At 42.9% G+C, this 115343-nt stretch carries 108 protein-coding genes and 2 pseudogenes (2 of these 110 running past the window's edge); 96 read left to right on the top strand and 14 right to left on the bottom strand.

Annotated features, from left to right (window positions below; translation table 11 throughout):
• Both VIG27_RS07430 and VIG27_RS07435 read right to left on the bottom strand, forming a co-directional pair.
• On the bottom strand, nucleotides 1–1458 hold the 5' portion of the coding sequence (locus VIG27_RS07430; protein WP_394526746.1) for an AraC family transcriptional regulator. 159 nt of this gene lie to the left of the window's left edge; only the first 1458 of its 1617 coding nucleotides appear in the window; the start codon lies at nucleotides 1456–1458; its stop codon lies off the left edge, out of view.
• 3 nt (nucleotides 1459–1461) lie between these two features.
• Nucleotides 1462–3297, bottom strand: a complete 1836-nt coding sequence (locus VIG27_RS07435; RefSeq protein ID WP_394526749.1) for a sensor histidine kinase — start codon at nucleotides 3295–3297, stop codon at nucleotides 1462–1464.
• A 373-nt stretch (nucleotides 3298–3670) separates the two neighbouring features.
• On the opposite strand from VIG27_RS07435, the gene VIG27_RS07440 reads away from it, so the two are divergent.
• From VIG27_RS07440 to rlmD, 15 genes are all read left to right on the top strand, one after another.
• Nucleotides 3671–5020 carry an ABC transporter substrate-binding protein gene (locus VIG27_RS07440; RefSeq protein ID WP_394526752.1) on the top strand — a complete coding sequence of 450 codons (1350 nt, stop codon included), beginning with the start codon at nucleotides 3671–3673 and terminating at the stop codon, nucleotides 5018–5020.
• A 109-nt stretch (nucleotides 5021–5129) separates the two neighbouring features.
• Nucleotides 5130–6197, top strand: a complete 1068-nt coding sequence (locus tag VIG27_RS07445) for a carbohydrate ABC transporter permease (protein ID WP_394526755.1) — start codon at nucleotides 5130–5132, stop codon at nucleotides 6195–6197.
• A 17-nt stretch (nucleotides 6198–6214) separates the two neighbouring features.
• Nucleotides 6215–7051, top strand: a complete 837-nt coding sequence (locus VIG27_RS07450) for a carbohydrate ABC transporter permease (protein ID WP_394526758.1) — start codon at nucleotides 6215–6217, stop codon at nucleotides 7049–7051.
• Between the two features lie 4 nt (nucleotides 7052–7055).
• Nucleotides 7056–8885: a glycoside hydrolase family 2 protein gene (locus VIG27_RS07455; RefSeq protein WP_394526761.1), complete on the top strand. Its 1830-nt coding sequence runs from the start codon at nucleotides 7056–7058 to the stop codon at nucleotides 8883–8885.
• Nucleotides 8857–10038 (top strand): glycoside hydrolase family 88 protein, encoded by a 1182-nt coding sequence (locus VIG27_RS07460; protein ID WP_394526763.1) that lies wholly within the window; start codon nucleotides 8857–8859, stop codon nucleotides 10036–10038. The genes VIG27_RS07455 and VIG27_RS07460 overlap by 29 nt, the downstream gene beginning before the upstream one ends.
• Nucleotides 10039–10071: 33 nt before the next feature.
• On the top strand, nucleotides 10072–11772 hold the full coding sequence (locus tag VIG27_RS07465) for a DUF2264 domain-containing protein (protein WP_394526765.1): 1701 nt from the start codon (nucleotides 10072–10074) through the stop codon (nucleotides 11770–11772).
• A gap of 35 nt (nucleotides 11773–11807) precedes the next feature.
• Nucleotides 11808–14834: a glycoside hydrolase family 2 TIM barrel-domain containing protein gene (locus VIG27_RS07470; RefSeq protein ID WP_394526768.1), complete on the top strand. Its 3027-nt coding sequence runs from the start codon at nucleotides 11808–11810 to the stop codon at nucleotides 14832–14834.
• A gap of 184 nt (nucleotides 14835–15018) precedes the next feature.
• A complete protein-coding gene (locus VIG27_RS07475; RefSeq protein WP_394526772.1) occupies nucleotides 15019–15348 on the top strand; it encodes a cupin domain-containing protein in 330 nt (109 codons plus the stop codon).
• A 66-nt stretch (nucleotides 15349–15414) separates the two neighbouring features.
• Nucleotides 15415–15774 carry an MmcQ/YjbR family DNA-binding protein gene (locus tag VIG27_RS07480; RefSeq protein WP_394526776.1) on the top strand — a complete coding sequence of 120 codons (360 nt, stop codon included), beginning with the start codon at nucleotides 15415–15417 and terminating at the stop codon, nucleotides 15772–15774.
• A gap of 370 nt (nucleotides 15775–16144) precedes the next feature.
• Entirely contained in the window at nucleotides 16145–17887 is a 1743-nt protein-coding gene (locus VIG27_RS07485; RefSeq protein WP_394526778.1) for an ABC transporter ATP-binding protein, read from the top strand.
• Nucleotides 17863–19653 (top strand): ABC transporter ATP-binding protein, encoded by a 1791-nt coding sequence (locus tag VIG27_RS07490; protein WP_394526781.1) that lies wholly within the window; start codon nucleotides 17863–17865, stop codon nucleotides 19651–19653. The genes VIG27_RS07485 and VIG27_RS07490 overlap by 25 nt, the downstream gene beginning before the upstream one ends.
• Nucleotides 19654–19696: 43 nt before the next feature.
• Nucleotides 19697–20578, top strand: a complete 882-nt coding sequence (locus VIG27_RS07495) for a patatin-like phospholipase family protein (RefSeq protein ID WP_394526784.1) — start codon at nucleotides 19697–19699, stop codon at nucleotides 20576–20578.
• A 3-nt stretch (nucleotides 20579–20581) separates the two neighbouring features.
• Nucleotides 20582–22861 (top strand): DNA helicase PcrA, encoded by a 2280-nt coding sequence (pcrA, locus tag VIG27_RS07500; protein ID WP_394526787.1) that lies wholly within the window; start codon nucleotides 20582–20584, stop codon nucleotides 22859–22861.
• A 147-nt stretch (nucleotides 22862–23008) separates the two neighbouring features.
• Entirely contained in the window at nucleotides 23009–23302 is a 294-nt protein-coding gene (locus VIG27_RS07505; protein ID WP_394526789.1) for a DUF4366 domain-containing protein, read from the top strand.
• Between the two features lie 93 nt (nucleotides 23303–23395).
• A complete protein-coding gene (gene rlmD / locus VIG27_RS07510; protein WP_394526792.1) occupies nucleotides 23396–24754 on the top strand; it encodes a 23S rRNA (uracil(1939)-C(5))-methyltransferase RlmD in 1359 nt (452 codons plus the stop codon).
• A 207-nt stretch (nucleotides 24755–24961) separates the two neighbouring features.
• Here the strand turns inward: rlmD and VIG27_RS07515 are convergent, their stop codons facing one another.
• Nucleotides 24962–25891, bottom strand: coding sequence for a DUF5677 domain-containing protein (locus VIG27_RS07515; RefSeq protein ID WP_394526794.1), 930 nt, complete (start codon nucleotides 25889–25891; stop codon nucleotides 24962–24964).
• Nucleotides 25892–26389: 498 nt separating this feature from the next.
• Between VIG27_RS07515 and VIG27_RS07520 the strand changes: the two genes are divergently transcribed.
• The 16 genes from VIG27_RS07520 (at nucleotide 26390) to VIG27_RS07595 (ending at nucleotide 39800) form a co-directional block, all read left to right on the top strand.
• Nucleotides 26390–27328 (top strand): COG2958 family protein, encoded by a 939-nt coding sequence (locus tag VIG27_RS07520; protein ID WP_394526796.1) that lies wholly within the window; start codon nucleotides 26390–26392, stop codon nucleotides 27326–27328.
• Nucleotides 27329–27542: 214 nt separating this feature from the next.
• On the top strand, nucleotides 27543–27932 hold the full coding sequence (locus tag VIG27_RS07525; protein ID WP_394526799.1) for a helix-turn-helix domain-containing protein: 390 nt from the start codon (nucleotides 27543–27545) through the stop codon (nucleotides 27930–27932).
• 7 nt (nucleotides 27933–27939) lie between these two features.
• Nucleotides 27940–28575, top strand: coding sequence for an ImmA/IrrE family metallo-endopeptidase (locus tag VIG27_RS07530; protein WP_394526802.1), 636 nt, complete (start codon nucleotides 27940–27942; stop codon nucleotides 28573–28575).
• Nucleotides 28576–28844: 269 nt separating this feature from the next.
• Nucleotides 28845–29024: a hypothetical protein gene (locus VIG27_RS07535; protein WP_394526804.1), complete on the top strand. Its 180-nt coding sequence runs from the start codon at nucleotides 28845–28847 to the stop codon at nucleotides 29022–29024.
• A gap of 146 nt (nucleotides 29025–29170) precedes the next feature.
• A complete protein-coding gene (locus VIG27_RS07540) occupies nucleotides 29171–29581 on the top strand; it encodes a sigma-70 family RNA polymerase sigma factor (protein WP_394526806.1) in 411 nt (136 codons plus the stop codon).
• Nucleotides 29582–29798: 217 nt separating this feature from the next.
• Nucleotides 29799–30158: a hypothetical protein gene (locus VIG27_RS07545; protein ID WP_394526808.1), complete on the top strand. Its 360-nt coding sequence runs from the start codon at nucleotides 29799–29801 to the stop codon at nucleotides 30156–30158.
• A complete protein-coding gene (locus VIG27_RS07550) occupies nucleotides 30118–30501 on the top strand; it encodes a hypothetical protein (RefSeq protein ID WP_394526810.1) in 384 nt (127 codons plus the stop codon). The genes VIG27_RS07545 and VIG27_RS07550 overlap by 41 nt, the downstream gene beginning before the upstream one ends.
• On the top strand, nucleotides 30502–30828 hold the full coding sequence (locus tag VIG27_RS07555) for a hypothetical protein (RefSeq protein ID WP_394526813.1): 327 nt from the start codon (nucleotides 30502–30504) through the stop codon (nucleotides 30826–30828). It abuts the gene before it with no gap.
• On the top strand, nucleotides 30828–31958 hold the full coding sequence (locus VIG27_RS07560; RefSeq protein WP_394526815.1) for a DUF2800 domain-containing protein: 1131 nt from the start codon (nucleotides 30828–30830) through the stop codon (nucleotides 31956–31958). Before VIG27_RS07555 ends, VIG27_RS07560 begins: the two co-directional genes overlap by 1 nt.
• A 5-nt stretch (nucleotides 31959–31963) precedes the next feature.
• Complete coding sequence (locus tag VIG27_RS07565; RefSeq protein ID WP_394526817.1) at nucleotides 31964–32515, top strand: DUF2815 family protein; 552 nt, start codon at nucleotides 31964–31966, stop codon at nucleotides 32513–32515.
• Between the two features lie 66 nt (nucleotides 32516–32581).
• On the top strand, nucleotides 32582–34522 hold the full coding sequence (locus VIG27_RS07570) for a DNA polymerase (protein WP_394526819.1): 1941 nt from the start codon (nucleotides 32582–32584) through the stop codon (nucleotides 34520–34522).
• 13 nt (nucleotides 34523–34535) lie between these two features.
• Nucleotides 34536–36917, top strand: coding sequence for a VapE domain-containing protein (locus VIG27_RS07575; RefSeq protein ID WP_394526821.1), 2382 nt, complete (start codon nucleotides 34536–34538; stop codon nucleotides 36915–36917).
• A 250-nt stretch (nucleotides 36918–37167) separates the two neighbouring features.
• Entirely contained in the window at nucleotides 37168–37452 is a 285-nt protein-coding gene (locus VIG27_RS07580) for a VRR-NUC domain-containing protein (RefSeq protein WP_288829151.1), read from the top strand.
• Nucleotides 37433–38800 (top strand): SNF2-related protein, encoded by a 1368-nt coding sequence (locus tag VIG27_RS07585; protein WP_394526826.1) that lies wholly within the window; start codon nucleotides 37433–37435, stop codon nucleotides 38798–38800. The genes VIG27_RS07580 and VIG27_RS07585 overlap by 20 nt, the downstream gene beginning before the upstream one ends.
• Nucleotides 38778–39263 carry a hypothetical protein gene (locus VIG27_RS07590; protein WP_394526830.1) on the top strand — a complete coding sequence of 162 codons (486 nt, stop codon included), beginning with the start codon at nucleotides 38778–38780 and terminating at the stop codon, nucleotides 39261–39263. Before VIG27_RS07585 ends, VIG27_RS07590 begins: the two co-directional genes overlap by 23 nt.
• 183 nt (nucleotides 39264–39446) lie before the next feature.
• Nucleotides 39447–39800, top strand: a complete 354-nt coding sequence (locus VIG27_RS07595) for an HNH endonuclease (RefSeq protein WP_394526833.1) — start codon at nucleotides 39447–39449, stop codon at nucleotides 39798–39800.
• 150 nt (nucleotides 39801–39950) lie between these two features.
• Here VIG27_RS07595 and VIG27_RS07600 read toward each other — a convergent pair whose 3' ends face one another.
• Nucleotides 39951–40187, bottom strand: a complete 237-nt coding sequence (locus tag VIG27_RS07600; RefSeq protein WP_394526835.1) for a SymE family type I addiction module toxin — start codon at nucleotides 40185–40187, stop codon at nucleotides 39951–39953.
• Between the two features lie 515 nt (nucleotides 40188–40702).
• Here VIG27_RS07600 and VIG27_RS07605 point away from each other — a divergent pair.
• From VIG27_RS07605 to VIG27_RS07835, 47 genes and pseudogenes are all read left to right on the top strand, one after another.
• Nucleotides 40703–41029, top strand: coding sequence for an RNA polymerase subunit sigma-70 (locus VIG27_RS07605; RefSeq protein ID WP_394526837.1), 327 nt, complete (start codon nucleotides 40703–40705; stop codon nucleotides 41027–41029).
• Complete coding sequence (locus tag VIG27_RS07610) at nucleotides 41010–42266, top strand: site-specific DNA-methyltransferase (RefSeq protein WP_394526839.1); 1257 nt, start codon at nucleotides 41010–41012, stop codon at nucleotides 42264–42266. Before VIG27_RS07605 ends, VIG27_RS07610 begins: the two co-directional genes overlap by 20 nt.
• A complete protein-coding gene (locus tag VIG27_RS07615) occupies nucleotides 42244–43560 on the top strand; it encodes a DNA cytosine methyltransferase (protein WP_394526842.1) in 1317 nt (438 codons plus the stop codon). Before VIG27_RS07610 ends, VIG27_RS07615 begins: the two co-directional genes overlap by 23 nt.
• 81 nt (nucleotides 43561–43641) lie before the next feature.
• Nucleotides 43642–44547, top strand: coding sequence for a hypothetical protein (locus tag VIG27_RS07620; protein ID WP_394526844.1), 906 nt, complete (start codon nucleotides 43642–43644; stop codon nucleotides 44545–44547).
• 222 nt (nucleotides 44548–44769) lie between these two features.
• Nucleotides 44770–45663, top strand: a complete 894-nt coding sequence (locus VIG27_RS07625) for an amidoligase family protein (RefSeq protein WP_394526847.1) — start codon at nucleotides 44770–44772, stop codon at nucleotides 45661–45663.
• An 88-nt stretch (nucleotides 45664–45751) separates the two neighbouring features.
• The gene (locus VIG27_RS07630; protein ID WP_394526850.1) at nucleotides 45752–46186 is read left to right on the top strand and encodes a gamma-glutamylcyclotransferase family protein; all 435 of its coding nucleotides are present in this window, start codon (nucleotides 45752–45754) and stop codon (nucleotides 46184–46186) included.
• A gap of 82 nt (nucleotides 46187–46268) precedes the next feature.
• Complete coding sequence (locus tag VIG27_RS07635) at nucleotides 46269–46748, top strand: phage terminase small subunit P27 family (protein WP_394526854.1); 480 nt, start codon at nucleotides 46269–46271, stop codon at nucleotides 46746–46748.
• On the top strand, nucleotides 46748–48298 hold the full coding sequence (locus tag VIG27_RS07640; protein ID WP_394526857.1) for a terminase large subunit: 1551 nt from the start codon (nucleotides 46748–46750) through the stop codon (nucleotides 48296–48298). The genes VIG27_RS07635 and VIG27_RS07640 overlap by 1 nt, the downstream gene beginning before the upstream one ends.
• A 100-nt stretch (nucleotides 48299–48398) precedes the next feature.
• Nucleotides 48399–48665 (top strand): type II toxin-antitoxin system Phd/YefM family antitoxin, encoded by a 267-nt coding sequence (locus tag VIG27_RS07645; protein WP_013272432.1) that lies wholly within the window; start codon nucleotides 48399–48401, stop codon nucleotides 48663–48665.
• A complete protein-coding gene (locus tag VIG27_RS07650; RefSeq protein WP_394526861.1) occupies nucleotides 48655–48960 on the top strand; it encodes a type II toxin-antitoxin system RelE/ParE family toxin in 306 nt (101 codons plus the stop codon). Before VIG27_RS07645 ends, VIG27_RS07650 begins: the two co-directional genes overlap by 11 nt.
• A 75-nt stretch (nucleotides 48961–49035) precedes the next feature.
• Nucleotides 49036–50301 carry a phage portal protein gene (locus VIG27_RS07655; RefSeq protein ID WP_394526864.1) on the top strand — a complete coding sequence of 422 codons (1266 nt, stop codon included), beginning with the start codon at nucleotides 49036–49038 and terminating at the stop codon, nucleotides 50299–50301.
• 57 nt (nucleotides 50302–50358) lie between these two features.
• Nucleotides 50359–51069, top strand: coding sequence for a head maturation protease, ClpP-related (locus tag VIG27_RS07660; RefSeq protein ID WP_394526867.1), 711 nt, complete (start codon nucleotides 50359–50361; stop codon nucleotides 51067–51069).
• Nucleotides 51070–51082: 13 nt separating this feature from the next.
• Nucleotides 51083–52291 carry a phage major capsid protein gene (locus VIG27_RS07665; RefSeq protein WP_394526869.1) on the top strand — a complete coding sequence of 403 codons (1209 nt, stop codon included), beginning with the start codon at nucleotides 51083–51085 and terminating at the stop codon, nucleotides 52289–52291.
• 60 nt (nucleotides 52292–52351) lie between these two features.
• A complete protein-coding gene (locus VIG27_RS07670; protein WP_394526871.1) occupies nucleotides 52352–52627 on the top strand; it encodes a head-tail connector protein in 276 nt (91 codons plus the stop codon).
• Entirely contained in the window at nucleotides 52627–52959 is a 333-nt protein-coding gene (locus VIG27_RS07675; RefSeq protein ID WP_394526873.1) for a phage head closure protein, read from the top strand. The genes VIG27_RS07670 and VIG27_RS07675 overlap by 1 nt, the downstream gene beginning before the upstream one ends.
• Before the next feature lie 3 nt (nucleotides 52960–52962).
• The gene (locus tag VIG27_RS07680) at nucleotides 52963–53346 is read left to right on the top strand and encodes an HK97 gp10 family phage protein (RefSeq protein ID WP_394526875.1); all 384 of its coding nucleotides are present in this window, start codon (nucleotides 52963–52965) and stop codon (nucleotides 53344–53346) included.
• A complete protein-coding gene (locus tag VIG27_RS07685; protein WP_394526877.1) occupies nucleotides 53343–53660 on the top strand; it encodes a hypothetical protein in 318 nt (105 codons plus the stop codon). Before VIG27_RS07680 ends, VIG27_RS07685 begins: the two co-directional genes overlap by 4 nt.
• 3 nt (nucleotides 53661–53663) lie before the next feature.
• Entirely contained in the window at nucleotides 53664–54323 is a 660-nt protein-coding gene (locus VIG27_RS07690; RefSeq protein ID WP_394526879.1) for a major tail protein, read from the top strand.
• 15 nt (nucleotides 54324–54338) lie between these two features.
• The gene (locus VIG27_RS07695) at nucleotides 54339–54716 is read left to right on the top strand and encodes a hypothetical protein (RefSeq protein ID WP_394526882.1); all 378 of its coding nucleotides are present in this window, start codon (nucleotides 54339–54341) and stop codon (nucleotides 54714–54716) included.
• 268 nt (nucleotides 54717–54984) lie between these two features.
• Nucleotides 54985–55491 (top strand): hypothetical protein, encoded by a 507-nt coding sequence (locus tag VIG27_RS07700; protein ID WP_394526884.1) that lies wholly within the window; start codon nucleotides 54985–54987, stop codon nucleotides 55489–55491.
• A 149-nt stretch (nucleotides 55492–55640) separates the two neighbouring features.
• Nucleotides 55641–56372, top strand: coding sequence for a hypothetical protein (locus VIG27_RS07705; RefSeq protein ID WP_394526887.1), 732 nt, complete (start codon nucleotides 55641–55643; stop codon nucleotides 56370–56372).
• Between the two features lie 202 nt (nucleotides 56373–56574).
• Nucleotides 56575–57159: a hypothetical protein gene (locus VIG27_RS07710; protein WP_394526889.1), complete on the top strand. Its 585-nt coding sequence runs from the start codon at nucleotides 56575–56577 to the stop codon at nucleotides 57157–57159.
• Between the two features lie 66 nt (nucleotides 57160–57225).
• Nucleotides 57226–57567, top strand: a complete 342-nt coding sequence (locus VIG27_RS07715; protein WP_394526891.1) for a hypothetical protein — start codon at nucleotides 57226–57228, stop codon at nucleotides 57565–57567.
• 217 nt (nucleotides 57568–57784) lie between these two features.
• Nucleotides 57785–58129 (top strand): IS66 family insertion sequence element accessory protein TnpA, encoded by a 345-nt coding sequence (tnpA, locus tag VIG27_RS07720; protein WP_394523289.1) that lies wholly within the window; start codon nucleotides 57785–57787, stop codon nucleotides 58127–58129.
• Nucleotides 58122–58478 (top strand): IS66 family insertion sequence element accessory protein TnpB, encoded by a 357-nt coding sequence (tnpB, locus tag VIG27_RS07725; RefSeq protein ID WP_394523288.1) that lies wholly within the window; start codon nucleotides 58122–58124, stop codon nucleotides 58476–58478. Before tnpA ends, tnpB begins: the two co-directional genes overlap by 8 nt.
• A 104-nt stretch (nucleotides 58479–58582) precedes the next feature.
• Entirely contained in the window at nucleotides 58583–60250 is a 1668-nt protein-coding gene (gene tnpC / locus VIG27_RS07730; protein ID WP_394526893.1) for an IS66 family transposase, read from the top strand.
• A gap of 88 nt (nucleotides 60251–60338) precedes the next feature.
• Nucleotides 60339–63182 (top strand): phage tail tape measure protein, encoded by a 2844-nt coding sequence (locus tag VIG27_RS07735; RefSeq protein WP_394526897.1) that lies wholly within the window; start codon nucleotides 60339–60341, stop codon nucleotides 63180–63182.
• 2 nt (nucleotides 63183–63184) lie between these two features.
• Nucleotides 63185–63547 (top strand): hypothetical protein, encoded by a 363-nt coding sequence (locus tag VIG27_RS07740; RefSeq protein WP_394526900.1) that lies wholly within the window; start codon nucleotides 63185–63187, stop codon nucleotides 63545–63547.
• 16 nt (nucleotides 63548–63563) lie between these two features.
• Nucleotides 63564–65381, top strand: a complete 1818-nt coding sequence (locus tag VIG27_RS07745) for a hypothetical protein (protein ID WP_394526902.1) — start codon at nucleotides 63564–63566, stop codon at nucleotides 65379–65381.
• A gap of 10 nt (nucleotides 65382–65391) precedes the next feature.
• Nucleotides 65392–66783 (top strand): hypothetical protein, encoded by a 1392-nt coding sequence (locus VIG27_RS07750; protein WP_394526905.1) that lies wholly within the window; start codon nucleotides 65392–65394, stop codon nucleotides 66781–66783.
• 77 nt (nucleotides 66784–66860) lie between these two features.
• Complete coding sequence (locus VIG27_RS07755; RefSeq protein ID WP_394526907.1) at nucleotides 66861–67274, top strand: phage holin family protein; 414 nt, start codon at nucleotides 66861–66863, stop codon at nucleotides 67272–67274.
• Nucleotides 67261–68028 (top strand): N-acetylmuramoyl-L-alanine amidase family protein, encoded by a 768-nt coding sequence (locus VIG27_RS07760; protein WP_394526909.1) that lies wholly within the window; start codon nucleotides 67261–67263, stop codon nucleotides 68026–68028. The genes VIG27_RS07755 and VIG27_RS07760 overlap by 14 nt, the downstream gene beginning before the upstream one ends.
• Nucleotides 68029–68148: 120 nt before the next feature.
• The gene (locus tag VIG27_RS07765) at nucleotides 68149–68559 is read left to right on the top strand and encodes a recombinase family protein (protein ID WP_394526912.1); all 411 of its coding nucleotides are present in this window, start codon (nucleotides 68149–68151) and stop codon (nucleotides 68557–68559) included.
• Nucleotides 68556–69836, top strand: coding sequence for a recombinase family protein (locus tag VIG27_RS07770; RefSeq protein WP_394526914.1), 1281 nt, complete (start codon nucleotides 68556–68558; stop codon nucleotides 69834–69836). The genes VIG27_RS07765 and VIG27_RS07770 overlap by 4 nt, the downstream gene beginning before the upstream one ends.
• The gene (locus VIG27_RS07775) at nucleotides 69754–71115 is read left to right on the top strand and encodes a recombinase family protein (protein WP_394527449.1); all 1362 of its coding nucleotides are present in this window, start codon (nucleotides 69754–69756) and stop codon (nucleotides 71113–71115) included. Before VIG27_RS07770 ends, VIG27_RS07775 begins: the two co-directional genes overlap by 83 nt.
• A gap of 258 nt (nucleotides 71116–71373) precedes the next feature.
• Nucleotides 71374–71562 carry a helix-turn-helix domain-containing protein gene (locus tag VIG27_RS07780; RefSeq protein WP_394526917.1) on the top strand — a complete coding sequence of 63 codons (189 nt, stop codon included), beginning with the start codon at nucleotides 71374–71376 and terminating at the stop codon, nucleotides 71560–71562.
• Nucleotides 71563–71578: 16 nt separating this feature from the next.
• On the top strand, nucleotides 71579–72331 hold the full coding sequence (locus VIG27_RS07785) for a hypothetical protein (protein ID WP_394526919.1): 753 nt from the start codon (nucleotides 71579–71581) through the stop codon (nucleotides 72329–72331).
• 4 nt (nucleotides 72332–72335) lie between these two features.
• Nucleotides 72336–73604: an McrB family protein gene (locus tag VIG27_RS07790; RefSeq protein ID WP_394526921.1), complete on the top strand. Its 1269-nt coding sequence runs from the start codon at nucleotides 72336–72338 to the stop codon at nucleotides 73602–73604.
• Nucleotides 73601–74833 (top strand): McrC family protein, encoded by a 1233-nt coding sequence (locus VIG27_RS07795; RefSeq protein ID WP_394526924.1) that lies wholly within the window; start codon nucleotides 73601–73603, stop codon nucleotides 74831–74833. Before VIG27_RS07790 ends, VIG27_RS07795 begins: the two co-directional genes overlap by 4 nt.
• 13 nt (nucleotides 74834–74846) lie before the next feature.
• On the top strand, nucleotides 74847–75629 hold the full coding sequence (locus VIG27_RS07800) for a DNA-methyltransferase (RefSeq protein ID WP_394526927.1): 783 nt from the start codon (nucleotides 74847–74849) through the stop codon (nucleotides 75627–75629).
• Nucleotides 75568–76674 (top strand): DNA cytosine methyltransferase, encoded by a 1107-nt coding sequence (locus tag VIG27_RS07805; RefSeq protein ID WP_394526932.1) that lies wholly within the window; start codon nucleotides 75568–75570, stop codon nucleotides 76672–76674. Before VIG27_RS07800 ends, VIG27_RS07805 begins: the two co-directional genes overlap by 62 nt.
• 290 nt (nucleotides 76675–76964) lie before the next feature.
• Nucleotides 76965–77657 carry a hypothetical protein gene (locus VIG27_RS07810; protein ID WP_394526934.1) on the top strand — a complete coding sequence of 231 codons (693 nt, stop codon included), beginning with the start codon at nucleotides 76965–76967 and terminating at the stop codon, nucleotides 77655–77657.
• A gap of 352 nt (nucleotides 77658–78009) precedes the next feature.
• Nucleotides 78010–78135 carry a hypothetical protein gene (locus VIG27_RS07815; protein ID WP_394526936.1) on the top strand — a complete coding sequence of 42 codons (126 nt, stop codon included), beginning with the start codon at nucleotides 78010–78012 and terminating at the stop codon, nucleotides 78133–78135.
• Nucleotides 78132–78971, top strand: a complete 840-nt coding sequence (locus VIG27_RS07820; RefSeq protein ID WP_394526939.1) for a hypothetical protein — start codon at nucleotides 78132–78134, stop codon at nucleotides 78969–78971. The genes VIG27_RS07815 and VIG27_RS07820 overlap by 4 nt, the downstream gene beginning before the upstream one ends.
• Before the next feature lie 49 nt (nucleotides 78972–79020).
• On the top strand, nucleotides 79021–79569 hold the full coding sequence (locus VIG27_RS07825) for a hypothetical protein (RefSeq protein ID WP_394526941.1): 549 nt from the start codon (nucleotides 79021–79023) through the stop codon (nucleotides 79567–79569).
• The gene (locus VIG27_RS07830; RefSeq protein WP_394526943.1) at nucleotides 79554–80501 is read left to right on the top strand and encodes a hypothetical protein; all 948 of its coding nucleotides are present in this window, start codon (nucleotides 79554–79556) and stop codon (nucleotides 80499–80501) included. Before VIG27_RS07825 ends, VIG27_RS07830 begins: the two co-directional genes overlap by 16 nt.
• Before the next feature lie 440 nt (nucleotides 80502–80941).
• Nucleotides 80942–81049 (top strand): annotated as a pseudogene (locus tag VIG27_RS07835) (IS66 family transposase); the annotation flags it as partial.
• A gap of 471 nt (nucleotides 81050–81520) precedes the next feature.
• On the opposite strand, the gene VIG27_RS07840 reads toward VIG27_RS07835, so the two are convergent.
• The 6 genes from VIG27_RS07840 to VIG27_RS07865 form a co-directional block, all read right to left on the bottom strand.
• Nucleotides 81521–82177 (bottom strand): hypothetical protein, encoded by a 657-nt coding sequence (locus tag VIG27_RS07840; protein WP_394526945.1) that lies wholly within the window; start codon nucleotides 82175–82177, stop codon nucleotides 81521–81523.
• A gap of 1197 nt (nucleotides 82178–83374) precedes the next feature.
• Nucleotides 83375–84109, bottom strand: a complete 735-nt coding sequence (locus VIG27_RS07845; RefSeq protein ID WP_394526947.1) for an ABC transporter permease — start codon at nucleotides 84107–84109, stop codon at nucleotides 83375–83377.
• A gap of 12 nt (nucleotides 84110–84121) precedes the next feature.
• A complete protein-coding gene (locus tag VIG27_RS07850; protein ID WP_394526949.1) occupies nucleotides 84122–84829 on the bottom strand; it encodes an ABC transporter permease in 708 nt (235 codons plus the stop codon).
• On the bottom strand, nucleotides 84826–85734 hold the full coding sequence (locus VIG27_RS07855) for an ABC transporter ATP-binding protein (RefSeq protein WP_394526951.1): 909 nt from the start codon (nucleotides 85732–85734) through the stop codon (nucleotides 84826–84828). Before VIG27_RS07855 ends, VIG27_RS07850 begins: the two co-directional genes overlap by 4 nt.
• Nucleotides 85735–85832: 98 nt before the next feature.
• Nucleotides 85833–86921, bottom strand: coding sequence for a sensor histidine kinase (locus tag VIG27_RS07860; RefSeq protein ID WP_394526954.1), 1089 nt, complete (start codon nucleotides 86919–86921; stop codon nucleotides 85833–85835).
• A 1-nt stretch (nucleotide 86922) separates the two neighbouring features.
• Entirely contained in the window at nucleotides 86923–87630 is a 708-nt protein-coding gene (locus tag VIG27_RS07865; protein ID WP_394526956.1) for a response regulator transcription factor, read from the bottom strand.
• A 243-nt stretch (nucleotides 87631–87873) separates the two neighbouring features.
• Here VIG27_RS07865 and VIG27_RS07870 point away from each other — a divergent pair, with 243 nt between their 5' ends.
• From VIG27_RS07870 to VIG27_RS07910, 9 genes are all read left to right on the top strand, one after another.
• A complete protein-coding gene (locus VIG27_RS07870; RefSeq protein ID WP_394526958.1) occupies nucleotides 87874–88152 on the top strand; it encodes a hypothetical protein in 279 nt (92 codons plus the stop codon).
• 186 nt (nucleotides 88153–88338) lie between these two features.
• Complete coding sequence (locus tag VIG27_RS07875) at nucleotides 88339–89604, top strand: DNA repair protein (RefSeq protein WP_394526960.1); 1266 nt, start codon at nucleotides 88339–88341, stop codon at nucleotides 89602–89604.
• On the top strand, nucleotides 89594–89968 hold the full coding sequence (locus tag VIG27_RS07880; RefSeq protein ID WP_394526963.1) for a YolD-like family protein: 375 nt from the start codon (nucleotides 89594–89596) through the stop codon (nucleotides 89966–89968). The genes VIG27_RS07875 and VIG27_RS07880 overlap by 11 nt, the downstream gene beginning before the upstream one ends.
• 315 nt (nucleotides 89969–90283) lie before the next feature.
• A complete protein-coding gene (locus tag VIG27_RS07885; protein ID WP_394526965.1) occupies nucleotides 90284–90967 on the top strand; it encodes a hydrolase in 684 nt (227 codons plus the stop codon).
• 378 nt (nucleotides 90968–91345) lie between these two features.
• Nucleotides 91346–92992 (top strand): glycoside hydrolase family 43 protein, encoded by a 1647-nt coding sequence (locus VIG27_RS07890; protein WP_394526967.1) that lies wholly within the window; start codon nucleotides 91346–91348, stop codon nucleotides 92990–92992.
• Between the two features lie 352 nt (nucleotides 92993–93344).
• A complete protein-coding gene (locus tag VIG27_RS07895) occupies nucleotides 93345–95288 on the top strand; it encodes a beta-glucoside-specific PTS transporter subunit IIABC (protein ID WP_394526969.1) in 1944 nt (647 codons plus the stop codon).
• A 12-nt stretch (nucleotides 95289–95300) separates the two neighbouring features.
• Nucleotides 95301–96725 carry a glycoside hydrolase family 1 protein gene (locus VIG27_RS07900; RefSeq protein ID WP_394526972.1) on the top strand — a complete coding sequence of 475 codons (1425 nt, stop codon included), beginning with the start codon at nucleotides 95301–95303 and terminating at the stop codon, nucleotides 96723–96725.
• A 22-nt stretch (nucleotides 96726–96747) separates the two neighbouring features.
• Complete coding sequence (locus VIG27_RS07905; RefSeq protein ID WP_394526975.1) at nucleotides 96748–97605, top strand: PRD domain-containing protein; 858 nt, start codon at nucleotides 96748–96750, stop codon at nucleotides 97603–97605.
• Between the two features lie 11 nt (nucleotides 97606–97616).
• Complete coding sequence (locus VIG27_RS07910; RefSeq protein WP_394526980.1) at nucleotides 97617–98795, top strand: MFS transporter; 1179 nt, start codon at nucleotides 97617–97619, stop codon at nucleotides 98793–98795.
• A 76-nt stretch (nucleotides 98796–98871) separates the two neighbouring features.
• Here VIG27_RS07910 and VIG27_RS07915 read toward each other — a convergent pair whose 3' ends face one another.
• The 3 genes from VIG27_RS07915 to VIG27_RS07925 all read right to left on the bottom strand — a co-directional run bounded on the left by VIG27_RS07915 (nucleotide 98872) and on the right by VIG27_RS07925 (nucleotide 103807).
• Entirely contained in the window at nucleotides 98872–100545 is a 1674-nt protein-coding gene (locus tag VIG27_RS07915; RefSeq protein ID WP_394526982.1) for a S8 family peptidase, read from the bottom strand.
• Between the two features lie 188 nt (nucleotides 100546–100733).
• Nucleotides 100734–101285 carry a nitroreductase family protein gene (locus VIG27_RS07920; protein ID WP_394526985.1) on the bottom strand — a complete coding sequence of 184 codons (552 nt, stop codon included), beginning with the start codon at nucleotides 101283–101285 and terminating at the stop codon, nucleotides 100734–100736.
• An 86-nt stretch (nucleotides 101286–101371) separates the two neighbouring features.
• Entirely contained in the window at nucleotides 101372–103807 is a 2436-nt protein-coding gene (locus tag VIG27_RS07925) for a GH36-type glycosyl hydrolase domain-containing protein (protein ID WP_394526987.1), read from the bottom strand.
• 294 nt (nucleotides 103808–104101) lie between these two features.
• Between VIG27_RS07925 and VIG27_RS07930 the strand changes: the two genes are divergently transcribed.
• The 5 genes and pseudogenes from VIG27_RS07930 to galE all read left to right on the top strand — a co-directional run bounded on the left by VIG27_RS07930 (nucleotide 104102) and on the right by galE (nucleotide 109558).
• Nucleotides 104102–105112 carry a LacI family DNA-binding transcriptional regulator gene (locus VIG27_RS07930; protein WP_394526991.1) on the top strand — a complete coding sequence of 337 codons (1011 nt, stop codon included), beginning with the start codon at nucleotides 104102–104104 and terminating at the stop codon, nucleotides 105110–105112.
• 36 nt (nucleotides 105113–105148) lie between these two features.
• A complete protein-coding gene (locus VIG27_RS07935; protein WP_394526994.1) occupies nucleotides 105149–106555 on the top strand; it encodes a carbohydrate ABC transporter substrate-binding protein in 1407 nt (468 codons plus the stop codon).
• Nucleotides 106556–106610: 55 nt separating this feature from the next.
• Nucleotides 106611–107545 (top strand): annotated as a pseudogene (locus VIG27_RS07940) (carbohydrate ABC transporter permease).
• On the top strand, nucleotides 107545–108384 hold the full coding sequence (locus VIG27_RS07945; RefSeq protein WP_394526996.1) for a carbohydrate ABC transporter permease: 840 nt from the start codon (nucleotides 107545–107547) through the stop codon (nucleotides 108382–108384). Before VIG27_RS07940 ends, VIG27_RS07945 begins: the two are co-directional and overlap by 1 nt.
• Nucleotides 108385–108538: 154 nt before the next feature.
• Nucleotides 108539–109558, top strand: a complete 1020-nt coding sequence (gene galE, locus VIG27_RS07950) for a UDP-glucose 4-epimerase GalE (RefSeq protein ID WP_394526998.1) — start codon at nucleotides 108539–108541, stop codon at nucleotides 109556–109558.
• 332 nt (nucleotides 109559–109890) lie between these two features.
• Here the strand turns inward: galE and VIG27_RS07955 are convergent, their stop codons facing one another.
• Entirely contained in the window at nucleotides 109891–110229 is a 339-nt protein-coding gene (locus VIG27_RS07955) for a hypothetical protein (protein WP_394527000.1), read from the bottom strand.
• Between the two features lie 323 nt (nucleotides 110230–110552).
• Between VIG27_RS07955 and VIG27_RS07960 the strand changes: the two genes are divergently transcribed.
• The 4 genes from VIG27_RS07960 to dprA form a co-directional block, all read left to right on the top strand.
• Nucleotides 110553–111875, top strand: a complete 1323-nt coding sequence (locus VIG27_RS07960; RefSeq protein WP_394527002.1) for a putative DNA modification/repair radical SAM protein — start codon at nucleotides 110553–110555, stop codon at nucleotides 111873–111875.
• Between the two features lie 3 nt (nucleotides 111876–111878).
• Nucleotides 111879–112658 carry a TIGR03915 family putative DNA repair protein gene (locus VIG27_RS07965; RefSeq protein ID WP_394527004.1) on the top strand — a complete coding sequence of 260 codons (780 nt, stop codon included), beginning with the start codon at nucleotides 111879–111881 and terminating at the stop codon, nucleotides 112656–112658.
• 170 nt (nucleotides 112659–112828) lie between these two features.
• Nucleotides 112829–114376 (top strand): YifB family Mg chelatase-like AAA ATPase, encoded by a 1548-nt coding sequence (locus tag VIG27_RS07970; protein ID WP_394527006.1) that lies wholly within the window; start codon nucleotides 112829–112831, stop codon nucleotides 114374–114376.
• Nucleotides 114363–115343 carry the 5' portion of a DNA-processing protein DprA gene (dprA, locus tag VIG27_RS07975; protein ID WP_394527008.1) on the top strand. The gene runs 120 nt beyond the window's last position, so only the first 981 of its 1101 coding nucleotides appear in the window; it begins with the start codon at nucleotides 114363–114365; the stop codon falls past the right edge of the window. Before VIG27_RS07970 ends, dprA begins: the two co-directional genes overlap by 14 nt.

The following is a 115343-nucleotide window of genomic DNA, read 5'->3' on the forward strand; positions in this document are numbered from 1 at the left end:
TTTGGCTTTGTTTATCTTTGCCTGGGCAATGTATTCAGAAAATCCAAGCTGACAGTTCTTTTTAAATAAGATGCTTAAATAATTCGGGCTTAACCCAAAGATCCCGGCAACTTCATTTAAACTGAGCTTTTCCGTAATATGATTGTTAATGTATTTCTGAACATTTGTAATAACATGGGCTTTATAGGTTTTCCGTTTGGATTTAAGAATTTGGCACAGTCCGTCGCGGAAAATGACCATCCATTCGGAGATCTGTTCCACATTGCTGAAACGGTAAATCGAACGGTAACCGTCGCTGTAGGAGGAGAAGATTTCCGCCATATTTTTTTCTCCGTCAGGCAATAGGGACAGGGCTAAATAAAGGATGTTGCAGGCTCCGTCCGCCGCCTGGGAAAAGCGCATGGGATGGGATTCAAACAATTCGATGATCTCTGTTAAGGTCCGATAAAGCACGTCCGTATCAAACTCATTAAAGGCTTTTGTGATCTCATTTTTAAATACCGTAATGTTAAAGGCGTTACGCATAAAAGCCATATCAGAAGCAGTAAAGATCACGGCAGTTTCTTTTTCAGAGGCTTTTGAAAATGCCTGACGGGCTTCCTGATAGGATTCGCTGAGTTTCATAGGGTGGCTCACAGGAGTTCCCACTCCGGTAAATAAGGTTACATTAAAGTAATTGTGAACCATTTCTGCCGCATTGGAAAAACAGCGGGAGATGATTTCTTCTTTAAAATCTTCTGCTTCCGGCAGATGGAAGACCACTGCAAAATGTTTCATATCCAGAGAGATGACATAGGCCGGAAGATGTTTTCCGATAATCTCTTTTGCCATCTGCAGGGTGCTGTTATACAGCTTCATAAGCTTGGTATAATCCATGTCCTTATGCCCGTCTTCCCTGATTTCACAAAATGCCGCAAAATAGCAGTTCTCCATAAATTCCAGCTTTAAATCCCTGGCCTGAAGTAAAAACTGATCTTCGCTGTCAAATAAATTATGTAAAAGCCGCATAAAAAATTTCTCATAATAACTCTGTAAAAGCGGCCGCCCGGAGTCCCTGTATTCCAAAGATACCTGCAGGGTATCCAAGCGGGAGAGTGCTTTTTTTACTGCTTCAGACAGTGAATCTGCGTTCAGTTCCAGTTTGATTAAGTAGTCTACGGCTTCATAGGACATGGCTTCTTTGATAAGCTGAAATTCTTCATAACTGGTCAGAAAGATGAAAAGGGGAATATTTCCATAGGTATCCCGGCTGGCTTTTGCCAGTTCCAAACCGTTCATAATGGGCATACGAATATCCGAAATAACGATTTCCGGTGAATATTCTGCAATCATTTCCAGGGCATTTTTCCCATTCACGGCAGTTCCGCAGATTTCAATGTCATAATCCGCCCAGTTTAACATGGATTTAATTCCGATCTGAACCAAAGGTTCATCGTCTGCAATCAATAATTTCTTCATAACTTACCTTTCTGTTGACTGGTTTTCTGAATGAAGTACATATGGAATCCGGATAGTCATGGTGGTGAAAGCTCCTGGTTCGCTTGTTATGGTAATGCCATATTCCGGACCAAAATCGTACTGAATGCGTTTATTGACGTTGCTGATACCCACATGCCGGAAAAATTCCGTTTTGCTGCCGCTGCCGGTATCGTTTTTTAATACCTGCCGGATCGTCTCCTGACTCATACCAACCCCGTTGTCCGTAATCTCTATTTTTAAGATTTTTTGCGGAAATAATTCTTCTGTCTGTGCGGAGACGATGATTCTGCCTGCCGTCTTTGCAGGTTCGATTCCGTGGAACAGCGCATTTTCTATAATGGGCTGCAGGGAAAAACGGTGAATCATGCACTCGTACAATTGTTCCGATTCTATGTGATACTCAATGGAAACACTGCCTCCATAGCGGTATTGCTGGATGAGAAAATAATCCTTTACAAGAGCCAGCTCTTCCTTTAAGGGAATAAGTGATGCGGTTCCTTTTGATACATTTTTAAGAAGTCTGGCCAAAGCAGTGGTCATGTCGGCAATGCCGGCAGCATTCTGTATGGTAGCCATCCATTTGATGGAATTAAGTGTATTGTATAAAAAATGGGGATTAATCTGGCTTTGGAGGATCTGATATTCCAAATCCTTTTTTTGCTTTTCATCGGAAACCCTTTTGTCTAACAGGGTGAGGATGTTTTGTGACATGCTGTTGATGCCTCTTCCTACCTGGCCCAGCTCATGGTCCCATTCAATGGACCGATCCCTTGAAAAATCCCCGGCGGAGATTTTAGATATTTTCCCGCTCAATTTGTGAATCGGACCCATAATGATCCGGTTTAACAGAAACATTAACAGTACACCCAGAGAAAGGATAAAAAGGCATATTCCCAGAATCAGCAAGGTATATAAATTTTTCTGCTGGTCAAACTGTTGTTCTGACAACACCTGAGACAGCCGGAATCCTTCCATTCCTTCCACCGGACGTTCGACTACGATGCGCTTCTGCCCCTGGTCTGTGGTAGCGGAAAAAACCTGTGTTCCCTGGGATAAAGAATCACTTTCCGGTAACAGGACCGGATCTTTATAAGGAAGTTTTGTCTCCTGCCAGTCATTGGAACGAAAGCTGTAGGTCTTTGGCCCAATGGTCAGATAAAGTGAGCTATCATCAGGAAGAGGGTAGGAAGCCAGATAATCCGTAAAAAGCTGGGATGAGATCTCTACATAGGTCCAACCGATGATCTGGGAACTGAACTCATTGTATACCGGACGTATTATGGGAATGTACATTTCCCCGCTGATATCGGAAAAGGGGTCTTTTACCAGACCGATCCAGAGAAAGTCTCTGGAGTCATAGAGGGTGGTAAAAAAACGTTGCTGGCGGATAATTTTAGCGGCATAGGGAGAGGTATAGCTTGCGGAGGCCGCCATTTGGAGAAAGTTGTTCTCATCAAGGGTGGAAACAATTACCCGGGAAATGTACTCGTTGGACCGGGTATTATAATATTCTTCTTTTAAACGGTTGTGTGAGGAGAGGGCCAGGGGACGTAAGTTTTTCTTGTCCTGGGTAAACGTGGGGAGCTTTGACTGGCCTTTAAATGCTTTTAAATAATCCAGCATGGCGCCGTTGGAGCAGCACCATTTGCTGAAATATATGATATCCTTCATATCAGCGGCAATATTATTATTTACAACCTGTAAGCTGAATTCGGCGGACTGAATCTGGTTTTTTCTTAAAAAAGACTGAAAGACCCAGAAACAGACCGATGTGGTAAGAACGGTAATGAGCAGCGTGACAGAGGCGGTAAGAGCCATAAGTTTACCCCGTATCGTTTTCGGGAGGAGCTTTTTCCACATGATAAAAATATGTCCCTTCTTTCTTTCATACAGTATTGTTTGATGGTTTCTTCTACAAAGTTAGCCTATTTCTTGTAAAATGTCAATGAAAAAGCAGGTGTGTTTTTTGCAAAAACAGGTAAATATGTATGCAAGAGAGAAATATTACTGTTTATCATAAAAAATTACATGTTTAGAAAATTTAAAAAAAGTCTATGAATAAATAGTGAATCTTTTCTAATAGATATTCCATTCTTAAATGGAAAAAGTTCCTTTATAATTTAGGTATGGTAAATCGCCGGATCGCAGATGGCATTTACTTTTTAATCATTTCAAATCAGGAGGGAATACAATGAAAAAAAGAACGCTCAGTCTTGCACTGGCCTGTGCCATGGTAGTAACCAGTCTTGCTGGTTGTGCCGGAAGCACAAAGGGAACGACGGCAGGTTCCTCAGAAGGCACAAAGGAAGAGACAAAGCAGGCAGAAACTACGGAGTCTGCAGATGGAAAGACCGTTTTAAAATGGTCTGTTTGGGATGTCAGCTCAACGACCTATTATCAGCCGCTGATTGATGCATTTGAGAAGGAGCATCCGGATGTAAAGATCGAAATGGTAGATTTGGGATCTACCGATTACCAGACCGTTCTTGCAACAGAATTAACAGGAAGCGGTTCTGATTTTGACGTTGTGACCGTTAAGGATGTTCCTGGATATATGACGCTTGTAAACAAAGGGGTTTTAGAGCCTCTGGACAGCTATATCCAGTCTTCCAATGTGGACTTAACCCAGTATAAGGGTCTTACGGATCAGATTAAGGTGGATGATAAATTATATGAGATTCCGTTCCGCAATGACTTCTGGGTACTGTTCTACAACAAGGATTTATTTGATAAAGCAGGGGTTGCTTATCCAACCAATGATATGACCTTTGAGCAGTATGACGCTCTGGCAAGAAGTCTGGCTGTGGACACACCAGGACAGGAGGTATATGGAGCTCATTATCATACCTGGAGATCTGCGGTACAGCTCTTCGGGATTCTCGATGGCAAAAATACCATTATAGACGGAAAATATGAATTCTTAAAACCATATTATGAGATGGTGCTGAAAGAGCAGGAAGACGGTATCTGCCAGGATTATGCTACGTTAAAGACCAGCGGATTGCATTATTCCGGTGCATTTGCCCAGGGAAATGTAGCGATGATGAACATGGGAACATGGTTTATTTCTACTTTAATGGAGAAGATCCGTACCGGTGAATATACCGACTGTACCAATTGGGGCATTGCAAAATATCCTCATGCGGAAGGCGTAGAACCAGGTTCCACTCTTGCAACCATTACCTCTTTGGCAATTCCTTCCAATGCACCTCATAAAGATCTTGCATGGGAATTTATCAATTTTGCAAGCGGAAAAGAAGGTGCTGAGATCCTTGCAGCTACAGGAACCATCCCGGCTGTTATGAACAATACGGTTGCTGATCTGGTTTCCGGAGCAGACGGATTCCCCAAGGATGACACAACCAGCACGGATGCGCTTAATACTTCCAAACTCTATCTTGAAATGCCGGTAAATGAAAAGAGTTCTGAAATTGAAACCGTTTTAAATGAAGCTCATGATGCAATCATGACAGGCAGCATGTCCGTGGATGACGGCATTGCTCAGATGAACGAAAAAGTTGGTGCAATTTTAGGTCAGTAAAATCCTGAAAGATCAAACAGAGGCGGGCAGCGAAAAGCCCGCCTCATTTAAAGAAACTTCTGATTTGAGAATTGATAAAACGAATAGTGGAAAAAGGAGGAAGAGCAAAATGGCGAAGACAATAACGGAGTCGCAAAAACAGGAAAAAATCACAGCCTTGCAAGAAAAACGGGATGCTTTAATTCAAATGCTTCCTGATGCCACAAGCACAAGAAAACGTGATGGGTTGATTGCGAAGATCGAAATAATAGATGAAAAAATTAAAAAAGTCCGGACAGGAGAGCGTTTTACCAGACAGGAAAAGAGGAATTTGATTGCTTATTCCTTTATTGCTCCTAATTTCATCGGATTTGCAGTTTTTACACTGGGACCGATCATTTTTGCCTTTGTTCTGGCATTTATGAAATGGGATGGAAACAGTCCCATGCAGTTTGCAGGACTTAACAATTTTGCAGATATGTTTGCAAATGCCAGATTCCGGGCGTCCTTTGTAAATACTCTTGTTTACTGTTTGGCGACGGTTCCTTTGACCCTGGCATGTGCCCTTGGCTTAGCAATCGTGCTCAACCAGAAGATCAAAGGAAGGAATTTCTTCCGGACCGTTGGATTCTTTCCTTACGTGGCTTCCCTGGTAGCCGTGGCAGCAGTATGGAATATGCTGTTCAGCCCCATGAAGAGCGGTCCTGTCAATATGCTTCTTTATAATCTTGGAGTTCATGCAAAGAGTCTTCCAAAATGGGCCGCAGATCCTCACTGGGTCATGTTTACAATCGTGTTGTTCAGTGTATGGAAAAATATGGGTTATTACATGGTGATCTACCTTGCAGGGTTACAAGGGATTAACGGGGAGCTTTATGAAGCAGCAGGTCTTGACGGCTGTAATGCCTGGCAGAAATTCCGCTATATTACCTGGCCCCAGCTGCAGCCAACCACCTTCTTTGTAACGATTATCTTAACCATCAACTGCTTTAAGGTTTATGATATCGTTTATATGCTGGCGGGAGGTTCCAATGGAATTGTAAGCTCCCAGGCAATGGTACTTGTTTACCACATTTATGAAGAGGCATTCCGTAACTGGAATTTAGGTTATGCAAGTGCGGTAGCTATGGTGTTGTTCTTAATGGTTCTTGTCATCACACTGGTTCAGTTCCGTGGTGAGAAGAAGTATGCAAACTAAGAAAAGGAGGATACGTTATGAAATTAAAAAACAGAAATTCTAAAATCAGCAAATGCCTCCTTTATGTGGTTTTGGTGATTCTGACCTTTACCATGCTGGTTCCCTTTGCCTGGATGTTTTCCGCTTCCTTAAAACTGGATAAAGACGTATTTGTTTTCCCAATCCAGTGGATTCCAAAAAATCCCAGATGGCAGAACTATCTGGATATCTGGACAAAGATCCCGCTTATGACCTTTGTATTGAATACAGTAAAAATCACGCTGATTGTAACTGCTTTGCAGCTTTTGACCAGCAGCTTTGCAGCATATGCGTTTGCAAAATTGAAATTCCGCTACAAAAACACCTTGTTTATGGCTTATATCGCAACCATCGCGGTTCCGTGGCAGGTATACATGGTTCCCCAGTTTATGATGATGAGAAACTTCGGGTTAAACGATTCTCATCTGGCCATCATCTTCCTCCAGGCGTTCTCCGCCTTTGGCGTGTTCATGATGCGTCAGTTCTATCAGGGCATCCCCGATGAACTGTGTGAAGCGGCAAGGATTGATGGTATGAGCGAGTATCAGATCTATGCAAGGATCATGCTGCCATTGTCAAAACCGGCGCTTTCCACACTGACCATATTTACCTTTGTTAATACATGGAACGATTTCTTAGGACCTTTGATCTATTTAAAGTCAGAAGCAAAAAAAACATTGCAGTTAGGACTGAAAATGTTCATCAGCCAGTATAGTTCGGAATATGGTTTGATTATGGCTGCGTCGGTTCTGTCCCTGATTCCTGTGCTTATCGTGTTCCTGTCTCTGCAGAAGCACTTTGTGGAAGGTGTTGCTGCAACTGGTGTGAAAGGGTAAAGAGATGAAACAAATAAAAAATTTCGTGGACAATATCCATAATGAAGCTTATAAGGACCATTATATGTCTCCCATATTGGAGGCCGGATCTTATGTGCTTTCCGGCGGCAGAAAAGAAGTGTCCTTAAACGGAAACTGGAATTTTTCCGTAGATATGTATGATAACTGTCTCAGAGCCAAATGGTTTCTGGAAGAGAAAACAAATTCAGAGGGGCGCAGAGTTCCTTTGGATTATGGGTTTGATGACTGGGAGGAGATCCCGGTGCCGGCAGTATGGAACCTTGTGAAACCGGAATATTTTTATTATGAGGGACCGGCGGTATATAGCCGCCGGTTCTTTTTAAAAGAGAATCCGGGGGGGCGTGTGTTCCTGCAGTTTGGTGCCGTATCCTATGAAGCAAGAATCTTTTTAAACGGCGTTTTTCTGGGACTGCATAAGGGTGGTTCCACGCCCTTTGGGGTAGAAGTGACTAAAGAGTTAAAGGAAGAAAACCGACTCATCGTAATTGCAGATAATACCAGACGTCAGGATCAGATCCCCAGTGAAAATACGGACTGGTTTTTATACGGGGGCATCTACCGGAGTGTATCCCTTCTTTTTGTACCCGATATTTATATCAAAGATATGAACGTTCATTTGAATGACCGGGAAAATAAGGAGATAAAGGTTTCCGTATCTTTAGGCGGCTGTGAACGATTTTTAGAAGGAGAAGCCGTTTTCTCCATTCCAGAGCTTCAGTTAGAAACGGTGATATCCATTGGAACAGAGGGAGAGGGACAGGCTGTTTTTAAAGCAGATGGGCTTTCTCTGTGGAATCCAGAGGACCCTAAATTATATGAAGTTTTCGTAAAACTCCGCATCCGGGGGCAGGTTCTTGATGAGGTAAGAGACCGGATCGGTTTCCGTACGGTGGAAACGAAAGGAAGAAAGATCCTCTTAAATGGAAAACCGGTCTTTCTTCGGGGGGCCTGTCTGCATGAGGAGACGGAGGAGCATGGGAAGGCGGTTACGAAAGAAGACATCCGTCAGGCCTTTAAAAAAGCCAAAGAAATGAACTGCAATTTTCTGCGCCTGGCTCATTATCCTCATACGGAGTGGGCTTCTCAACTGGCAGATGAGGAAGGCATTCTTTTATGGGAGGAGATCCCGGTTTACTGGTGGATTGATTTTGCCAATCCCCATACCCTCAAAGATGCAAAAAACCAGCTTATGGAACTGATCAAAAGAGATTTTAACCGGGCCAGCGTAGTGATCTGGTCTGTGGGCAACGAAAATCCCGATACAGACGAACGGTATCACTTTATGAGGGAACTGGCTGAAACCGCAAAAGCCTATGACCCCAGCCGTCTGGTGTCTGCAGCCTGTCTGGTGGATGTGGTAAATTTAAAAATATCCGACAGGCTGGAAGGACATTTGGATGTCATCGGATTCAATGAATACTATGGCTGGTATGATCCGGATTATGAAAAGCTGAATGTGATTTTAGAAGGCTCAAACCCAGATAAACCAGTGGTCATCAGTGAATTCGGAGCAGATGGTTATCTGCCCGATGGAAAGGCTGGCAGTAACGTGCGGGGGTCCGAAGAGGAGCAAAAGGAGATTTACGAAAAACAGGTTGCAATTTTCCGGAAAACCGACTATATTCAGGGCACTTCACCATGGATATTGTTTGATTACCGGACTCCCAAGCGGCTGGGTGCATATCAAAAAGGATATAATATCAAAGGGCTTGTGACTGCGGACCGGAAACGGGAAAAGCCTGCTTTTTCAGTAATGAAGGACTTTTACGAGGAGGTAATAAAAGATGAGCAAGCAGATGGAAGCCCTGTTTGAAGAAAAACCGGAGCTTACAGAGGAAAAATGCCGTGAAGCTATGGATTTTGCGGTGATACAGGTAAAAGATAATTTAAAGGAATTTACCCATTCCTTTAAAAAAGCGTACAGCGAAAACGGTTTTTACCAACCAACTCCTAATGTGAACTGGACCACCGGCTTCTGGACCGGACAGATTTGGCTGGCTTATGAATGGAGCAGGGCAGAGGAGTTAAAAAACGCCGGACAGATCCAGATCAAAAGCTTTTTGGACCGGATCGACCGTAAGATCGAAGTGGATCACCATGATATGGGATTTTTGTATTCACCCTCCTGCGTGGCAGGCTACAAACTGGCAGGAGATGAGTTGGGAAAAGAAGCGGCCATAAAAGCGGCAGACCAGCTAATCAGCCGGTTCCAGCCGGTAGGGGGATTTATCCAGGCTTGGGGACCCATGAATCAGCCGGAAAACTACCGCTTCATCATTGACTGTCTGTTAAACCTGCCTTTGTTATACTGGGCGACGGAAGAAACCGGCGATGAAAAATATCGGGAGATTGCAGAAAAACATATTCATACCGCCCTCGCCAATGTGATCCGGGAGGATGATTCTACCTGGCATACCTTTTTCATGAACATGGAGACGGGAGCACCGGATCATGGAGCTACCTGTCAGGGATACAGAGACGGGTCAGCATGGGCCAGGGGCCAGGCTTGGGGTGTCTACGGCTGTGCCATGGCTTACCGTTATACCAGCCGTCCGGAATACATCAACGATTTTAGGCGGGTGACCACATACTTTCTGGAGCATCTTCCATCGGATCTGGTTCCGTATTGGGATCTGGAATTTGGGGAAGGCTCCACAGAGCCAAGAGATTCCTCTTCTGCATCCATAGCAGCCTGCGGTATGCTTGAGATGGCAAAGTATCTGGAGGAAGAGGAGGCCGCTTATTATACCTCCATGGCGAAAAAGATCATGGCATCTGTCGTGGAGCATTATGCGGTAAAGGATTTAAAGGAATCCAATGGATTGGTTCTTCACAGCACCTATTCCAAGAAGTCTCCTTACAATACCTGCACTCCGGAAGGGGTAGACGAATGCAACATCTGGGGAGATTATTTCTATATGGAAGCCCTGACCCGGTTATCCACGGATTGGAATCCTTATTGGTAATATTTGAAATCATTTGAAAAGAGGCAGAATAATATGAAACTAGAAACGAAACAGGAGTTCCGTCAATGGATGTTTCAGGTTCTGGAGCCCTTAAAGCCCTTGTACAGCCAAGGCTGTGCGAGGCTCCATTTGGGTGATACCGGCGTCACATATCCCAAAACCAGCATTGAGATGGAGGCGTTTTCCCGTCCCTTGTGGGCACTGGTTCCCTTCTGGCTCGGAGGAGGCAGCGGGTTTGAAGAGATTTACCAGAAAGGCCTCTTAAACGGAACGGATCCAGCCCATCCGGAATATTGGGGCGGATTTGGAGACTATGACCAGAAGTTTGTAGAAATGGCAGCTATCGCCTGCAGCTTGATTTTCACCCCGGAAAAAACCTGGGAACCCTTAGGAGATCAGGGAAAAGAAAATCTGGCAAACTGGCTTTACGGAATCAATGAGCACATCATTCCTGACTGTAACTGGCAGTTTTTTATGATTCTTGTCAATGTGGCTTTAAAGAAACTGGGGTGCCGTTACAGCGAAGAAAGCCTGGCTTCGGGACTCGCTAAAATAGAAAGCTATTATCTGGGGGAAGGCTGGTACCGGGATGGCGGATCCAGCCAGAAGGATTATTACATTTCCTTCGCTCTCCATTACTATGGACTGATCTATGCGGTAGTCATGGAAAAGGAGGACCCGGAACGCTGCCTGCGTTTTAAGGAACGAGCCACATTATTTGCCGGAGAGTTTCTTTACTGGTTTGATGAAAATGGAGCAGCGCTTCCCTACGGAAGAAGTCTTTCCTACCGGTTTGGAGAGGCCGCATTCTGGTCGGCGTACCTATTTGCCGGTCTTGATGATATTCCGGTGGGAGTGGTAAAGGGAATTATCAGCCGTCATTTGAACTGGTGGATGGAGCAGAAGATGTTTGACCGGGATGGAGTACTGACCATAGGCTACAGCTATCCCAACCTGATTATGGCAGAGCGCTACAATGCACCCGGTTCGCCGTACTGGGGCATGAAGACCCTTTTATGCCTGGGACTGCCGGATGACCACCCGTTCTGGACCGCAAAAGGAGAAGCACTGCCGGAACTTTCCAGCCGAAAGCTGTTAAAGCAGGCAGATATGCTGATGCACCGCCGGGGAGGCGATGTAGTGGCTTATCCGGCAGGCGTATGTGAAACATATGGACACGGTCATGTGCCTGAGAAATATTCAAAGTTCGCATATTCCACCAGATTTGGTTTCTCGGTGGCCAGGAGTCAGATCGTGCTTCATGAAAATGCACCTGATTCCACTCTGGCATTTGTCATTGACGGAGATGATTATGTATTTGTAAGAAAATACAGTGATTTCTATGAAGTATCCGAAGAACGGGTCATCAGCAGCTGGCATCCATTTCCGGGAATCAAAGTAAATACCACCATTGTTCCTCAGGATTATGGCCATTTAAGAGTTCATGTAATCGAGAGCCAGTTTGATTGTGTGGCTTACGACTGCGGTTTTTCCGTAGAGAAATTTACGGAAGAGTACGAACAAAAGGCAGAGGGAGAGCAGTCCTATATTTTCCAGAAAAAGCAGGGATGCAAAGTATCCGGAAAGGGTCCCGGGGCCAAAGGCGTGATAATAGAAGCAGACCCGAATACCAATGTACTTTATCCGAATGCATCCATTCCGGCAGTATCCTATCGCATAAAAAAAGGGGAATCCGTTCGCCTGGAGACCATGGTAACAAGCTTTGTCCGGTAAATGGAACCACAGTTTGAATCGAAGGAGGGTTCTTTATGGAACTGAAAACAGCAAAATTGGAGTGGCTCGAAGATCCGAAAGTCTTTGCAGTCAACCGCATACCGGCTCATTCCGATCATTGTTATTATGAATCGGAGGAGGAAGCCTCGAAAGGGGAAATGGGGCTTCGCCAGCTTTTAAACGGTACATGGAAGTTTTCCTACGCCAATCGCCCTGCGGACAGGGAAGCAGATTTTTACAAAGAAGGTTATGATGACAGCGGATTTGGAGAAATTGAAGTCCCTGGTCATATGGAACGGAACGGATACGGCAGATGTCAGTATATCAATACCATGTACCCGTGGGATGGGCTGGCTGATATCCGGCCTCCGTTTACGGATCAGGAGAACAATCCGGTGGGAAGCTATGTCCGGGAATTTGAACTAAAGGATTCTCTCAAAGGAAAACGTCAGTTTTTATCCTTCCAGGGCGTGGAGACCGCTTTTTATGTATGGCTCAATGGGACGTTCATCGGTTATGGGGAAGACTCCTTTACCCCGTCAGAATTTGAAATTACCCATGCGGTGAAGGCCGGTACCAACCGTCTGGCGGTGGAAGTGTATAAAAGAAGCAGTGCCAGCTGGATCGAGGATCAGGATTTCTTCCGTTTTTCCGGCATATTCCGTGATGTCTATGTATATGCAGTCCCCAAATGCCATGTGGAGGATGTGTTTGTCCACGGAGATGTTTCTGAAGATGGTAAGAACGGACTGTTCCGTGGGGAACTGACACTTTTAAAAGGGACAAAAGGAAGGGTTTCTGCGGTCTTAAAGGACAAGGAAGGCAGAGAGGTGTCTTCTTGGGATGGAATCCCTGCCGATAGAAAAGTGGAACTTTATGCAAAAATACCCTCTGTTCGTTTGTGGAGCGGAGAGGACCCTTACCGGTATGAATTCACTGTGATTTTGAAGGATGAGGAGGGAAAAGTAAATGAGGTGGTCCCTCAGAAGGTGGGATTCCGGCGTTTTGAATTAAAGAATCGAATCATGCATTTAAACGGAAAAAGAATTGTATTCCGGGGTATCAACCGGCATGAATTTCATGTGAGGAGAGGACGAAGCATCACGAAAGAAGATATGATGTGGGATATACGGTTCCTGAAACGTCACAACATCAATGCAGTACGGACCAGCCATTATCCCAATCAGAGCTTATGGTATGAGCTTTGTGATGAGTATGGGATCTATCTGATTGATGAGGCCAACTTAGAGAGCCATGGCTCCTGGCAGAAGATGGGGGAAGTGGAGCCTTCCTGGAACGTTCCGGGGAATCTTCCGGAATGGAAAGACTGCGTGATCGACCGTGCAAAATCCATGCTGGAGCGGGATAAGAATCATCCCAGCGTTCTGATCTGGTCCTGCGGCAATGAGTCTTATGCAGGGGAGGATATTCTTGCAATGGCAGAATTCTTCCGGAATCGGGATCCTTCCAGGCTTGTTCATTATGAAGGGGTATTCCACAACCGGGATTATGATCAGATCAGTGACATGGAAAGCCGGATGTATGCCAAGGTGCATGAGATTGAGGAATATTTAACAAATAGTCCGGAAAAACCGTTCATTCTTTGTGAATATATGCACGCCATGGGAAATTCTCTCGGAGGAATGGATAAATATACCCAGCTGGAAGACCGGTATGACATGTATCAGGGCGGATTTATCTGGGATTATATGGACCAGTCTCTGATGAAAAAGGATCAGTACGGCAAAGAGCATATGACCTATGGCGGTGATTTTGGTGACCGCCCTACCGATTACAGCTTCTGCGGAAATGGAATCATTTATGCAGACCGTACCGTTTCTCCCAAGGCCCAGGAAGTGAAGTACTTATATCAGGATATCCGTCTGGTTCCAGATTTAAAAGGTGTTACCATTGAAAACAGAAGAATGTTTACGGATACCTCCGATTTGGAATTTGTCTACATGGTTTTAAAGGATGGGGAACCCGTTTTTCAGAAATGTTTTTATGCAGCGGTGAACCCTTTTACGTCCAGCCATATTGACGTAGATGTTCCGGAATTTACTGAGCCCGGAGAATATGTCAGCCAGGTCTCCGCTCTTTTGAAGCAGGATACCTTGTGGGCGGAAGCCGGGTTTGAAATCGCCTTTGGAGAGCATCGTTCAGTTGTGGAAGGGGAAACAAAAGCGTGTTGTGAAAAGCCGCTTACTGTGATATATGGAGATGTAAACATCGGTGTTAGGGGAGAAGGCTTCCAGGTGTTGTTTTCCAGACAGGAGGGTAGCATCGTTTCCATCGTTTATGATGGAAAGGAGTGGGTTGGAAGACCGATCATGCCGGTGTACTGGCGGGCGACCACAGACAATGATAAGGGCAGCAAATTTTCTGTAGACAGTGCGGTATGGTTCGGTGCCGGACGGTTTCCCCGTTATGACAATAAAAACTGTCTGGTGGAGGAAACAAAGGGGCGGATCAAGGTTACCTATACCTATGAACTGACCACCATTCCCAAAACAATGACCCGGGTTACCTATGAAGTGACCGGAGACGGAAGGATTAAAGTGAATGCGGTATATCAAGGAGAAAAGGGCCTTCCGCAGCTGCCTGCCTTTGGCATGAGGCTTATCACGCCCGAAGCAGTTCAACAATTCACCTGGTACGGACGGGGACCGGAGGAAAATTACAGTGACCGGAGACAGGGGGCAAGGCTTGGGATCTATAAAGATACGCCGGAAAATAACGTATCCCGCTATCTGGTTCCCCAGGAGTGCGGAAACAGAACCGGAGTCCGCTGGCTCAAGGTATCCGGCATGGATGGCCATTCCATCAGGTTCCGGTCGTTAAGTGAGCCCTTTGACGCTTCTGTGCTCCCGTATACGGCAGAGGAACTGGAATGTGCGACCCACCGGGAAGAGTTACCTGCAGTGCGTAATACGGTTGTAACGATTCTGGGCGCCATGAGAGGCGTAGGCGGTGATGACAGCTGGGGAGCACCCGTTCACCCGGAATATTGCATCAGCGGCGAAAAGGAACTTGTAACAGAATTTGTGATAGAAAAAGGATAAAAAAGGAGGGGCAGGAAAAGGAGTCTTATGGTTTTCCTTTTGCCTGTCTCTTTTTTTATATAAAAATGGGAAAAACTTCTTTAAAATGGTTGTTTTTCTTCTTTATGCGTGGTAATTTGATTAAAGAATATATAACTGGAGGTTAAGTCACACAGAGTAAAAAACACGAAAGCGAGGTCATGATATGAAGATTGTTTTTAATGAAATTGAGGAAGCGGTCCTGCCTCAGTTTCAAGGAGGGGAAAAAGAATTTAAAACCAGAATGTTTGCGGATCAATACAATAAGATCCAGCGGGGGAGATTAGAGCCGGGAGCTTCCATCGGAATGCATACTCACGATACCAGCAGTGAGATCATCTATATTCTTGAGGGTAATGGAACGGTGCTGTTTGACGAAGGAAGAGAATCCGTTAAGGCAGGCGAGTGTCATTACTGTCCCAAGGGACATGCTCACAGCCTTATTAATAGCGGAGATAAGGAGTTGGTGTTTTTTGCAGTAGTTCCTCAGCAATAACAGATGCGTCTTTTAAGGCTAAAATGAAATCGTAATAGAAAATAAGTGAAAAAACGGGGGCAATGTATGAAGTATCAGTGGATTGATGAGTATTTGAAAGCAATGAAAGGGGTGTCCAGTGATGTGAAAGAGGAATGGAACTGGACCAGATATTTTATAGGTGATAAGATGTTTGCGGCTGTCTGCAGGGATGAGCAGGGAGAAGACCATTTGATCAATTTAAAGCTGGAACCTGCGGAGGGAGCGTTTTTAAGACAGCAGTATGAAGATATTGTTCCGGGATATGACATGGACAAGATCCACTGGAATTCTGTAAAAACCAATGGAACTGTTCCTGAGAATCTATTAAAGGACCTGCTTGAAAAATCCTATTATCTGGTATTTTCCAAGCTTTCCAAAAAACAGCAGGAGGAATTGTCTTCATAAATTGCTTGACAAATGAAAATATTGGCAGTATTCTTATTGCTGAAACGATTAACGAAATTTTAAGAAAAGGAGGCAGTAACTATGATGAGCATCAACAACATGATTGGAATCAATGGAGTTAATGGAATGGGATTTCACGTTACATTCATTCAGTCTGCCTCATGGAATATAGTCTCCCCGCGTACTTGATAAAGGGATCACTTCAGCTCTTAGTAAGAGTATTTTATGAGTATAAACCGCAGTCTGAAAGGACTGCGGCTATTTTTTTCTGAATTTACCGGAAAAGGCCGCACTATGCTGCTTTTTCCGGTTTTTTTTAGTATAGATGCGTGAAATATTCTCGTGTTTGTAAAAGATTAAGGAGGAAAGTATGAAAAATCTATGGAAGTATGTAAAAAAGTATTGCTTCCTGTACGTCCTTGCGATCGCAGCCATGATCGTCAGCATTCTTCTCGATGCGGCAGCGCCTCAAATCACAAAGCACATCATTGATGATGTGATTGTGGGCGGAAAAATGCAGATTCTCATGAAGCTGCTGTTTGGACTTGTAGGAATCGGATTAGGGAGAGCGGTGTTTCAGTATACCAAAGAATTTATATTTGATTATGCGGCAGCCGGGATTGGCAGCCGATTAAGAAAAGATTTATTCGACCACATTCAGACCTTATCCATGGGCTATTTTGATAATCATAACACAGGAGAGCTGATGGCAAGAATCAAGGATGATGCGGAACGAATCTGGAATGCCTTTGGGTTCGTGGGGATGCTGGTCCTGGAGTGCACCATTCATACCGTAGTGGTTATTATCTGCATGTATCGGATCAGTCCGGTATTAACACTGATCCCTTTGGCCATTCTCCCTGTGATCGCCTGGTACGCCATTAAGATGGAGAACGGGCTTGGTGAGGTTTACGATAAGATCAGTGAGCAGACCGCAGAATTAAATACGGTTGCGCAGGAAAATCTGGCAGGTGTGCGTACGGTAAAAGCCTTTGCAAGAGAAGAGCATGAAATTGAAAAATTCAAAAAGCATAACAAAAAGTATTATGACTTAAATATGAGGCAGGCAAAACTCATTGTCCGCTATCAGCCAAACATCTCTTTTTTATCCAAAATACTGCTTATGGCTGTCATCGTGATCGGAGGGATTCTCGTGATCCATGATAAGATGACATTGGGAGATTTAGGTGCCTTTTCGGAATATGCGAGCAATATTATCTGGCCCATGGAAATGATCGGCTGGCTGAGCAACGATCTGGCAGCTGCCATGGCTTCCAACAAAAAAATCAAAGCAATCATGGAAGAACAGCCGGTGATCAAAAACAATGACAAGCCGGTGTCTCCGGACCTAATTAAGGGGGAACTGGAATTTGATCATGTAAACTTTGAACTAAATGGAAAACGCATTTTAGAGGATATTCACTTCACGTTAAAGAAAGGAAAAACACTGGGGATCATGGGTGTGACCGGTTCAGGGAAAAGTTCCATCGTCAATCTGATCCAGCGGTTCTATGACGTAACGGACGGAAAAATTCTGCTGGATGGAATTAATATAAAGGATCTTCCCTTGTCTCTTTTAAGGGGACAGATTTCAGTGGTCATGCAGGATGTGTTTCTCTTTTCCGACAGCATAACGGAAAACATTAAAACCGGTAATAAGGACGCGGCTCAGTGGGAAAGTGTGCAGCAGGCCTCGATTTCTGCGGAGGCACACAGCTTTATTACAAAACTGTCAGAACAGTATGATACGGTAATCGGAGAACGGGGCGTGGGACTATCCGGCGGTCAGAAACAGCGCATCAGCATAGCCAGGGCCATTGCAAAAGAAAGTCCCATCCTGATTTTAGATGATTCCACATCGGCTCTTGATATGGAAACTGAGAAGGAAATTGAAGCTCATTTATCGGAGTTAAAAGAGAGCTCCAAAATAATCATCGCCCATCGGATCTCCGCAGTGCGCACCGCAGATGAAATTCTGATTCTTTCAGAAGGAAAAATCGTTGAACGGGGGACCCATAAGGAGCTTATGGAAAAACGGGGAGAGTATTACAAAACCTATCAGGTGCAGTACGGAGAGGAGGAAGTAAAATGGCAGTCAATTCCAGCAGAATAGATGAAGACCAAAAGGAAGTCTTAAAAAAGGATACCATGCTCCGGATGTTTAAGTATCTTTTGGATTATAAAAAAGAAATCGTGATCGTGTTGTTTGTCATGGCGGGAACCATAACCATCAGTTTGCTGGCCCCCCTGATCATGGAGTATGCCATCAATGTTTGCGTGGCACAGAAGGACATGAAAGGACTGCTGCGGCTGGGAGCCGGGGCGGTGGTTCTGTACCTGCTTTTTTTGATGGGAACCAAGATCCGGATGCGCTTGATGGCGGAGGTGTCCAATAAGGTGCTTTTAAATATCCGGGAAGAGTTATACCGCCATATACAGACCCTGGGCTTCGGCTTTTTTGACAGCCGTCCCACTGGGAAAATACTGGCCAGGATCATTGGAGATGTGAATTCGTTAAAAGATGTTTTATCAGATAGTGTGACCCAGCTGATTCCTGATCTTTTGACTGTGATTTTCGTGGCAGTTATTATGCTGGTGAAAAATTACCGGCTGGCTATGGCGGCTTTGCTGACACTTCCTATCTTAGCCGTGGGCATGTTTTTCATTGAAACCACAGTTCATAGAAGGTGGCAGGTCTATCGGAAGAAAACCTCCAATTTAAATGCATATGTCCATGAGGATCTTTCCGGTATCAGGATCATACAAAGCTTTGCCGCAGAGCCGGAAACAAAGAAGATGTTCCATGATCTGGTGAATCAGCATTACAGATCATTCATTGATGCGGTCCTTGTCGCCGATGCGTTCGGTCCTCTGGTGGAGATCACCTGGGGCCTGGGAGGATTTTTGCTGTATTTTATCGGTATCCGCATTGTAGGAGTGGAACAGATCGGAATCGGTACGTTTCTGGCTTTTTCCACCTATATCGCCATGTTCTGGAGCCCGATCCGCAATCTGGCCAACTTTTATAATAAACTGACTACCAATATATCCGCCGCAGAACGTATTTTTGATATCATTGATACGGAATCGGAAATCATGGATCAGGCAGGAGCGGAAGACTTGCAGGAAATAAAAGGAGAGGTGGTATTTGAAAATGTTTCCTTTGCTTACAGCGATGAACCGGACCGCCTGATCTTAAATAACGTTAGTTTTTCGGTGAAACCAGGTGAGACCATTGCGCTGGTGGGACCTACGGGAGCAGGTAAGACCACGATTGTCAATCTGATCAGCCGTTTTTATGAAGCCACCAAGGGAAGTATAAAAATCGACGGCCATGAGGTCAAAGATGCCACCTTAAAAAGTTTAAGAAGCCAGATGGGAATCATGACCCAGGACAATTTCCTCTTTTCCGGAACCATAAGAGACAATATCCGGTATGGCCGGTTGGACGCATCTGAGGAGGAAGTCGTGGAGGCCGCAAAGGCGGTCAGTGCCCATGATTTTATCATGAAACTGGAACAGGGCTATGATACGGTGATCAGCGAAAGGGGAGCCGGATTATCCATTGGCCAGAGACAGCTTCTGGCATTTGCCAGAACCATGGTATCAAGGCCTGGAATCCTGATTCTTGATGAAGCCACCTCAAGCATTGACACCCACACAGAATTGCTGGTTCAAAAGGGGATTGATGCACTTTTAAAAGGCAGGACCTCCTTTATAATTGCCCATCGTCTGTCCACCATCCGAAAGGCGGACCGGATCTTTGTTATTGACCAGGGAAATATTATGGAATCCGGAAGCCACGAAGAGCTTTTGAATCTCCAGGGAGCCTATTATAAATTATACCGGAGCCAGTTTTCCCAGATGGAAAAGGATTGACCGAACCGGGGAAATGCAATAGAATAGAACGTGAGGTGATAAAATGACAGAAGGAGCATTGGTTTTAGAAGGAGGTTCCCTTCGGGGGGTTTTTACCGCCGGAGTGCTTGATGTACTTATGGAAAAGGAAATTGAATTGTCCTATGTAAATGGCGTTTCTGCAGGTTCTATGGCAGGAATGAGCTATATCAGCAAACAGATTGGCAGGACGATCAAGGTGAATCTGGATTATGTCAGAGATAAGCGGTTCCTTAGTTTTAGAAACATGGTAAAGAATCGCTCTATTTTTAATTTTGATTTTTTATTCGGGGAATTAAGCGATACCCTGGTTCCCTTTGATTATGATACCTTTCATAATTCCAAACAGATATTTGAAGTGGCGGCTACCCGCTGTAAGACAGGGAAGCCGGAATATTTTGAAAAAGGAACCTGTGAAGATTTTATCAGTGCGGTAAAGGCCTCAAGCAGTATTCCCATTCTTTCCGGTATGATCAGTGTCGGCGGGAAAAAATATCTGGATGGAGGCTGTTCCATGCCCATCGCCTATCAGAGGGCCATAGATCTTGGATATGAAAAGATTGTGGTGGTCCTCACCAGGGAACGGGGATACCGGAAGCCGCCTCTGGATCAATGGACAAAAAGAGGATATGAGCGTTATTTTGCTCCTCTGCCCCATTTTTTGAAGGCGCTTGAAGAGGTTCCCGACCGATATAACCGTATGCAGGAGGAGATCGACCGGCTGGAAGAGGCTGGTAGAATCTATGTTATACGGCCGGATAAACATGTGACGGTACATAGAACCGAACAGGATAAGCGTAAATTGCAGGCACTTTATGAAGACGGCCGGCGGCTGGCAGAGTCCCAGGTAGAGGAACTGAAGGTTTATTTGGGCATGAAAGCGGAAGGAAAGGAAGAAACGGTATAATTTATGAGCATTTATGATACTTTAAATCCCATGCAAAAGGAAGCGGTTCTCCATACGGAGGGACCGCTTCTTGTACTGGCTGGAGCCGGGTCAGGAAAGACCAGGGTACTTACACACCGGATTGCCTATTTGATAGAAGAAAAAGGGGTTAATCCATGGAACATCCTTGCCATTACATTTACCAATAAAGCGGCCGGAGAGATGAGGGAACGCGTGGACCGACTGGTAGGATTCGGAGCTGACAGCATCTGGGTCTCCACATTTCATTCCTCCTGTGTCCGTATTTTAAGGCGGCACATTGAAAGCCTGGGTTATACCACGAATTTTACCATATACGATTCCGACGACCAAAAGACGCTGATGCGCCATGTGCTGAAAAAACTTGAACTGGACCCAAAGGTGTATAAAGACCGGGCAATGCTGGGTGTGATTTCCTCATCGAAAAATGAGCTGATAACAGCTGCGGAATTTGAAGCCGGTTCTACCGGTGATTTCCGTCAGAAAAAAGTGGCTCAGGTTTATAAGGAATATCAAAGCCAGTTAAAGAAGAACAATGCCCTGGATTTTGATGATCTGATCATGAAGACGGTACAGCTTTTTGAGAGCAATCCGGAAATTCTTAATTACTACCAGGAACGTTTTAAATACATCTTAGTGGATGAATATCAGGATACCAACACCGCCCAGTTTAAGCTGGTCAGTCTTCTGGCAGGCAAATACAGGAATCTCTGTGTGGTTGGGGATGATGACCAGTCCATCTATAAGTTCCGAGGGGCGAATATAGAGAATATTTTAAACTTTGAAAAGGCTTATCCTGGTGCAGTGGTCATAAAGCTGGAGCAGAATTACCGTTCCAGCCAGAGCATTTTAAATGCAGCCAATGAAGTCATACGCCACAACAGGGGCCGGAAGGACAAGACCCTTTGGACCGCCAATGAGGAGGGGCCTCTGGTCCTTTTCAAGCAGTTTGAAAATGCCGGTGAGGAGGCGGATGCCATTGTCCGGGATATTTTAAACAGCGCTGCCGACTATCAGGACTGTGCCGTTTTATACCGGACCAATGCCCAGTCCCGTCTGATTGAAGAAAAGTGTCTTCAGCACAATGTACCTTACCGCATGGTGGGAGGCGTCAACTTCTATCAAAGAAAAGAAATCAAGGATGTACTGGCTTACTTAAAAACCATTGCCAATGGAAGGGATGATCTTTCCGCATTGAGAGTTATTAACGTTCCAAAGCGCGGCATCGGAGCCACCAGTCTATCCAGGATTCAGGCGTTTGCGTCCGAGCATGGATTTGGCATTTATGACGCCTTTTGCCGGGCAAAGGCAGTTCCTGGCCTGGGAAAAGCGGCAGATAAGGTGCTTGGCTTTACCGCACAGATCGAGGATTTTAGAGACCGGATTCAGGAAGAGGCCTACTCCATCCATGATTTGATCGAAGATGTGCTTGATGAAACCGGATATTTAAAGGAATTGGAATCAGAAGGAGAAATCGAGTACCAGACCCGTCTTGAGAATATAGAAGAGCTTATTAATAAAGCGGTCAGCTTTGAAGGGGACCATGAACATCCGGATCTCAATGAATTCCTGGAGGAAGTAGCTCTTGTGGCGGATGTAGACCGGATGGATGATTCGGAAAACCGGGTGACGCTTATGACCCTCCACAGCGCCAAGGGGTTAGAGTTCCCCAGAGTGTATTTAAGCGGAATGGAAGACGGTTTATTCCCAAGCATGATGTCCATTTCCTCAGATGATAAAGAAGATGTGGAGGAGGAACGCCGGCTTTGCTATGTGGGGATTACCAGAGCACAAAAGTTCTTGATGATGACCGCGGCAAGACAGCGCATGGTCAATGGAGAGACCCGGTATTCCAAGGTCAGCCGGTTTGTGGAGGAGATCCCCGACCACCTTTTGGATTCCAACAAACTGGAACCGAGACTTTCATCGGTGCGCAGTAATACCGATTTTGATGACAGTGCACTGCCATGGGGAAAGCCGTCCGTACGTTCCGCCGGAGTCAGCAGTTTCGGACCGGGTAAGAACGCCTATGCTTCCAAAACTGCGCAGCCGGCGTCAAGCCCTGGGTTTGGAAAGGCATTTACGGTTGAGAAGGCAGCTTCCTTAGACTATAAAGAAGGTGACCGGGTCAGCCATATCAAGTTTGGAGAAGGCCAGGTGATGGAAATTAAGGATGGCGGAAGAGATTACGAAGTTACCGTTCATTTCGAGAAAGCAGGCGTTAAAAAAATGTTCGCTTCTTTTGCTAAATTGAAACTTTTGTAAATTAAATTATAAATACATAAAATTTAAAAAAATTGTGAAAATGATAGTAAAAGAACCGATATAATGGTATAATAACTCCCATAGGCAGAGAGACGAATCCTTTGCCGTAATTAAGGAAAGCAAGGCTCTCAGAAAGGACGTGGAGACATGAACAGATTTGATGCAATGAGCAAAGAGGCTATGAGCAGACTGGAAGATCTTATGAACTCAAGCAGAGTGAATGATTTGCTTCATAAAAGAGAACAGGAAGAGAAGAAGAAAAACTGTATCCTCTGGATACTGGCGATTGTAGGTGCGGTAGCAGCAGTGGCAGGAATTGCCTATACCGTATATCGTTTCTTCACACCGGATTATTTGGAAGATTTTGAAGATGATTTTGATGACGATTTCGACGATGATTTCTTTGAAGACGACCAGTCCGACGAAAGTTCTGAAAAGTAAGATTGGCATTATAATAGAGAGAGAGCGTGCCTCAATTGATGAGACACGCTTTTTGCTCGATTGGATATAATTAAAAGGATAGGAGTCAGCATAGTGAAAAAGGGTGAGATATACGAAGGAACCGTCGGCCGTTTTGATTTTCCGGATAAAGGGATCATCGAACTGCCGGAGGGAAAAATTACAGTGAAGCATGCACTTCCGGGGCAGAAGCTGCGTGTGATGATCAACAAGAAACGTGGTGGAAAGGCAGAAGGCCGAATTCTTGAGGTGCTTGAACCTTCCAGTCTGGAGACTGCGGCAGACCCCTGCCCTCATTTCGGAAGCTGCGGAGGCTGTACGTATCAGACGATACCTTATGAAGAGCAGTTAAAAATCAAAGAGAAACAGGTAAAAGATTTAATTGACGGTGTCTGTGAGTCCTATGATTTTGAAGGAATTAAGGCCAGTCCTATTGAAGACGGATACCGGAATAAGATGGAGTTTTCCTTTGGAGACGAATACAAAGATGGCCCTCTGGCTCTTGGAATGCACAAGAGGGGCAGTTTTTATGATGTGGTGACCACCACGGATTGCAGGATCGTAAATTCTGATTTCTGCCATATATTAAAAACAGTCAAGGAATATTTTGAAGCCCGGGGAACGGGATTTTATAAGAAAATGCAGCATATCGGATATCTGCGGCATCTTTTGGTCCGCCGTGCCATTAAGACCGGTGAAATTTTAATCGATCTGGTAACCACGACACAGGAAGACATGGACCTGACTCCATTAACAGAGCAATTGCTGAAGCTGGAGTTAAACGGTAAGATTGTTGGTATCCTTCATACGTTGAACGACAGTCTTGCGGATGTGGTAAAAAGTGACAGGACCGATATTTTGTACGGGCAGGATTATTTTTATGAAGAACTTTTAGGACTGAGATTTAAAATTTCTCCGTTTTCCTTCTTTCAGACCAATTCTCTGGGAGCGGAAGTGCTTTATGAAACCACAAGAAGGTATGTGGGTGAAACAAAGGATAAGGTGGTATTTGACTTATACAGCGGAACAGGAACCATTGCTCAGATCATAGCGCCGGTTGCCAAGAAAGTCGTGGGAGTGGAGATTGTTTCCGAAGCGGTAGACGCTGCCAGGGAAAATGCCAAACTTAACGGCCTGGACAATTGCGAATTTATTGCCGGAGATGTGTTGAAGGTGATTGATGAACTAAAGGACAAACCGGATCTCATTATTCTGGATCCTCCCAGAGATGGAATCCATCCGAAGGCTCTTTTAAAGATCATTGATTTTGGCGTGGACAGGCTGGTGTATGTGTCCTGCAAGCCAACAAGCCTAACCAGGGATTTGGTGGTGCTGCAGGAGAATGGGTATCGGGTGGAGAAGGTGTGTTGCGTGGATATGTTTCCTTCTACGGCGAATGTTGAAACGGTTTGTCTTCTGTCGAGGAAACCTTGAATTTATGTGGGATTGAGAGGTTTTTTCTGAGATTATGAGTCTGTGCTAATAAAATCTGTTTGGCGTTACTGAAATCCTAAAGGGGGATGGGGTAACGCCAAAATGTCTGTTTCAGGACTTTTGCGGAAAAGATAGATTTTCGCTAAAAGGTATATTGGAATATGCGTATTTTCATAATTATGATAAGGGAGTATGCTAAAGAGATGTTTATTGCAACAGTGGGCTCTCAATTCCATCTAGCAAATCCCGTTTATTTAAAAAGTTATCATGCATTTCTTCAAGGAGAACTATCAGTTGTTGATCTTCGGCAACTTCTGTACATAAATCTTGGGATATGCCATGACCAGAAAAACCTTTAATGAATTTTATTATTGTATCACAGCATATAATCAATACTGGGTTGAGTTGGCGAATATCGGCTTCATGTTCTTGAAAATTAGGGCTGAAAGTATCGGAGGCTTTGTCGTAATTCAAGTAATTCTGGGTGATATCCACCCAATCGCCATGAATATTATGACATTTGGTTCTGTATGCAATATCGTATAGACGCTGATTTCCAGTAGAGCGGAATTTGTCACTAATGTTGGGAACTTTAGTTTTATTTTCTCTGACTTCCTCATAAGATATTCCAGCTTTATTATAAGTGTTGTGTATGGAACTTAATAATTCTGTCTGCCATGGTGATGTTTTTCCTCCATTTTTTTTAATGTCATCGTTAATTGCTTTTTCAAAAAAGGCTTCCGGTTTTAAGCTATGTACGCGAAAATCATTTAATTGTGAACTTTGGTAGTTGAGAACAAAGTATTGTAGATTCATATTATCTTCCAATAACATTCTCTCAAAAAAACCAGCCAATTCGGTGGTCATTGTTCTTTTACACACTAAACGTCTTTGAAAACAGAGCATTTTGTAAATACGTATTAGCTGTCCATATATAACGGCTTCATCTCTATTATAGCCTTTTTGTGTGTGAACAGATGTCTGGATTATATATTCAATGCGGGCTGCAGGAAGCATGACTAAGTCACACCAAGTTTTTGTAAAATCATCATTTTGAACAGTATTGGATTCATTTTTCTGTATTAGTTCATTAATATTAGCGCTTATGGTTTGACCAATATCTATAATATCTTCCATTTGAAGTCCTCCTCAATTTTAATTGAAAATTGTCAACATTTTCTGGTTAGTCAGGAATTACAACGCAATGGTCAACAACGTCTCTCTTAGTATCATTTAAAACAAAGTAGTTTATTGTGTATAACGAGTTCGTCAAGAACAAATAAATTTGCAATATCTCATTCTAAAGGTCGGTAGGTTTCAGTTTGTATAATCATAAAATACTCCTAGCATCTTATGAAACTATTATAACAAAAATATAAATAAAGAAAAAGATGAAAAAAGCAGATGGATTTTTCTAATCTGTTGAGTATTTAATTTGATAATTGTTTATGGAAGAAAAATTAGGGTTTAGCTAAGAGGCAACTTATATTTATGAAATATCAATTGAAAAAAGAAAGTAGCTAATATAGAATAAAAATATATCAGATAGATACATATCTCTATTGGGGATTCTCCCAAACTTTCCTAGAATGTGATACAATAAAAAATAACATGTACGAAAGGGGAAATTAATTAATGGGTTATAGCTTTTTAGATTTAGCAAAAGAAGTATTAGAACACGAAAACATACCACTGTCAGTAGAAGAATTGTGGGAAGCGGCGGGCAGATATGGCTTATTGGAGAAACTTTCTTCCTCCGGCAAAACCCCTATCCGTACCCTGTCAGCCAGAATATATGTAGACCTCAAGAACAACCAGGATACGATATTTGAACAGGTAAGCAAACGCCCGGTCAAGTTCTTCCTGAAAGGTCAAACGGCAGGATTACAGGAGTATGAGGACAGGCAGGAACGGGCAGGAAAGAAGCTGAAATTTGCAGAACGGGATTTACACATTCTGCTTTCCAGTTTTGTGAATTCCGATGAACATTTTAAATGCTCTACAAAAACCATATACCATGAAGTTTCCAAGCGTGAAAAGAGTGGAAAGAACAAATGGCTGCACCCGGATCTTGTAGGGGTACATTTTCCCTTTGAATCTTATACACCGAATACCCTTAAGCTATTTGATATTTTAAAAGTGAATCCTTATAAGCTGTATTCCTTTGAAATGAAAATCAATATCAATCTTGCCAACCTCCGGGAGTATTATTTCCAGGCAGTTTCCAATTCCAGTTGGGCGCATGAAGGCTATCTGGTAGCACTACATATTACGGAGAACCCGGAATTAATGGATGAAATGCGCCGTTTAAACAATGCATTCGGGATCGGAGTAATCCGGTTAGATGCGGAGCATTTCATGCAAAGTGAAATCCTGTTCTCGGCAAAGGAAAAGGAATCCCTTGACTGGGATACCATTAACCGTCTGGTCGATAGCAACCCGGATTTTAAGAAATTCCTGGAAGACTTAATGGAAGATATCAAAGTAGGGAAGATTAAGAGTAAATATGATGAAACCTACACCGAAGAAGAGCAGATGTGCCAGTATGCTTTAAAATGCGGAATCCTGTCTTGAATTTCTGACAGCAACAATTCTAATTCAAATCATATATCCCCACTGTCAGCTTAATGTTTAGCAGGCAGCAGGGGATTTTTTAATCTGACTTTGTCTATAAAATTCAAAATACCAAAACCAACAAAAAATATTTATGTCAATTAACAAGTTGACGAATAGATGTTTGTATTCATGGCAATGCTTACCATATAAAATTCTTTATAGGGAGAAAGCTATGAATACAGACCATAGATTAAGATTTGGAAAATACGTGGAGACACTTAGAAAAAGCAAAGGAAAATCTCTACGGGAAACGGCGAAAGCCATAAAAGTATCGCCACAGTTCTATAGTGAGGTTGAGAAAGGAAGAAGCAGCACCTTTACGGCAGAGAGACTGAAATTACTGGCATATTTTTTAATGTTGGACGATGAGCAAACCCATACACTTTATGATATGGCAGCAGAGTCTCGGTCATCTAATGATATTACAACACCCCAGGATTGTGCAGATTATATGCTCTGCAATTCCTATGTGATAGAGGCATTGCGGCTGTCGATGGAAACAGGTGCAGGGGAAAAAGAGTGGCAGGTCCTGCTGAATGAATTAAAGGCAAGGAGAGGGTGAACCGATTATGTACCAGCCAAAGTTAAGGAAAAAAAGAAATGGTGTACCCATCATGTGTAATGGAGAGATCGATGCTCATGCAGAAGAATTTCTAAAAGACTATAATCCTTCCGTATTAAAAACCCCACAGCCAGTAAATATGGAAGAATTTGCAGAATTTTATCTCGACTTGACCTTGGATTATACGTACCTTTCCCATTGCGGGCTGATTTTAGGCAGGATGGTATTCCAGGAGACAGAAAGAGTTCCTATTTATCTTCCGGAAGAAAAATGTGCGGATTATCTGTATGCAAAGAGAGGTACCATGCTCATCGACCATACAGTTTTGGAAGATTGGAAGGAGCACCGGCTCCGCTCCACGATAGGACATGAATGCGGGCACTGGGTATTTCATTCGGACTTTTATGCATATGCCAAAAGCAGAAATAACCAGAAAAAAATAGTAGCATCAGAAATAGTAGGATGTAAAAAGGCAGATATTGAGGGTGGATTAGAGATAAACGGGAAGAAAAGGCTGGTTACGGATATAGACTGGCTGGAACATCATGCAAAATATTTCAGTGCCGCTATATTGATGCCAAAAACACCGTTTATCAATGCAGTAACAGACTTGACTGTCACCCCTTATATGAATCAGATTTAGCAGAGAAACTTTCAGGGATATTTCAGGTATCACCCATTTCTGCCAGTATCCGATTGTCCCAATTGGGATTCACCCAATATGCAGGCAAGAATCAAAATAATCATGATGAAAGACAGCTTAACATATTCCGGCAGATGCCAAGCACTCTGTGAATGTCAGAGTGCTGATTTTAAAGGGAGCGTGTCAAGTACATAGTTGACATTTTTATCAGCTTATTTTTTTGTACCATATGTCAACTAACTCATTGACAGGAAAGGAGCTATACCAGGATGAAGGAGAAAATGAACTGCCCTATATGCCGGAAACGGGCATTTGATATATGCTCATCTGCAAACGGGGATATATGGGTAGAACTGAAATGTCCCCATTGCAGGAATATCATACAGGTCCGTTACAGGATTTGCAGTATTCAGGAAGAAAAGATTAAAGAAGAATTAGTAACCTATTAAAAGAAATCTACCGAGCAAAGGGTCCGCATAAGCGCGACACCAAATAGCCGGAGTAAAGCGGAATACCAGCTTACTCCGGCTATTTTTTTGCCTGTTTTTCCATTTCTGCTGCTGCCGCTTTACTCACGGGTAAAGAAAGGAGCAGTATGAGAATCAATTATGAGTTTTTAACCGGAGAGAGTTTGGAAATAGAAGTGGATGACAATATTGGTGAAGTTATCATCGAAATGGAGAAGATGCAGTTCAGGAGAAATCGTACCGAAACGAGACGGCATAATTCTCTGGAATTCATGCAGGAGATCCGTGATGGGTATAGCCCAATGCAGTTTGCTGACAATAGGGCGGATGTTGAACAAATCATCATTCATTCAGATGAGAAAGAAAGGCTGCACCGGGCCATTCAGAAACTGGATCGTAAGGATTCCATAATTGTTAAGAAATATTATTTTGAGGATAAGACCATGGCGGAAGTCGGAAAAGAATTAGGCATTACAGCAATGGCCGTATCCAAGAGACTGAAAAAAATCCCGGATAAGATAAAAAAACTATTGGATTAGTTTAAAAGATCACTTTCCCGTGGCTATAAGATAGAGGCTTTGAAAATGTCTCAAAAGGAAAGGAGGTTTTTGCTATGAGGACAGTGCGGATTATTGTAAGTGGAGAGGAGTGTTCAAAGATTATGGTAACGAATAAGAGAACCAAAAAAGGATTCCTGGCGTTCCTTTCAGAAAAAAAGAAGTCATTAGCCATGTGCGGAAAGGATAGCAGGAAAAGATGAAAAAGATTTTTATATGCAGCCCTTTTCGTGGAGATGTAAAAGGGAACAGCGAAAAAGCTGCAAGATTTTGCAGAAAGGCATATGAGGAAGGCTGTCTCCCGATTGCTCCGCATCTTATGTTCCCTCAATTTCTGAATGAGGATAGTCTCAAAGAGCGAACGGATGGGATTTCCATGGGACTGGAACTGATGCAGGAGTGTGATGAAGTCTGGGTATATGGAAAGACAACGGATGGCATGGCGCAGGAAGTGAAGTTTGCCATAGAGCATGGAATTCCGGTCTGGTTCAAAGAGATACAGGAAGGAGGAATGCCGGATGAAGCTGGTAATGATTGTAACAAAGATAACGGGAAATGAGGAAAATGACCAGGCCAGGGCTTTGGAATATTGCCGTTTTGCTACCCATAAGGGAGCCCTGCCAATCAGCTCTTATCTGAATTTCCATAATATTTTCATGGATGAAATTGGAACCGCAGTGGAACATTTGCTGACTTTGAGGCTGGCAAAACAAGTGGACGAAATATGGGTATTTGGAAATGAAAAAGATGAGGAAAAACGCGGTCTGATAGAGAAAGCCTGCCTGGAATATGGCGACCGGGCAAAATACTTTGATGCAAGAGAAATCGGAGAGGAATTATTGCTGTGTACCATGTTCTCTGAGGAATTAATGCAACGATTGGAAGAGATGGAGGAATGTTAGATGGGCAGTGAATTATTGAAAATGGCAGAAGGATTCTCTATGGTAGCGGAGAGCCTACGGAGCCTTGCCGGGCAGACAGAGATGATAAATCCATGTACAGATAGAGCAGAGGATATAATGCAGGAGAAGCAGGCAGATACTGCAAAAGCAGATACCAAGGAAAAGAAAGTGACCGTAGAGCAGATCCGGGCAATATTGGCGGAGAAATCCCAGGACGGAAAGACGGTACAGATTAAAGAACTTCTGAAAAAATATGGTGCTGTGAAGCTGTCAGCCGTAGATGAGAAAGATTATTCGGCACTGTTTGCCGATGCAGAGAAATTGTAATGGGGCGGCATGCATTGTTATCCGCATCTTCTTCCAGGCGATGGCTGAACTGTACTCCGTCTGCACGGCTGGAACAGCAGTTCCCAGCGGACGGAGGAAGTATTTATGCGGAAGAAGGAACCGCCGCCCATGCCCTGGCAGAACATAAGTTGAAACGTCTGCTTAAGAAGCGTTCCAGGCGTCCGGTTTCCGATTATGACTGTGATGAGATGGAAGATTATACGGATGAATACGTTTCTTTTGCCATGGAACAGATTGAAAAGGCGAAACAGTCCTGCAAGGACCCGGTCATTCTCATTGAACAGCATCTGGATTTTTCCCGGTATGTACCAGAAGGGTTCGGTACCGGGGATTTAGTGATTGTGGCGGACGGGACCTTGTTCATCATTGATTTGAAGTATGGAAAAGGCATTGCTGTGGAAGCGGAGGAAAATCCGCAGATGATGCTGTATGCGTTGGGGGCATTGGAGCTTTTCGACGCTATTTATGATATTGAAAGAGTCAGCCTTACCATTCATCAGCCCCGTTTGGAATCTATCAGTACCTGGGAGATTACGGTGGCTGGTTTGAGAAAATGGGCAGAAGAATACCTGATTCCAAGAGCAGCATTGGCGAATAAAGGACAGGGTGAATTTGTTTCCGGTTCCTGGTGCAGGTTTTGCAAAGCCAGGAATCAGTGCAGGGTCAGGGCGGAGAGCTTCCTGGAACTGGCGAAAATGGAATTTCGCCAGCCGTCTCTGCTTTCCGATGAAGAAATTGCAGAGGTACTGAAAAAAGCTGATGAGCTTGCCAAATGGGCAGCAGATATCTATGCCTATGCCCAGGATGAGGCAATCACTCATGGCAAATACTGGAATGGGTTCAAGCTGGTGGAGGGCCGGAGCAACCGTAAGTACAGCAGTGATGAGGAAGCAGCGGAAGCTGCAAATGCAGCCGGGTATACAGATATTTATAAACAGGTACTCATTGGTATTACGGAGATGGAAAAGCTGATGGGGAAAAAGAAGTTTGCAGAAATACTTGGAAAATTTGTGTATAAGCCACAGGGCAAAATTACACTGGCACCGGAGTCGGACAAGAGACAGCCGGTGGAAACAGCAGCTGCAGAAGCGGATTTTAAGGAGGAGTAAACCATATGAACATTGAGAATAAAAATGCACCAATCACAAAAGTAATCGTACCTTGCAGATTTTCTTATCTGCATTGCTGGGAGGCGAATGCAGTAGATGGAGGGGAACCGAAGTATTCCGTATCAGCCATTATTCCGAAATCGGATACGGAAACCATTGGGAATATTAAGTCAGCCATTGAACAGGCAAAGAAGGATTCCCTTTCCAAGTGGGGAGGGAAGATTCCTGCCAATTTGAAACTGCCTTTACGTGACGGTGACATTGACCGTCCGGAGGATGAAGCTTATGCGGACAGCTATTTCTTTAATGCCAATTCCAGACAGGCTCCCCAGGTGGTGGATAAGAATGTGCAGGCAATCCTGGACCAGTCCGAGGTATACTCCGGCTGTTATGGCAGGATTTCCGTCAATTTCTATGGATTCAATAATAACGGAAACCGTGGCATTGCCGCAGGGCTTGGGAATATCCAGAAGTTAAAGGACGGGGAGCCTCTTGGTGGCAGAACGAATGCAGAAGATGACTTTGAAGCTTTGGAAGAGGAAGATTTTCTAGGATAAATGGTACTGGGTGGACGGAGTATCCGCCCGGTTACATAGAGGTAAGCAGGAAAGGAAGTGATACAGATGAAACGGACACTGGCAATTGATATAGAGACCTATTCCGATGTGGACTTGATAAAATGCGGGGCTTATGCGTATGCGGACAGCCCTGCTTTTGAAGTCCTTTTGTTTGCTTATAAATTTAATGACGAAGACATCAGGATTGTAGATTTGGCCCAAGGGGAGGAGCTGCCGGAGAAAGTAAAGGAAGCGGTGTTTGATGCTGCTGTGGTAAAAACTGCGTTCAATGCCAATTTTGAGCGGATTTGTCTGAGTAAATATTTCGGTGTCCGTCTGTCACCGGAATCCTGGCACTGCAGCGCGGTTCAGGCAGCATTGCTTGCCCTTCCCCGGTCGTTAGAGGACGTTGGGGCGCTGCTGGGGCTGGAAAGGCAGAAGCTGAAAGAGGGCAGGGATTTAATCCGCTATTTCTGCGTTCCCTGCAAGCCAACGAAAAGTAATGGAGAAAGAACCAGAAATCTTCCGGTCCATGCACCGGAGAAGTGGGAATTATTCAAAACCTACTGTATCCGGGACGTGGATGTAGAATATGCGATCCGGAAGAAGCTGAAAAACTTCCCCGTTCCTGAGCGTGAAATGGAACTTTATCGTCTGGATCAGAAAATCAATGACCGGGGCGTTCTGGTGGATAAGGAACTGGTACGGCAGGCGGTATCCGGGGATTTGATCCATAAGGAGATTGTGACAAAACGGGCATATGAGTTGACCGGAATGGAAAATCCCAATTCCGTTGCACAGATGAAGGAATGGTTGAATGAACAGGGAGTGGAGGTGGAAAGCCTAGCGAAAAAGGCGGTCAGGGAACTGATCCAGGAATCCGGAGGGGAAGTGCAGGAATTGTTGAAACTACGGCTTCTGATGGCAAAGACCTCCGTGAAAAAGTATGAAGCTATCGAACGCAGCGTATGTTCAGACGGAAGGGTGCATGGCTTATTGCAGTTTTACGGGGCAAACCGCACAGGCCGATGGGCAGGGCGGTTGGTACAGGTACAGAATCTCCCTCAGAACCATCTCCCTGATTTGGAACTTGCAAGGAAGCTGGTGAAGAATGGGCGGTTTGAGGAAGTGGAGCTTTTATATGAGTCTATACCAAATGTGCTGTCAGAACTTATCCGCACCGCTTTTATTCCAAAGGAGAACTATCGGTATCTGGTAGCGGACTTTTCTGCCATTGAAGCCAGAGTGCTGGCATGGCTGTCCAGGGAGCTATGGAGGCTAGATGTGTTTGCCACGCATGGAAAGATTTACGAGGCATCCGCTTCCGCCATGTTTCATGTGCCGATGGAGGAGGTTACGAAAGGTTCCCCACTGCGGCAGAAAGGGAAAATCTCAGAGCTGGCACTTGGTTACGGAGGAGCCGCAGGTGCACTCATTTCCATGGGAGCGATGGACATGGGAATTAAGGAAGAAGAACTTTCTTCCCTGGTTTCAACCTGGAGAAAAGCCAATCCCCATATCACACAATTCTGGTGGGAGGTGGATAAGGCTGCAATCCAGGCAGTCACCGAGAAAAAGAGGACGCAGGCAGGAAGAATTGTGTTTGAATACCGTAGCGGGATTCTTTTTGTCATTCTTCCTTCGGGCAGTAAGCTGTCCTATGTGAAGCCAAGAATAGAGATGAATCAGTTTGACCGGAAAGGACTGACCTATGAGGGAATCGGAGAGAACAAGAAATGGTGCCGGATAGAAACCTATGGACCGAAGCTGGTTGAGAACATCGTACAGGGGACAGCCAGAGATTTATTGGCGGAAGCCATGCTGAGGGTAGACAAAGCAGGATATGCAATTGTCATGCACTGTCATGATGAGATTATAGCAGAAGTACCGGAAGGAGAAGGTTCTGTGGAGGAACTGTGCAGGCTTATGGCAGTGCCGCCTGTATGGGCAGATGGTCTGCCACTCCGGGCGGACGGTTATGAGTGCAGTTTTTATAAAAAAGATTGAGGAGGCTGGGAAAATGAAGTTGTATGTCTCAGTGGGGAATTCCAGGAAAGACAAAAAGTGGAATGGCGTGGAGATGGAACTGGAGGAATTCAGGAAACGGATTGCCGTAACTATCCGCACCTCGGAAACAGTAGAGCAGTACCGAAAACTGTCCAAGGCAAGACAGGATGATATCAAAGATGTGGGCGGTTTTGTGCTTGGGAAGCTGAAAGACGGCCGGCGGAAGAAGGAGTGTGTGGTGTTCCGTTCCGGGCTAACTTTGGATATGGATTATGCTTCAGAAGATATTGCAGACCAGCTTGAACTGTTCCATGACTTTCACTGTTACTTATACTCCACACATAAACATACCATGGAAAAGCCAAGGCTCCGGCTGGTGATTCCGTTGTCCAGGAATATTACACCAGATGAGTACCAAGCAGTAGCAAGGAAAGTAGCGGAAGCAATCGGTATGGAGTTGTTTGATGATACCACCTATGAACCTTCCCGGCTGATGTACTGGCCAAGCACTTCCGCAGATGGAGAGTTCATATTCCGGGAGATTGAAGGTGAGATTCTGAATCCGGATACTGTCCTGCAGAAATATGAGAACTGGCATGATTCTTCCCAGTGGCCGGTGAGCAGCCGTCAGCAGACCATTGTACAGCGGGAAATGAAAAAGCAGGCGGATCCTCTTACTAAGGAAGGAACCATTGGGGCATTCTGCCGGGCATACTCCATTGAAGATGCCATCGAAGCTTTTCTTTCAGACATCTATACCACAAGCGAGATACCGGGAAGGTATGACTACGTATCGGCGGATTCCCAGGCGGGTGTTGTAATCTATGCGGGAAAGTTCGCCTATTCCCATCATGCCACGGATCCTGCCTGCGGTCAGCTTATGAATGCCTTTGATATGGTCCGGATTCATAAATTCGGGGAACTGGATATAAAGGCGGATGAAGATACGGAGAGCAGTAAGCTGCCTTCTTTCAAGGCCATGAGCGAGTTCGCTGTATCTGATGAGAAGGTAAAACTGGAACTTCTGGTAGAAAAGGAACAGGCAGTCAACTGGGAGTTTGCTGCGGAAAAAGATTGGAGGCTGGGACTGGAATACAACCGCCAAGGCGTGCTTGTCAACAACCTGAAAAATCTCCTGCTGATTTTGAACCATGATGAAAAACTGAAGTCCATTGTATTTAACCAGTTTAGCGACGGTATGGAGATTAAAGGGGAGGTGCCTTGGGAGCATCCGGGGAAGTTCTGGCGGGATGCGGACGATTCCCAGCTTATTTCCTACGTAGATTTAAACTATGGGAATTTTTCTGCCAGGAACTATGACATTGCTGTGACGAAGGTAGTGGATGACCGTTCCTATCATCCGGTCAGGGAATTCTTAAACTCTTTGCCGGAATGGGATAAAAAGCCCAGGGCAGATACCCTCTTAGTGGATTACCTGGGTGCGGTGGATAATGTTTATGTGCGTGCGGTGACCAGAAAGACTTTATGCGGTGCTATAGCCAGAGTGATGAGTCCAGGATGTAAATTTGACACCATGCTGGTATTGAACGGTCCGCAGGGAAAAGGAAAGTCCACGCTGATCGCGAAGCTGAGCGGGGAGTGGTTCAATGACTCTCTGCTCTTAAATGATACCAGGGATAAGACCGCTGCGGAAAAACTGCAGGGTTATTGGATTTTGGAAATCGGAGAGTTGGCCGGTCTTAAGAAAACGGAGATTGAAACACTTCGTGGGTTCCTTTCCAGGCAGATTGACATTTACCGTGCATCCTTTGGACGCAGGGCAACGCCGCATCCAAGGCAGTGTATCTTTATTGGAACTACGAATGCGGAGAACGGGTATCTTCGGGATACCGCAGGTAACCGGAGGTTCTGGCCGGTGAAAACACCCGGTGATGCAGCGAAGTCATCCTGGGAACTGACCGAGGAGGACGTCCACCAGATTTGGGCTGAGGCATTGTCATATTACAAAGCAGGGGAATCCTTGTGTCTGGATAAAGCGGTGGAACAGATGGCAATCAAGGAGCAGCAGATTGCCATGGAGGTTGACGAGCGGGAAGGCATTGTGAAGGAATACCTGGAAAAGCTGCTGCCGGAGAACTGGGAGAGCATGGAACTTTATGACCGCCGGAATTATGTGAATGGTTCTGAGTTCGGAGAACAGCGGGAAATAGGTGTGAAAAAGAGGGAACGTGTTTGCAATATGGAAATATGGTGTGAGTGCTTTGGTAAAGAACGCTCGAACCTCAAGCGCCAGGACGCCAATGAGATCACGGCGATTATGGCAAATATAGATGGCTGGAGGAAGTCGGACGCAAAAATCCGGTTTCCGATTTATGGAGTAGTCAGGGGGTATTGCCGGGAGGAAAATGTTACGGCAACAAAAGGCAACAATTAGCCAGATGGGCAACAAAGAAAATTGTTGCTGTTGCCGGGAAAGCTGCCTTAAATGAGTTAGAAGGGCAACAGGCGTAAAGGCAGTAATGATGAGCGTTAGCGTGCATATGTTGCCGTTGTTGCTGATACCACCTTATATTTATGAAATGATAAAAAGGATAGAGGAAAATGTGTGCAAATGCGTGTTTACGTTATATACGTGCAAGAACAGCAAATCGGCAGCAGAACATTTGGAAGGGAGGCTGAAAAGTATGGCAGAAGAAAGACAGATAGAGATAGCCCTGCAACGGCAGGCAAAAAAGCGTGGCGGCAGGGCTGTGAAATTCACCTCTCCGGGTTTGGATGGGGTACCGGACCGTCTGGTGCTTCTGCCGGGCGGGAGATGTGCTTTTGTAGAGCTGAAGGCTCCCGGAAAGAAGCTGCGTCCTCTGCAGGAGAAAAGGAGAACACAACTGGAAGCCCTGGGCTTTCCGGTTTACTGCATAGATAGAACTGAGATGATTGGAGGTGTACTGGATGAAATACAATCCACATGAATATCAGGATTACGCAAAGGAATTCATCATTGGACACCCGGTGAGTCTGCTTCTTTTAGACATGGGGTTAGGGAAAACCGTAATTACGCTGACCGCCCTTTGGGAGCTGTTGCTGGATTACTTTGAAGTCAGGCGGGTTCTTGTAATCGCGCCTTTGCGTGTAGCACGGGATACCTGGCCGGGAGAGTATGAGAAGTGGGATCACTTGAATGGATTGCTGCTTTCTCCCATTCTTGGCTCGGAGAAAGAGAGGAAAGCGGCATTAAACCGGAAGGCGAATGTGTATGTGATCAACCGGGAGAACGTTGAGTGGCTGGTAGGGCAGGGCAACTGGGATTTTGACATGATTATAATCGATGAGCTGTCCTCCTTCAAATCCCACAAGGCAAAGCGGTTCAAAGCTCTTAGAAAAGTAAGGGCGAAGGCACACTGGATTGTGGGCTTGACCGGAACTCCCGCACCAAACGGTCTGATTGACCTTTGGGCGGAAATTGGCATTCTGGACATGGGGCAGAGACTTGGACGATTTATCGGGACGTACCGGGATCGGTTCTTTCTGCCGGATAAGCAGAGCCGGGATATGGTGTATTCCTATAAGCCAAAAGATGGAGCAGAGGAACAAATTTATGGATTGATTTCAGACATCACTATCAGCATGAAGGCGGTGGACTATCTGGAAATGCCGGAATGTATTTATAACCGGGTGGAGGTGAGCCTGAATGAGAAAGAGTATGATCTATACCGGAAACTGGAAAAGGATATGCTTCTTCCTTTTGAAGGAGGGGATGTGGATGCGGTTAATGCGGCGGGACTTTCTAATAAATTGTTACAAATGGCAAACGGAGCAGTCTATGATGAGAGCGGGGATGTGCGGCATATCCATGACCGAAAGCTGGACGTTTTAGAAGATTTACTGGAAGCAGCAAATGGGAAGCCGGTGCTGATGGCTTACTGGTATAAGCATGATAAACAGCGGATAAAGGAACGGTTTCAGGCGGTGGAACTGGACACTTCGGAGGATTTTAAGAAATGGAACAACGGTGAGATACCACTTGCTATGATCCATCCGGCATCTGCCGGGCATGGGCTGAACCTGCAGGCAGGAGGTTCTACACTGATCTGGTTCGGACTTATCTGGTCATTAGAACTGTATCAGCAGATGAATGCCAGACTTTGGAGACAGGGACAAAAAGAAACGGTGGTGATTCATCATCTGATAGCGAAAGGTACCATGGATGAGCAGGTGTTTGCTTCTTTGGAGAGAAAGAATACCGGGCAATCCGCACTGGTGGAGGCGGTAAAGGTCAGGATTGGAGGTATCCGGGATGGATGTGGAAAGAATCTTTAAAGAATACCGGGAATGGAAACATAGCCTGGCCTTGTTAGAATTTGAGTTGGGCCGATTCCAGGGAATTCCATATGAGGACGTTATCGAGAGCCTGTGTTTTTCAAAACCACAGGGAGAGCGTGTACAGACCAGCGGTACTTCTGATAAAACAGGAATGACCGCCATGGTTTACAGGCAGGTAAAGGAAAGGCTGGATGATGAGTGGTTCGATTTTTTGCTGGGACGTTATAAACAGATTAAAGAAGAAATGGATTTCCTGGAATATGCTATTCGCCAACTGAGCGGGCGTCTGTCTGAGATTATATGGGATATGATAATAGAACAGTCAAGCTGGCAGGAGCTAATGATAAAATATAATGTAAGCCATGCTATGGTTGGAAAGTACAGGAAGAAAGCCGTGGAGGAATTGAAACGGATTTATGAACTGCGCGGGCAGCAGACAGATTCCTATTTGTTAAGCTGAATGGGTAGACTAAGTGTAGACAATGAGTTGATTGAAAGTTTACCGGATCTTGTGTTATGATTAAGCTGCGAAGAAATGTAAAGAGTCTTGTGGATTTAATTCCATGAGGCTTTTTTTATGCCTTTGCACTGGCAGGGACTTATCCTTTCACCCTGCCACTACATACGGAAGGAGTGAATTTAGATGCCGAGAAAGCCGAAGAAGCCCTGCAGGTATCCGGGATGTCCGAATCTGACAGAGTCAGCCTATTGTGAAGAACACAGCTATCTGTATCAGACAGAGCGTGCCGGAGTATCAGAGAGAGGTTATAACGGACGCTGGCGGAAAGCCAGGCGCAGGTATCTGAAAGAACACCCGCTGTGTGTCCGGTGCCGGGAACGTGGGAAACTGGTGAAAGCCACCGTAGTGGACCATATTATTCCGCACCGTGGAAATGAAGAATTGTTCTGGGATAAGTCCAACTGGCAGGCGCTGTGTAAGAATTGTCATGATAGAAAGACGATGACGGAAGACCGTTATCAGGAATACAAATACTGACAGAGAAAAGCCTTGGGAGGTTTCCATGGCTTTTCATCTGAATGTTTTTTGTTTTTGCAGTATCTTGGATCAGGAACAGGTGAAAAGGGCAGGGTGTTTGAAATGAGATATGAGAAGGGAACTTTCAGTTCTGAATTTATCTCTTCTTTTTCATCTATCCGGCTCTGCTTCGTACTGTGCCTGTTCTTCACATACCATAGCGGGAGCGATGCGGATCCAGTTGTCCTCATAGAATACCTGGATTGCGTCCCCGATATGGAATCCCAATTCCTCCAGCCACTTTCCTTCCATAGATATCTTTGGCGTGCAGGTATAAGTCTTGCCGCCAGTATATCGTTTGGAGTTTGAACGGCTGGCATAAAGAACTTTCATTTGCTTAGTTTTCATAAAGTATTTCCTCCTTCTTTCTTTTGGTAGAGCCATAGTAAATCAAAAACAACAAATTATCCAGTTGATTTTGGGGTGCAATTTAGACAAATATTATCCGGGATTATTGTTCAGGTTATGAATTTGTGGGAGAGAAGAAAGAAGGGAGGGGGAGTCCGAATCTCCAGAACCCCGTCCCCTGGAAACCGCCGCCCCCCAAGACGTGAATTTTCGCAGAAACCGTCAGTGGGGATAGGATAATAGGTGCCTTTTTGTACATAAACATATGATTTCCGCTGAATTGATTGGAGGGGATTTTGCCAAAAAGTACCGGAAATCCATGTTTTGAAGCCGAGAAAAGACAGAAACTATCTGCTTTTCCCGGTTTTTTCTGTAAGGAGGTGCGAAAGGAAATGACAGAGGTGCAGGAAACCAGAATCTAGGAACTGAGACTGAAAGGTTTAGGCTACCGGAGGATTGCCACGGAGGCAGGGCTGTCCCGTGACATTGTCCGGAATTACTGCAGGAGCAAAGGATTGGCTGGGTACGCCACAGCTTTGGAAAAGAATGTATCGGAACAGATTTCCAAGGGCAAAGCCTGTTTGTACTGTGGAAAGGAAATAAAACAGCCGGCTACCGGGCGTCCTAAGAAGTTCTGTTCGGAAACCTGCAGGAGAATATGGTGGAGGATCCACCCGGAGGTTTCCGAGCAGAAGGATACCGCATTATACACGATGACCTGTGCGCACTGTGGTAAGGAATTTGTTTCCTATGGGAACCAAAAACGGAAATACTGCGGTCACAACTGCTACATCAAAGACAGGTTCTGGAGGGGAGAAGAGAATGGAGTTTCGGAGAATTAAAATCAAAGAACTGGTAGCTGCTTCCTACAATCCGAGGAAGAAGCTGAAGCCGGGGGATATGGAATATGAGAAAATCAAACGCTCCATTCAGGAGTTTGGGTATGTCGAGCCGGTCATTGTCAATTCTGACCTGACTATCATTGGCGGTCATCAGCGGGTTACGGTTTTATCTGATTTAGGGTATGAGGAAATTGACTGTATCGTGGTGGAGATTGACAAGACCAAGGAGAAAGCACTCAATATTGCCCTGAATAAAATTACGGGTGAATGGAATAAGGAACTGCTGGCTGACTTGATCCGAGATTTGCAGGAATCTGATTTCGATGTGGCGTTCACCGGATTTGAGCCACCGGAGATTGAACAGCTTTTTAATACGGTTCATGACAAAAATATCACCGAAGATGACTTTGATGTAGATGCGGAGCTGCAGAAACCGGCAGTGGCAAAGCAGGGAGATGTGTGGCTGCTTGGCAGGCATAGGTTGGTATGCGGTGATTCCACTCTGCCCGAAACGTATGATGTTCTGATGGATGGGAAGAAGGCGAACCTGGTAGTGACCGATCCGCCATACAATGTAAATTATGAGGGAACGGCAGGCAGTATTCAGAATGACCACATGGAGGATGAAAAGTTTTACCAGTTCCTCTTTGCTGCTTTTGTAAATATGGAAGCGAGTATGGAGCAGGACGCATCTATCTATGTATTTCATGCCGACACGGAGGGATTAAATTTCCGCAGTGCATTCAAGGCAGCAGGATTTTATCTGTCAGGTACCTGCATCTGGAAAAAACAGAGTCTGGTTCTTGGAAGGAGTCCTTACCAGTGGCAGCACGAGCCGGTTCTGTTTGGCTGGAAAAAGGGCGGGAAACACAACTGGTATTCCGACCGGAAGCAGACCACTATATGGGAGTTTGACCGGCCGAAGCAGTCTAAGGATCACCCGACCATGAAACCGGTAGGGCTTGTGGCATATCCGATCCAGAATTCCTGCATGAGCAATTGTATCGTTCTGGATCCCTTTGGAGGTTCCGGTTCCACGCTTATTGCCTGTGAACAGTCCAACCGCATCTGCTATATGGCAGAACTGGATGGGAAGTTCGTGGATGTTATTGTGAACCGTTATGTGGAGCAGGCCGGTTCAGCGGAGCAGGTCTTTGTCATCCGCAGCGGACAGAAAATAAAATATGAGGAATTGAAAAGGGAAGGTGGAGCTGATGAAGCAGTTGACCTTCCTTGATTTATGCTCCGGCATCGGAGGATTCCGGCTTGGGCTGGAAAATGCAGGACATAAATGTATCGGTTATTGTGAGTATGACAAATATGCCAGGGCTTCCTATGAAGCCATGTACGACACAAAGGGAGAGTGGTTTGCAGATGATATCACAAAGCTTAAACCGAAGAATGTGCCTTACGCAGATATCTGGTGCTTCGGCTTTCCATGCCAGGACATCTCCGTTGCCGGGAAACAGCGGGGACTGCGTGGAAAGCGAAGTGGAATCTATTACAACATCATTGACCTTGTCAAAGGCAAAGAAGAAAGTGGTAAACCCACATACTTACTTGTTGAGAACGTTAAGAACCTGCTCTCAGTTAATGGAGGATTCGATTTTGCCGCTGTTTTGTCTGAAATGGATGAAGCAGGGTATGACACGAGATGGCAGGTGCTTAACTCTAAGGATTTCGGAGTCCCGCAGAACCGGGAGCGGGTGTTCCTTATCGCAAATCTTAGAAACAGAGGCAGACGGGAAATATTATTTGTCACCGGAGAAGACAGCAGAACTCTTGAACAGATTATAGGGGGGATGCAGGGATACCGGGTTTATAATCCGGACGGGGTATCGGTTACCCTTGGGGCTAATGGCGGAGGAATGGGTGCAAGGACGGGGCTGTATTTCATTGACCAGTGCAGCCGCCCTAAGGTCACAGAAGTGGCAAGATGTATCCAGGCCAGATATAACGCAGGTATTATCAACTATCCTGCGAGTAATTCTGGTGTGATGGAAGTCCATGCGGTTCTGACACCGGAAAGGATAGAGAAGTGGCAGAATGGCAGGCGGATGAAAGAAGATGGGGAGCCCATGTTTACGCTGACCGGCCAAGACCGGCATGGTGTCTACCTATGTAAAAAATCATTGCAGGAAGACAAGGTGGAACTTCCTATCCGGAATGGCACAAGGCAGGGATATGACATTGCTCATCCCGGTGATGGGATTTGTCTGACATATCCGAAAAGTGTAACCCGGAGAGGGCGTGTGGGTAAAGGATGTTCCCAGACATTGGACACGGGCTGTCAGATGGGAGCCGTCTTAAAATGCGGACGTATCCGCAGGCTGACTCCACGTGAGTGTTTCCGGTTGCAGGGATTTCCGGATACATTGTATGAGAGGGCGGCAGCAGTCAATTCCGAATCCCAGCTTTACAAGCAGGCAGGGAATGCGGTGACCGCCACGGTGGCTTATGCGGTGGCGATGGCACTGCCGGAATCCCGTGGAACGGTTGATAACTACGGTTTCCGGGAGGATGAAAAATAATCTGGAAAGATGGAGAATTGCATTGACTTTACACCCGTTTAGAGTGATTTATGTAGTACAAAAAAACGGAGGTAAAGGCTTATGAAGAAAATAATAACAACTACGGAAAACAGAAAAGACGTTGTCAAGGCAATCTGCGAAATCACAGGGGAGAGTTCCCGGTACCTGGGTGTCCCAAGTTGCGGATACCAGATTGGGAAATGCATTGTGAACCGGATCGGCGAGGTGGAATTCCCGGACGGGGATGAAAAGCTGGAGGAAATGATTCTTGCTGGTCTGGTGGAAAGAGGACTGGTGGAAAGGGAAGAGGAGATGGAGGGTTTGGAGATTAAGATTCCTATAGGAGAGCATACGGGATTGAGTTTGAAGAACCTGGTCTTCATGATCCACAGCAAACAGTACCTTCTGAACAAAGCCGTTGGGAGAAAAGCTTTCCAGGTAAATGATGAGTTCCTTGTAAAATTGCAGGAGACAGAGCCGGAGGGCAGAGGAGAATTTCTGGAACTGCTCCATTCCTGTAAAGGGAATGAGCAGAACAAAGGCTTTTATTTTACAGAGGACGAGATTGTGTTTGAGGCATTTCCATTTTCTGAAAATGAGGAGGACATGGGAGCTTATGCAAAACTGGCATCGAGTATGTGTGCGGCAGCCTTAGACAGCAAGCGGGTGAATCCGGCAGAAACCATTGCAGAGAACGAGAAGTATTATATGCGCATCTGGCTTTTACGCCTGGGTCTTGGCGGGACCGAGGGGAAAAAGATACGCAAGGTGATGCTTGCCAATTTAAAAGGGCATTCTGCTTTCCGCACCCCGGAGGATATTGAAAGAGCAAGGGTACGCGGCCGCCAGAGGGCAGAAGCACTGAAGCAGGCGGAGCAGGAAGTTTTAGGGCAGGCAGAAACTGAGGAAGATACCCTGATGAATGATTCGGTAAACCAACTGCTTTCAGAAGAAACCGGAATTCCAGAGGAGATGGAAGAACCTTAGAAAGCGGCTTAAAAACATGGTTTCCTGCCTTATTATCGATATAGAAGAAACCCGTAAAAACACACGATTGATGGGCAGATTCCACCCAAATCTTTGTGTACATTACGCGCCGGATTAACTGGATAAAATGTGCTTTTAGAGTGATTAATAGACTACGCTTATTGAGCCTGCTCAATATGATACCAGAAAAAAATGAAGAAAGCACAGGAGGCGCATAGATACATGAAAACACAGAAATTCGGGATTGAGATTGAACTGACAGGGATTACCAGGGAAACAGCGGCAGCGGTAATTGCAGAGTATTTCGGGACTGAAAGCTGCTACGCAGGAACCTATTACGAAACCTACGAGGCAACAGACCGGCAAGGCAGGATTTGGAAAGCTACCTATGATTCCAGCATTATGGCAAAGAAAAAGGTGCAGGGGAGAATTGTAAGTGCGGATGATACTTACAAAACAGAGATTGTCAGTCCCATTCTAACCTACGAAGATATTCCGGATTTGCAGGGAATCATCCGGCAGCTCCGTCACAAAGGGGCATTTGCTGGGGAGAAATGCGGGATTCACATTCATGTGGATGCCAGCCGTTACACCCCGCAGACACTGCGGAACATGGTGAACATCATTGCAAGCAAAGAAGATATCCTTTACAAAGCCCTGCAGATTGACCCAAGGAGGCTTTCCTACTGCAAGAAAGTGAATGAGAAACTGATTGAAACTATTAACAAGAAAAAGCCGAAGACGATGGCAGAGCTTAAGGATCTCTGGTATGCAGAAGACCCCAACAGCAACCGGAATAAGCATTATAATTCCACCCGTTACCATGGACTGAACCTCCACGCCACTTTCAACAAAGGTACGGTGGAGTTCCGGCTTTTCAACAGCACTACTCACGGCGGGGAGGTTAAGGCATACATCCAGTTCTGTCTGGCGGTCAGCCATCAGGCACTGGCACAGAAATCAGCATCTCCAAGACGAACGGTCACGGATAACGAGAAATACGCATTCCGGTGCTGGATGATTCGGCTTGGACTCATTGGGGACGAATTTAAAACCTGCAGACTGCATTTTTTAAAACATCTCGATGGAAACTCAGCCTGGAGACACGGGGCATAAGTACATAACCTTCCCCCAAGTGGCGGATTGATCGCTCTTGGGGTGGCAGGAGGGAGAATTAACTATAAAAAGGAAAGGAAGATGCTATATGACGAAACTGTATATTGCTTATGGAAGTAACATGGATGAGGAACAGATGGCTTACAGGTGTGCGGATGCAAGAATTGTTGGTACGGCAGTAGTGGAAAGCCACCGGCTGCTGTTCAAAGGCGGTAAGGATCGAGCCTACGCTACGATTGAACCGGAGGAAGGGAGTCATGTTCCGGTTCTGATTTGGGAAATCAGCAGGGAAGATGAACGGAGACTGGACCGCTATGAAGGGTGTCCGAAGTTTTATTATAAAAAGGAACTGCCGGTTCTTGTAAACGGAGAGACACGCAACGCTATGGTTTACATCATGGATGAGAGAAACCCACAAAATAAGCCGAGTTACAATTATTACGGGATTCTGGAGAGGGCTTATATCAAATATGGATTTGATGACTTTATATTAAAACGGGCTTTGGAGGAAAGCTGTCCATAAAAATAAGCTGATGAATCAAGGAATCAGAGCTTCTTCGGAGGCTCTTTTCTTTTGCCGGAAACACAGAGGGGAGGTGGAGCAGATGGCACAGAGCGGCAGAAAACCAAAGCCTACCGCGGTAAAAGTACTGGAGGGGAATCCGGGAAAGCGGAGTTTAAACACGCAGGAACCAAAACCGGATAAGAAGGCTCCACGCTGTCCGGTCTGGCTGGAGGAGGAAGCGAAAAAGGAATGGAAGCGTATGGCAAAGCAGATGGAGCAGCTTGGCATCCTCACTGAGATTGATATGGCGGCTTTTGCCGGATACTGTCAGGCATATGCCCGGTGGAAAGAGGCAGAGGAATTTATTACGCAGCATGGAACCATCGTAAAGACACCTTCCGGTTATTGGCAGCAGGTGCCGCAGGTTTCTATTGCTCAGACCTATCTGAAAATCATGAACCGGTTCTGTGAGCAGTTTGGGCTTACCCCATCCTCCAGAAGCCGTATTGTGTCTGAGAATGGGGAGGATAAGGAAAGCGATACCATGGAACTGCTCCTGTATAAAGGTGGTGGCCGGTAATGTTTGATGAGGTAAAAGCGCAACATGCGGTCAACTTTATCAATTGCCTGAAACATACCAAAGGTCGGTGGAGGGGAGTTCCCTTTGAACTACTGCCTTGGCAGGATACCATTATCCGAGAGGTGTTCGGTACAGTTAAGGATAATGGCTACCGCCAGTACAACACAGCTTATGTGGAAATACCGAAGAAGAATGGAAAATCGGAATTGGCGGCGGCTGTTGCTCTTTATATGACCTGCGGAGACGGGGAATGGGGCGCGGAGGTTTACGGCTGTGCCTCTGACCGACAGCAGGCGTCTATCGTATTTGATGTGGCGGTGGATATGGTAGATCAGTGTCCGGCATTAAAAAAACGTATTAAGCCGGTCATGTCGGTAAAGCGGCTGGTATATAAGCCGACCAACAGCTTTTACCAGGTGCTTTCCGCAGAAGCCTATACGAAACACGGTCTGAATGTCCATGCGGTTATTTTTGATGAATTACATGCGCAGCCGAACCGGGAACTGTTTGATGTCATGACGAAGGGATCCGGTGATGCCAGAACACAGCCATTGTTTTTTCTGATAACAACGGCAGGAAATGACCGGAATTCGGTGTGTTTTGAACAGCACCAGAAGGCAGAGGATATTATCCTTGGGAGAAAGATTGACTCTGCGTTCTATCCAGTGATTTACGGGGCGAAAGATGCTGCGGACTGGTCATCGGAGAAGGTCTGGTATCGGGCGAACCCGTCTCTGGGATACACCATTGATATAGAAAAAGTCAGAAACGCTTATCTGAGCGCAAAGGATAATCCGGCGGAGGAGAATATCTTCCGGCAGCTCCGTCTGAATCAGTGGGTGAAACAGTCTACCCGGTGGATGCAGATGGAGAAGTGGGATGCCTGTGATTTTGCAGTCGATGAAGTCGAATTGATTGGCAGGGAATGTTACGGCGGATTGGATTTATCCAGTTCCACTGACATTACAGCATTTGTCCTGATATTCCCTCCGAGGACAGAAGAAGAAAAATATATTATCCTGCCGTATTTCTGGATACCGGAGGAGAACATGCGTCTGCGCGTACGCAGGGATCATGTACCATATGATGTGTGGGAGCAGCAGGGATTCTTGAAAACCACGGAGGGGAATGTGATACATTATGGATTTATTGAGAGATTCATAGACGATTTGGGAAAGAAGTTTCATATTAAAGAGATTGCCTTTGACCGCTGGGGAGCGGTGCAGATGGTACAGAATCTGGAAGGACTGGGATTCACAGTGGTTCCATTCGGGCAGGGTTTCAAGGATATGTCACCGCCCAGCAAGGAATTGATGAAGCTGACACTGGAGAAGAAACTGGCACATGGCGGACATCCGGTTTTGCGTTGGATGATGGATAACATCTTTATCCGTCAGGACCCGGCAGGGAATATTAAGCCGGATAAGGAGAAGTCCACGGAAAAGATTGATGGTGCGGTGGCGGCAATTATGGCTTTGGACCGTGCAATCCGGAATATCGGGAACAACGTAGGAAGTGTATACGATGATAGAGGGATTTTAGTATTTTAAAGAAGTCATCTGCACAGAATAGAGTTAGAAGTCTATTTACTTTATAGAAAAAAAGAGTTATAATAATATCATAATAATGATATGAAAGGAAGTGCAGGGTATGATTATTAAAGCGTCAGCGGCATTGAGAAATGACTATACAACGATTTCCAATCTGGCAAAAGAGACAAAAGAACCTATTTATATAACTAAAAATGGTGAAGGTGATATGGTGCTGATGAGCATTGACGCCTTTGAAAAACGGGAGCAGATTTTAGAACTACGGTCGAGGGTGCTGCAGGCAGAGCAGGAGCGTCTTAGCGGAGCAAAAACCATGAGTGTTTCAGAAGCCAGAAAAGCATTAAGAGAGCGTTTAAATGAAGCATAAGGTGGAAATTCTTCCATCTGCCTGGGAGGATTTGAAGGGAATTGAAGACTATTATGCAGTGCAGTTTGATGTAGAAACGGCATTAAAAGTCAGTGACCATATTTTAGATGCCATTGAACGTTTAGAGGATTTCCCCGATTCTGGCTCCCTAACACCTGATAAATGGCTTAATGAAAGAGAATACCGAATGGTGATATGTAAAAAGCATGTGGTAATCTATAAGACAATAGAAACATCTGTTTATGTTTATCATATCGCAGACACGCAAACTGAATATACGAAATTGTTTTATTAGTAAGCAGGTTATAAGAAGCCTTGGGAGTATGGTGTCTCAAGGCTTTCTTTTTGCCCATTTTCAGGAGGAAAGCAGATGGGAATCAGAAGTTTAATGGGAATACGTGGAGCAAGGGATAAGCCAAGGAATTCTTATGCAGGTTCTGCCTTATCCTTTTTATTTGGAAGAAGCACCAGCGGCAAGCCGGTCAATGAGCGGACAGCCATGCAGACTACGGCAGTGTATTCCTGTGTGCGGATTCTTGCAGAGGCGGTGGCTTCACTTCCGCTGCACATCTATCAATATACGGACAAGGGGAAGGAGCGGGTGGCTGACCATCCGCTTTATCCTATTCTGCACGATGAGCCAAATGAGGAAATGACTTCTTTCGTGTTCCGTGAAACACTGATGAGCCATCTGCTGATTTGGGGAAATGCTTATGCACAGATTATCCGGGATGGCGCAGGCCGGGTGATTGGGTTATATCCGCTACTGCCAAACAAGATGCAGGTGGACAGGGCAGATAATGGAGAGATTATCTATATTTATTCCAGAGATTCTGAAGAGAATCCGAACTTTAGCACTTACGGACAGATTTATCTCCGGCGGCAGGATGTTCTGCATATCCCGGGGCTTGGTTTTGATGGTCTTGTTGGGTATTCGCCCATTGCTATGGCAAAGAACGCTGTAGGTATGACACAGGCTTGTGAAGAGTACGGAGCAAGTTTCTTTGCCAACGGGGCAAATCCCGGCGGCGTATTGGAGCATCCCGGAGTGTTAAAAGACCCAGGCAAGGTTCGAGAAAGCTGGAATGCGGTCTACCGTGGTACCAATAATGCCCATAAGATTGCGGTGCTGGAGGAAGGGATGAAATACCAGCAGATTGGTATTCCGCCGGAGGAAGCACAGTTTCTGGAAACCAGGAAGTTTCAGATTAATGAGATTGCCCGGTTATACCGGATTCCGCCACACATGGTAGGGGACTTGGAAAAGTCCAGCTTTTCCAACATTGAGCAACAGTCTTTGGAGTTCGTAAAGTATACCCTGAACCCATGGGTAATCCGCTGGGAACAGTCCTTGCAGAAGGCACTATTGCTTCCGGAGGAGAAGAAGGAATACTTCATTAAATTAAATGTGGACGGACTGCTCCGTGGGGATTATCAAAGCCGTATGACCGGTTATGCCACAGCAAGGCAGAACGGCTGGATGTCCGCCAACGATATCCGGGAGCTGGAGGATTTAAACCCGATACCGGAGGAGGAAGGGGGAAACCTCTATCTGATAAACGGGAATATGACAAAATTAAAGGATGCCGGGCTGTTTGCCGGAAATGGCACAGAAAAAGAAGAGGAACCAACTTAGCGGTATAAGGCTGCTGAGGCAGGTTCCTTTTTGTGTGTAAGAAAGTGAGGAATACGGGTGAAACGGAAGTTTTGGAACTGGGTGAAGAATGAGGACGTAGGAGGAAGGACGCTGTACCTGGACGGGGAAATTTCAGACGAAACCTGGTATGGCGATGAAGTGACACCGGAACTGTTCCGCAGAGAACTGGAATCCGGTAACGGTGATATCACGGTTTGGATTAATTCTCCGGGCGGAGATGTGTTTGCGGCGGCACAGATTTATAACATGCTGATGGACTACAAGGGAAATGTGACCGTGAAGGTGGATGCCCTGGCTGCATCGGCAGCCTCGGTTATTGCTATGGCAGGAACTATGGTACAGATGTCCCCGGTTGCCATGATGATGATCCATAACCCCATGACGGTTGCCATCGGGGATTCGGAGGAGATGAAGAAAGCCGGATCCATGCTGGACGAGGTGAAGGAAAGCATTATGAACGCCTATGAAATAAAGACCGGGCTGAACCGGCCAAAGATTTCCCATCTGATGGATGCAGAGAGCTGGTTCAATGCCAGGAAGGCAGTGGAACTTGGATTTGCGGATGAGATTTTAGAAAACAAAAGTGGAAACAGGGAAAAAGAAAATGGACTGGAACTGGAAGGAATGATGTTTTCCAGGGCGGCGGTTGCCAATTCCCTATTAGATAAGTTAATCCCGAAGAAACCGGAAAAGAAGGGAATTCCGGCGGAGCAGTTAGAAAAGCGTTTAAATCTATTAAGTCATTGAGGAGGAAGAATCCATGAAACAGATTTTAGAATTAAGGGAAAAAAGAGCAAAAGCGTGGGAAGCGGCGAAGAAATTCCTGGATGAGAAGCGCAGTGAGGACGGCTGCCTTAGTACGGAGGATACTGCCGCGTATGAAAAAATGGAGGCAGATGTGGTGAACCTGGGCAAAGAGATTGAGCGTCTGGAACGCCAGGCTGCCATTGATCTGGAACTGTCAAAGCCAACCAGTACACCGATTACCAACAAACCGAATGGAAATCCATCCGGTGAAGAAAAGACGGGCAGGGCAGCTATGGAATACCGCAGGGAGTTCTGGAACGCCATGCGTAAGAAGAATTACTACGATGTGAATAATGCACTGCAGATTGGTACGGACTCCGAGGGCGGATATTTAGTGCCGGATGAGTTTGAGCAGACGCTGGTGCAGGGACTGGAGGAAGAAAACGTGTTTCGTACTCTAGCAACCATAATCCAGACTTCCAGCGGTGACCGGAAAATTCCGGTGGTGGCTACCAAGGGAGAGGCTTCATGGGTAGATGAGGAAGGACAGATTCCGGAATCTGATGATTCTTTTGGACAGGTATCCATTGCGGCTTATAAGGTGGCAACCATGATTAAAGTCTCTGACGAGTTGTTGAATGACAGCGTGTTTAACATGGAAGCCTATATCTCCAATGAGTTTTCAAGAAGAATCGGTGCGAAAGAGGAGGAAGCATTCCTTGTGGGCGATGGTAAGGGGAAACCTACCGGAATTTTCAATCCCATCGGCGGAGCTTCTGAGGGTGTGACCACAGCCACGGCAAACATTACTTTTGATGATGTGATGGATCTGTTCTATTCTGTGAAAAGCCCGTACCGTAAGAAATCCACTTTTGTGATGAACGATTCCACGGTAAAGACACTCCGTAAGCTGAAGGACAATAACGGGACCTATATCTGGCAGCCTTCCGTGCAGGCAGGACAGCCGGATACGGTTTTAAACCGTCCCGTAGTGACTTCTGCTTATGCACCGGCCATTGCAGCAGGAGGAAAAGTCATTGCTTTTGGTGATTTCAAGTATTACTGGATTGCCGACAGACAGGGGCGTTCCTTTAAACGTCTGAATGAGTTATTTGCAGCCAACGGTCAGGTTGGCTTCCTTGGAAGCCAGAGAGTGGACGGTAAGCTGATTCTGCCTGAAGCGGTGAAAGTGCTGGCCATGAAGGCAGCAAGCGGTACCTGAATCAATTTTTAGGATTTGCTTTAGTGGGCAGGTCTTTTTTTGTATGGAAAGGAGACATCTATGGTAGCCACATTGGAAGAAATCAAGGAATATGTACGGATTGACAGCACCGGTGAGGACGATTTCCTGCTGGCCTTGTGTGCCACATCAGAAAGTCTGTGCAGTGACATTTTACACCGGACGTTTGAGGAGATGGAGGAAGTGCCGGATCCGGTGAAGACAGCCGTGCTGTATGGCATTTCCTACTTGTACGAGAACCGGGAGCAGGCGGATTTCAAAGATTTGACATTGATGCTGAAGTGCCTGCTGTTCGGGCAGAGGGACGAGGTGTTCTGATGAAGATCGGACAGTGGCGGGAGCGTATCTTGATCCAGAAAAATAACATCACGAAGGATAAGATCGGAAACCAGAAGAATGTATGGGTAGATTACTATTCCTGCCACGCTTATGTAAATAACCTGTCCGGTCGGGAATACTGGGAGGCGGCACAGGTGAACCAGGAGGCTTCCCTCTATTTTATTGTGCGGTACTGCAGGGAACTGGAATCCATGGACAGCACCTTATACCGGATTATGTTCAAAGGGGAAGTTTACAATATCACCTTCGTGGATTTCATGCAGTATCAGAAGAAAACCATCAAGCTGCGGGCAGAGAAAGGAAAGAGGTAGGATATGGCAGAGCGAAGGGTGAACGTGGACCAGATGGCAGATGCCATCGCACAGTCCATGTCTGAGTATGCAGATTTATCCAATGAAGTAATGAAGGAATGTGTCACAGAAACCAGTAAGTCTGTGAAGAAAGAAATCCAGGAAAATGCCCCCGTGCGTACCGGAAAGTACAAGAAAAGCTGGGCGGCGAAAAAGGTGAAGGAAAATGCCAATTCCCTCACCATGGTGGTACACAGCCGTGATCGATATCAGATTGCACATCTTCTGGAACATGGGCATGCAAAACGGGGAGGCGGACGGGTGGCTGCCATTCCACATATTGCTCCGGCGGAACAGAGAGGAGCAGAAGAACTAGTTTCCAGAATCGAAAGGGGGCTTTCGGGATGAACCATGAACAGGTAGTGGCAATGGCAGAGGAAACAGGACTGCCCTTTGCCTATGACCATTTTGTAGAGGGACTGTCCCCTGATCCGCCCTTTTTAGTCTTTCTTTATCCGGGCGCTAACAATTTTGCGGCGGACGGGATCGCTTATTTCAAAGTGAACCGACTGCATCTGGAACTGTATACCGATGAAAAATCCATAGAGCTGGAAGAACAGGTCGAGGCTGTACTTACCAGGCATGGCATTTTTTATGGGAAAAGCGAAGTATGGATTGAGTCAGAAAATCTGTACGAGGTACTATATGAAATGGAGGTTTAGTGAGTGGAAAATAAAGTGAAGTTCAATCTGTGCAATGCCCATTATGCACCGATTAAGGCAGGAGAAAATGGGGAGAGTACATTTGGGACTCCGGCGGCACTTCCGGGAGCAGTGTCCATCAGCCTGGATCCCAACGGAGAGCCGGAATCCTTTTATGCGGACGGCATTGAGTATTACATTATCAATAACAACATGGGCTATGACGGGGATTTAGAGCTTGCTATGATTCCGGAGTCCTTCCGCACGGACATTTTGAAGGAAGAAACAGATGCTAACAAGGTGCTGGTAGAAAACTGCAATTCGGAGACAGGCAGCTTTGCCCTGCTCTTTGAGTTTGATGGGGACGTGAAGAAAATCCGCCATGTGCTATATAACTGTTCTGCATCCAGACCGAAGATTGAGTCAAAGACCAATGAGGAATCCAAAGAAGTGCAGACAGAAACGCTGACCATTAAAGCAAGACCATTGGCAAGCGGGTATGTGAAGGCAAAGACCGGGGATGCCACCACACAGGCTGTGTACGATAAGTGGTATGAGGCGGTGTATATGCCCGCCAGTACTCCAGCGGTGCAAGCGACACAGGTATCTGCTCTTTCAGCACAGGCTATAAGTAGGACAGCGGCAGCAACAGCAGAAAAAGAATCAGAAACGAAAAAATCATAGGAGGCAGGAAAGGACATGAGCATTATCAGGACGATTGAGATTGACGGAAAGGATGTTTTATTTAAGGCGTCAGCGGCGATTCCGCGAATTTACCGCTTGAAGTTCCAGAGGGATATTTATAAGGATTTACGGGCGTTGGAACAGAGTGTGAATGGCTCGGAAGAAGGGGAGTCCGGGCTTGACCTGTTTTCTTTGGAGATGTTTGAGAACATTGCATTTGTGATGGCGAAACATGCAGATGGTTCTATTCCCGACACGCCGGAGGAATGGCTGGATGGATTTAATACATTTTCCATTTACCAGGTGCTTCCGAAGCTGATAGAGTTGTGGGGATTGAATGTGCAGACAGATGTGGAGGCTAAAAAAAACTTCGCCCAACAGAGCGTGAAATGACAACGCCGCTGTTCCTCCTGCGGTGTGTGCAGTTGGGACTTACTATGCAAGATTTGGAACAGCTTTCCATTGGGCTGATTAATGACATGTATGCGGAGAGTAGGAATGATGAGTGTAAGTATGCCCAGCTCGCAACTCAGGACGATATGGATAAGTTCTGATTTGCGTTGATAGAGCAGCCGTTTCCTGCTATACTGGTAGCAGAAAGCGGCTGATGGAATCAGCGGGAAACAGTAATTTGTCGTTTTTGCAAGGAGGGAGAGCCATTATGAGCAGACCATTAACGGAACAGAAAGTATTAAGAAAATTAGATATTGAGGATTTTCGACATCTTACAAAAGATAAGGTTATTACTATGGCATCAATGCTAGATAAGATGGATCCAGAGGTGGCTAAGAAGGCGTTAGAACAATTCCCAGAGTTTTCTAACACAGCAAAGGAAATGTTGGTTGGATATAAAGATACATTGGATAAAGGTTTAGAGTCAAATACGGAAAGTGTTCAATCGTACTATGATTCGTGTAAATCGATAATTGAGGTTTTACAAAAACAACTTGAGGATGAGAATCTTTTGTTTGAAGAAAGAAAGTATATCATTGATAAGATGTTTGAAATCTCAAAAATGATGGATGAAAAAGACTCAGAGAATAAAAAGTTCATTGCTACAATGGTGGTAGTTGGTGCGACGGCTGTTGGTATTATCACTGCGGTGCTGGCGTCTGCACTAGGTGGAAATACAAAGATTGAGACAAATGATATTGATAAATTGGCTTAATACAATTACATATTTATCCTTAGAGATATTTATTGGAAAATTGTTAATAAATTTGAATTTGTTGGGGGAGAAGATGAAACAATATGATGTAGAAAAATGGAACAAATCATAGAAAAATAATATATCATGTAGAAAGGTGTGGTGTTTACATGGAGCAAAAATTTAGAAAAGTAGTAATCATATTCATTGATATTTTAGGCTCACAAAATAGAGAAAATTTTGATGAATGGTACAATGTTATGAGTATTTTCAGTGCAATGGTAGAACGAGAGAAGGAATTGGACAAAACTCATAAATGGACTGTTTACAAGAGAGAAACGCATGTGTTTTCAGATTGTGCATACATCATTTATGACTATAAAGATGATATCGAAGATAGTCGAAAAGACATATATGAGCTAATGGGAATTGCTTGTTATAACACAGAAAAAGTATTGTATGAATTTTTAAAGAATGGGTTTATTGCTCGTGGAGCAATTACACATGGTAATTTGTTTTATGACAATGAAAGGAATATTTGGTTTGGACCAGCAATGAATCGAGCTTACTTTTTAGAATCAAAGAAAGCAAGATTTCCAAGAGTTATTGTAGATCCTGAATATGCAGAAGATTTGTATGCATTTAACGAAAATAAGTATCGTAAAGATCCTACACAAAGAATGCTTAATGGCGAAATCTTGTGTCGTGATATGGATGGTTTTATATATTTGAATTATTTGAATAGTGTGAAGCTGGGTATGAATCAATTGGAGAGTGAGTATGTTGTAGGAAATGCTCTTCAATTATGCAACATAGAAAGAAATGTGAAGAGAGAAACAAAAGAATTGCAGGAATCCATTAAAGATAAGTATGATTGGTTGGAAACGTATTTATTGAGTTAAGTAAATGATTTGGTACGATTCACTAATACTAAACCTAGTGCAGTTTTGAAAAAATGTGATTTTATATATGAAGGCAATGAAATATATACTAAATTTAATGGGATAACATCATTGGATATAAAAATCCCAGTTTATTGAAATGTTGAACGGAGCGAAAAATTGGAATTTGTTGTTTTATAAATAACTATTACAAGGGCAAAGAATGAATAATAATATATACGATTCAGAATATCCATACGGATGCAGAGAAATAGATTTAAAAGCTTATAATAAAGAGAATACAGGTTTAGGTGTGCTATGCCAGTTTAGCAAAGGAGACATTCTGGATGAAAATGAACGAAAAAAGATATTTAAGAATATAAAATCGGGATGTAAAGAGAAGAAAGTGTGGGCTTTGCTCGGTGGAACTGAAAAGAATCAATGGATTTGTTTACAAGTTGCCAGTGCAAGTAATATATCAGAAGAAATTATATCTGATATAAAATGTATGCTACCAATAACTTCAAAAGATACTAGACCATGGAAAAGCCAATTTCATGAAAAGGTATTTGTAGTCCAGTATGGATTAGATGTAAGATGTCAAAAATACAGAGATATGTTTGAACGTTTTAGTAGTTTTAGTATTATTATAATCGAACCTAAGACATATCTGAAAGATAGTAATAACATTTATAATTCAGTGAAATATGCGGAAGTAAAGTATGCATATGACACACAAGCATTATATTGGAATGCTATTAAAGAGGAACATGAAATTTTAAGAAAAATCCAGCAAAAACAAGAATAATAGATTGTTTCAAAATTCAGTTGAGTACACACAAATTCCAAGTTATAAAGGAGATTGGTTCAATATATGTATAGTGATGATTGGTTAAAGCTGGGATTTCAGCATGGTGAACGGATTAAAGTTTCAACTATGGTGGATTATGTAATCTGGACAGATAGCAAAGACTGTGTTGTTGGGGTTACAATTCATTTTGAAGAAGCAGACGACTATCATTATGATTTGCCTATTGAAGAATGGATGAAATTTATCACAAAAGTTTTGAAGAACTCTAATGTAGAGAAGACTCCAAATTTATTCAAAGATTTCTTATATGAAAATAAAGGAATGTTTGCGTTTGAGGACGTATTAGACACTTATCAGATTAAGTATGATAAGATAGCATTTTTGGATTTAAATTATTTTGATTAGAAATTGAATATTATAAACAATAATACATAGGCATCGGTCAGAAATGGCAGGTGTCTTTTCTATACATTGTTGAGCCTTAATTGGCTCATTTTTTCTGTCCAAACGTAAATGGTAAATAACTCGTCTACTTTTGGATTCCTCATAAAATTGAGATAATGGTGTAAAGTTGAAAAAGTTTCTAACAAACTTTCACACAGAACTCAAGGAGGAACTCCACATGGACACAAGACTTGCAACCAACCAGATCCGACTCAGTGAGTGGACCAGAATTATTAAAGACCGTTGTCAAAGTGGTCTGAACGTCAATGAATACTGTGAACAGCACCAGCTATCACGTCATGCCTATTACTACTGGCTAAGAAAAGTAAAAGAAGCTGCTCTGATACATAACAGCTTTGTTGAACTGCCGACTCTCCAGGAAAAAACTGTTCCTGTTTCAATAAGTGAAAATCTTTCTACTTATCAAATGACCATTGCTATTGGAAATACTATATTGGGAGTTAGTGAATCAACTTCAATGGAACTTCTCTCCAGAGTGCTGAAGGTGGTTCGTAATGCTTAATGATGCTGTTGGTTTTAAGCACATTTATATCTGTACTGGATATGTGGATCTGCGCCGAGGGGTGGATGGACTGGCAGCTATCATCAGTGGCTCTTTTGGGCTTGATCCAACGGAACCCGGAAGTATTTACCTGTTTTGCGGAAGAAAAACAGACCGGATGAAAGCACTTTTGTATGAGGGTGACGGCTGGCTGCTTTTATATAAGAGACTAACAAACGGTCATCTAAACTGGCCACGCAGTACCCAGGAAGCACAATCAATTACCCACCAGCAATTCCGATGGCTGATGGAGGGGCTTTCCATTGAGCAGAAAAGGAGGATATCCAAGGTAAAACCGGAGATCTATTAACTCCCGACTATACAAAGTATCTTGACAGCTAAATCCTTTATCCTAAAGCTAAAAAACACCAGAAATATACTGAATTTCAGAGCTTTTCATGGTATAATAATCCTATGGAAAAGATTACTATTACTAAGGATGAACTGAATAATCTCTCTAAAGATATGATTGTTATGCTATACTTGCAGCTGCATGAAAGTTTCCAGCTTATTTCGGAGCAGAATACTACCATTCAAAAGCAGAATGAGCAGATGCTCCATCAAGTTGAAAGTATGAAGGAACAAATCTCCATTCTTACACAGAATCGGTTTGGCAGGAAATCTGAGAAGACTCTGCCGACAGAAGGGCAATTATCTTTTGACTTTGAAAATCTGTGTATCTTCAATGAGGCTGAGTCACTGACTGAGAATGGAATTTCCGAAGAACTGGATATGGAAACAGTCCTTGTTCGTAAGCGCAAGCCTCGTTCCAAGGGAAAGCGTGATATTAATCTGAAGGATATCGATACTATCGTCGTTTCACATGAACGTACGGAAAAAGAGCTCTCAGAACATTTCCCCAAGGGATGGCATAATCTGCCAGATGAAATATACAAAGAGTTAAAGTATGTACCGGCTCACTTCGAAGTACTGGAGCATCACATCAAAGTATATGCCGGAAATCATGATAACGGCGGGATTCTTCGCGCAGAGGTTCCTCTGCGTTTATTAAGTCACAGCATACTTACCCCGGAACTGGCAGGCGCCATCATTAACGCCAAATATGTCAATGCAGTACCATTAAACCGGCTTTCTGAAGAGTTTTTAAGAAATGATGTTAACATTCCAAGACAAGACATGGCCGGCTGGCTGATCCGTATTTATCAATACTATCTTGGCCCGGTACGTGACATGATGAAGGCAGAGATTATGAAAAGCCATCATATACACTGTGACGAGACCCCCTTTGTAATGCCGGAGAAAAGCAAGCAGTACATGTGGGTCTACCATTCACCTGGCAGTTCAGAAAAACCACCGGTTTTCCTTTACGAGTATCCAGGGACGAGAGGAACTGCCGCTCCAAGAGAATTCCTAAAAGGATACAAAGGGACTCTTGTAACAGATGGTTATCAGGTATATCACACCCTGGCGAAAGAACGGTCTGATGATCTGAAGGTTGCCGGATGCTGGTCTCATGCCAGAAGACGATTCGCTGAGATTGTAAAAGCCAGTGGAAAAAACGGCCCTTCCACATCTGGACAGAAAATAGCAGCTGAAGCAGTAAAAAGAATTGCTGCAATCTATCATGTAGATCATATGTATGAAAAATCATTCGATGAGGAAAGGCTGGATCATAGAAAAAACTCAGTCAAGCCTCTTGTGGATGCTTATTTTGAGTGGGTAAAAGAGTATGCCGGTAAAACGGGACTGGATAAAAGTTCAAAACTGGCAGGTGCTCTTAATTATTCCATCCATCAGGAACAGTTTTTAAGAGTATTTCTGGAGGATCCGGAAATACCTCTTGATAACAATGATGCAGAAAGAAGTGTCCGTTCATTCTGTGTTGGTAAACACAGCTGGCACATCATCGATTCGAAGAACGGCGCAGAGGCTAGCGCTGCCTTATATAGTATTGCTGAAACAGCAAAAGCGAATAATCTTAAACCGTATGAGTACTTCTCATATCTGCTAGAACAGTTAATGCACTATCCAAGGAATAATGTTCCAGAAAACAAACTGGCAGAATTAATGCCTTGGTCAGATGAATTGCCAGATCGATGTAGAAAACTAAAAACACGGTAAATATACCGCCGCCCCAATCGGGCGGCGAACTTATTGACCTGGACGGGTTATTTACCATTTACGTCCAAACGTAAGGGAGGGGTATCCATTGGCCAACCGCATACAAGGGATTACGGTGGAAATCGGCGGAGATACCACCAAACTTACAACTGCTTTAAAGGGTGTCAATTCGGAAATCAGAAACACCCAGACCCAGCTAAAGGATGTGGAGAAACTCTTAAAGCTGGATCCCCACAATACGGAACTGCTGGCACAGAAGCAAAGGCTTTTGACAGATGCAATCGGGGAGACGAAAGATAAGCTGGAGGCGTTGAAATCTGCGCAGCAACAGGTACAGCAACAGTTTGAACGCGGCGAGATTACCAAAGATCAGTACGATGCCCTGCAAAGGGAAATCATCGAAACCGAGCAGAATTTAAAGGACCTGGAAAAGCAGGCAAAGGAGACTAATACCTCCCTGTCAGGATTTACGCAGGCGGCGGAGAAGATTGGGAAGTTCGGAGATGCCGCTGCTTCCGCCGGAAAGAAGCTGCTCCCTGTTACCGCAGCCATTACTGCGGCCGGCGGGGCATCTGCCAAGATGGCGATGGATTTTGAGGATGCCATGGCGAAGGTGAATACCATTGCGGATACCACAGAGGTTCCCTTATCGGAACTGGAAAAGGCGATTCTTGACCTGTCCAATCAGACAGGAATCAGTTCCACGGAGATTGCCAGTAATGTCTATGATGCTATTTCTGCGGGACAGAAGACCGGAGATGCGGTCAACTTCGTTTCCAATTCGACCAAACTGGCAAGGGCTGGTTTTGCAGATGCAGGAAGTGCGCTGGATGTCCTGACAACCATTATGAATGCCTATGGTTTGGAGGCATCTGAGGTGGACCGTGTATCCGATGTGCTGATTCAGACACAGAACCTCGGTAAGACCACAGTTGGGGAGTTGTCTTCCTCCATGGGTAAGATTATCCCGACAGCCAAGGCTAATGGTGTGGCATTGGAGCAGGTGGCGGCAGGGTATGCCATTATGACTTCCAATGGTGTGGCAACTGCAGAATCCACTACCTACATGAACTCCATGCTGAACGAGCTTGGAAAATCCGGCACGAAGGTGTCGGACACCTTAAAAGAGAAAACAGGAAAGTCCTTTCTGGAACTGATGCAGGAGGGAGCCAGCCTTTCCGATGTACTGCAGATAATTTCTGATAGTGCAAAGGAGCAGGGGCTGGCTTTTGGTGATTTATGGGGCAGTGCAGAAGCAGGAAAAGCCGGATTGATTCTGCTTGGGGACAGTGCGGCAGCCTTTAATGGAACCTTGGAACAGATGCAGAATTCTACCGGAGCAACGGAGACGGCTTTCGGAAAACTGAACACCAATTCTTACACTATACAGAAGTCATTAAACCAGTTAAAGAACACAGCCATTGAACTGGGGTCTGCCATTATGAGTGTACTGGCTCCGATTATTATGGCACTGGCAGAGAAAATTCAGGCATTCACCACATGGTTTTCCGGACTGTCAGATGGTACCAAAAAGATGATTGTAATCATTGCAGGTATTGTGGCGGCTGTCGGTCCGGTACTGATTATCATAGGTAAGATTGCCACGGGAATCAGTGCAGTAATGAGTCTGGCCGGCATGATAGCACCTGCCATTTCTGCTTTGATTCCAGTCATTGCCAGTTTGGGTGTACCAATCTTGGCTATTATTGCTGTGATAGTGGCGGTGATTGCCATTGGTAAGCTGTTGATTGCTCACTGGGATGAAATCAAGGCTGCGTGCATCAGCATATGGAATGCGGTAAAGGAGTTCTTTACAGGACTGTGGGAAAGCATTAAGCAGACAGCCAGCGCGGCATGGACAGCGATTTCCCAGTTCTTCTTCACCATCTTGACAGGAATTTCCACGGCGGCACAGACCATCTGGAGTGGGATTGCCACATTTTTCTCCGCTTTGTGGGAAGGTATCAAGAACCTGTTCCAGACTATGTTGACGGTAATTTCAACTATTGTCACGACCTACTTCAACATTTATAAGACCATTATCACCACGGTGCTGACAGCAATCCAGACCATTTTCACTACGGTTTGGGATGCCATCAAGACAGTGGTCATAACAGTGGTAACGGCGGTGCAGACATTCCTTATTACGGCTTGGAATACGATTCAGACAGTTATTACCACCGTTCTGAATGCGATTCAGAGCATCGTTTCTTCGGTATGGAATGGTATTAAAAATGTAGTATCCACGGTCATGAGTACGGTACAGAACGTGGTAAGCACAGCCTGGAATGCTGTGAAGAATACGGTATCTACGGTGCTGAATGCCATCAAAACCACTGTTACAAATATTTTCAATAACATCGTAAACGGCATAAGCAGTTCCATGAGCAACGTATACAATGCCGTAAAGAATGGGTTTGAGAAAGCAGCCGGATATATCAAGGGACTTGCTTCCAGTGCATGGAATTGGGGCGTGGATATTGTCAATGGAATCGCAGACGGTATCCGTAATGCCGTTGGAAATGTGGTGGATGCGGTCAAAAGCATAGCGGACAAGATTGCGGCATTCCTCCATTTCTCCGTTCCGGACGAAGGACCGCTTACGGAATACGAATCCTGGATGCCGGACTTCATGGAGGGGTTGGCAAAGGGCATTGAAAAGAGCCGGGGGTTAGTGGAAAACGCCGTAAAAGGCGTGGCTTCCGATATGGTAGTCAGCCCGCAGGTGCGTACTGCAGATATGATGGCACAGCAGGCGGCATCCACTAATTCCATCAGTCACTTGCTTTCCGGCATAAAGGATACGGTAGGCGGAATCAGTATGGGCGGTGCGGAAACCATCATTATCCCGGTGTACCTTGGCGGTACCCTGCTGGATGAAGTGGTGGTCAATGCACAGAACAGGCAGAATCTCAGATCAGGAGGGCGGTAAACATGGCATTCATTCAATATCTGACCTTTGACAGTGTGCCGCTTCCCATGCCGGATTCCTATGAAATGGAATTGTCCGATGTGGAGGCGGATACCGGAGGGGAAACGGAAGCCGGAACCACACAGAGAGATGTGGTGAGGAGCGGGGTGGTGACCATACCGGTTTCCTTTTCCTTAAGTCCCAAGTGGGTAAAGACCATGACGGAATTTCGCAGGAAGTCCAAGATAACCGTGAAGTATTTTGACACAGAAACGCTGGATATCCGTAAGACAGAGATGTATATAGAGGGTTATAAAGCAAGCCTGGTGAAAGACACCTCTTACAAAGGCTTATGGACGGTATCCTTTACACTGCGGGAATTCTAAGGAAGGTGGTGTTTTCATGTATCCGGTAAGCAAAGCCTTTTTACAAGCGGTGCAGGAGAACACCCGGAAGTTCTGCTGGACTGGGAAAATTACCACAAAAGCAGGTATGGAATATACCTTTAGCAATGAGGACATTGTCAAAGGTTCCGGATATATTACCAGCCAATGCTGCGGAAGTACGGAGATAGAAATCGGAACGGTGTATGCAGCGGAACTGGGAATCACGCTGCTTTCCGGGATTGACCGCTATACTTTGGAGGGGGCGGAAATCAGAGTGAGCTTTCACCTGGAAGTGTCCGATGGTGTGTCTGAGGAAGTCCCTATGGGAATCTTTGAAATCAGTGAGGCAAACCGCACCATACGCTGTCTGGAAATCAAGGCATATGATTACATGCTCCGGTTTGAGAAAAGTTTTAATGAATTTGAAACGGCAGGAAATGCCTATGCGTTCCTGGCTTTGTGCTGTAAAGCATGTAACGTGGAAATGGCACACACTCAGGCAGAGATAGAAGCCATGCCCAATGGCTCAGAGCTGCTGTCGGTTTATACGGATAATGACATTGAAACATACCGGGATGTGCTGTTCTATGTGGGACAGGTGCTTGGCGGGTTTTTCTGCATCAACAGGGAAGGAAAGCTGGAGCTTCGCAAATATGGGAATCAGCCTGTGATGACAGTTTCTGACAGGCAACGGTTTTCCAGCAGCTTCTCGGATTTTATTACCCGGTATACTGCCGTTAGTTCCACTAATATCAAGACACAGGTTTCCGAGTATTACGCATTGGAGCCGGACGATGGTTTAACTATGAACCTTGGCGTGAATCCACTTTTGCAGTTTGGATTGGAAGAAACAAGAAAGACACTGCTGGAAAATATACTTACAGATCTGTCTATTATCCGTTATGTACCTTTTGATTCAGATACCATCGGCAATCCGGCACTGGACTTAGGAGATGTTCTGGTGTTCTCAGGCGGTCATGCGGATGAAAATCAGTTAGCCTGCGTCACCGGATATCAGGTGAAAATTAACGGGAAACACACCCTGAAATGCGTAGGTAAGAACCCAAGGCTGGCGCAGGCCAAATCTAAGAACGACAAGAATATTTCCGGTCTGCTGAACCAGATTGAGTCGGGGAAGATAGGAATCCATACCTTTACCAATGCTTCCAAGTATGCGGTGAATGATACAAGTGTGAAAATTATCAGTATTGAGTTTGCTGCGGCAGAGGAAACCCATGTGCAGTTTTTTGCCATAGTTCTGGTAGATGTAACAGCGGCTATGAAGGAGCAGACCGGAACGGCAGCAGGAACCATTGTGGTTCCCATTCCTGCACAGGGCGAAGAGGGAAAGGAAACCACCCAAGATATTTCCGTAAAAGTAGAACTGCCGGTCACGTTTTCAGCAGACGGGAAGGCTTCGGCTTTTGTGAAGTACGAATTCAACGATGAGGAAATTCTGACTCATTATCCGGTAGAGAACTGGGGCAGCGGAAAGCATGTACTGCCGTTGTACTACCCAATCGAAAATCTGATTCCGAACTTCACAAATACGTTCAATGTATATCTGAGAATGGAAGGCGGAAGCGGAACCATAGAAACGGGTGGCTGCATCGCTTCCATCAGCGGACAGGGCATGGCGGCGGCTTTGGCCTGGGACGGAAAGATTACGATAGAAGAAACCATTTCTGCATTCCGGCTTGCAGCAGGGCTTATGGTCAAAGGTTTTACAGAGTCCATCGGCATAGAGACTATGGAATTGGTGCAGAGGCAGATGGCTGATAGTATGGGCAGGATTTCCATTGGCGCATTTGGCTTACCCATGGATACCAGTTAAGGAGGTTATAATGAAGTTAAAAGGAACGATGTCATTGGAACTTACGGATGTAAATACCGGGGAAGTGAAAACAGTGAAAGAGGAAAACATGATTACCAATGCCGTGAATCACATCTTTGGTTTGAACCCGCTGGGGGTTTTTTATGAGGCGGCAGCCAGCATTGACGGGATTGAATGGAACAAAGGGTTACTTCCCATCTGTCCGAACATGATTGGGGGAATCCTGCTGTTCTCCAAAGCACTGGACGAGAATGCAGATAATATTTATTCCTCATCAGATAACCTGCCGGTAGCCTATGCTTCCAACAATGTGAATTCTACGGCAAATGTGGCAAGGGGAAGTTTGAATCTGACGGAGAGTAAGATACTGGAGAATGGCTACAAGTTCGTATGGGAATTTACACCAAGCCAGGGGAATGGAACGATTGCGGCGGCAGCATTAACCAGTGCACAGGGCGGGATAAATGCCTATGGAAGCCTGGTAGATGACAGCGCTACCTTTTTGCAATTAAAGAGTGTGGATATCGGCAGTCTGTCCAATGATAAGCAGTTGGTGCTGTTTGAGACGGTGGAAGTGAATTTTGAGAATGACCTGCTTTACTCGATTACTTATCAGGATTCTGCTGTACGGATACGTAAAGTGCGTGTTCCCATTTTCAGTATCGGACTGAATGAGAAACTGGATGATACCACCTATACGGTATTGGAGGATCAAGTAATCCAGACCATCACCTTCCGTTTTTTAGGAAAGTATACACTCTATGGAGAATTTTTAGATGGTGCTGATGGTTACTGGTACGGATTTTCCAATGAGGGAAATTCCTCCGGCAGTGCTGCCATGGTGTGGGTAAAAATCTCAAAGACTGATTATTCCATGACAGAGGAAGAGTGGGTACTTTCCAATGCAATGCTTATAGATGTGGGAAACCGGGATGAGAGCGGTTCTTACCCGGAGCGGGTTTTGAAATGCTGTATGCGGAAGGGATATCTGTATGTTATGGCAAATAATAAAGAAGGGGTATATAAAATTAATACGGCGAATCCTTCTGATGTAACATTGATTCATTTAGGGTTCACTTCCAAATGGAAACCGCTTTGTGACAAAGGAACCTGCGAGGTTTATATGATCCTGATTGGTGATTTGATTATCGGAGGGGATTTCCAGATTACGATTGATGACAAGGTTATCCAAACTCAGGGGAGCGCAAGACTCAATGATGCGGCAACGCCACTATTCCAGTACAAAAACTTCCTGCTGGGCTGGGGTGGAAGCTACGGTTCCGAATACCGGACCATGTACCTGCTGACGCCTTATCTGGCATCTATTAATAATCTGTCTTCGGCAGTGGTGAAGACAGTAGATAAAACCATGAAGATAACATACACACTGACACAGGAATGAGGATATTCCATTTCACAGTAGCTGGGCAGCTTTCGGGCTGCCTTTTTTGTGCAGAAAAATAAAAGGAGGGCAGCACGATGAAGGATGTTGCAAATACAATGCAGTATGTTTTTGCCGCCATGGGCGGTTCACTTGGAGCAGTACTGGGCGGTTTTGACGGGTTTTTGTATGCACTGATTGTTTTTGTTGTAGTGGATTATATGACCGGAGTGATGGTTGGAATTTTGAATAAGGAACTTTCCAGTCAGATTGGTTTCCGTGGGATTTTCAAGAAGGTGGTGATTTTTTCACTGGTGGCGGTGGCACATATCATTGACACCCATGTGGTTCAGAATGGAAGCGTCTTGCGGACAACCGTGATTTTCTTCTATCTGTCCAATGAGGGGATTTCCATTCTGGAAAATGCCGCTTTGATTGGACTTCCCATTCCAAAGAAGATGAAGGATGTCCTGGAGCAGTTGGAGGAGAATGAAAATCATGAAGATAAATAGGAACTATGTGTCATCTAATAACACTTACAGCAGAAATAATCCGCAGTATATCGTAATTCACAATACTGACAACTTCCGTGCCGGAGCGGATGCCTTGACTCATGCCAAAGCACAGTTTTATGGGAACTTAAGCACCTCCGTTCATTATTATACGGATGATGGTGACACGGTGTACCAGGCGGCTTCCAATGAGCGTGGGTGCTGGCACGTAGGGGTAAATTATGGCGGGCGGCTGTTTGGAACCGTGAACAACAAGAATAGTATCGGTGTGGAAATGTGTGTGCAAGCAGGGTATGACTTTAATAAGGCGTTTGCAAACATTGTGGCATTTGTTCGTCAGTTGATGGCGGAGACGGGGATTCCGGCGGACAGGGTGGTACAGCATTATGATGTGTGTGCCAAGAACTGCCCGTCACAAATCCGGGCGAAGGGCATGTGGGAGGAATTCAAGCGGCAGATTCAAAGCGGTGGTTCTGGTGATAATGAGGGCGATTCTTCCTATGGAAAGGAGTATGTACAGTTTATAGAAAGTATGCCTTTTGAAAACTATAAGGTGAAGGTGTCTATCCCGGATTTGCATATCCGCAATGGTCCCGGCACAAATTACGGAAAACAGCCAGGTTTTACCGGAATCGGTATCTTTACCATCGTAGAGGAATCTGTGGGGCAGGGAGCCGCAAAATGGGGGCTGTTGAAATCCTATCAGAAGAACAGGAATGGCTGGATTTCCTTGGATTATGCTGCCCGTTTTTAGATGCTGGTAGGCCCGGAATAAAACAGAAGAAAAGGCGGTGGAAACCGCTGGATTGCTTGACTTTATAGCGGTTCAGAGTGATTAATAGACTACCAAAAAATGAAAGGAGTTCTTATTATTATGGTAGTTTCAGGTAAGGTAAAAAAAGCAGCATTCTACTGTAGAATGAACCATAGCAACCATGATTACACGCAGTTTCTGGGGGAAATCCAGAAGGTTCTTGACGGAAGATACGGAGCAGGGAACTGGAAAATGACATTGTTCTTTGAGGTAGAGTCCGGTACAAATCCGAATCGGGAAAAGTTCCTCCAGCTAAAGTCGGAGATTCGGGCTGGTAAGTGGGATGTGGTGGTGACGATGACAGCGGATACCATAGCAAGGGATTGGAAACAGTTCATGGAATTTATGGAAGTATGTAAGGAAAATAGTGTGGAGGTCATCTGCACCCGTGGACCAGAAGATGCTGAACCTATATATAAACGGATTCAGCAGTTTGTCCGGGATTATTTTGAAGGAAGTGATTGCCCATGAAAATCCGAATACTGGAACCTGTTTTCCAAGGGTTACAAAAGAAAAAGCGTGTCTGTGCTTATGCCAGGGTGTCTTCAGACAGCAAAAGGCAGGAGGACTCGCTGGAAAATCAGACAGATACCTATGAGCGTCTGATTACTTCCAACCCGGAGTATGAGTTTGCCGGAGTCTATGCTGACCAGGGAATCTCCGGCTACTGTGAGAGCCGTCCACAGTTCCAGAAAATGCTGGGAAAAGCAAGGGCAGGGGAAATCGATTTAATCATAACAAAGTCAATATCGAGATTTGCGAGAAATACCGTCACCGTTCTGAAAGTTGCAAGAGAGCTGAAAGAACTGGGTATCGGTATTTTTTTTGAAGAACAGAATATCAACACCCTTTCCGGGGACGGTGAGATGATGCTTGCCGTCCTTGCTTCTTTTGCACAGGAAGAGAGCCGGAGCATGAGCGAGAACAACAAGTGGACCATTAAAAAGAAGTTTGAACAGGGGGAAATCATGATTAACACCGAGCGGTTCCTGGGGTATGACAAGGATGAGTATGGTGGATTGGTTATTAACCAGAAAGAAGCATTAGTAGTGGATTTTCTTTATGACATGACCTTGTTCGGATTGGGAAATTCCAGACTGAAAAGCCTGATGAATTTTCTTGGGGTAAAGACTGTGACCGATGCGGAATGGAATGAAAGTACAGTAAATGGGGTGCTGAACAATGAAAAATACAAAGGGGACTATCACCTGCAGAAATACTTCACGCCAGAGAATAAGAGGAACCAGTCAAGGTTAAACCGCGGGGAAGTACAGAGTTACTACATCACAGATAACCACCCGTCTATCGTGAGTGAGGAGAAATGGAACCAGGTACAGGCTGAGCGGGAACGCCGGAAAAAAGAGCGTAATATTGCTACTGGCGGTGCTGAGAAGTACCAGAACAGATATCCGCTGAGCGGAATGCTGATTTGCCCATATTGCGGAAAGAATCTCCGGCGAAGAATGGTTTATAAAGGTAAGATTCAGTGGCTGTGCAGCACTTACATTAAAGAGGGAAAACAAGCCTGTCGGGGAGTGCGGGTGGATAATACAGAGGTCATAAAGAAGAGTATTACAGAACCAACGGTGGTAGAGGAGGTGAACATACATGGCAAGAAACATTACCGTTATACCCGCAAGGCAGATTTCATCAGCGGACGAGAGTATGAGCCAGAGTGCGCGGAAGTTACGGGTGGCGGCATATTGCAGGGTATCAACCGCACAAGAAGAACAGCTATTAAGTTATGAGAACCAGGTGAATTATTACACAACATTTATTAATGAGAATCCCATTTATGAGTATGCAGGTACTTATGCGGATGAGGGCATTTCGGCAACCAATACCAAAAAGAGGGATGAGTTTAAACGTATGATAGCAGACTGCCGGGCAGGGAAGATTGATATGATTATTACAAAATCCATCTCAAGGTTTGCAAGGAATACGCTGGACTGCCTGAATTATGTACGGGAGCTGAAGGAGTTGGGCATTGGAATCATTTTTGAAAAGGAAAATATAAATACACTGGATGCAAAAGGAGAAGTACTGCTTACTATTCTTTCTTCACTGGCACAGGATGAGAGCCGGTCTATTTCTGAGAATTCCACTTGGGGAATACGCAGGAGATTCGAAAAGGGACAGCATAAGATGAGCACCAAACGATTTCTTGGTTATGATACTGACGAGAATGGAAAACTGGTTATCAACAAAAAGCAGGCGCAGGTTGTTAAGCGGTTGTATTCGGAGTTTTTAAGAGGGAAAACGGTTGATTACATTAAGCGGATATTTGAACAGGAAGGCGTGAAGAACTGGGACGGTGGAACGAAGTGGCAGACCACTACTTTGCAGAGTATGCTGGAAAATGAGAAGTACAAAGGTGATGCCATTCTGCAGAAGAGTTATACAACGGATTTTCTGTCAAAAAAGCGGGTTATGAATAACGGAGAAATACAGAAGTTTTATATTGAAGATGACCATGAGGCTATTATAGAGCCGTGGATTTGGGAATGTGTGCAGTTGGAGATTAAGAGAAGAAAGCGGTATCTGCAGGAACATGAAACCAATTCTTATTCTAATAATACGGAGAAGAATCCTTTTGCTTCTAAGATTGTTTGTGGTGTATGCGGAAAAGTGTTTGCTCGGAAAGGTTGGCGGAGCAGTAGAGGTGTTGATAGGAAGGTATGGCAGTGCAGTGAGCGGTATAAGGTGAAAGGTGTAATGGGGTGTGCTAACAGGCAAGTGGAGGAGAGTACATTGGAAAAAGCCTTTGTTATGGCGTGGAATGGAATTTTAGAAAATAAGGAGTACTTTTGGAAGAAGTGGGAAGAACAAAAAAATGGAAAGGATTTGCTTTTGATATATAGGGGAAAAGATTTTCAGGAATTTACCAGAGATTCCGGACCAATAAAGAAGATGGAGACGGATTTCATACTCCGGGTACTGGATTATGTTAAAGTATTTGAAGATGGGACTCTAATGGTGGTGTTTTTGGATGGGACAGAAATTGAGTGTAAAAGTGAAGAAGAATAGAGGGAGTAAGAAGAAATGCCAACTGGGAATTGTATCCTAGTTGGTTTTTTCGCCCATTAGGGGCGTTTTTATAAGCATACTTATAAGGTATATTGTGTCCCCTTTGTTATTCCTCTTTACTCAACTAGGAATAAAATAGCTATTTATATATATTTATAATTATTCATATTTAAGTAAAGATAAAATGAAATATTTAGATTTACATTGTGCTTTTTCTGGTTACTTAGTATAATGGAAACAGTGATAGGAGGAAAAAAGATGGAAACTATTTATGAAAAATGGTCAGATCTTGAAGATGTTGCCGAATACTTAGGGGTTACAAAGGATACGATTCGTAACTGGATAAAAAAGACAGATATTCCGGCTCATAAAATTGGAAGACAATGGAAATTTAAAATATCAGAATTAGACAAATGGATAAAAAGCGGAAATAGTGCTATTGAATAAAGTGGAGGAAGAAGTCATGCCTAGTTACGAAATGATTAATATTGATTTAGAAATGGGAACAAAATATTTGATTAATGAAAGTGCATATTTTCTAGGTGGATTATTTGCTGCGAATGAAGCAGTAACTGTGCGAGAACAAAAATATTATATCGCTCCTGTTAGGCATAATAGTGGATATTTGACACAAGAGGAATTGGAAAAGCATTTCGAACATGTGAAGGCTATTTCTCATAAGTTGTCTAATGAAACGCTGATGTCGCAGACAATCAAGAAAAATGGATTTGATTCAGGAAAGTTTAATAGATTGCAGGGATTTGGAACCTTTTTTAAGACAAGCGGGATTGAGACTATTGAAGATATGATTCCAGAAGTTAAGCGTGCGTTATTTGCATCTTCAAGAGAAGTGCAAAGAAGTTTTATTGTTGGTATGTTTGATGGAAGAGGTTCAATTGATATTGATAAGAATACAAATAATATTCGTTATGTGGTTTTAGATTGCGAGAATGCAGTGGTTGGTAGATTTCTATGTGATGTAGTTGGAAATTATGGGATGAGTCACAACTATAATCAAGCTAGAGAACGATTAGAAGGTGGAAGACCAAGAAAAGATCAATTAAGAATACCAGGGGCTGAAAATTTTGTTTTAAAAATAGGATTTATTTCTGAGAAAAAATTTAAAGTTGCAGCTTCAGTTTATCCAGATTTATATTTTAAGATACAGGAAGAAGATTCTATATTAGACGGGTTAAAGACGCTGGAAAGGAAGTAGAAAAATGGCAGAAAATATAATCTTTTATGGACCTCCTGGAACTGGAAAAACTTATTATATGCAAAAACAAATTGAAAAATATACTGACTATATTATTGATGATGCAGATATAGTAGATTCTTATACAGTAAAATCAGCGGAGTGGCTTCTGATTGCATTAGTGATTATGCAGAATAATAATCCAATGAATTCGAGTGATATTATGTCAAAAATATCTACTCTTAGTTTGGGATATAGTGGAACTGTTTCTGATGTGTTGGAAGATCATTCTATCCAGGACTCTCCACTGGGGTTGACGAGAAGGCAGCCAAGAATATTTTTTGAAGACGGCGGAAAATGGTTTGTAGATAGATTACGGTTGCTGGAGTATGATCCAAACTTTATCAGTAATTATATGAAACATGGTGCTGTTGAAAAAAGATATGATTTTGTTACATTCCATCAATCATTTACATATGAAGATTTTATTGAGGGAATAAGACCGTCAGTTAATCCTACAACTAGATTACTGGATTATGATCCTCAACCGGGTGTGTTTAAACGGATATGTGAGAAAGCTCGTGCAAATAGGGCAAAACAATATGCGTTATTTATTGATGAGATTAATAGGGGAAACATATCAGAGATATTTGGTGAATTAATAAGCTTAATAGAATTGGATAAAAGGGAAGGACAATATTGTGAATTGGAAGCAGTATTACCATATTCAAAGACTGCTTTTAAGGTTCCAAATAATCTTAATATTATTGGAACTATGAATAGTGCAGATAAATCAATTGCGACAATTGATATGGCGTTAAGAAGAAGATTTGAATTTATAAATTTCCCTTGTAATTATAATGTGCTAGAAAAAGCAATATCTTTGAAAGGACTTGATCCACATAATATTGATGGAATAGATGTTATTAAATTGCTAAAAGTTATAAATAAAAGAATAGAGTTGCTGTTAGATTCTGACCATATAATCGGGCATGCATATTTTATGAAGGTGGAAACAGGTAGACAGATAATTTCTGTTATTACTAAAAAAATTATCCCATTACTGGAAGAACATTTTTTTGATGACCTGCAAAAGATACAACTGGTGTTAAATGATATTGATGACACTGGTGCTTTGGTTAAGGATGCTATATATGTACATGAAGAACTCGACCCAGATAAGTTGTTGAATTTTGTTGGTGAATATGTAATTGAACCTAAGAAAATATATCATGTTAACCAGCATGTTATTGTAGCTGGAATTATTAAGATATACAATGGAGTGGCATTATGATGTTGACAGTTTTGGAACATCAAAAAGTTTATATAGGTAAATTTCGTGATGAAACTAAACCCCAAATTTCATATGAGGATGCAAATTTGCTGAGAATGGTAGATTTAAATAACAGAGGTATTTTTAAATGGGGGAACCATTTTTTAATTCCTCAACAGTGGGTTGGAGCAATAGCATTACCGGGGCTTTCCATTGAGATTTTACCAAAAGTCACGGATTATTATGATGAGAATTTTACCAAACGAGTGTTATTGCAGATGTTCAAAGTTGCTAATAATATTCCGACTAAAAAGAACGTTTCTGCAAAGGTTTCCTTTGCTAAAAATGGGCTGATTGAGATTTTAATAGCTAATTTTTTAGATTGTATAGAACATTATATAAAAGAGGGATTTATATCTTCTTATTGTAAAGTTACAAGGAACTTACCAGCAATAAAGGGAAGCATAGATTTTTCAAAGCAGATTAATAAGAATCTGTTAAATCCAACAAGGTTTGTTTGTAGATATTCAAGAATGGAAGTAGATAATCCAGTAAATGGGTTATTAAAATATGTATTGAATGTAATGCAAAAAGTTTCTTGTGACTATTCAAACTGCAAGAGAATTGTAACAGCATTAGTCTATTTTGATGTTGTTAAAGAAATGGATGAAAAGAGTGTGCGTAATAATAATATTCAAATAACAAAAGTAAATCAGAGAGTACAAATTCTTTTACAGTATGCATATCTTTTCTTAGATGGGTATGCTGTTAGTATTAACAATGGAAAGAATACAGTATCGTCAATGTTGTTTGATATGAATAAGGTTTTTGAAAAATTTATTTACAAAAGTTATAGAAAAGTGTTTGGGGGAAAAGTACAGTATCAGAGTGCTAAAAATTATTTGATAACTGACAAAAATAGTGCGGCAAAAAGAATAAATTTAAGGCCTGACTTGTTGATATATTCTCCAGGTGGAGTTAAGATGGTAGTCGATACGAAGTGGAAGAGAATTAGAAAATTTGTAAAAGAGTCAGATGTATATCAGATGAATGCATATGTTTCTGCTATTGATAAAGTTGATACTGCAATATTACTGTATCCTAAGGCAGAAGATGCAAGTGGTGCAGTAGGAGATTATGAATTTACAAATTCTTCTGGTAATAAGGAATTGAAAATAAGAACAGTGGATTTATCATTAATTGCAGATGAAAAAAATTTTTCAGAGCATATAAAATCACTGTTAACATAGAGGAGTTAAAAGAATGAATAGCATAAAATTGATTAATGGAAATTGTCTGGAGGAAATGGAAAAACTTCCAGACAATTCTGTTGATTTAATTGTAACAGACCCCCCATATAATTTGGGAAATTTTATGAGGGCCAGGGATACTAATCTAAAAAAAATGCGAGATAATTTTTTTGGTGATGCTGGCTGGGATGATTTAGAGTTTGAACAATGGGTGCAGCATATGAATGATTTTTTTACTCAATCTAAACGAGTGTTAAAAAAAGGTGGTTCCATGATTGTATTTATGGCAATTATCAAAGTTGAGTCAATAATATCCATAGCTGAGAGTAATGGTCTGTATTATAAGACAACAGGTATTTGGCATAAAACAAATCCTATGCCTAGGAATATGAATTTACATTTTATAAATTCAGTGGAAAGCTGGATTTATTTTACAAATATTACAAGAACAGGAACTTTTAACAATGATAGGAAGGCTTTACACGACTTTGTAGAAAGTTCTGTTGCACCAAAAAGGGAAAAACGCTATGGTGGACATCCTACGCAGAAACCTGAAAGCGTAATACAGCATTTTGTTGATACGTTATCTAATCCTGGAGATGTCGTAATGGACCCTTTTATGGGAAGTGGTACAACCGGTGTTGTTTCAAAACGAACTGGTAGAAGTTTTATCGGAATTGAATTGCAACCGAATTATTTTCAAATTTGTCTAAAAAGAATGGCAGATGAAATGAATGGAGGAGAATACAGAACAGAAGTTATTAACGAGGTGGATGAGAATGCTCAGAGTAGTTGATTTGTTTGCTGGAGTGGGTGGATTATCATATGGATTTATGTTGGCAGGTGCTGAAATATTGGTGGCAAACGAAAAGGATGAAAGTATTGCGCAGGCTTATAAGAAAAACCATCCCAATACAGAAATGATTACAGCAGATATTACCAAATTAGATATACCCAAGATATTTAACAAGTATCTTGGTAAGATAGATATTGTTATAGGAGGGCCACCATGTCAAGGCTTTTCACAAAAAGGTAGTAGAAAAACCATAAATGATCCTAGAAATTTTTTATTTAAATATTATTATGAGGTAGTGAAATACTTAAAGCCAAAATATTTTCTTATGGAGAATGTACCGAATTTGTTAACTACAGAAAAGGGATTATTCAGGAAGGAAATAGAAAAACTCTTTGGTGATATTGGATATTCACTGGACTGTGATGTTCTAAATGCAGCGTTTTTTGGTGTTCCGCAGGTACGGCGTAGAGCGATGATTCTTGGGAAACAAGGAAATCAGATATTAAGATTACCCAAAGCGAGAAATGCAATGGTTACAATAGATGAAGCTATTTCAGATTTACAATATTTGGAGTCTGGAGAGGGAGAAGAAATATCACCTTATATAACTGTACCAAACTCTGCTTATCAAAAAGATATGAGAAAGGGAGCAACTGAGTTACATAATCACGTTGCAACCAGACACTCTAAAGAAGCTATTGAAAAATTAAAATTAATCCCTGTTGGCATGGGTAAAGAGGTATTGCCGGAAGAATTGCTTACCAAATCAATATATAGTGGAACTTGGTCAAGGATGATTGCAGATGAACAGTCGGTTACTATTACTACGAGATTTGATACTCCGTCTTCAGGAAGGTTCACACATCCTACATTAAATAGATGTATTACAGTAAGGGAAGCTGCTAGAATCCAATCATTTCCAGATCGATTTATATTTTATGGTAATAAGTCATCTCAGATGAAACAAGTGGGAAATGCAGTTCCACCACTTTTAGGAAAGGCTGTTGCAGAAGTAATAATCAAAGATTTTAATAGAGAATTGTAGTATATAGCATAGGTTGGAGTAAAAATTTGCCCCAACCTATGCCATAATTACCTTTTGGCAAAAGTTAATAGTTTCGCCATGTAGTATAAAAATAAAGTTCCACCGCATGTGGAGACGGTGGTGTTGCTGGCGCGGAAAGCCCGGTAAATCAAAGATTTGAGGGGATTTGGAAGAAAAATGGACGTGTGGTTTTAGCAGTGATGATTAGTCCGAGGAAACTTATTTTACCCGGGGGTAAATTTATAGGTGTTTCACCCCCGCCATTTTAATTATTAAGGAATATAACGCTTATGACAAAAAAGGAATTAGAAGCATATGCTGCTTTGGTTTTAATAAAAACTGCTCAGATTTGTGAGCCGTTTTCGGCTGATTGGCTTAAAGATAAGCCTGACCTGCAAATAGGCAACTTCGGGATTGAAGTAACAGAAGCTATTGACAAAAAAGACGGAGAGCAACGTCAAATCGATTCAGAGATTCTGAACTGCGAAACATATGAAAATGCTAATACATACATCAACAACCTAAGATATCCGAGGAAATATCGTAGTGAGACTAAGCAACTACCAGGTTCTGAGAGATTTTCTCTTATGAGCGGTGGCGGTTATAACGATAAAAAACCTCTCACTCTCATTGTTAATGCAATCCAGGATAAATCTAGGAAGTTTCTTAAATACCCAGACCACAAGATGTTTTCACGGCGTGGATTGTATATTTCTGATCAAGAATTACGCCCATGTTTGCAACTTTTAGATATCGAGTCAATACTGAAAGCGACAAAAGATAGTGTTTTCGATGTGGTGTTCGTACATCAGCCGCACAGATTAATTGTCGTTGAAAAAGATGATGAACTAACGAAAGAATATCCATTCGACAAAATCAATAGAATCGATGCCATATGTGAGGCTAAGCGAGTTTGCGGCTCTCCCGATTATGAAATTTGCTGTGAGAGAGCTAAAGCGTATAGGGAATCAAATGATTATTAAGCAGTTAATAATAAGGGAGACAACACCCTGTAATTCAAATCTTCAAATAAACAATATACTTCCCATTATCCATATAGTGCAAAGATAAGACTTACTTAAGGGTGATGTATTAATTATGACACAGAAATCTAATAGATGGGGTAGAGAGGTTACCTACTTACTTTAATATGTTAGTATGTTTCGCGATGTAAAAAATTTACATTGCTTTGTATTTTATAAAAAACATATAAAGAACTTAAGTAATGAATAAATAATAGTTTTAGATCAACCGGTTGAAGTGGATTTGGAAATATGTGACGGAGATGTTTTTGATTGGTATGAAGGCTGTACCTATCATTGAAGAGGATAAAAAATGAAAAATCTAAGAAAAGTGTTATGTGCTGTGTTAGTGGGTGATTTGGTTATGGGGATGAATATGGCTACCGTATTTGCTAAGGTAAAGGCATGTCTTATAAATTTAGAGGATAAAATGTTATGACTAAAGAAGATAAAATTTATGAACAATTACTTAAACACGGAGAACCGATGTCTGCACGCGAAATAACAGATACTCTTTATGATACAAAGAAGCATCAGTCAATCGTATTTGGAAGTTTGCAGAAAATGGTAGCAAAAGGACGGGTAGTAAGAGTAGGTGCTCAGCAGCCGTACAAATATACCGTAAATGAGATAAAAATATCTTTTGAAACTGAGGAGATTGATAAGAAATCTCAGATGCCTACAAAAGTTGTAGCTGCAAATTATCGACTTGTTTCAAATGCTATTGAACAGCGTCTACATGATTTTTTTGGTTATATGCAGGAAAGCAACATAGAAATTTATAATGAATTTAGCTTGCAGCATGAGTTGGGGATATTTTTGCGCCAACAATTGCCTGACTATAAGGTACAGTTTGAACGTAACGTATCATTTTTCTGTAAAAACGCAAAGACTATCAAAAAAGAAATCGATATTGTAATTTATAATGATAAATTGAAAGAACGGTATGCTATTGAGTTGAAACATCCGCTCAATGGACAATATCCAGAGCAGATGTATGCATTCGTAAAAGATATTAAATTCATGGAAGAACTTAAAGCGCAGGGCTTTACACAAAACTTTGCTATTGTATTAGTGAATGATCGACTGTTCTATACAGGAAGTAACAACTCAGGAGTCTACAGATATTTTCGAGAAGAGAAAAGAGTATACGGAAAAATATATAAACCAACAGGAGTAGGAAAAATGGAGGATTATATTATTTTAGATGGCAATTACCCAATATGCTGGCTGGATTTGGGAATTCAAAAATATTACATTGTCTCAATAGGATAAATTTCCCATCATCCATAATACAACTGCTTTTTTCTAAAAGGAGGTCAACATGCCGCTGAGTGAATATGAAAAGACCAAAGTTAGGCAAATAGCCAGAACAACAATTAACAACATAAACACGGATGATTATATGTACGACAACCTATATGGCCGTAGATATTCTTTGAATGACGTGAATTCAATACTTAAAAGTATTAACCTTAAGCTGTTACAGGATGAAATTGATCTTTTAACATATAAAGATGAATTTCAAATTATTAAAAGAACAATAATTGCAATCGGCAAAAGTTTATTATTGGAAAAATCAGTATGTTATGACAACACATTGAAATTCGGCATTCTTTGCCTTATGTGGGGTTATGCATCGCAAGGATACGGTCTGTATAGAATAGGTAAAATATTCAGAGATTCTTTGAATACCGACAGGTTTAACAAAAACATATTAAACTCATTTAAATATTTGCAGAAAGATGATATAAAAAAAGCATATTTATTGTGGGAGTATGAAAACCACATTCCGTGGTTGGGAGAATCTTTTTTTACAAAAATTCTATATTTTATAAGCAAGATAATAGACGAATCATGCCCAAAGTGTTAATTAAAGATAGTTTCACGTCAATGAATGCTGCTGCCCTCTTTGGGATTAAACGTTTGACTAATAGGGGATTGGAATACTTTATTGATTATATTTCTGTACTCAGACTTGCAGCAAATGAACTGAATACTACAGCTGAGAAGGTTGAAGAATTTCTGTTTTCCAATTCAAAAAAGATCAGTTCTCAAATAAATAAAAATGAATTACTCGAATATTCTTTTAGACTCTCAAGTAATTATATTGATGAATATAGTCCCCCTACTGTATTGAATCAAGATTTATGTTATAACGAATATGTACCCGACCGACAGGATAATTATCCTATAATGCTGGTTGCTGATGGTAAACCGGAATTGGAAATACCCGAAATGACATATGATTCTAAAATGGTGAACGTGCAAGAGAATTTTTATTCAAATCAAAGAAGCAGAATAATTGTTAATGCTAATATTGAAGCAAATAAATACCATCAATCAATACCAACATATATTTTAACTACAGGGTTTGGAGCAGTTCCAATTTCAGCTAATATTCCGTATTATAATATTCCAGGTGAAATAGCCATCAAAGATCCTCGATACTGGGATTTATATATGAATGCAATAAAAAGAATACTTCCCAATCCTGAAGATGGTAAAATATTTCGGGTATCAATTGTGTATTATGCTGGAAAAAGCAAGGGTTCATTCAGGGATGGAATTCATAAAATAATTAAAGGTATATCTGGAGATAATTGTTTGAAACAAAAATGCGATATCCATTTCTGCATGTATGGATGCAGGCAGCATTCATCAAACATATGGAATGGAAATTGGGGAAGTCTGATTGATATTTTTAAATCTTTATCAAGTCTTGATTTTCGAACTTTAGATGTTATGAAAAATAGATGGTTAAAGGAGAATATAAATATTTCGCCCTTCTTTATATACTTCTAAAAGGCAAGCCACTATTAAACTGGAGAATTAATGATAATTGAAGTGGCACCTTCCCATTATCCGTATAATGCAAAGATAAGATCTGATTAAGAGTGATGTTTTGTTATGGTATGGAAATTTATTAGATGGGGTAGAAAGGTCACCCCTCACTTTAATATACTTGTATATTTTCGCCATGTAGTATCAAACTTCCGTCAACAGGAATGTGGAAACTGTTTGTTTGCTGTCGCGGAAAGCGTAGGAAATTAAAGGGTTTCGGGGGTTTGAAGGGGATATAAGGTGTATTTTTGTGGTTAGGTAGAGTGAAATATGTTTGCGGTTTCCGTGGTGTGTATGGAAAATGAACGTTTTGGCAAAAGATTTGGATTCTGTCAAATAAGTATTTAGTTCTTAGAGCTGTAAGATATATCGGAATTTGTAGATAAACCCACCTTGAAAATGGGAGAATTCCACTTTCTATCAATCTTTGTGAAGCAAACATTAAGCCATTTGCAACTGCAAGACGTGCCTGGCTGTTTGCAAATACTCCAAAGGGAGCCAGTAAATAATGTAAACTGAATAGTACACTATTTTTTGAAGCATTTACCAGGAATCCTTATAGATACTAAACTCTTTGACACTTAAAAGATCTAAGGTCTCCTATAAGAAAAATAGGAGACCTTAAGGTAATAACTATTAATTCTTTATCGCTTGAATCTTTCGGCTGTTAATACCATACCTTCATAAATTGTTTTCCTCTGCCTGACGGCAAGTGACAATGCGATTGAACGTGCATAAGATTATCACTTCCGCATTTGAATATTTTTTGCACTACCCTTTTATCTGCAATCTAATGTACCAAATACTTTCCCCAGCATTATTTTTTACGAACTGTTTTATAAATCAAAATACAACCAAAGAATCCAATTATGATTCTCCATACTACTCCAGAAATTGCTAACATCGTCGGTAGCGGAAAGATAATAACGAATATAAGTAAAAGTAGCCCTACGATTATCAAAACAACATTCTTCTTCATATCAATCAATGTTCATAGTAATTGTATTAGATTTCAGAGTTTCATTAAAAGAAGCACCAACAGGGTAACCCGCTACAGAAATACCAATAAACCACGTTCCTGTTACAGAATATTTTGCGTTCAATCCTCCCAATGCTGTAGCACTACCACGTCTATGTGTCCAAGTAGCGCCAACAATTCCCGTCATATAAGAATCCTTAACGGTAATATTCGATATTTTATTGGAACCATTGTAATAGAACTTAACCACAGCATGTGTCATCGATAACAAACTTGTGTTTCCACCACCCCACCACCATACCTCACCATCGTACCATGCTGCACCACCTTTTCCTGCGAGAGCATTGGTATTAACCTGTCGCATAATACTGTTTTGCAAAGAAGATTGGGAAGGCATTGTAAGTTTGCTTGACTTCGCTATAGATTTTTTCAGATATGCTTCTGCCTCCTCAACAGATTCAAATTTCAACAACTCTTGGTCACTTAATTTTGACTGTGGTAACGCTGTAAATGTGACATCTTTGCCAAAATCAATAGAGTTCAGATGATCTATTACTTCATCCTTAGAAACTACCGATGCGTCAGCCGCAAAGGTCATCTTACCCATTCCCAAAACCATAATAACCGAAAATAATATTGTAAATAACTTTTTAAACATATATTTGCTCCTCCTTTTTTGTTTTTGGGTACATTACTTTCCACTAAAACAAAACTCATTTTTATAGTGGGGCAGGGAAAAGTATTTGGCACATTAGATGGCAGAAGAAAGGGTAGTACAAGAAATGTGGAAGTGATAATCTTATGCTGCATAAAGATGCCTGGGGGCGATATGCAGGTTTTAGGAAATGCCTGGAATGTGACATTTTTTATTCATAACTCTAATCTTCTTATCAAATACGCTGGTAAGTCACATCGCAAAAATGGATTTATTCGTTACAAGTTTGATTTTGAAATCTTGTTAATAATCATATGAATCCTCCTTACATTTGATAAAGACCAATTATTGCTCATGCATTTTAGCAAGAACATGGGTTGTTAATCTAAATTGTGATTTTGGGACAAATATTTGATATTGTGTTTCGCTGTCAACTTGTTCCCCATATGATATAAAATTTCCTGTTCGCCTATTTTCACTTCCAGCATACGTCCTTTTTGCATTAAAAGTAATCTTATTTTTACAAAGAAGTGTTTGGGCTTTAGCGAATTGCATGGGATCAAAAGTAATTGAAATTTCTTTTATCCCAATATAAAGTCAATTATAGACATATTGTAATTCCTTTCTCTTTATATCACTATTTTATTACAACGCATCTAAATATAAACCAAGCTAATAAATTATTTGTTATTTACAAGCTTCTTCTAAAAAATTAGCATTCCCCTAAAATAGTTAATCAACTTTAATCTATTGATATAGTAATACTAACGTGTAAAAAATCAACACAAGTGCTCAAATTATACATGTTGAGTGCCAAAATTTGCATTTTCATATCAAGATATGTTAAGAACAGGTCAATTGCATTCCGAGCTTCCATTTTGTAATCGAATTTCATATTTTGAAATCCCCTTCAAGTTTTGAAACAGTAATAAACAAGAATCAAAATGGAACAAAGTCTGGTAACTAGGTGGGTAAATCTTTAACTCTCCTAGTAAAAACAGCATCTCAGTTTCGCCATGTAGTATAAAACTTCCGTTTATGGAAATGTGAAAACGGAGTACTTTTATCTCGCAAAACACCATAACCCTCTCCGTCATTTTTATACAGCGGAAAAGGATTAGAATTCAAAAACAATAAAGCCTCGTTTCATCCAGGCAGTGTTTAAAAATAGTTTTTCAGCAGCTGCTTACAACAGCTATGTCACAACCAATCTTTACGAACAAAAGATCGCATACTTAAAATAAGATAGACAATAAATGTGAAAACAACAATGAATATAAATGAAATTACCTCCACTTGTGGAGATAGATTCAGTCCTTGCGGAAACATGGCATAATATGGAGAGGTAAATGGAAACCATGCCCCTAATGAAGCAGGAAGCCCTGTGAGAACAATATTAGGTATGACAGAAAAAATACAAAGTAACAAGGCCCCGCCAAAGGATTGAAAACGGGTAGCAAGCCAAATCTGTAACATGGCAAGAGGAAAACACGCCAGCCATCCGCCAACGATGCCCCGTATGATAGGTTTCCATGAAATTATGCCTCCTATATGAATTAAATTTCCACTAATTAAATATTCTGTCAAGAACAGAAGCTGCATCAGCGCAATTAAAATGACTAGAGTTAAAAATTTGGATAGAAGTATTTTCCACCGGGGATAGGGCGATGTAAGTAATTGCTTCCATGCTCCGTTTTTGTGCTCATAAAAACACAAAAACGTGGCAAAGATCCCTGTAAAAAGAGGCAGAAAGAACAGCCCATGAAATGATACGGCCTGAAAATAAAGGGTTGTCCAATGATAGGGAAAATAGTAGGACAGGGACTTTGCATTGCCCGCCGCAAGAACCCATGTTACAATACCTTCTAATATTAACATGATAACAATAACCAGCCATTTTATTTTTAGAAATTCGGAATGAAGTAATCGATACATATTTATAACCTCCTATTTTATTTCTATAGTACGAAACTTTAGAGCACCTGTAATAAACAAAACCAGACCGGAGCCCAAACCGATCCCAATCCATGTTTTATATCCTTCCATAAACGGACTTGCCATAGATGGATATGCCCAGGGAAGAAGGTATAACACTTTCTGAGTGATTCGAGGCAGAAAGAGACTGGATATTGCCCCAGTCACACCCAAGCCAAGGGGAACGGTTTGATTCGGAAAAGAAAGAGAAAGAAACAGCTGGATGGAAAGCACAGGAAAAGAAGCCGCCAAACAACCGAAAATTTGTTTTACTAAAAATGCAAACGGTAATATTTTATCTGTGTACAGTATCCACACCACACAAAAGCCTCCTAAAATCAACGTACTGCACCCAAGCATCAGAACAGCTACCCAGACTGCCTTGGAAAAATAAAATGCAGTGCGGCTTACCGGTGTGGCAAAAATAGATTTAAGACCTTGAGCCTGATGCTCCGTTTCCGATACCATGCTGCAGAGCAGGGATATGGTAAGCAGCATGGTAAAAGACAGAAACATATAGATGATATTTAAGCCGGCATAAATCCCGTATTCTCCTTGCCTGAAGTATAAATACCACTCCATACAAGTAAATAAAATGAGTACTATAGCACTGACAATTGGAACAATATAGCAAAGCTTTTTTGCTTTATAAAATTCCACATATAATAATGCCTTTATCATAAGCTGCCCTCCGTTCCTGTCAATGCCAGAAAAATGTCCTCTAAAGAAGCCGTTGATTCCCGCATATGCTGTACGGAAAAAGGTTGAAGGAGATGGAAGACTTTTGCCTGATCCATTTGTCCGTTTAAAGATATGAGCAGTTCTTCTCCCTGCAAAACTACATCAGCTCCGGAAGAGGACAATACACGAAATGCCTCCTGTTGGTTTTCTGTCCGAACGAAAAGTTTGGTAGGGCTTTTTTTCTCTAATTCCTGAATGCTGTCCTGAAAAATCAGCTTCCCATTTTGGATAATGCCAATTTCGTCTGCAATAGACTGTATCTCACTCAAAATGTGGCTGGATAAAAAAATAGTAATTCCCTGTTCATGGCAAAGAGAAAGCATTAAATTACGGATTTCCTGTATACCCGCCGGATCAAGACCGTTGATTGGTTCGTCTAAAATCAACAGCTTGGGTCTGCGGATTAATGCCTGCGCAATGCCGAGACGTTGTTTCATGCCAAGGGAATAGCCCTTCACAGTTTGCTTCTTATAAGGTGCTAACCGTACAATATCTAAAACCTTATCAATATCTTCCTCAGGCAAATCCATAAGCTTACAAATTATTTTAAGATTTTTATATGCTGGCAAATGACCGTAGTAAGAGGGACCTTCCACCAAAGAACCGATGTTTCTTAAAATTTTCTCACGGTCTTTTTCCAGAGATCGCCCCATAATCTGGACGGAACCCTCATCTGCACGAATTAAGCTGAGAAGCATACGGATTGTCGTGGTTTTTCCTGCACCGTTTGCGCCTAAGAATCCGTAGATTTTTCCTTCTGGAACCCGTAAATCGATATGATCCACAGAAACATGCTGGCCAAAACGTCGTGTCAGGCCATTGGTTTCAATTATATAGTTAGACATAACAAATCCTCCTGTTTTTCTTTATAACAGAAGGATACACTATTCGTTTAGCAACCAGGTAAACGAAAGTAAAATGTAGATAAAATCGTACAAATAATTCAAATAGGCAGTTCAATGAAGATAGAACTTCCTTGTCCTATGGTACTTTTTGCGCAAATGGAACCATGGTGCAGCTCAATAAATTTTTTGGCGATGGACATGCCCAGTCCTGATCCTTCCGCAGGTCCATTCGTAGACGTTCCGCGATAATAGGTTTCAAAAAGATTTCTTCTTGTTTCGTCATCCATTCCGTTTCCATTGTCTGCAATTTTGATTGAAAGTACATTTTCCTGCTTGTGAACAGATACGGCGATTGCCGTCTCAGGAGGATTATGCACGATCCCGTTGATTAGAATATTCTGCAAAGCTCTTTGGAGCAACGTGGGATCTACGTCCATGGGTAAGCTGTTTACATTTGTTTCAAAAGAGAACTCATAAGCTGAGAATTGATGAGAGTTTGCAATATCCAATATGCAATGGCGGATCAATGCAATTACATCGGTTTCGGTTTTATGGACCGCGATTTTTCCGTCTTTTGATTGAAAGGAAAGATTCAAATCATCAATCAAATCTTTTATATGTTTGGACTTTTCCTCGATTTTACTTCCGAAATCAATGATTTCTTCGTCAGTCCACTTGTATTGCTGTGAAGAGATCATAGAGGCATATCCTTGAATATAGGTCAGAGGTGTTTTTAAGTCATGTGTGATTCCAGCAAGCCATTCCCGTCTGTTTTTTTCCAGTTCAGCCCGGTCCGCTTCACTTTGTTTCAGCTTGCGGCTTAAACAATGCATTTGTTCCCAAAGCTCCCTGTATAGAAAATGTGACCATCTGCCCGCTAAAATGAATTTGCCATGATCTCCTTGTGCTGGTTCGTGAAAATCCCCGTTTGCCAATGTTTGAATCCATTGAATCACATATAATACCGGCCGTAATACAAAAATAAAAAACATGCCTGCAACAAGTAATGCAGAAAGAAACATCGCTGTGTGGCGCATGGTTTCTTCATTTACGGGGCCTGTCAGGGGGAATATTTTGCGCAGCAATGAAAACAATTCCAAAAATACCCGGAGGCTGAATAGGTAAACAATTAAAGGTGTGAGCATTAACAGCAAAACTTTTCCAAGCGTCTGAAAGGCACTCTTCATCCTATCTTGCCTCCTTTTTGTGTGGAATAAATTTATAACCCAGACCTCGAATATTGTGGATATATTTAGGCTTTTCTGCTTCAGGTTCTATTTTTTTTCGTATCCTGGAAATATGCATTACAACTGTTTTTTCCTCCCCAAGATTCATCTGGCCCCACACATTTTCATATAATTGAGCAGTCGTAAATATTCTGTTGGGATGTTCTGCAAAATAAAGCAGCAGGGAATATTCAAGTGCAGTAAAATCCAAAACAGTTCCATTTCTATTAATTTCGCAGGAATCCTTGTTGATTGTAAAATCTTCAAATTGTAAAAGATTGAGGTGTTCTGTTTTAGAATACATGTGCTGGTGTTTCAGCTGTACTTTTATTCGTGCGGCCACCTCCATTGGATTAAAAGGTTTGGTAATATAATCGTCACCTCCCATTGCAAATCCAGTCAGTTTGTCGTAATCGGATGTTTTAGCCGTTAAGAACAGGACTGGTACATCGGAATTTTTACGTAGTTCCATACAAAACTCCAGTCCGTTGACATCCGGAAGCATAACATCCAATACGATGAGTCTGGGATTGAATTCCCGAATCATCTTTTCTGCTTCCTTTCCTGATTGTGCTTTTTTGATATTGCGAAATCCCTCTTTCTTTAAGACGATTTCCAGCATATCTAAAATTCCTGTTTCATCATCGACCAAAAGAATATATTCTTCCATTTTCCCTCTCCTTACGAAATCAATAAGCGCATGTTCTTTGACTTTAGTGTATAGGCATAACCGAACAAAATCAAGGTGAATACGATAAATATAGTTTTAAGACTTTCGGGCAAGCTCAAAATTTTATTTGAAAATAAGTGAAAATCATGGATATTAAACAATGTTTGTTTCTGCTTTATGATATACTTTCAATATCGACGGATTAATAATTTTAATTAAATTATAGGAAAGGGGGAATAAGGAGTGGAATATTTGGTGATTGCATTCATGTGCATTGTCATATTTCTGGCATATAATGAAATTTTTGCATTGAAAAAAGTGATTCAAAATCAGGAAAAACGGCTAAATGAATTAGCAAAACGGACAGGTCATGAAGATTTGTCTTCTTTCTGGATTTCAGATGAGTTAAAAGAGGAGATCACTCAGTTGAAACGAAAAGGTAAAATGGTTCAAGCGGTTAAAAAGTCCGTGAACAGACCCAAATGGGTTTGGTGGAAGCAAAACAATTGGTTGAAAATTTGAATGAAGAGCCATTTGTCAACGGCAGCAGCTTTGATGTGTAACGGGAAGCCTGTGAAAACCAGGGCAGATAGTTATATCCCCTCATAACGTAAATTTCCAGAAAAAGCACATATACAAACATATGTTCTATTGGTATAATTAGATTAGATTCCATTCATGGTAATAAAAATGGGAGGTGTTTCTCGGATGGAAGAGAAGATCTACTTATGTATTGACCTTAAATCATTTTATGCTTCTGTAGAATGTGTGGAGCGTGGGCTTGATCCTCTGACTACGAATCTTGCGGTGGCTGACCCTGAGAGAAGCGAGAAAACAATATGCCTTGCGATCTCACCCTCTATGAAGGCACTGGGAATCAAGAACCGATGCAGAGTCTTTGAGATCCCCAAAGATGTGCCGTACCTTATGGCACCGCCAAGAATGAAACTTTACATCGAATATTCGGTGGATATTTATGGTATTTATCTAAAATATATCTCCAAAGAAGATATCCATGTTTATTCCATTGATGAGTCATTTCTTGAAGTGACCCATTATCTTTCCATGTATCGCATGAGCCCAAAGGAATTGGCTTTACAGATTATGGAGGATATTAAAAGTACTACAGGAATCACCGCCACAGCAGGAATCGGAACCAATTTGTATTTGGCAAAAGTGGCACTGGATATTATGGCAAAGCATGCGAAAGACAATATCGGATATCTGAATGAGGAACTCTACCAAAAAACATTGTGGGAGCACCAGCCCCTGACTGATTTCTGGAGAATCGGCACGGGCATCTCAAAAAGGCTGAATCGTATGGGCATTGTCAATATGGGGGATATTACCCGCGCAAAGGAAGACTCGCTTTACCGAATGTTTGGTGTTGATGCAGAGCTTTTGATAGACCATGCCTGGGGAAGGGAAACCACCACCATGGCGGACATTAAGGAATATAAGCCCAAAACCAATTCCCTATCCAGCAGTCAGGTGCTTGCAAGAGATTACAGCACCGAGGAGTGCAGACTGATTGTAAAGGAGATGGCTGATGGCTTATGTCTGAATATGGCACATAAAAATGTGATTACCAGCTCGATGTCATTGATGATCGGATATTCTAATGAAATGGGATTAAAACCTTCCATAGGAACCGCAAATATGTCCGTCACCACGAATTCCTACCGATTGATCATCCCTTATGTGATGGGACTGTATGAGCGTATTGTGGAGAAGGGCAAACCGATCCGGCGGCTGAGTCTGTCTTACAATCATATTGTTGATGAAGCTTATGAACAGTACGATTTGTTTACCGACCAGACACAGCTGGAAAAGGACAGGAGGTTGCAGAAGGCGGCATTGGAAATCAAAGAAAGGTTTGGCAAAAATGCCCTTGTACGTGGAATGGATCTGCAGGAAGGCGGTACAACCATAGAACGTAACAGGCAGATTGGAGGTCATAAAAGTGGAGAGTAGAAGAAGGAAAATGGACAGGAAAAGCCGGGCGAAACAATTTATGCCTTTTGATGCATTGAAGGGGTTTCAGGAAGCGCTGGAAGAAAGAGGACGGATTATGGTTCCCAAACGTGATTTAGCGGAGGATAAGACGGAAGAGTTAGATTGGAAGTTAAGACAGCTTGGGAAAGAAGACATGGTTACTGTGGAATATTTTCAGGATAGAGAGTATGTACGAATGACCGGAAGGGTGACGCGAATCGATAATACGAGCAGAACTTTGGAGATTGCCAACCGGAGGATTCCTTATAATGATATTTCTGATTTGAAGTGTGACATGGGCTGGATAAAAAATAAGGTTTCTGAATGTGAAATTGAGCGATAAAAAAGAGATCTAAACGTAGAAAATAAATATTGACAAATATTGACAATTATGGTATGCTGAATATATACAAAAGACAATGATACATAAAGTTAAACTACAAAAGAATGTTTTCAAAAGATAAAACAACCCCGGGATCTTAATTGATTTCGGGGTTGCTGTGTTATTTGGAAAAATGTTATTTAAAATCAAGGAAAACTGGGTTTGGATCGGCTTGGTAATCAAGGTTTGAATGTAAAAAAATTCAGAATGACATTAATTCCTGGTGTATGATATAATGTGAAAATGATTTATATCAACCGTAGAGAGGGCAATCATATGAAAGAAAGAATTGTGCCAAGAATCAACACCAACTTACGCAGCCATAATGTAATAGTGCCTGACACGATCAATCGGGCAACCGGAATTATCATCAATGGAAAGCGGATCAAATCCGTATTATTTTCAACCGATGTTGCCATTATTGCAAATTGTAACGCGGATGCAGTCATTGCCTTATATCCGTTCACTCCCACCATGCAAATCACGAAAGCGATCATAGATGTATCGCAAAAACCAGTTTTTGCAGGAGTAGGTGGCGGCACCACTTCCGGAGCCAGAGTCCGTGAGATTGCCTTGGATGCGGAACTGCACGGAGCCACAGGGGTGGTATTAAATGCCCCTACGAAAACGGAATTTGTACAGGAATTGACGGAATATATTGATATTCCTATTGTATTATCCATTATTTCAGTTTATGAGAATTTAGAAGAACGCATGCTTCGTTCCGGAGCCAAAATCATCAATGTATCAGGCGGGAAAAATACCGTTGAGATTATCCGGGAATTACGCAAAATTGATGAAACATTTCCGATTATTGCAACTGGAGGGCCCAATAAAGAGTCGATTGAAGCCGTCATTGAAGCGGGTGCCAATGCGGTTACATACACACCGCCAACCAATGGCCAGATATTCAGGGATATTATGGAAGAATATCGGAAACGTTGTAAAATGTCGGAATAGGACAGCGGCTGAGCACAAGGGAATCCTTTTAAATAGTTATAAGTATTATAATAAGGGATGAAAGATTAACTATAATTTGTATAACAGAATCGCGGATTCTGATTGACGGCTTATTTTAAAGGTTGTTAATCAGAATCCTTTTTTGTGTAAAGGGACTTAAAAAATAAATTTTGATTTTTGGTACAGGAGTAAGCGGTAGCCTTTCAGGAATTATTGCTTTACCTGAATAAGAATTGTATGGGCACTAAGCCGAATGGAATCATATTATGATTACAGGGACGGTGTTTGCGGTTATCCCGGCATGGACCGTATTTTTATGGTTTCAAAATATTTTATAGAAGGTATGGCAGCTGGTGCTGTCAAGGGGTGAGGTGTTTTATGAATCAAGGGGTGAAACGAAGGGGATTTATGATGATCCTGACAGCAGTAGGGATCGCAGTTTTTGTAATTGCTTTGTTTTTTCATGCAAGCGGAGCAAAACTTAATAAGAATTCCCCAAACAACCAGATAACGCCAAAACGGGTATCGGTTCACGATCCCTCGGTCATTGAGTCAGAAAATGGGGAATATTATATTTTTGGCTCTCATCTTGCAGGTGCAAAATCAGAGGATCTGGTCAATTGGACATCTTTGGGAAGTGATTATGAGAATGTGACAGATAACTGGCTGTTTGGGAATACAAGGGATAATTTAAAGGAATCTTTTTTGTGGGCCGGATATGATGATGGAGATTGCTCCGGCGGAAAGTATGCCGTCTGGGCGCCGGATGTTCTTTGGAATCCCTATTACCGGAATGAAGACGGGAGCAAGGGGGCATATATGCTTTATTACAGCGCATCCTCTACCTGGCGCAGATCCTGCATTGGTTACGGAGTTTCAAAAAAAATAGAAGGTCCTTATACCTATGTGGATACGGTTCTGTATTCCGGATTTACAAAAGACGGTAAAACAGACGGAAATAGCAGCAGAAATACGCGATGGGATAATGACTATCTCAATCTGAAAAAACTGACGGATTCCGGTGTTTTAAAGGATGGCATCAGCGGCCGGTGGTTTAAGGGAAATGAATGGAATCACAATTATGGTCCCAATGCCATTGATCCTGCCCTGTTTTTTGATCAAACAGGCAAAACGCTTTACATGGTTTATGGTTCCTGGTCCGGCGGGATCTATCTTTGTGAACTGGACCGGGAGACAGGCGAAGTCAAATATCCGGGAACGGATTCCGTGGATGATGTGAGCGGAAACTATGTGGACCGATATTTCGGCATCCATCTGGCCGGAGGGAACCATCAGTCCGGGGAAGGCCCATACATCACCTATGACAAGGAAAGCCGGTATTATTATCTGTACGAAACCTACGGCAGTCTGACTGCCAACGGCGGGTACAACATGCGCCTGTTCCGCTCTAAGAATGTTACCGGTCCCTACCTGGATGCTTCAGGAAAGAATGCTGCAGACAATTGCAGGAACAATGAGCAGTACGGAATCAAGCTGATCGCTAATTACCAACTACCAGGAAGCAGTACGGGATATAAGGCAGCCGGTCATAACAGCGCCCTCATTGATGGAGATTCAAACCGTTATCTGGTATATCATCAAAGATTTGATCATGGAACAGAATACCATGAAGTTCGGGTCCATCAGCAATTTCTAAGTAAAAACGGCTGGCCTGTAACTGCCGTATTTGAAAATAAAAATGATGTCATCAGTCATTATAACTCCAAAGAAGTATGGGGCAAATATGACTTTTACGATCACGGTCAGAAAACGACTTCTGACATGGTAAAAAAAGAGACCATTACGCTCCTTGAAAATGGAAACATTGAGGGCGACAGAGAGGGAACCTGGAAAAGAACCAAAGGGAAAAAATATGACTATATAACTCTGATGATCAATGGAACATCCTATGAGGGAGTATTTTTCAAACAACATGACGAAATGGGCAGCCCAAAGCCGGTAATGACATTTACCGCGGCAGGTAACAACAATACATGTATATGGGGCAGCAAGATAGGCAAGTAAAGGGAAACTGGATAAGAGACAATGGGTGAGAGTACGGTCTGTATTCCCACCCATTCTACAAGATTTATGCAATTTCAACAAAAAACATGTCTGGTATTTGTGTTAAATGCAGAAAATCCTAAAATAGGATTGCGTGATTGCAGAAATCGTGTTATATTATGGTTAAGTTGATAACAACTGAATAATAATTATGAAGACGTGTTACTGGTAATGCAGGCAAGATCGGATTAAACGTATGCGTATAAGACGAATGGGGTATTTTGTCTTATAGGGAGATCGTTTAATTGGGTCTTTTTATTTTGTCATTCCGGCCGGATGACGAATGAGAAAATACTTGAAAGGGGTTTTGAATATGAATTATAATCAAATTGCCAAAGACATTTTGTCGAATGTTGGCGGTTCTGGGAATGTAAATGGATTAACCCATTGCTTTACAAGATTAAGATTTCAATTAAAAGATACAAAGAAAGCCAATAAAGAGACTATTGAGCATTTAGAAGGTGTAATTTCCGTTGTGGAAAGCGGAGGCCAGTTCCAGGTGGTTCTTGGAACCAAAGTGAATAAGGTTTATGATGCCATCGTTCCTATGCTGTCCATTGATGAAACCACAGAAATCAGCGAAGAAAAGACTTCCATTTGGAACCGTATCCTGATTGCGGTTTCAGCCATGTTTACTCCTATGGTCCCGGCCATTGCAGCTTCCGGACTTTTAAAAGGCTTCCTTACCATTGCAAAAATCGTTGCAGCGAAGCAGGGTGTGGATATTACGGTAAATCAGACGTATACGCTGATCATGGCTGGAACGGACGCCCTGTTTTACTTCATGCCGTTGATCTTAGCTTATACCAGTGCCAAGGTATTTAAAGCAAATGAATTCATTGCCATGGCACTTGGCGGTACCATGTGTTATCCTTCCGTTGTCGCACTGATGACTGGACAGGAGGCAGTAAGCATGTTTGGCATTAACATCACCAAAGCCAGCTATGCTTCCTCTGTGATACCGATCGTCATCGGCGTTTTCATTCTTTCTTATGTACAGAAATTTTTAGAGAAAGTGATTCCGGAAGTATTAAAGATTATTCTGGTCCCTGGTTTATCACTCCTTGTAATGATTCCGGCAACCTTTATGGTATTTGGACCCATTGGTATCTACATCGGTAATGCCATTAACTTTGTTTACACCGGCATGATGAATCTAAGTCCGGCCCTCTGCGGCGCTTTTATCGGAGGGATGTGGTGCGTATTTGTTATTTTCGGAGCACATCGGGCGCTTCTTCCTATCGGTATCAATGACGTTGCTCAGTTTGGGCATCAGAATCTTCTGGCTTTTGCAGGTGCGGCCAACTTTTCACAGGGCGGAGCTGCACTGGGGGTTATGTTAAAGACGAAGAATAAAGATTTAAAGACAGTAGCGGCATCTGCAGCTATCTCTGCCTCTGTCTGCGGTATTACGGAACCAGCTATTTACGGCTGTAACCTGCGTTTGAAAAAACCGATGATTTATGCCATTATCTGCGGAGCCGTCGGCGGTGCGATCATGGGAATCGGCGGTGTATACGGTGATTCCTTTGCCAACAACGGAATTCTTACCTTTGCAACTTATGCGGCATTTGGTCTGAAACCATTTATATATTACCTGATTGGTATCGGTGTTTCCTTCTTTGGCGCAATGATACTTACTTACATGTTTGGGTTTGAAGAAGTGGGAGAGAAGAAAAAGAAAGCCAACGTGCCTTCAGAAGCGGAAATTACAGAATCAGTGACAGAAGAAAAAGCAGAAAAAGAAGCAGAAAAAAAGGCAGAAACTGAGATCGCAGAATTGGACCCGTCAGAAGCGGATATATTAATCGGCTCACCCATCGAAGGAGAGGCTGTTTCCATGACAAAAGTCAATGATGAAGTATTTTCTTCTATGGCATTGGGAAACGGTGTTGCGATCATCCCGGAAAAGGGGGAAGTTGTGGCTCCCGAGGACTGTACCGTAACTTTGATTTATCCCACACTCCATGCACTTGGTCTTATGCTGGATAATGGGGTGGAAATGATCATTCACGTTGGAATTAACACCGTTCAGTTAGAAGGAAAATATTTTGAGAAATTTGTTGAAGAAGGAGCTCATATTAAAAAAGGAACAAAAATTCTGTCCTTTGATATTGATGCGTTAAAGAAGGAAGGCTATGATACGATTGTACCGATCATTGTAAGCAATACTCCTGTATTTCAGCAGGTTTCCGGTATTGCCGGCAAAAAAGCGGCACTTAACACATCGGTCATTGCCATCAAAAAAAATCAGTAAAGGAGTTTTAATATGAATAAAATGAAAGCCAAGTTTCCAGATAACTTTTTATGGGGAGCATCTTCTTCCGCATTCCAGATCGAAGGCGGTTGGAATGAAGGCGGCAAAGGCCCTACGGTTGCTGATGTAAACTCCTTTAAGCGTTCCCATTTACAGGCAGACAGTAAGGTGGCCAGCGATTTCTATCATCATTGGCCGGAGGATATTGCCCTGATGAAAGAGATGGGGCTGGACATTTACCGTTTTTCCATTTCATGGGCAAGAATCATCCCGGATGGGGATGGAGAAATCAATCAGGAAGGTATCAAATTTTATAATGATGTGATCAACTGCCTGCTGGAAAACGGCATTCAGCCATTTATTACCCTGTATCATTTTGACCTTCCCTATGCACTGGTTGAAAAATACAATGGCTGGGAATCCAGAGAGTGTGTAAAGGCATTTGAACGTTATGCAAAGGTATGCTTTGAGGCATTTGGGGACAGAGTCACCTATTGGCAGGTCCACAATGAGCAGAACCTTATGGTCCGTGTGGATGAACGGGTAAATATCACCGCAGAAGACAGCTGGGAGGCAGACCGCCAGAGGGCACAGATGGATTATCATATGTTCCTGGCCCATGCACTGGCTGTGAAAGCGTGCCATTCCATCATTCCGGAAGGAAAGATCGGTCCGGCGGTGTCTTCCACCTGTACCTATCCGAAGAGCAATCGTCCGGAAGATGTTTGGGCAGCAAGGTTAAATGACTGGTTTAAGACCGATTATTGTCTGGACATGCATTACTACGGCCGTTATCCCGGATATTATATGCGTTACTTAAAAGAGAGAAATATTGTTCCGGTTATGATGCCGGAGGATGAAGAGATTCTAAAAGATGCAAAGATGGATTTCATTGCACTCAATTATTACCGCACCCTCTGCGTCAGCTATCTGCCGGCGGATGACGACCATCCGGTAGGAGAGAGAACCTTCCCGATCAATCAGGTTGATTTTGACCAGTACGGATATTTTCATCATATTAAAAACGAGCATCTCGCTTCCAGCGAATACGGAGCACAGATCGACCCGTTAGGTCTTAGAACCGTATTAAACAATTATTATCAAAAATATCATCTTCCGCTTATCGTTACGGAAAATGGACTTGGTACCGCCGATACCCTGACAGAAGACGGAAAAGTCCATGACGATTACAGGATCGACTACTTAAGAGAGCATATTCTGGCCTGCAGTCAGGCAATCGAGGACGGAGTTGAGATGATGGGATATTCCCCATGGTCTGTTATGGATTTACTCAGCTCCCACGAAGGATTTAAGAAGCGTTACGGATTTATTTATATCAATCGTGAAGATCATGATTTAAAAGATATGCGCCGCATTAAGAAGGACAGCTTTTATTGGTATAGCCGCGTAATCAAAACGAACGGGGAAGAACTCTAAATAACAGAAATGGGGTTTGGTTATGAGGGTTGTTAAGGTAATGAATAATTCTCTGCTGCTGGCAATTGATGACAGCGGCAGGGAAGTAATTCTGATGGGAAAGGGAATCGGTTTTAATAAATCCATCGGACATCATTTGAAAAGTGAAGACATTGAGAAAGTGTTTGTCTTAAAAGATCGGTCCATATCCAAAAATATCATCCGTCTTGCATCTGAAATTGACAGTACTTATTTTGAACTGGCCAAACAGGTGATCGACTATGCCATTGAAACTTATGGCATGGTACTGATGGAGCACATTTATCTGGGACTTACGGATCATCTTTCTTTTGCTGTGAAAAGATACAAAGAGGGGATTTTTATACAGAATTTTTATACACAGACCTTATTGCGTTTTAATCCGAAGGAATATCAGGTCGGCTTATATGCCCTGCAGCTTGTGAGGGAGCAGCTGCAGGTGGATTTGCCGCAGGATGAGGCCGGCAGCATTGCCTTTCATTTTATCAATGCCCAAAAAAATAACTCTTATAGTACAGACGACCAGACAATATTTGAAACCGTCAAAGGGATTTTAGATATTGTGAAATATAACTTCTCCATTGTTTATAATGAAGATGGAATCGGATATACCCGTTTCTTAACCCATTTGCGGCTTTTTGCACAAAGGCTGGTGGATGGCAGTCAGGACCTCTATGATTATGAAGATTCTTTTTATACACATGTGATAGAAAGCTGTCCGATGGAATACGAATGTGTCAAAAAAATTGAAATCTTTATCCAGGAAAAATTTAATTCCAGGCTGTCGAGACAGGAAGAAATGTATTTAACGGTCCATATTCATCGTATTTTGGAGGAATACTCTCAGCAAAACAGGAAATGAAGGGATAGAAATTGAACGATCAAACTTTTACGCGTAAACAGGAACTCCGTTATCTTGCTATGGTTTCCCTGTTTTGGTTTGCGCAGTATATATACATCCCCTATCAGACGACTTATCTGACTCTTTTAGGTGTAAGCAGTACCTTTACCGGAATGGTCGTGGGAGCATATGGGATCACCCAGTTGTTGTTTCGGTTGCCCATAGGACTTTGTGCGGATTCCATTGGAAGACATAAAGGTTTTATCATGGCGGGAACGCTGTTTTCAGGTCTGGCCTCTTTTTTTCGGATTTTTTGGGGTAATGGAATGGGATTTTTAGTTGCAAACCTGTTTTCGGGCCTGGCATCGGCCATGTGGATTTCCTTTATGGTGTTTTACACCAATCACTTTTCTGCAAAGGACCAGCAGTCGGCTACCAGCAGAATTGTAATGTTTAACAACTTTGGTATGCTTGTGGGGTTTTTATTAAGCACCATCGGCTACAACAGCATCGGAATGGTGGGAATCTGTATTCTCAGCGTGTGTGCCGGGCTGCTTGCTTTTTTTCTCTCACTTCAGATTAAGGAACCATGCAGAAAGATGGAAACCATTCATACCAGGGACCTTCTTTCCGTATGCAGAATCAAAAGGCTATGGTTATTCGCCATACTTGCTCTCATTCAGCAGGGAATTCAGCTTACAACTGCCATGTCATTTACAAATCAGATTCTAAAGGATCTTGGAGCCTCCAATGGACTTGTTGGAATCTCTTCCATTATATACATGATTTCCGCTGTAGGTTTTGCTGCGTTTGCTTCTACGTTTCTCTGTTGTAAAAAAGGTCCCAGGTTCTGGATACCGGCAGTTTTTGTCGTTGTATCTGTATATTGTATCCTGATACCGTCAGCAAAAAGTGTACTTGAACTTTTGATTCTTCAGATACTCCCCGGAATGTCCACAGGAATCCTGTTTTCTTATATAACCTCTGAGGCCATGTGCGGAATTCCCGGAGAGAAGCGTTCAACAGCGATGGGACTTTTTCAGGCAGTTTATGCCGTGGGAATGACCACATTTCCTATTTTTACAGGAAGCCTGGCTTCCGCGTTCAGCCTCAGGTTCGGTTATCTGGTGTTGGCGGGAATTTCGTTCATCGGTGCCATGGTATCACTTCTGTATTATATTAAGAAGAACAAAAGCAGCAGAACGTTATAGTACAATAAAAAGGAACGGGTGCTCAGTTTAGCTGGGAACCGTTCCTTTTTTTGTCCACATCAGATCCATGTTGGGTTCATATGACAGAAATCCGTTTAAATAAATGATAGATATCCAACTGTCCGTATCCCCACGTGTTATTGGGATATGTATCGGTGCTGCTTCGTCTTGCACCTCTGACGATCATACGGTTCACTAAAAGCCCTGTAACATTCGTAAGGTTTCCCCTGCAAAAGCCCCATTCCATCACCATGGCAGCGGCTCCGGCTGCATGTGCAGCGGCGGCTCCTGTACCGGTGATGATTCCATACTCATTTTCCCCCATGGCACAGGGGATACGAAAGCCAGGGGCCGCAATATCGGGGACGATCTGACCGAAGCTGGTGTAACCTCTTCCTGATTCCGCCAGAATCTGATCGTTAAACTGGTCATAGGCGGCAACCGTGAGCGGGTTTCTGGCATTTCCTGGTGCGGTGATGGTGGTAGAAGAGGTGGATTCATAAAAATAAGTTTCTCTGGAAAGCAGGTTTCCGGAAGGCAGCCAGGATCGAATGGAAAACGGCTCATTTTCAATGTTATGGAGCATAAAAAACCAGGGACCGGGAATGGGATTTTCAAAACGGACCAGAATCAGCTGATCACCAGATTCTCCCTCCATATTGATATTATTGACCCAGATCCTGGTTTCCCCATAAAAGAGCTGATAGTTTTGACAGGCTTTGGCGGAGGGGGATTCTTCCTGGATAAATTCTCCGTCAGGAGATGCGATATCGAGAAGGACTCTTCCAGGCGGGAAAGGCCAGATTTCCATGGAGAAACTTTTATCCGCGTTTCCTATATTCATATAAAAGCCGTGTTGAAACGGCGGTGAACTTACATGATGGAAATAGTGTCTGCCTTTGTTCCCTTCATTGCCGGCAGCTATTGAGACATCAATTTTAGGCAGACTGACAATATGGTCAATATAAGAACTGAGTGCTCCCCGTCCGCTGTGCCCGCCCTGGCTGCTGCCGAGAGCAATGCAGATGACAAGAGGCCGGTTTAACCGTTCCGAAACGGAGATAAGAAACCGGATTCCCAGTATGATATCCGATTCCTGGTAACAGAGAGCATCTTCCGGTACGAGAAAAATGTTCTTTAGATTTTTTTTGGCTTCTTTTAACTTTACAACGGCCAGCTTGGTTTGAGGTGCCACTCCTGTAAAGGATTCTTCTTCATTTGGTGTTCCGGAGGCTATGCTGGCAATAGCGGTCCCATGTCCATTGGTATCATTGGTCGGTACGATTTTCCAGGGGGCAGATGATTTTAAAGCTGAATTAATATGGTTTTTCCCGTATTCAGAGCCAAAGTCAAATCCTGACGGCGGCAGACCGCTTTGATCCGTTTGATCCCAAATAGAGAGAATGCGGGTGCTCCCGTCTTGATTGCGGAAAGCTGGATGCTGGTAATTGATGCCGGTATCTATGATCCCGATGATGACTCCCAGTCCCAAAAGATTCAGGTGGGGTTGTCTCTGGACACTTCCGATGCCTGATTTTTCCACGCTTACTTTTGAGGAAAGCGTAAAAAGGGAAGGAAAACTGTCATAGGAATGAAGTCCCAGATCACACGCATCCATCTTGCTTTTATGTATATGGAGCAGAGAGTGCTTTTCATTGAGTTTTGTCACGTTTTGATTGTTATTAAAATCCGGAACCAAAGCATTGTTTATAATGAAATCATAATATTCATTGTCCAGAATTTTTTGCATGAAAAGCCTCCTATGCCTTTTTGACGCAGTATATATATATCATATGCAGATGGTATGGGCAGCTTGCATGAAAGTTATGCTCTCTGGATAGTGCGGGCAGAATCATATCGAAAAAAATCCCCTTTTTCTCGTTGAACAGCTATCTTTCATAGCCTGGTTCCCTGCGAAAAAGGGGGGTGTATTAGTATTTACTTTTCTGTGGTTTTCCCTTCTTTTATCCCTTCAAAGGAGTCAAAGAACACGGTATGCTCCAAATCGTAACGTTTCTCATGAAGGGGATGGGGCTGACAGTCTTCTCTTGGATAGCCAAGGGGAAGCAGTGCTGCAGGAACCAGAAAATCAGGAATCTCAAAAGCTGTCCGGATGGCTTCCGGATCAAAATGTCCCACCCATGTTGTTCCTAAACCTAGTGCTGCCGCCTGAAGCATCATCTGGGTGGTGACAATACTGGCATCGACCATGCCCATGTCCGCCTGGTCGTAGGACCTTTTCCAGCTGACAGATTTATCATAACAAATCAGCAAAGCCATGGGAGCATGAAAATGATAGCTGGTGCAGGATTTTAATTTGGTAAGATTTTCTTCGCTTTCTATCACAAGAATTCTCTGAGGCTGATAATTGACAGCAGTAGGAGCCACTCTTCCGGCTTCCAGGATCATATCCAGTTTTTCCTTCTCCACTTTCCGTTCACTAAATTTTCTCACCGAGTAACGATCTTTTGCCAATTGTAAGAAATCCATAATAAAGCCTCCTTAGCCATTTTTCCCACATTATAGCATAAAATAAGGAAAAAAGCAAAGCCATAAAACTGGCCTTGCCCTTTCAATTATCCCAATTGAAGCATCACATGATATTCCTTTTTCCCTTCTGTATAGGGAATCTCATTTCCTTCGATGGGCCTGCCATCAACAAAGAGTCCGGGAGCATCGTTCTGGTCACCGCTGCGATTTTTTACGTGTATGTGGTATTCTGCACCACGAAACTTACGAACGGCGGAAAATTCCTTAATGGAATCGGGAAGGCAGGGATCTACGATTAAGCCGTGAAAACCAGGTCTGATCCCGAGAATATGCTGGGATATGCTGACGAAAGTCCATGCAGCTGTTCCGGTGAGCCAGCTGTTTTTGGCTTCGCCGAAATTCTTTGCATCCGTTCCGGCAATCATCTGGGAATAAACATAAGGCTCCGTTTTGTGGATCTCACTGATTTCCTCCGTATACGCAGGGCAGGTGCGGCGGTATACCTCAAAGGCCCGGTTCCCTCTGCCGATCATAGTTTCTGCAATGGTGATCCAGGGATTGTTATGGCAGAAGATCCCTCCATTCTCCTTGTATCCTGGGGGATAGGAGGTGATTTCCCCCAAGTGCTTGTGATAAACGGAATAGGCGGGCTGTAAAATCAAAATCCCGTAAGGCGTATCCAGCTGTTCCTTTACACTGTCCAGCGCTTGCTCTGCCAGTCCTTCTGCCAGGCCAATGCCTCCCATCACACAAAAACCCTGAGGTTCAATGAATATCTTACCTTCTTCACAGTCTTTTGAACCTACCTTTCCCCCAAAGGCATCGTAGGCTCTTAAAAACCATTTTCCATCCCAGCCGGCCCGAAGAACCGCGTCATACACTTCCTGAACAGAAGCCTCTGCCTCCAAAGCCTCATCGGCATGCCCTGTCATACGGCAAATCTGAGCATACTCTTTGCCGTATTTAACATACATTCCCGCGATCATGACGGATTCTGCCACAGGACCTTCGGAGGGACCGCTGGTCTGAAAGGATTCTCCCGGTTCTGTGGAAAAGCAGTTTAAATTCAAACAGTCATTCCAGTCTGCCCGGCCGATGAGTGGCAGTCCGTGAGGACCTAGGTTTAACTTGGTAAACCCAAAGGACCGTCGTAAATGTTCCATGAGGGGCTGGCTTTTTGAAACGTCGTTGTCAAAAGGTACCGGTTCCTCAAGGATTCCCCAGTCCCCAGTCTCCCGAAGGTAAGCGGATACTCCGGCAATAAGCCACAAAGGATCGTCATTGAAACCGCTTCCAATGTCCATATTTCCCTTTTTGGTAAGAGGCTGGTACTGGTGGTAAGCACTTCCGTCTTCAAACTGGGTGGAGGCAATATCAAGGATTCTTTCTCTGGCACGTTCCGGGACCATATGTACAAAGCCAAGGAGATCCTGGCAGGAATCCCGAAATCCCATCCCTCTTCCGGTACCTGATTCGTAGTAAGAGGCGGAACGGGACAGATTGAAGGTGACCATACATTGATACTGATTCCAGATGTTTACCATGCGGGCCGTCTTCTCATCTGCCATGGAAACAGAATAGGTAGAAAGGAGATTCTCCCAATTCTTTTTTAGATCAGAAAGAGCCTGATCGACCTGGGCAGCAGTTCTGTATTTTTTCATAACCAATGTTGCAGGTTCCTTGTTGATAACATTTGGAGCGCTCCACTTATGCTCGCCAGGATTCTCTGCATAGCCTAAGAGAAAGACCAGTACTTTTTCTTCTCCCGGATCCAGGTGAATGGACAGCCGGTGAGAACCAATGGGAGACCAGCCGCTTGCCAGGGAATTGCCGGAACGGTTTTTTTGAACCATATCCGGCTCTTTGTTTGAACCATAGGTTCCTACAAACGTATTTCTGTCCGTATCAAATCCGTCAATATCTGCATTTACAGAATAATAAGCGAAATGGTTCCGTCGCTCCCGGTATTCTGTTTTGTGATAAATGACCGAACCTTCTACTTCCACTTCTCCTGTGCTTAAATTCCGCTGAAAGTTTGTCATGTCATCCATAGCATTCCATAAACAAAATTCCACATAGGAAAAGAGAGTAAATTCTTTGGAGCCCAGCCCTTCATTTTTCAATGTCACCTTATGAATCTCACAGGGATCATGGAGGGGAACAAAGGCGGTGACCTGGGCTTTTAAACCGTTCTTTTTCCCGCTGTAGCAGGTATATCCAAGGCCATGGCGGCACTCATAAAAATCCAGGGGGGTCTGAGAGGGCTGCCATCCCGGATTCCAGATCGTTCCGTTATCATTGATGTAATAGTAATGTCCGTTGCTGTCAAGCGGAACGTTATTATAGCGGTACCGTGTCAGCCTTAGCAGCTTTGCATCTTTATAAAAGCTGTAGCCGCCTCCGGTATTGGAGATCAGGGAAAAGAAATTTTCGCTGCCCAGATAGTTGATCCAGGGAAGGGGGGTATCAGGAGCTGTAATGATATATTCCTTTTCCTGGTCATTGAAATAGCCATACTTCATAATAGGAGAACTCCTTTCGGCTGAAAGTTATAATTTACTTCTATTTACCATTTTACGAAAACGATTAAGTAAAAATAGTTGGAGTCACAATGCAATAATAACGGATATATTTTGAAAATACAAGATAAAAATTATATTTATAAGGATTATATTTTTAAACCATATGTAAAAATGCACATAATACAAGCCTGTATTATATATAAAATATATAAAATTATAAAAATATATTGATTTTACTCAGAAATAGGGGTATAGTGAAATTACGAAAACGATTAAGTTAAGAGGAAGAGACATATGATTTCTATGAAAGAACTGGCGCAGCATTGCGGAGTATCCGTTGCCACTGTGAGCAAAGCACTCAATGACCAGAGCGACATCGGTGAGAGCACCAAGAAAAAAATAAAAACAGCGGCGGAAAAGCTTGGATATTATCCAAATGCAGCAGCCAGGTCCTTAAAGACGAATAAAAGTTATAACATTGGGGTTTTATTTGTAGATGAGGCAAACAGCGGCCTTACCCATGAGTATTTTGCGGCTGTACTGGAGGGGTTTAAGGTGGAAGCGGAGAAACAGGGATATGACATAACTTTCATCAACAGCCAGATTGGGAAGAAAAAGGTTTCCTATTATGAGCACTGCAGATACCGGAATGTGGATGGAGTTGTAATTGCCTGTGTAAATTTTGACAATCCGGAGGTAATTGAGCTTCTGGCAGGTGATATTCCGGTGGTCACCGTTGACCATATCCATGATAACTGTTCTTCGGTCTTGTCAGACAATGCAAAAGGAATTGAAACGCTTATGGAATACATTTATGGAAAAGGCCACAGAAAGATCGCATACATTCATGGACAGATGAGTACAGCCGTCACAAAGGCGAGACTCACCAGCTTTTACCGTTTTATAGAAACTCACCGGATGGAAATACCGGACAGTTATGTGATCGAGGCAGATTATCTGGATGTCAGTGAAGCGGCAGCTGCAACCAAAAAGCTGCTGGACAGAAAAGATCCGCCTACCTGTATTCTCTACCCGGATGATACCGCATTGATCGGCGGTCTGAATGAAATACGGGCGAGAAATTTAAGGGTTCCGGAGGATATCTCCATTGCAGGATATGATGGCAGCCGGGTATCCCAGCTTTTGAATCCCAGATTGACCACCATACGCCAGGACACAGCGGCCATCGGCAGGCAGGCAGCAAAAAAATTGATAGGCACCATCGAGAAACCAAAAACTACATTTACAGAGCAGATCATTGTGGAAGGAGAGCTGCTCCTTGGGGAATCGGTTGGAGATGCATAAGTATCAAGATAGTTTTATAAGAAAAGGAGAGGTAATATGAAGAAGAAGGTAATCAGTGGATTGTTGTGTGCAGTTATGGCAGCGTCATTGGCTGCAGGCTGCAGCTCTGAGACCACTCAGAGCCAGGGCACAGGCAAAGAAAGTGCTGCAGAGACTACAAGTAAGGCTGGGGCGGCTGAAAAAGGGGCAAAAGGCGAAGAGGGGAAAGTGATCAATATTTATGTCTGGAATGATGAGTTCAAGACAAGATATGAAGATTATTATGCATCAAAGCTGCCTGAGGGGTATAAGGTCAACTTTGTAACAACTCCAAACGAAAATAATGCTTATCAGAATGCTCTTGATGAAGCTCTTTTAAATCAGGCGGATGCCAAGGCAGATGATAAAGTGGATATGTTTCTTGTTGAGGCGGATTATATATTGAAGTATGTGAATTCAGACAGTACCCTGGATTTAAAAGAAATTGGAATTACGGATGAGGATATGTCTAAACAGTACGAATACACAAAGGTGATCGCCAAGGATTCCAACGGGGTGCAAAAAGGTATTTCCTGGCAGGGCTGTCCCGGACTTTATATTTACCGCCGTTCCATTGCAAAAGAAGTTCTTGGAACCGATGATCCGGCAGAAGTACAAAAGGCAATCAAAGACTGGGATTCCTTTGATAAGACTGCAGAGAAAATGAAGGAAAAAGGCTATTATATGGTATCTGGCTTTGATGACACATACCGTACGTTTTCCAATAATGTATCTGCTCCATGGGTAGATGGTGATCAAATAGTCATTGACCCCAATATGGAAAGATGGATCGAGCAGACAAAGAATTATACCGATAAAGGGTATAATCAGAAAACCATTCTCTGGTCCGCAGAGTGGGCATCCGGCCAGGGTCCGGAAGGAAAAGTATTTGGTTACTTTATGCCGGCATGGGGCGTAGATTTTACTATGGCTAAAAATTCTCTTGCAGTAGCAGAAGCTGACGGAGGAAAGCAGGAGGCTGGAAACGGTTCTTTTGGTGACTGGGCGGCAACGACCGGACCGGAGTCTTATAACTGGGGCGGAACCTGGATTTGTGCTGCAGCCGGAACCGATAATGCAGATATCGTGGCAGACATTATGAAGACCATCTGCTGCGATGATGATACCATGAAAAAAATCGTAAAAGAAAAAAATGATTTTGTAAACAACAAACCCATTATGGAAGCACTGGCAAAGAGTGATTATAAATCAGCATTCCTTGGAGGCCAGAATCCATTGCAGATGTATTGTGATGCGGCAGAAAACGTCGATATGAGCAAGATTTCTCCTTATGATCAGGGAATCAATGAGAGCTTGCAGACGGCTATGCATGATTACTTTAACGGAACTGTAGACAAAGAGACGGCGATGAAGAATTTCTTCACCTCGGTCAAAGAAAAGTACCCGGAATTAAAGACCGAGTAGCGGTAAAATGCAGGGCGGATAGTTTCCGCCCTGTAAATGAGCAGGAGGTTTTACAATGGTAAATAAAAAAAAGGCAAAGACCAGAAAAAAAGTCAGCTATGCCAAATGGGGATATATTTTTCTGATTCCTTTTTTGCCACCTATTTGATATTTTCCTTTATCCCACTGGTAAATACATTTTATAACAGTCTGTTTGAGAATTACCGTTCCGGGCTAAAGCAGATCGGCCCTACTTTTGTGGGATTACAGAATTACATTTCGATTTTCCAAAGCGATCTGCTGAAATATCTTGGAAATACCATGATATTGTGGATCATTGGTTTTATTCCCCAGATTATGATCTCCTTGATTCTGGCTGTATGGTTTGCGGATTTCCGGATGAAACTCCGGGGGAGCAGCTTTTTTAAAACAATCATTTATCTGCCCAATGTGATTATGGCTGCCTCTTTTGCCATGCTGATATTTGCTCTGTTTTCTGACGATGGTCCAATGAATAACCTGCTGATGAGCATGGGCTTGTCTGATCGTCCTGTTCGTTTTCTGGCAACGGTTTGGGGAACAAGAGGGCTGGTCGGTCTAATGAATTTCATGATGTGGTTCGGAAATACCACGATTCTCTTAATGGCAGCAATCCTTGGGGTAGATGCTTCCCTGTTTGAAGCAGCCTCCATTGACGGAGCAAAACCCCTGCAGATATTTACGAAAGTGACCATGCCTTTAATAAAGCCTATTTTTATTTATGTGCTGATCACATCTCTGATCGGCGGTTTACAGATGTTTGATGTTCCCCAGGTGCTGACCAACGGAAAAGGGTTTCCTGACAGAACCAGCATGACCTTGATTATGTTTTTAAACAATCATCTATACAGTAAGAATTACGGAATGGCAGGCGCTCTGTCTGTCATATTGTTTTTCATTACGGCAGCGCTCAGTCTGGTGGTATTTTTTGTGCTGACGGGTGCCGGTAAAAAGAAGGGGGGAAGTTACTGATGAGCAGGCTGGCAAAGCTTAAAAAAGCGGTAGTATATACGGTACTGTTGCTTTTGACATTTTTGTGTCTCTTCTTCTTTTACTGTCTGGTGATCAATGCCACAAGGTCTCATCCGGAGATTTCAAAGGGATTTTCTTTTATACCCGGGAAATCATTTGCTGCCAATCTATATAATGTACTGCATAATGAAAATCTCCCGGTTTTATATGGGATACGAAACAGTCTTATCATCGCCGGAAGCTCTGCGGCTTTATCCGTGTATGTTTCCGCAATGACGGCATATGCGATTCACGCCTACGAATTTCGCCTTCGTAAGGCGGTTTACTTATTTATTATCCTCATCATGATGATCCCCACACAGGTGACCACCCTTGGCTTTTTAAAGCTCATTAACAACATGGGTCTGATGGACAGTTTTATACCACTGATCCTGCCTTCTATGGCAGCACCGGTTGTATTTTATTTTATGGTTTCCTATTTTGAGAGCAATCTTCCTCTCGAAATTATAGAATCCGCCAGAATTGATGGCTCCAATGAATTTTATACCTTTCATGTGATTGTGCTCCCTATTGTAAAACCCGCGTTGGCAGTACAGGGAATATTTGCATTCGTAGCTTCCTGGAACAACTACTTTGTTCCGTCTCTTGTGCTGAAATCCAATATAAAAAAGACGCTGCCAATTTTGATTGCCCAGCTTCGGAGTGCGGATTTTCTGAAATTTGACATGGGCCAGGTCTACATGCTGATTACCATTGCCATTATTCCCGTAGCGGTAATCTATTTGTGTCTATCCAAATTCATCATTGGAGGAGTGACCGCAGGAAGCGTCAAAGGTTAAGAAATTTATAACATTGTATGAAGATTTTCACTGAAATCAGATTTGAAAGAAAAATCGAAAAAAACTATAGGTTTTTCTTAGAATTATCCATTGTCATTTTAATGTTCTCTGCTTATAATGTTCATAGACATACATATTTTAAGGAGGAAACGAAATGGCAATTTTGGTTACTGGAGGTGCTGGCTATATTGGTAGCCACACTTGTATTGAGCTGTTAAATTCAGATTACGAAGTTGTGGTAGTGGATAATTTGTGCAATTCCAGTAGGGAATCCATGGAACGTGTCATGGAAATCACCGGAAAAAAGCTGACTTTTTATGAAGCGGATCTTTTAGACCGGGCTGCGCTGGAACAGATTTTTGAAAAAGAGAGCATTGAGGCCGTGATTCATTTTGCCGGACTGAAAGCAGTCGGAGAGTCTGTATTTAAGCCGCTTGAATATTATCATAATAATATTACAGGAACCTTGATTCTTTGCGATGTGATGAGAAATCATGGCGTGAAGAACATCGTATTCAGTTCTTCTGCGACTGTATATGGAGACCCTGCATTTGTTCCCATCACAGAGGAGTGCCCCAAGGGAGATATCACCAACCCCTACGGACGTACCAAGGGAATGCTGGAGCAGATTTTAACAGATCTGCATACAGCAGATTCTCAGTGGAATGTAATGCTTCTGCGCTACTTTAATCCAATTGGGGCTCATAAATCCGGCAGGATCGGCGAAAATCCAAAGGGAATCCCGAACAATCTTCTCCCTTATATCACTCAGGTTGCAGTTGGAAAATTAGACTGTCTCGGTGTGTTTGGCGGCGATTATGATACCCCTGACGGCACCTGCGTCCGTGATTATATTCATGTTATGGATCTGGCAGACGGCCATGTAAAAGCTTTAAAGAAATTTTCCGGCAGCGAAGGCGGAGTCTGGGTATATAATCTTGGTACGGGGGTTGGCTACAGCGTTCTTGATGTGATCCATGCATTTGAAGAGGCAAATGGTTTAAAGATTCCTTATGTCATGAAAGACAGAAGACCAGGGGATATCCCTCAATGCTATGCAGATCCTTCAAAAGCAGAAAAAGAACTTGGCTGGAAAGCAGAGCGGAGCTTAAAGGATATGTGCTGTGATTCCTGGAACTGGCAGAAAAACAATCCCGAAGGATATACCAAATAAATAATTTTAGAAATTATTACATGAGAAATGGGTTAAAAAGCATACGCGGCCACTTTGCGGGGGCCGCGGTATTTTGTTGCTTTGATCAGACTTTTCTGCTGTAATCATTCTTTTATTTCGACGGACAATTGTTTACTGCTTTAATCAAATTATGTATGAATTTTATCACAAAGCATATTGCAAAAACCGGTGTTTTCCTGGATTTGTCATCTAGGTTCTCCTTTAAAGGCATTATTTTCTTATTCGTCTAATCAATCATCTTTTCTATAGAAAAATCATTTGTCTAAAGAGTATTAATATAAGGAAGAGATTTTTCTACCTGCAAATAAATTTTACAATCCAAATACATTTTTTTCCTTCCGTTCCTTCATCAAAATGTATTTTGTTTCAAAAAATCCTCCCATCCTTAATATTGTAATAGCTATATAAAGAATACTTGGAATACAAAATAAAAACAGCCCTTTTTTTAATAGGAAGAAAGCCCTTTGTTCTATCTGCCACAGGATTTCAAAAACCAAAACCCAAAAGACAAATAGTTTCAATCCATGCAACTTCTGAGTCTGTCCAATAGGTTTAGTTGAATTCAAAACAACTCCGCTGGAGGTACATGCTACATCATACTTGGCCGCATCTGATAAATCGGAATCTCTTCTATATAAATACCCTTTCATTAAAATAAGACCATCACACATAATAAAATAAAAAGTAATAGGATAATAATTGAAATATTAAAACCTAGTACACAAAAGCTTCAAACATAAAAAATTGAGAACTCATGGCTCCATATTCCCCAAATAAAAGCATCCATGTTAAGGGTACAAATAATTGGAATACCAGAAAGTGCTTTATTAATTATTATAAATATGGAAATTAAAAATCAGAAAATAAAAAAGGAAATTACAACCAACACAGAACATATATTCGAAAAAACTTGAAAAAGATTATGTTATATGTTATTATAAAAGAAAAAAGAACGTGCGTTCGAGGAGGATAAATGCTGATACAGGAAGAATTAAGTATTCAGGAAAAACTTGAGATATTATCAGATGCTGCCAAGTATGATGTAGCATGTACCTCCAGCGGAGTTGATCGAAAAGGGAAGGCCGGTACTCTGGGGAATACATCAAAAGCAGGTATTTGCCATAGCTTTTCTGCAGATGGCAGATGTATTTCTCTGTTGAAAATACTTTTTACCAATCAGTGTGTTTATGACTGCAAATATTGCATTAACCGCAGTTCCAATGATGTTGCCCGTACCGCATTTACTCCGGAGGAAGTGTGCCAGCTGACCATACAGTTTTACCGGAGGAATTATATTGAGGGATTGTTTTTAAGTTCCGGTATTTTACACAGCGCGGATTATACCATGGATCTAATTTATCAGACACTAAAAAAACTGAGAGAGGAATACCATTTTCACGGTTATATCCATGTAAAGGCGATACCGGGTGCAGACCCGGTTTTGATTGAAAAGACAGGATTTCTTGCGGATCGTATGAGCATTAATCTGGAATTGCCTACAGCAGATGGACTTAAAAAATTGGCACCAGGCAAAAGCAGAAATAAAATTCTGACACCAATGAAGCAGATTCAGAAAGGTATTACAGCCAATCGGTTTGAATTGATGGAGTATAAAAAGGCGCCGGCTTTTGTACCTGCTGGTCAGAGCACGCAGATGATAGTTGGAGCAACTCCGGAGAATGACTTTCAGATGATGATGGTTGCTGAAGCTTTGTATCAGAAATATGATTTGAAACGGGTATTTTATTCCGCCTTTGTTCCGGTGAACCACGACAGCAGCCTTCCCTCACTTCCGGGTGGACCTCCTCTTTTGCGGGAGCACAGACTCTATCAGGCAGACTGGCTTATGCGGTTTTATGGTTTTCAGGCAGGAGAACTGTTGTCTGAAGAACGTCCTAACTTTAATGTTCTTTTGGACCCCAAGTGTGACTGGGCGCTGCGCCATCTGGAGTTATTTCCGGTGGAGATAAACAGAGCGGATTATTATACACTTTTAAGAGTTCCGGGAATGGGAGTGAAATCAGCACAGCGGATCATTGCAGCCAGAAGGAATGGAGCACTTGATTTTGATGCATTAAAAAAGATCGGAGTGGTATTGAAACGCGCGATGTATTTCATTACCTGCTCCGGAAGAATGATGTATCCCACAAAACTGGACGAAGATTATATCTCCAGCCATTTAATTGGGGACGAAAGGAGAAAAGTCTTGGATATTACTTCTATAGGCAGTTATCGCCAGCTTTCTCTTTTTGACGACGTGAATTCTCCGGTGCTTACCGGGATAGGAGGGGCTTAATTGATGAAAACTGTCTATTTATGCGAGAACAGTGTAGAGGGGATACTAAGCGGAGTATATACTGCATGGACCAGCAAAAAGGGACATAATAATGTAAAACTGCAGGTTGCGGAAGAAGAGGGTACCATGGAACTGTTCTGTCAATATGAAGAGGTTCCTGTCAGTTTAGAGAATGCACAAAAAGTAGTACAGGCAATTAAAAAAAAGATATCAGGAGAGGCGTATACGGCCGTTTATAAAGCAGCTCTCAGTATAGATTCGGATCGGGCGGACAAGATTTACCGATATCTTGTTTATGGATTTCATATAGGTTCTCCCGTTGTCTCCATGCTTCAGCTCCCGGCGGTTTATGACATATTTCAAATATGCCGTTTTATCGATAATGAAACTCATCTTCTTACAGGATTTGTGCGTTTTAGTGAGATGGAAGGCGGTCTTTTAGTTGGCCGGATAGGACCCAAAAATGATGTATTGGTGCTTTTAGCCCCTCATTTTGCAGATCGAATGTCGAACGAAAATTGGGTACTATATGATGAAAAAAGGAAAAAGGCGGTCCTTCATCCTGCAAACCACAGGTGGTTTTTGGCGGATCTTAGTTCTTCAGAGTGGGAAACGAAGTTAAAGAAGGGTTTTGCAGAAGATGAATATGAAGCGCTGTTTAAGTGTTTCCGAAAAAGTATAACAATTAAGGAACGAAAAAATCCAATATGCCAGCAAAATCATATGCCTCTTCGCTACCGCCCTTATATGCCGGAATTTTCCGATGGATTAAAAGATACTTAAGAGGTGACGTATCTGTGTCGGCCAATGGTTGTGAACAAAGGTCTTGCCTTTTTCTTCTTTTTCGGTTATGATGAAATCAGGTTCCGTATCAGGAGCGTTCATGTGCATTTCTGCACGAATTTCCATGAAAGAAGAATTATAAAACTGAATAAGGAAAGGATGAGACAACTTTGTACAGCAAAGTTCATAGTGTTGGCATTACAGGTGTGGAGGGAGTGCCTATATTGGTGGAAGCAGATGTCAGTGACGGTTTGCCGGGGTTTTCCATGGTTGGATATCTATCTTCCCAGGTAAAGGAGGCGCAGGACAGAGTGCGTACGGCATTGAAGAATTCCGGTTTTAGAATTCCTGCAAGAAAGGTCACAATTAATCTTTCCCCTGCAGATATTCGTAAGGAAGGAACTGCATTTGATCTGCCGATTGCAATTGCCATGCTGGCGGCCTCCGGTCTGGTAAATGCCTCTTTTTTGGAGAATTGCGTGATTTCCGGAGAACTGGGGCTTGATGGAAAGATCAAACCGGTACATGGAGCATTGTCTATTACTGCGGCTGCAAAGAAGGACGGAAAACCGGTTTGTTTCCTTCCGCAGGAAAATATCAGAGAAGGCTTAATAATAGAAGGAATACAAATTATAGGAGTGGACCATCTGAAAAAATTAACAGATGTGCTCAATTCTCCGGAACTTCCGAAACAAATTGCGTACCGGGAAGTTCAAATGCTTCAGCAATCAGAATCATATGATGTCGATTTTTCTGAAATTGGAGGTCAGCCGTTGCTGAGGCGGGCCACAGAGGTGGCTGTGGCGGGGAGGCATAACATTCTTTATATCGGTCCGGCAGGAACAGGAAAATCAATGGTGGCCAGGCGGATTCCTACGATTATGCCATCGTTGTCGTTGGAAGAGACCATAGATATTTCTAAGATTTACAGCGTCGGAGGTCTTCTTACCCCGGAGATCCCTTTGATGACCAGAAGGCCGTTTCGAAGTCCTCATCATACAATCAGCCCCCAGGCTCTTGCCGGTGGCGGGCGGATACCCAAACCAGGAGAAATCTCCCTGGCTTCCGGAGGCGTTCTGTTTCTGGATGAATTTCCTGAATTTAAAAAAAGTACCATAGAGATATTAAGGCAGCCTCTGGAAGAAGGAAAGATTACTATTTCCAGAATTTCCGGCGCCTATGATTTTCCTGCAAATTTTATGCTCGTAGCTGCAATGAATCCGTGTTCCTGTGGATTTTATCCCGACCGGAGCAGGTGCAGATGTTCCGAACAGCAGGTGTATAAGTACTTAAGCAGAATCTCAAAACCCCTTTTAGACCGGATTGATATATGTACAGAATCCAGAACTGTCACCTACGAAGAACTGGAGCAAAAGGCCGGAGGGGAATCTTCTGCTTCGATTCGCAGGCGGATCGAAGCGGCCAGACAAATTCAGGCGGAACGATATCATGGAAGGAAAATCTATTTTAACAGTTCCATGAAAAAGGCAGAGATTGAACAGTTTTGTAAATTGGGGGAAACAGAACGTGTCTTTTTAAGAAAAATCTATGAAACACAGAGACTTAGTGCAAGAAGTTACGAGAAATTGCTTAAAGTATCCAGAACCATTGCTGATTTGGAGGGTTCTGAAAAAATCAGAAAAACCCATCTGGCAGAGGCTGCCGGTCTGCGCAGTCTGGAAGGAAAATACTGGGGAGGAATTTATGGACAATCATGAAGAAAAAGAATATTTGTATTGGCTTTGTCATGTTTCTGCTCTGGGAGCAGTAAGCATTAGAAAACTGCATGAGTATACGGGAAGTTACAAGAAGATATATAATATAGAAGGAAAAGAATTACAGCAGCTTGGACTTTTAAAACAATCACAGATTACTGCGTTTGAGGAAAGCAAATTAAAAAGAGATGTTTACAGGCGGGAACTGGAAGAATTAGAGTATCAAGGCATCCGTTTTATTACGTCTGGTGAGTCCGGATATCCCAAGCGTCTTCTGGAAATTTACGGATATCCTGCGGGAATATTTTTCAAAGGAAGGCTTCCAGAGGAAGAACGTCCGTCAGCGGCTGTTATTGGGGCAAGAAACTGTACCAATTATGGGAGGCAGATGGCAACCTATCTGGCAAGAGAACTTTCTCAAGTAGGCGTTCAGATCATCAGTGGGCTTGCCAGCGGAATTGATGGTGCCGGACATAAAGGGGCTTTGGAAGCGGGTGGAGATACCTATGGAATATTGGGCTGTGGGATCAATATTTGTTATCCCAGGGAGAATTATGGTTTATTTGAACAGATGCAGGGAAAAGGAGGAGTTATTACGGAATTCGTGCCCGACGAAGCACCGAGGCCTCGCAATTTTCCCATGAGAAACCGGATCATCAGCGGTTTATCGGATGTAATTCTTGTAATTGAAGCGCGAGAAAAAAGCGGTTCTCTGATTACAGCCAATCTTGGACTTGAGCAGGGAAAAGAGATTTTTGCCCTTCCTGGAAGAGTCACGGACCCTTTAAGTACCGGTTGCAACCAGCTTATTTCTGATGGTGCGGCAGTGATTTTAGATCCAGATTCCGTGCTGGAGTATTTTAAATTACAACATGGTAAAATATTAAGAGTTCATGAAAAAAATAAGAACGGGCTTGCCAAAAAAGAAAAAATGGTGTATAGTTGCCTAGATTTACAACCAAAGAATTTA

This window comes from Lacrimispora sinapis, assembly GCF_043633585.1.
In the GTDB taxonomy this organism is placed as follows: Bacteria; Bacillota; Clostridia; order Lachnospirales; family Lachnospiraceae; genus Lacrimispora; species Lacrimispora sinapis.

Coding starts and splice junctions, on each gene's coding strand:
- VIG27_RS07435 (WP_394526749.1), bottom strand. CDS start 3,297: ATGGCTCTTACCGCCTCTGTCACGCTGCTCATTACCGTTCTTACCACA.
- VIG27_RS07440 (WP_394526752.1), top strand. CDS start 3,671: ATGAAAAAAAGAACGCTCAGTCTTGCACTGGCCTGTGCCATGGTAGTA.
- VIG27_RS07445 (WP_394526755.1), top strand. CDS start 5,130: ATGGCGAAGACAATAACGGAGTCGCAAAAACAGGAAAAAATCACAGCC.
- VIG27_RS07450 (WP_394526758.1), top strand. CDS start 6,215: ATGAAATTAAAAAACAGAAATTCTAAAATCAGCAAATGCCTCCTTTAT.
- VIG27_RS07455 (WP_394526761.1), top strand. CDS start 7,056: ATGAAACAAATAAAAAATTTCGTGGACAATATCCATAATGAAGCTTAT.
- VIG27_RS07460 (WP_394526763.1), top strand. CDS start 8,857: ATGAGCAAGCAGATGGAAGCCCTGTTTGAAGAAAAACCGGAGCTTACA.
- VIG27_RS07465 (WP_394526765.1), top strand. CDS start 10,072: ATGAAACTAGAAACGAAACAGGAGTTCCGTCAATGGATGTTTCAGGTT.
- VIG27_RS07470 (WP_394526768.1), top strand. CDS start 11,808: ATGGAACTGAAAACAGCAAAATTGGAGTGGCTCGAAGATCCGAAAGTC.
- VIG27_RS07475 (WP_394526772.1), top strand. CDS start 15,019: ATGAAGATTGTTTTTAATGAAATTGAGGAAGCGGTCCTGCCTCAGTTT.
- VIG27_RS07480 (WP_394526776.1), top strand. CDS start 15,415: ATGAAGTATCAGTGGATTGATGAGTATTTGAAAGCAATGAAAGGGGTG.
- VIG27_RS07485 (WP_394526778.1), top strand. CDS start 16,145: ATGAAAAATCTATGGAAGTATGTAAAAAAGTATTGCTTCCTGTACGTC.
- VIG27_RS07490 (WP_394526781.1), top strand. CDS start 17,863: ATGGCAGTCAATTCCAGCAGAATAGATGAAGACCAAAAGGAAGTCTTA.
- VIG27_RS07495 (WP_394526784.1), top strand. CDS start 19,697: ATGACAGAAGGAGCATTGGTTTTAGAAGGAGGTTCCCTTCGGGGGGTT.
- pcrA (WP_394526787.1), top strand. CDS start 20,582: ATGAGCATTTATGATACTTTAAATCCCATGCAAAAGGAAGCGGTTCTC.
- VIG27_RS07505 (WP_394526789.1), top strand. CDS start 23,009: ATGAACAGATTTGATGCAATGAGCAAAGAGGCTATGAGCAGACTGGAA.
- VIG27_RS07515 (WP_394526794.1), bottom strand. CDS start 25,891: ATGGAAGATATTATAGATATTGGTCAAACCATAAGCGCTAATATTAAT.
- VIG27_RS07520 (WP_394526796.1), top strand. CDS start 26,390: ATGGGTTATAGCTTTTTAGATTTAGCAAAAGAAGTATTAGAACACGAA.
- VIG27_RS07525 (WP_394526799.1), top strand. CDS start 27,543: ATGAATACAGACCATAGATTAAGATTTGGAAAATACGTGGAGACACTT.
- VIG27_RS07530 (WP_394526802.1), top strand. CDS start 27,940: ATGTACCAGCCAAAGTTAAGGAAAAAAAGAAATGGTGTACCCATCATG.
- VIG27_RS07535 (WP_394526804.1), top strand. CDS start 28,845: ATGAAGGAGAAAATGAACTGCCCTATATGCCGGAAACGGGCATTTGAT.
- VIG27_RS07540 (WP_394526806.1), top strand. CDS start 29,171: ATGAGAATCAATTATGAGTTTTTAACCGGAGAGAGTTTGGAAATAGAA.
- VIG27_RS07545 (WP_394526808.1), top strand. CDS start 29,799: ATGAAAAAGATTTTTATATGCAGCCCTTTTCGTGGAGATGTAAAAGGG.
- VIG27_RS07550 (WP_394526810.1), top strand. CDS start 30,118: ATGAAGCTGGTAATGATTGTAACAAAGATAACGGGAAATGAGGAAAAT.
- VIG27_RS07555 (WP_394526813.1), top strand. CDS start 30,502: ATGGGCAGTGAATTATTGAAAATGGCAGAAGGATTCTCTATGGTAGCG.
- VIG27_RS07560 (WP_394526815.1), top strand. CDS start 30,828: ATGGGGCGGCATGCATTGTTATCCGCATCTTCTTCCAGGCGATGGCTG.
- VIG27_RS07565 (WP_394526817.1), top strand. CDS start 31,964: ATGAACATTGAGAATAAAAATGCACCAATCACAAAAGTAATCGTACCT.
- VIG27_RS07570 (WP_394526819.1), top strand. CDS start 32,582: ATGAAACGGACACTGGCAATTGATATAGAGACCTATTCCGATGTGGAC.
- VIG27_RS07575 (WP_394526821.1), top strand. CDS start 34,536: ATGAAGTTGTATGTCTCAGTGGGGAATTCCAGGAAAGACAAAAAGTGG.
- VIG27_RS07580 (WP_288829151.1), top strand. CDS start 37,168: ATGGCAGAAGAAAGACAGATAGAGATAGCCCTGCAACGGCAGGCAAAA.
- VIG27_RS07585 (WP_394526826.1), top strand. CDS start 37,433: ATGAAATACAATCCACATGAATATCAGGATTACGCAAAGGAATTCATC.
- VIG27_RS07590 (WP_394526830.1), top strand. CDS start 38,778: ATGGATGTGGAAAGAATCTTTAAAGAATACCGGGAATGGAAACATAGC.
- VIG27_RS07595 (WP_394526833.1), top strand. CDS start 39,447: ATGCCGAGAAAGCCGAAGAAGCCCTGCAGGTATCCGGGATGTCCGAAT.
- VIG27_RS07600 (WP_394526835.1), bottom strand. CDS start 40,187: ATGAAAACTAAGCAAATGAAAGTTCTTTATGCCAGCCGTTCAAACTCC.
- VIG27_RS07610 (WP_394526839.1), top strand. CDS start 41,010: ATGGAGTTTCGGAGAATTAAAATCAAAGAACTGGTAGCTGCTTCCTAC.
- VIG27_RS07615 (WP_394526842.1), top strand. CDS start 42,244: ATGAAGCAGTTGACCTTCCTTGATTTATGCTCCGGCATCGGAGGATTC.
- VIG27_RS07620 (WP_394526844.1), top strand. CDS start 43,642: ATGAAGAAAATAATAACAACTACGGAAAACAGAAAAGACGTTGTCAAG.
- VIG27_RS07625 (WP_394526847.1), top strand. CDS start 44,770: ATGAAAACACAGAAATTCGGGATTGAGATTGAACTGACAGGGATTACC.
- VIG27_RS07630 (WP_394526850.1), top strand. CDS start 45,752: ATGACGAAACTGTATATTGCTTATGGAAGTAACATGGATGAGGAACAG.
- VIG27_RS07635 (WP_394526854.1), top strand. CDS start 46,269: ATGGCACAGAGCGGCAGAAAACCAAAGCCTACCGCGGTAAAAGTACTG.
- VIG27_RS07640 (WP_394526857.1), top strand. CDS start 46,748: ATGTTTGATGAGGTAAAAGCGCAACATGCGGTCAACTTTATCAATTGC.
- VIG27_RS07645 (WP_013272432.1), top strand. CDS start 48,399: ATGATTATTAAAGCGTCAGCGGCATTGAGAAATGACTATACAACGATT.
- VIG27_RS07650 (WP_394526861.1), top strand. CDS start 48,655: ATGAAGCATAAGGTGGAAATTCTTCCATCTGCCTGGGAGGATTTGAAG.
- VIG27_RS07655 (WP_394526864.1), top strand. CDS start 49,036: ATGGGAATCAGAAGTTTAATGGGAATACGTGGAGCAAGGGATAAGCCA.
- VIG27_RS07665 (WP_394526869.1), top strand. CDS start 51,083: ATGAAACAGATTTTAGAATTAAGGGAAAAAAGAGCAAAAGCGTGGGAA.
- VIG27_RS07670 (WP_394526871.1), top strand. CDS start 52,352: ATGGTAGCCACATTGGAAGAAATCAAGGAATATGTACGGATTGACAGC.
- VIG27_RS07675 (WP_394526873.1), top strand. CDS start 52,627: ATGAAGATCGGACAGTGGCGGGAGCGTATCTTGATCCAGAAAAATAAC.
- VIG27_RS07680 (WP_394526875.1), top strand. CDS start 52,963: ATGGCAGAGCGAAGGGTGAACGTGGACCAGATGGCAGATGCCATCGCA.
- VIG27_RS07685 (WP_394526877.1), top strand. CDS start 53,343: ATGAACCATGAACAGGTAGTGGCAATGGCAGAGGAAACAGGACTGCCC.
- VIG27_RS07695 (WP_394526882.1), top strand. CDS start 54,339: ATGAGCATTATCAGGACGATTGAGATTGACGGAAAGGATGTTTTATTT.
- VIG27_RS07700 (WP_394526884.1), top strand. CDS start 54,985: ATGAGCAGACCATTAACGGAACAGAAAGTATTAAGAAAATTAGATATT.
- VIG27_RS07705 (WP_394526887.1), top strand. CDS start 55,641: ATGGAGCAAAAATTTAGAAAAGTAGTAATCATATTCATTGATATTTTA.
- VIG27_RS07710 (WP_394526889.1), top strand. CDS start 56,575: ATGAATAATAATATATACGATTCAGAATATCCATACGGATGCAGAGAA.
- VIG27_RS07715 (WP_394526891.1), top strand. CDS start 57,226: ATGTATAGTGATGATTGGTTAAAGCTGGGATTTCAGCATGGTGAACGG.
- tnpA (WP_394523289.1), top strand. CDS start 57,785: ATGGACACAAGACTTGCAACCAACCAGATCCGACTCAGTGAGTGGACC.
- tnpB (WP_394523288.1), top strand. CDS start 58,122: ATGCTTAATGATGCTGTTGGTTTTAAGCACATTTATATCTGTACTGGA.
- tnpC (WP_394526893.1), top strand. CDS start 58,583: ATGGAAAAGATTACTATTACTAAGGATGAACTGAATAATCTCTCTAAA.
- VIG27_RS07740 (WP_394526900.1), top strand. CDS start 63,185: ATGGCATTCATTCAATATCTGACCTTTGACAGTGTGCCGCTTCCCATG.
- VIG27_RS07745 (WP_394526902.1), top strand. CDS start 63,564: ATGTATCCGGTAAGCAAAGCCTTTTTACAAGCGGTGCAGGAGAACACC.
- VIG27_RS07750 (WP_394526905.1), top strand. CDS start 65,392: ATGAAGTTAAAAGGAACGATGTCATTGGAACTTACGGATGTAAATACC.
- VIG27_RS07755 (WP_394526907.1), top strand. CDS start 66,861: ATGAAGGATGTTGCAAATACAATGCAGTATGTTTTTGCCGCCATGGGC.
- VIG27_RS07760 (WP_394526909.1), top strand. CDS start 67,261: ATGAAGATAAATAGGAACTATGTGTCATCTAATAACACTTACAGCAGA.
- VIG27_RS07765 (WP_394526912.1), top strand. CDS start 68,149: ATGGTAGTTTCAGGTAAGGTAAAAAAAGCAGCATTCTACTGTAGAATG.
- VIG27_RS07770 (WP_394526914.1), top strand. CDS start 68,556: ATGAAAATCCGAATACTGGAACCTGTTTTCCAAGGGTTACAAAAGAAA.
- VIG27_RS07775 (WP_394527449.1), top strand. CDS start 69,754: ATGAGCCAGAGTGCGCGGAAGTTACGGGTGGCGGCATATTGCAGGGTA.
- VIG27_RS07780 (WP_394526917.1), top strand. CDS start 71,374: ATGGAAACTATTTATGAAAAATGGTCAGATCTTGAAGATGTTGCCGAA.
- VIG27_RS07785 (WP_394526919.1), top strand. CDS start 71,579: ATGCCTAGTTACGAAATGATTAATATTGATTTAGAAATGGGAACAAAA.
- VIG27_RS07790 (WP_394526921.1), top strand. CDS start 72,336: ATGGCAGAAAATATAATCTTTTATGGACCTCCTGGAACTGGAAAAACT.
- VIG27_RS07795 (WP_394526924.1), top strand. CDS start 73,601: ATGATGTTGACAGTTTTGGAACATCAAAAAGTTTATATAGGTAAATTT.
- VIG27_RS07800 (WP_394526927.1), top strand. CDS start 74,847: ATGAATAGCATAAAATTGATTAATGGAAATTGTCTGGAGGAAATGGAA.
- VIG27_RS07805 (WP_394526932.1), top strand. CDS start 75,568: ATGGAGGAGAATACAGAACAGAAGTTATTAACGAGGTGGATGAGAATG.
- VIG27_RS07810 (WP_394526934.1), top strand. CDS start 76,965: ATGACAAAAAAGGAATTAGAAGCATATGCTGCTTTGGTTTTAATAAAA.
- VIG27_RS07815 (WP_394526936.1), top strand. CDS start 78,010: ATGAAAAATCTAAGAAAAGTGTTATGTGCTGTGTTAGTGGGTGATTTG.
- VIG27_RS07820 (WP_394526939.1), top strand. CDS start 78,132: ATGACTAAAGAAGATAAAATTTATGAACAATTACTTAAACACGGAGAA.
- VIG27_RS07825 (WP_394526941.1), top strand. CDS start 79,021: ATGCCGCTGAGTGAATATGAAAAGACCAAAGTTAGGCAAATAGCCAGA.
- VIG27_RS07830 (WP_394526943.1), top strand. CDS start 79,554: ATGCCCAAAGTGTTAATTAAAGATAGTTTCACGTCAATGAATGCTGCT.
- VIG27_RS07840 (WP_394526945.1), bottom strand. CDS start 82,177: ATGTTTAAAAAGTTATTTACAATATTATTTTCGGTTATTATGGTTTTG.
- VIG27_RS07845 (WP_394526947.1), bottom strand. CDS start 84,109: ATGTATCGATTACTTCATTCCGAATTTCTAAAAATAAAATGGCTGGTT.
- VIG27_RS07850 (WP_394526949.1), bottom strand. CDS start 84,829: ATGATAAAGGCATTATTATATGTGGAATTTTATAAAGCAAAAAAGCTT.
- VIG27_RS07855 (WP_394526951.1), bottom strand. CDS start 85,734: ATGTCTAACTATATAATTGAAACCAATGGCCTGACACGACGTTTTGGC.
- VIG27_RS07860 (WP_394526954.1), bottom strand. CDS start 86,921: ATGAAGAGTGCCTTTCAGACGCTTGGAAAAGTTTTGCTGTTAATGCTC.
- VIG27_RS07865 (WP_394526956.1), bottom strand. CDS start 87,630: ATGGAAGAATATATTCTTTTGGTCGATGATGAAACAGGAATTTTAGAT.
- VIG27_RS07875 (WP_394526960.1), top strand. CDS start 88,339: ATGGAAGAGAAGATCTACTTATGTATTGACCTTAAATCATTTTATGCT.
- VIG27_RS07885 (WP_394526965.1), top strand. CDS start 90,284: ATGAAAGAAAGAATTGTGCCAAGAATCAACACCAACTTACGCAGCCAT.
- VIG27_RS07890 (WP_394526967.1), top strand. CDS start 91,346: ATGAATCAAGGGGTGAAACGAAGGGGATTTATGATGATCCTGACAGCA.
- VIG27_RS07895 (WP_394526969.1), top strand. CDS start 93,345: ATGAATTATAATCAAATTGCCAAAGACATTTTGTCGAATGTTGGCGGT.
- VIG27_RS07900 (WP_394526972.1), top strand. CDS start 95,301: ATGAATAAAATGAAAGCCAAGTTTCCAGATAACTTTTTATGGGGAGCA.
- VIG27_RS07905 (WP_394526975.1), top strand. CDS start 96,748: ATGAGGGTTGTTAAGGTAATGAATAATTCTCTGCTGCTGGCAATTGAT.
- VIG27_RS07915 (WP_394526982.1), bottom strand. CDS start 100,545: ATGCAAAAAATTCTGGACAATGAATATTATGATTTCATTATAAACAAT.
- VIG27_RS07920 (WP_394526985.1), bottom strand. CDS start 101,285: ATGGATTTCTTACAATTGGCAAAAGATCGTTACTCGGTGAGAAAATTT.
- VIG27_RS07925 (WP_394526987.1), bottom strand. CDS start 103,807: ATGAAGTATGGCTATTTCAATGACCAGGAAAAGGAATATATCATTACA.
- VIG27_RS07930 (WP_394526991.1), top strand. CDS start 104,102: ATGATTTCTATGAAAGAACTGGCGCAGCATTGCGGAGTATCCGTTGCC.
- VIG27_RS07935 (WP_394526994.1), top strand. CDS start 105,149: ATGAAGAAGAAGGTAATCAGTGGATTGTTGTGTGCAGTTATGGCAGCG.
- VIG27_RS07945 (WP_394526996.1), top strand. CDS start 107,545: ATGAGCAGGCTGGCAAAGCTTAAAAAAGCGGTAGTATATACGGTACTG.
- galE (WP_394526998.1), top strand. CDS start 108,539: ATGGCAATTTTGGTTACTGGAGGTGCTGGCTATATTGGTAGCCACACT.
- VIG27_RS07955 (WP_394527000.1), bottom strand. CDS start 110,229: ATGAAAGGGTATTTATATAGAAGAGATTCCGATTTATCAGATGCGGCC.
- VIG27_RS07960 (WP_394527002.1), top strand. CDS start 110,553: ATGCTGATACAGGAAGAATTAAGTATTCAGGAAAAACTTGAGATATTA.
- VIG27_RS07965 (WP_394527004.1), top strand. CDS start 111,879: ATGAAAACTGTCTATTTATGCGAGAACAGTGTAGAGGGGATACTAAGC.